We start from the raw sequence: 109675 nt of genomic DNA, 5'->3' as shown, positions 1-109675 counted from the left end.
GGCCTGGACCTCGCTTGGCGCAATGATGCTCAATCCGCTGGAGGAACGCTTTCCCAAGCCGCCGCTGCCGGACAAGGTCGACGGCATCGTCGTGCTCGGCGGCGGTTTCGAGGGCGCGATCAATCTGGCGCGCGGCGGCTATGAGCTGAACAGCGGCGGCGATCGCATGGTCGAGACGGCGATCCTCGCTAGGCGTTTTCCGCAAGCGAAAGTGGTCGTCTCCGGCGGCAATGGCGAGCTTTTCCTGGACGGCGAGGGCGATGCCGACACCGCGCCGCGCCTGCTTGGCGCGCTGGGGGTCGCGCCCGATCGCCTGATTCTTGAGAACAAGTCCCGCAACACGTACGAAAATGCAGTCTTCACCCGCAGGCTGGTCGAGCCGAAACCGGGCGAGACATGGCTGCTGGTGACGTCTGCCTTCCATATGCCGCGCGCCAAGGCGCTGTTCGACAAGGCCGGTTTTCCAACCGTCCCTTGGCCGGTCGATTACCGGACCTCAGGCAAGGAAGGCATCGGTCTGTTCCGCGACAATCCGGCCGATTCGCTGCAGGCGACCACCATGGCGATCCGCGAATGGTTCGGGCTCTCCGCCTATTGGCTGTCGGGCCGCATCGATCAACCTTTCCCGGCGCCGGGCGGCTGACCAAGCACTGCCTGGCGCGCGGCCGAGAAGAACTGACGGCGCACAAGCACGGCAAGCAGCACCAGCGTCGACAACACGAACACCGTCGGGCCGACGAACGAGCCGAGATAGCCGATCGAGAAGAAGACGGCGCGCAGGCCGGAATTGAAATGCTTGCCGGCTAGCACGTTCATGCGGGTGGCCCGCCACACCGCCGTCCCGCTGACCGGATTGCGCGAGGCCTCGCCATGCGGGACCGGCACGGCACCGATCAGGATCGAGCAGTAGTTGAACAGCCGGTAGGCCCAGCCGAATTTGAAGAAGGCGAAGGCGAGGATCAGCACCAGGCCGAACATCTTGGTCTGGAAGGCCTCGCGGGAGGATGCGGAGGCCAACGGCAGGTCAGTCATTATGGTTAGAACCCGGTCGGAAGCCCCGAGAAGGGCAAAGCAGCCGCCGAGCGCGATCAGCGAGCTTGAGGCAAAGAAGGCGGTGCCTTGCTGCAGCCCGGACATGATGGCGGTGTCGACTATGCGCACCTCGCGCTCGGCCATGTTGCGCATCCAGGCTTCGCGCTGAGCGTTCATGGCCGTGGTCAGCGACACGCGGCTAACGAGCTTGCCATCGGAGGCCAGCGTATGCAGCACCCAGACGACCAGAAAAAAGGCTAGTGCGGCCAGGTCTGTCGCCGAAAGATGAAGGGAATCGCCCATACGTTCTTTTACCACAGGCCCCGGGGGCGCTTCGACGGCGGAAGCAAGCGGATACATGTCGCTGCCGGAGCAAACAAGGTCGGCTGACGCCGCGCCGCGACATGCAAAACAGCGGAAACATCGCGAGAATTCCTATATGTAAGTTTTGAGCGGCCTCCAGGAGACAGCGGCGCGTGTTCCTTTCGGTTTTCGACCTGTTCAAGATCGGCATCGGTCCATCGAGCTCGCATACGATGGGACCGATGACGGCTGCGCGGCGTTTCCTTGACGAAATCCTCGCCGACGACTGGCCGCGCCCGGCCGGCGTCAAGGTCGATCGGATCGGCGCCAGCCTGCACGGCTCGCTCGCTTATACCGGCATCGGCCATGGCTCGGACCGCGCCGTCATCCTCGGCTTGGCCGGCGAGACGCCGCAGACGGTCGATCCGGATGAGGCGGATAGCATCGTTGCCCGCATCGGAACGGAGAAACGGATTTCACCGCCTGGGCATCCGGCCTACCGCTTCGACCCGGCCAAGGATCTGGTGCTCGACCGCAAGACGCCGCTGACCGGCCACGCCAACGGCATGGCCTTCTATGCCTACGATGCGTCCGACCGGCTGCTGCTCAAGCGCATCTATTATTCAATCGGCGGCGGCTTCGTCGTCTCCGAGGAAGAGTTGCAGCGCATGAAGGCCAAGGGCTCGGTGACGACGGAAGGCAAGAAGGTGCCTTATCCGTTCAAGAACGCCGTCGAGATGCTGGCGATGGCGGCCAAGAGCGGGCTTTCGATCGCCGAGATGAAGCGGTCCAACGAGGAAACGCATATGTCGCGCGAGGAGCTGGACGCCGGCCTCGACGCGATCTGGAGCGCCATGAAAGGCTGCATCGACCGCGGGCTGTCGCAGGACGGCATCATGCCGGGCGGACTGAAGGTGCGGCGCCGCGCACGCCAATTGCATGACAAGCTGCAGGAACAGTGGCAGCAGAACCGGCCCAACCCCTTGCTAGCCAATGACTGGCTGTCGATCTATGCCATGGCGGTGAACGAGGAGAACGCCGCCGGCGGGCGCGTGGTGACTGCGCCGACCAACGGTGCCGCCGGCACGCTGCCGGCGGTGCTGCGCTACTGGCTGCATTTCCATCCCGAAGCCGACCAGCCGAGCATCCGCGACTTCCTGCTGACGGCCGCCGCCGTCGGCGGCATCATCAAGTCAAACGCTTCGATCTCGGGCGCCGAGGTCGGCTGCCAGGGCGAAGTGGGATCCGCTTCGGCAATGGCGGCGGCCGGGCTTTGCGCGGTCATGGGGGGCACTCCGGAGCAGGTCGAGAACGCCGCGGAAATCGCACTCGAGCACCACCTCGGCATGACCTGCGATCCGGTCGGCGGCCTGGTGCAGGTGCCCTGCATCGAGCGCAATGCGCTGGGCGCGGTCAAGGCGGTGACAGCCGCCTCGCTCGCGATCAAGGGCGACGGGACGCATTTCGTGCCGCTGGATGCTGCGATCGAGACCATGCGCCAGACCGGTCTCGACATGAACAAGAAATATAAGGAAACCAGCCTCGGCGGACTGGCAGTCAACGTGGTCGAGTGCTGACCCTGCCCTTTCCACCGGCGGGTTTGGGTTGCCGAAGCGATCGAAACGGCCACGCTGGCCTCATGAGCTGGCAGCAATCGGCCTGTGCATAATCTCGCTCGGCGTTGAACGCCTCCGGGGCAGTCGCTAGATTGCGGGCATGTCTCTCAGTCTCATCAAACTCTGCGTCGGCTGCGACAGCGTCGAGGACCTGGAAGAGTGGATCGCCTTTCGTCTCGACGAGCGGCGCCGCGCTGGCGAGCCGGCCGAGCACTGGCACACCACGCGCATGGTGCCGACGCGCGGTGGGGAGATCACCGATGGCGGCTCGCTCTACTGGGTGATCAAGGGCAACGTCCAATGCCGGCAGCTGATCACGGAGATCCGGCCTTTCGTCGACGGCGAAGGCATCGGCCGCTGCCATCTCGTGCTTGATCCCGAAGTGGTGCGCACCGACTGGCAGCCGCGCCGCGCCTTCCAGGGCTGGCGTTATCTTAAGCCCTCCGATGCGCCGGCCGATCTCGGCAAGGGCAGGGCCGCATTGGCCGAGATGCCGCCGAAACTGCGCCTGGAGCTTGCGGATCTCGGCCTGCTGTAAGACTGTAGGTCCTCATCTTCCGCTTGCTGGCCCTTCGAGCGGCCCGGTGTGGGGCTTGCAAGCACCGCCCCTGCGCCACATCTTGATTTCGATGCACAATCATTTGGATGGCGGTGCAAACTGATGGGCGTGATCATCGCATTGGCAGCCGTGCTCCTGGTGCTTTTCGGCGCCGCGACAATCTTTGTGCGTGCCGACGCAGCGAGGATGGCGGACAGTCTCAGAACGCTTGGGCCCGCGCTGTTGGGCCTGATCGGCGCGACGATGCTCGTGGTCGGCCGCAGCAGCTTTGGCGGCCTGCTGATGATTGCGGCTGCAGGCTGGTATGCCTGGATGCGGGCGAGGCGACCGCCACCGAAACTTGTCGCGGCCAAACGCTCAACCGTGCGCACCGCGGCTCTCGAAATGGAGCTCGACCACGACAGCGGCAAGCTCGAAGGCCTTGTTCTCGCCGGCCATTATGAGGGGAGAATGCTGAGCGCCATGGGGATCGCCGAGCTGCAGCAACTCCATGTCGAGCTGCGGCCGGACCCGGAGAGCCGCCAGCTGCTAGAGACGTATCTTGACGGCCGTTTTCCCGTCTGGCGCAAGGACGCGCAGCCGGACAGTGGCGAAGGGCTGGGTGTTGCGCCAGGTGCGGGCGCCATGACTAAGGAGGAGGCCTACAAGATCCTTGGTCTTGAAGCGGGGGCTGCCGCGGCGGATATCCGCAAGGCGCACCGCCGCCTGATGCAGCGCCTGAACGCCGATGTCGGCGGCACGTCTGTCCTGGCGGCGCGGATCAATGAAGCCAAGGACGTCTTGCTCTCCAATCACGACTAGTCTCCTTCGACGCGGAACTTCCCGGGAGGTTCAAAAGCCGCCTATTGCTGGACGGCGTAGCACTCGATCTTCTTTCGCTTCAGGGCGTCGCAAGCTTTCCAGGCTGCGTCCTTCGAGCCGAAACCGCCGAAGCGGGCGCGGTAGTAGGTGACGCCGCCCTTGTCGAACGCGACCGTGAAGCCCGATGCGTCGGCCAGCACCTTCGGCGCCTGCTTGGTCGTCTTGTCGAGAAGCGCCTGAGCCCCCGATTGCGTCGGCGAGGACGCGACCTGCACCACCCATCCCGACGGCAGCGAGGCCGTCTTGACCGGATCGATGGCCGGGGCGGCGGCTGCGGCCGGCTCGGCGTAAGCGGCAACCGTCTGGGACGTGGCTTCGGGCTGTGATGCGGTTTCGGTCTCTGAGGTGGTTTCTTGGGGCGCGGGTGCCGGAGCCATGGCGGCCACCGCAACCGTCTTCACCTTCCTGACCTGGATCACCGGCTTGGTTTCCTCAGCGACCGGCGCGCTGTCATCGGCTGACGCGACTTCGGTGTCGTCGACAGCCGGTTTTTCGTCCGGAGTCGGCGCGTCATGCTTGGGCAGGAGGACCTTGGCCAGAGCCTTGATCGGATTGCCGCCGCCCGCCTTGGCGATCAGGTTGCCGCCGCCGCGGGTCGAGGCGCGCGGCAGATAGGTGTTGATCAGTGAAGCCATCTGGTTGTCGCGGCTGCGGCCGGAAGCGCCGCCCATCACCACTGCGACGAGGCGGCGATCGCCATCGGCGACTGAGGAGACCAGGTTGTAGCCGGAAGCGCGCGTGTAGCCGGTTTTGATGCCGTCGACACCCTTGATGCGGCCGAGCAGGCGATTATGGCCGTTGATGCGCTGGCGGCCATAGAGGAACGAGCGCTGCGAGAAATAGCCGTAATATTGCGGGAAGTGCTCGCGGAGCGCGATGCCGAGCATCGCCATGTCGTGCGCCGTGGTGAACTGGCCCGGATCGGGCAGGCCATTGGCGTTGCGGAAGACAGTGCCGTTCATGCCAAGCTGGCGTGCCTTGGCCGTCATCATGCGGGCAAAATTGTCTTCGCTGCCGCCGAGCAACTCGCCCAGCGCGGTCGCCGAGTCGTTCGCCGACTTCGTCACCATCGACAGGATCGCGGTCTCGACCGGCACCGACCCGCCGGCGCGCACGCCGAGCTTGGTCGGCGGCTCGGACGCGGCATGGGCCGAGAACGGCACCGGCGTGTTCTTGCCGATCCTGCCCTTCGCCAATGCCTCGAAGGTGAGGTAGAGCGTCATCATCTTGGTGAGCGAAGCCGGATAGCGCCGGCCGTTGGCGTCGGCCGAATAAAGCACCCTGCCGGTCTTGGCGTCGACGACAATCGCGGCGGACTTTGCCGCCATCGCGGAGGCGACATCGGCGGCGACAATCGTCACCGCGAGCGTGGCAATCATGATCCACTTGAAGGAGAATGAAGATTTGGAGACGAAGCCCGACAACGCCTGACGCACCGTTACTTACCCTGAATTTTCGTTGCCCCGGAGGCGGCAGAGGGGTGCCTGCCTCACTTCCGGCCAAGCTATCGCGGTCAGCGTTACCAATCCGTTTATGGTAACCGCCGCGTTCATCATTTTCTGGCGATTTGAGCCTCTGTTTATTCGAACTTTAGCGGTCGCTGTCGCGCGGAGCCCTTGCGGCTCAAGGCAATCTTGACTTTTGTGCAGCGCACAATATATTTCGGTGCATTGCACAAGGGCGCCCGGGGCTAAATGGGCGTTTCAACCAAGGGAAGGCATGAAATGACCCAGACCTATGAGGACTTCGCGAAATACGGCAAGGAGTTTGCCGACACCGGGCTGAAGAGCTTTGCCTCGCTCACCAAGGGTGCGCAGGCGATCGCGACCGAAGCCGGCGAATACACCAAGAAGAGCTTCGAGGCCGGCAGCGCCGCCTTCGAGAAGCTGTTCTCGGCCAAGTCGATCGAGAAGGCCATCGAGATCCAGACCGACTACGCCAAGCAGAGCTACGAGAGCTTCGTGGCCGAGGCCAGCAAGATCGGCAATCTCTATGCCGAGCTCGCCAAGGAAGCCTACAAGCCGTTCGAATCGGTCGTCGCCAAGGCGAAGTAATTTCGTCCGATCACATCGGGCAGGCTAGCCGGCCCGCAAAAACAACCCGGTCGCGGAAGCGCGGCCGGGTTTTTTCATGCGCCGCCGCAACCACCCGCGCCTTGCCGCATTCACGATTGAGAAATTCGCTGAAGTTTGCGTACCTAGCCATATTGTCAGCTAAACAGAAGGGCTTAAAATCGGCCATCGAAGACCTACATGTTGAACTCGCATGAGGATTCGAAAAGGCAGGACTACGTGACGATCGGTTTGACTGCCACGGCAGGCGTGGTGCGAATGCAAGGTGACGGCGACCGCAACGATCCCGGTCGCGGCACGGCGGTCATCACGCGCACCAAAACCAAGACAAAAAAGCCCAGCCTCTACAGGGTCCTCATCCTTAACGACGACTACACTCCCATGGAGTTCGTGGTCCACGTCCTGGAGCGTTTTTTCCAGAAGGACCGCGAGGCCGCCACACGCATCATGCTGCATGTTCATAATCATGGAGTCGGCGAGTGTGGGGTCTACACATTCGAGGTGGCCGAGACCAAAGTGTCTCAGGTCATGGATTTCGCCCGACAGAATCAGCATCCGCTGCAATGCGTGATGGAGAAGAAGTGAGGTAACATGCCGGCTTTCTCCCAAGGCCTGGAAAAGGCGCTACATCAGGCGCTGACATTCGCCAACGAGCGGCATCATGAATATGCTACGCTCGAACACCTGCTGCTGGCGCTCATCGACGACACCGAGGCGGCCGCGGTGATGCGCGCCTGCAATGTCGATCTCGACGAGCTTAAGCACACCGTTCTGACCTATATCGACACCGAGCTCGACAACCTCGTCACCGGTTACGACGAGGATTCGAAACCGACCGCCGGGTTCCAGCGCGTCATCCAGCGCGCCGTCATCCATGTGCAGTCGTCCGGCCGCGAGGAGGTGTCCGGAGCCAATGTGCTCGTCGCAATCTTTGCCGAGCGCGAAAGTCACGCGGCCTATTTCCTGCAGGAACAGCAGATGACCCGCTACGACGCGGTCAACTACATCTCGCACGGCATCGCCAAGCGCCCCGGCGCTTCGGAGTCGCGCACGCCGCGCGGCGCCGACGATGAGCAGGGCGGCCAGAACGGCGCCGAGCCGCAGGAGGACGGCGGCAAGAAGAAGCCGCAGGACGCGCTGACGGCCTACTGCATCAACCTCAACAACAAGGCCAAGGCCGGCAAGATCGATCCGCTGATCGGTCGCGAAAGCGAGATCAATCGCACCATCCAGGTGCTGTGCCGGCGCTCCAAGAACAATCCGCTCTATGTCGGCGACCCCGGCGTCGGCAAGACGGCGATCGCCGAGGGCCTTGCCAAGCGCATCGTCGAAGGAGACGTGCCCGAGGTGCTGCAGGACGCCACCATCTTCGCGCTCGACATGGGCACGCTGTTGGCCGGCACCCGCTATCGCGGCGACTTCGAGGAGCGGCTGAAGCAGGTCGTCAAGGAGCTTGAGGATTACCCCGGCGCGGTGCTGTTCATCGATGAGATCCACACCGTGATCGGGGCAGGGGCCACGTCCGGCGGCGCCATGGATGCGTCCAACCTGTTGAAGCCGGCGCTGTCGTCCGGCGCGATCCGCTGCATCGGCTCGACGACGTACAAGGAGTTCCGCCAGTTCTTTGAGAAGGACCGCGCGCTGGTGCGGCGCTTCCAAAAGATCGACGTCAACGAGCCGACCATCGAGGACGCCATCGAGATCATGAAGGGCCTGAAGCCCTATTTCGAGGAGTTCCACAAGGTCCGCTACACGAGCGAAGCGATCAAGGCTTCGGTGGAGTTGTCGGCCCGCTACATCAGCGACCGCAAGCTGCCGGACAAGGCGATCGACGTGATCGACGAGACCGGTGCCTCGCAGATGCTGGTGCCTGAGGCCAAGCGCAAGAAGACGATCGGCATCAAGGAAATCGAGGCGACGATCGCCACCATGGCGCGCATCCCGCCGAAGACGGTTTCGGCGGACGACGAGAAGGTGCTGCAGGGTCTCGATGTCGAGCTGAAGCGCGTCGTCTACGGTCAGGATACCGCAATCACAGCGCTGACGTCGGCGATCAAGCTGGCGCGGGCGGGCCTGCGCGAGCCGGAGAAGCCGATCGGCTCCTACCTGTTCTCAGGGCCGACCGGCGTCGGCAAGACGGAAGTGGCCAAGCAGCTCGCGGCCTCGCTCGGTGTCGAGCTGATCCGCTTCGACATGTCGGAATATATGGAACGCCACACCGTCTCGCGGCTGATCGGCGCACCTCCCGGCTATGTCGGCTTCGACCAGGGTGGACTGTTGACCGACGGTGTCGACCAGCATCCCCATTGCGTGCTGTTGCTCGACGAGGTGGAGAAGGCGCATCCGGATCTGTTCAACATCCTGTTGCAGGTGATGGACCATGGCAAGCTGACCGACCACAACGGCAAGCAGATCGACTTCCGCAACGTCATCCTGATCATGACGACCAATGCGGGCGCATCGGACGCTCAGCGCGCGGCGATCGGCTTCGGCTCGACCAAGCGCGAGGGCGACGACGTCGAGGCTATCAACCGGCTGTTCACGCCCGAATTCCGCAACCGTCTCGACGCGATCATCCCGTTCGGCTCGCTGCCGATACCGGTGATCCATCAGGTGGTGCAGAAATTCGTCATGCAGCTCGAGGCCCAACTTTCCGAGCGGGGCGTCACCTTCGACCTGTCGCCGGACGCGATCGCCTGGCTGGCCGACAAGGGCTATGACGAGCGCATGGGCGCGCGTCCGCTCGGCCGCGTCATTCAGGAGCACATCAAGAAGCCGCTGGCCGACGAGGTGCTGTTCGGCAAGCTGAAGAAGGGTGGCACGGTGCGCGTCACCGTCGAGAAGAAGGAAACTGGCGAGACCGGCCTGAAGCTCGAATCGTTGGCCGATGAAGCTCCGGTGAAGCCGAAGAAGGAAGAGCCGGAGGACGCGCCGAAGCCGAGGAAGGCGGCGGCGAAGAAGCCTGCCACCAAGAAGGCGGTGGCGCAGAAGCCGGAGCCGAAGGGCAAGGACGGCGGCAAGCGAAGCCTGGTGCCGCAGCTGCCCCGCAAGGGCTGATCGACCTGAAGCGCGTCCCGCTGAAACGGATTCAGGCGGCGCGCGCTAGGTGCTTGTTACCAAAACGGCCGCCCGCCTTTGGGCGACATGCATTGAAGTCAAAAAGCCCCGGCAACGGGGCTTTTTGATTGGGAGGAACCGGCACGTGATGGCTGGCCAAATCATCCATACGGAATGGCGCGCGGCCCTCCGGAAGTCGAGCATTGCCGCCCCGGAAAATGTTTGCTGGCTGCAGAGTCAAGCAACGCCGTCCGGCGCGAAGCGTGTCAGGAAATATCCGCACGCCTTCCAGATCATGATCGACAAGAGCGCACCCGCGTAGCCGTCGATGGCATAATGCCAGCCAAGCGCGACTGAGCCGACCATTATCAAGGCAGCGAATGCCCACATCAGGATACCGGCCGGCCGGGAGCGCCGCGTTGCGTACAAAGAGAAAAGCACCGCCATCGCCACGTGCATGGACGGGAAAGCGGATATGCCGATGCTGCCGACGGTCGCGCCGGTATAGCCGCTCCATAGCATGTCCTGCGTGCTAAGCGCCCAGATCGGATAGATGCGGTCGGCGGCGGCGAGTGCCTGCATGAGGGGACGGAAGTCACCGCCGAGTCCCAGTCGCTCGTAAAAGCACGGCCCTGCCGACGACAGCCCCATCGCCAGGAAGAAGCCGCCAAGCGTCCATATCAGCATGAAGCTCATCAGGAACTGATGACGCAGCTTCGTATCTGTGCGCGTGATGCAGGCGGTGAAAACCGTGGCGATGAGCACGATGAACCAGAAATTGTAGGCGAGATTGAGCATCCTCAATGCAAATGGCGACTGGACGATAAACCACAGCCATTCGTCTGGGGCTCTACCGAAATGCAGGATCCGATCGGTGTGGGCCAGCGCCTTGTCCCATGCAAAAGGGGAGAGGATTGCGATGGCTCCTTTCAGAACACCGACGGCGGATACGAAGGCGATGCTGGCGGTCAGGCCGTTGAGGCTGTTGGCCGTGCGTTCGGCGTCGCCGAAAAAGCTGCCCAGCGATCTCAGGAAGGTGCCCAGCGGTTCGGGATCCCGTTTGACCAGCGCAAGGTGGAGAAAGATCCCAAGTGCAAAGACGCAACCGCAGATCCAGAAAGCGATCAAAAGGTACTCAATGTATTCTTTCAATATGCCGAAATCCGGCATGTTTCCGGTGCGCATGCCGATCGCTATTGCCAGAAGCAGAGCGCCGATGGCCAAGGCATGGAGCATCCTGTGCCGTCGAAAGGCGTGTGCCAGGGCGATCAGAAAAGCCCGTCCGCCAGCCATCCTCGCAAGGGGGGTCGACGCCGCAACCGAATTGTCCATGGTTCGAAACCCAATAGCTCGCCACGCCCCAGCGTTCTACAGCGAGATGGTTCGATATTTCCTAACCAAACGATTCGAGTGCAAACGGTCGCATCCGGGCGCCGCACGCGGCCGGCCGGGGAAAAACGCGCCGGGGTTGTCGCGGCAAACCGATATAGGATCGTCAGTGCGAGGCTGTCAGTCGGCCTTCAACGGCGACGGGACCGCGCGCTTTAGTTTCCCAGTGCCGCGCGGATCTTGCCGGCGTTCTCGGCCAGCACTTCCGGCTTTTCCATCTGCCCGGAATGGGGCTTCAGCGGCACGCCGTCGAAGCGCGGAATGACGTGGACATGGAGATGGTAGACGGTCTGCCCGGAGGCCGGCTCGTTGAATTGCATCAAGGTGACGCCGTCGGCATTGAAGGCCTTTTTCACGGCAACCGCCACCTTCTGCACCACGGCAAACAGCGGACCGAATGTTGCCGGATCGGCGTCGAGGATATTGCGCGACGGCGCCTTCGGCACCACCAGCGTGTGGCCGACCCCCTGCGGCATCACATCCATGAAGGCTACGACCGCATCGTCCTCATAGATGCGGTGCGAGGGGATTTCGCCGCGCAGGATTTTCGCAAAAATGTTGCCGGGATCGTAGGCTTCGGCCATGGCGGGCACTCCGGATTATGGTCGTCGTCCGGTGTAGCGAAGCCGCTTCCGAGCGGCAAGACGATTGAGCCGATCTGTCGGCAGCGCGGTCGAGCGCCGGCCGCCGCTCGAGCGGAAGGTCATCAGGTAGAGCCAGGCGGCGGTGCGCGGTTCGGCCATCGCTGATGGAGCGACCATGAAGTGGATCGTCGCCGGTCGGCCGTTGTTTATTGTGTCGGCGCTGTTCTTCATCGCCGCCGCGTGGCCCGCAGGCGATCTGCTGGCGCTTGGCGGCGGCATTTTCTTCCTGGTTGCCTGCTTTTCGTTCCTCGTTCCGATCGCGGCTCGAAAGCCGCAATGACTGTGGATGGCAAGGCCCGAGCTATTCCTTGAGATCCTTGCGGAACGGGGTGTGCTCTTCGAGATACTCCCCCATCCGCTCCACCTCGCGCCTCTCGCGGCGAAGGTAGTCGGCGACCGCGTTGCGCAGGCCAGGATGGGCGATGTAGTGCGCCGAATGCATGGTCACCGGCTGGTAGCCGCGCGCCAACTTGTGCTCGCCTTGCGCGCCGGCCTCCACCACCTTCAACTTGCGCTCGATCGCGAAGTCGATCGCCTGATGGTAGCAGACCTCGAAATGCAGGAAGGGGTGGTCCTCGATACAGCCCCAGTTGCGGCCGTAAAGCGCGTCGGACCCGATGAAGTTGATGGCGCCCGCAATGTAGCGGCCGTTGCGCTTGGCCATGACCAGGAGAACGTCCTCGGCCATGCGCTCGCCGATCAGCGAGAAGAACTGGCGGTTGAGATAAGGGCGGCCCCATTTCCTGCCGCCGGTATCCATGTAGAAAGCGAAGAAATCGTCCCAGGCGCGTTCGGTGATGTCCCTGCCGGTCAGCCAATCGATGCTGATGCCGTCGGCCAGCGCCTCGCGACGCTCCTTTTTCATCGCCTTACGCTTGCGTGAGGCCAGCGTGGCGAGGAAGTCATCATAGCTCGAAAAGCTTTCGTTGAAGAAATGGAACTGCTGGTCGGTTCGGTGCAGGAAACCCGCTGCTTCGAGCGTCGCAATGTCGGGCTCGGCGGCGAAGGTGACATGCGCGGAAGACACACCGAGCTTGTCGGTCACCAATTTCAGGCCGGCGGCGAGGCCGGCCCTCACCGCGCCTTCGTCCTCGCCCCTGCTTACGAGCAGGCGAGGGCCGGTGACGGGCGTGAACGGCACCGAGCATTGCAGCTTCGGATAATAGCGCCCACCTGCGCGCTCGAACGCGTCCGACCAGCCGTGGTCGAAGACATATTCGCCCTGACTGTGCGATTTGAGATAGCAAGGCACGGCGCCCAGCAGCTTGCCTTGCGCCGTCTCGAGCCTGAGGTGATGACCCTGCCAGCCGGTGCGCCGCACGGCACAGCCAGAATCCTCAAGCGCGCTCAGAAAACCGAATGAAACGAGCGGGTTGTAGCCGTTTGCTGTGTCGCCGCGCGTGGTTGCGGCGAAGCCGTTCCATTCATCGCAGGTGAATGCGCCGATGGTCGTCGCGATGCGGACCGAATAGTCCGCATTCGCTGTCGGTCCATCGTCGTCGTCACCCTGATCCATCCGGCTTATTTAAGCGTCCTCAGGGCTGCTACAAGTCACGTTTCAGGCACTGCCTCACAGCATGATGCCGAAAGTGCGAAGCGGTTTTCGGACGGCATCATGCTCTCTCTCAGATTGATTTCGGCGGATCTGATCCAGGTCGTTCGACCTGAAATCATCCAGCTCTAGGCGACCTTGACCAGGTCCGGCTCAAAGCCCTCGAAGGTCATCTGGTCGGCATATTTGAAGGTGAGGTCGACCGCCGGCTGGTCGTGCACGGTCCAGGTGATGACCGGCATCTTGAGCTTTTCGCGCACGAAGCTGACGAACGGGTTCGGCAGATCGCCGGCGGCGTAAGAGGTGAAGGCGAGGTTGTGCGCCAGCATGGCAAAATGCGCCTCGATCAGCTGGTCGTCCTTGCCGTAGGCGGTGAGCCCGCCGGGAATGCCCGGCGCCTCCTTGGCGAAGGCGCGGATCAGCCAATGGTCAAACGACATGATCGCCACCTTGCCAGTGTAGCGCTTGAGCAGCCTGCCGACGCTCGCGACCAATCCTTTGTCGTGGCCGGGAACACCTTTCAGCTCGACCACCAGCGGCACGCGTCCGTCGATCAGGTCGAGCGCGTCCTGCAACGTCGGCACATGATCTTTCGTGCCGCCGACCTTGAGCGCGGCAAGCTCGGCCGCGGTGCGTTGCCAGACGAAGCCATCCTCGCTTGTCAGGCGCTTCAGGTCGCAGTCGTGGATGATGACGGGAACGCCATCGGACGAGACATGCACGTCGCATTCGATCGCGTAACCCCGCTCGGCTGCCGCGGCGAAGGCCGACAGCGTATTCTCCCAGCGTGTCTTGTTCATGTCGTGGAAGCCGCGATGCGCGACGGGGCGGGCAATCAGCCAGGAAAGGTCGGTCATGTCAGGCTCGTTCACTCGACTTCGAAGATCGCTTCGATCTCGACCGCGGCATTGAGCGGGAGCGACGCGGTGCCGACGGCGGAGCGAGCGTGCTTGCCACGTTCGCCGAGGACCGCGACGAGGAAGTCGGAGGCGCCGTTGGCGACCAGATGCTGCTCGACGAAGTCCGGCGCCGAGGCGACGAAGACCGTGATCTTGACCAGCCGGCGAATTTTTTCGAGATCGCCAAGTGCCGCCTTGGCCTGCGCCAGAATGTTGATGGCGCAGAATTTTGCGCCCTCCTTGCCGGCGGCGGTATCGATGTCGCGGCCAAGCAGCCCGCTTGCCTGCAGCTTGCCGTCCTTCAGCGGCAGCTGCCCGGCGGTGAAGAGCGTGTTGCCGGTCCGGCAGTAGGGCACGTAGTTGGCGGCCGGCGCTGCGGCGGCCGGAATGGCGACGCCGAGATCGCTTAGCCGCTTTTCGATTGTTTCGCTCATTGGTTTTCCCTATTGCTGGAAGGCGCCGCGTTGGCGGGGCCGAAATTGCTATTTTTGCCTCGCTTCCGCCACGACTTTTTTTAAGCTGGACCATCTTTCCCTGCGGCCTGCCATCGGCCGCGACGATCGGAGCACTGCATGCGCTTGACGCGCCTTTTCCTTTCCGCCGCTCTCGTGTCGGCGGCCATGCCGATGGCTCCGGCCCTTGCCGTGCCAGCGCTGCAGGCGCACCGCGCCGTCTATGATCTCACGCTCAACAAGGCGTCCGACCGCTCCGGCATCACGGGCATCTCCGGCCGCATGGTCTATGAGTTCAACGGCTCTCCCTGCGAGGGCTATACGGTGAAGTTCCGTTTCGTCACGCAGATCGTCACCAGCGAGAACACCAGGCTGACCGACCAGCAGACGACGACGTTCGAGGACGCAGAAGGCAAGACCTTCTCGTTCGTGACGAAGTCCTTCGTCGACCAGAACCTCGACAAGGAAGTCAAGGGTATGGCGACCAGGGAGCCGAAAGGCCTCAAAGTCAACATCGACAAGCCCGAGAAGAACACGCTCGAGCTCGCCGCCACGCAGTTCCCCACCCAACACCTCGTGGAGCTGATCGGCAAGGCCGAGAAGGGAGAGAACTTCTATCAGACCAATCTGTTCGACGGCTCCGAGGATGCCAATAAGGTGATGACGACCACCGTCGTCGTCGGCAAAAGAGCCGACGCCGACAAGGCGGACCCGGAAGCGCCGGCGCTCGCCAAGCTTGCCACCGACAAATACTGGCCGGTCGACATCGCCTATTTCGACGACACCGACAAAAGCGGCGAAGAGGTGCCGGAGTACCGGATCAGCTTCAAACTGCATGAGAACGGCATTACGCGCGACCTCGTCATGGATTATGGCGACTTCTCGATGACCGGCAAATTGGTGAACCTGTCGCTGTTCGATCAGGCCAAGCCCTGTCCGGCCTCGAAATAGCGGCGGGTTAACCACTACGGCGATCCGTCGCCGAGCCTGACTTGAAGACGCCGCAATCCCGTTCCAGCATCCCGTAGGCATTTCGGGGGAAAAGCTTGGGCAGGATCGACGTGTTCGTGGCGCCGCGACCCAATCCGGCGCTGATCAAGGTGATGACGATCGTCAACCGCATCGTCATGCTGCGAGGGGTTCCCGGCTTCCGCGACCTGTTGCCCTTCAATCGGCTCGCCGGCCTGCGCGGCGTCGCCAATATCCGTCACATCGACTTTCCCGTCGCCGACCAGCAGAAGCTGCAGACCTGCTGCGGCGAAGGCCAAGCGACGTTCATCACGCCCAACCATCCGGAATTCTTCACCGACTGGATGATCGACAAGGAGATCGTCTCGCGCGTCAGCCCGCTTGCCGCCTCATGGGCAACACATGGGGTGGTGAACGGGCTCGGTCGGCTGATGCAGAAATTTTGGCTGGCCAACAATCTGATCGCGCAGATTCCCGGCAACAGCGAAGCCGCCAAAGCGCATTCGGTCGATTGGGCGCTGAAAGGCCATGGCGTGCTGCTTCATCCGGAAGGCAGCGTCGGCTGGCACGGCAACTATGTCGCGCCGCTGCTTCCCGGCGCGGTGGAGATGGGACTGGCGGCGCTGAAGCGCGGGCGCGAAACCAACAAGGATTTCAAGGTCTGGGTGGCTCCTGTTGTCTGGAAGCTCGCCTTCATCGGCAATGTCGAGCGGCCGCTCGCCAGGGAATGCGCCTATGTCGAGAAAAAGCTGAAAATGGAAAGTGTTGCAGCCGGCTCCCTGCCGGAGCGCGTCTACAGCATCTATTCAGGCCTGCTCTCCCTCGACGAGCAGGCCTGTGGCCTGACCGCAGAGGTGGGCGCTTCCTTTGCCAGCCGCCAGCAAAGGGTGCTGGCCGAGCTTGGCCTGCGGCTCGCCGATGCCGTTGCGGCCGAACCCGACCTCGATTTGGCCGAGTTGCTGCGGCGTTCACGCCGCTGGCTGCGCGAGGGCAAGGCTGATGCGGATGAGCAGAAACGCGTGCGAAAACTGGCGGAAACGATCCAGCGCGTCCAGCGCGTCGGCTCCTGGGCCTTCGCCAATCAGACGATAACCCAGGAGGAGATCGCCGAGCATCTGAAGCGCATCCGCAACGACTATTGCAAAGGCAACTTGCGCGATTCGATCAACCGCTTCATTCCGCAGCCCGCCGGGCCGCGCTGCGCTCACATCCGCGTGCCCGAGCCGTTGGCGCTTCATGCATATGATGGTTCGGTCGAAGAGGCGCTCGCCGTGCTGCGCTCAAGGATGCAGGAAGCGGTGTCGAGAATCGTGACCGAACTTGAAGCCGCCGGCGGCTTCATTTCCTATCCGAATCCCTTCTATCATCGCTGACTTCGCGTCGGCCCGGGACGATTGTGAGCGGGCCGCCGATGTCGGTTGGAGTGCGGCAAGCTCGATGGCTGTCTATGTCGATGCGGCGATCTGGAAATGGGCCGGCCATCGCTGGTGCCATCTGCTCGCCGACGACACCGACGAGCTCCACCGCTTTGCCGCCGATCTCGGCCTCAAGCGCTCGTCCTATCAGGGGCCGCCGAAGACTTCGGCGCCGCATTACGATATCACCGGCTTCGAGCGCGACCGCGCCGTGCGGCTCGGCGCGGTCGAATGCAGTCGCGAGGAGATTGTCGCCGTCTTCCGCCGCGTCAGAGTGCCGAACGGCAAGACCCGACGCTGACGGAGTTTTGATGCATGTCGTTGTCCCAGAACCGCCGATCACTTCTGGGCGACATGCATAAGTGCGCGGATCGCCGCAGGTGAGGGCGTTTTCCGGTAGCTCGCTTGCGTTTACGAGACTTCCCCTCTATATGCGCGCTCATTCCACACACGGACTTTGGTGTCTGCCCGGGAGAAATCCGGCTGAAACCTCCGGTGGCATCAGGACACAAGTCCGAAATGCCTGTGTCCGTGGAGGCCAACCGGAAAGGAACTAAAGAATGGCTCTGCCTGATTTCAGCATGCGCCAGCTTCTGGAAGCTGGTGTTCACTTCGGACACCAGACCCACCGCTGGAACCCCAAGATGGCGCCCTACATCTATGGCGCCCGCAACAACATCCACATCATCGACCTGTCGCAGACGGTGCCGCTGCTGCACCAGGCCCTGAAGCAGGTTTCCGACACCGTCGCCAAGGGCGGCCGTGTGCTGTTCGTCGGCACCAAGCGCCAGGCTTCGGACATCGTCGCCGACGCCGCGCAGCGTTCGGCCCAGTATTACGTCAACTCGCGTTGGCTGGGCGGCATGCTGACCAACTGGAAGACGATCTCGAATTCGATCCAGCGCCTGCGCAAGCTCGACGAGACGCTGGCCGGCGAGGCCCAGGGCCTCACCAAGAAGGAGCGGCTCAACCTCGACCGCGAGCGCGAGAAGCTCAACAAGGCGCTGGGCGGCATCAAGGACATGGGCTCGACGCCGGACCTGATGTTCGTCATCGACACCAACAAGGAAGCGATCGCCATCCTCGAGGCCAAGCGCCTCGGCATCCCGGTCGTCGCCATCATCGATTCCAACTGCGACCCGGACAAGATCGACTTCCCGATCCCCGGCAATGACGACGCGGCCCGCGCGATCCAGCTTTATTGCGACCTGATCGCCAAGGCTGCGATCGACGGCATCGCCCGGCAGCAGGGCGCGCTCGGCATGGACATCGGCGGGTCGGCCGAGGCTCCGGTCGAACCGGCGCTCGACACTCCGGCCACTGAAGCTCCGGAAGCTTGAAAAACGGAGGCCGGCTTCGGCCTTCATCTTTCCAATAAGTTGGCGCGTTAAAGCGCTTTTGCCGGGCGCATCATCGGGATTCGATGGTGCGTCGGCGCTTTTGAAACAAAGAGGCGACAATGAGCATTTCGGCTGCACAGGTCAAAGAACTCCGCGACTTGACCGGCGCGGGCATGATGGACTGCAAGGCGGCGTTGAACGAAACCAACGGCGACATGGAAGCGGCCGTCGACTGGCTGCGCAAGAAGGGCATCTCCAAGGCCGACAAGAAGGCCGGCCGCACCGCGGCGGAAGGCCTGATCGGCGTCGATTCCGGTGTTCGCGAAGCCGCGGTCGTCGAGGTGAACTCCGAGACCGACTTCGTCGCGCGCAACGCCGCCTTCCAGGAAATCGTCGCCAACGTCGCCAAGGTGGCGCTCGCCTATGGCACGACCGAAGCAGTTGCCGCGGCCAAGTATCCGGGCTCGGACAAGTCAGTCACCGACACCATCAAGGACGCGGTCGGCACCATCGGCGAGAACATGGGCTTCCGCCGCTCGGCCAAGCTCACTGTCCCGCATGGCGCGGTGGCGACCTATGTCCACAATGCCGTCGCGGATGGCCTCGGCAAGCTCGGCGTGCTGGTCGCGATCGAGACCACCGGCAATGAGCATGCGGCGAACGCCTTCGGCCGCCAGGTCGCCATGCATGTCGCCGCCACCAACCCGGTTGCGCTGACTGCCGAGGAAGTCGACCCGGCCCTGATCGAGCGCGAGAAGGCGATCTTCTCCGACCAGGCGCGCCAGTCCGGCAAGCCGGAAGCCATCATCGAGAAGATGGTCGAGGGCCGGCTGCGTAAGTTCTATGAAGAGGTGGTGCTCCTGAAGCAGGCCTTCGTGCTCAATCCCGACATCACCGTCGAGAAGGCGCTGAAGGATGCCGAGAAGGAGATCGGCGCGCCGGCCAAGATCACCGCTTACCTGCGCTTCGCTCTGGGCGAAGGCATCGAGAAGGAAACGACCGATTTCGCGGCGGAAGTCGCGGCCGCGGTCAAGAAATAGCCCGAAGCAAAAGTAAGGCTACAGAGCTCAGGCAACTCGGCCGGGTGTCCGCATGGATGCCCGGCCGATCTCTTGAGCGGTATCGATAAAGGCTCTGAGCTTCGGCGCCATCGATGCCCGGCGCGGGAAATAGAGGAACAGGCCCGGCTCCTCGATCGCCGTCTTCGGCAGGATCTGAACCAGACGACCCGCGGCGAGATCGGCGCGCACCAGCGGCTCGAATACGTAGGCGAGCCCGACACCAGCAAGCGCAAGATCGATCGCCGCAAGGGAATCGGTGACGATGGCCGTGCCGCGCGTCTCGACCACGACATCCTTGCCGTTCTCGTTCAGATCCCAACGATAGAGCCCGCCGGCGCGGACAAGCCGGTAGCCGATGCAATTGTGCTTGGCGAGATCGGCCACCGCGCGGGGACGGCCGTGCTTTTCGACATAGGCGGGCGAGGCGACAACCACCGCCTTGAAGGGAGGCGTAAGCCGCACGGTGATCATGTCCCGTGCGATCATCTCGCCCAGCCTGATGCCGGCATCGAAACCCTCGCCGACGATATCGACCAGGGCCTGGTCGGCGAAGACCTCGACCGTTACCTCCGGATAGCGTTCGGCCATGGCCGCGATCACCGGCGTGACCGCCAGGGGGATCGCGATATTGGACGCATTGATCCTGAGCAGGCCGGAGGGCCTGCCGTTGACGCCGCGGATGCGGTCGATGCGCTCGGAGATGTCCTGCAGGGCAGGGGCCGCGGTCTCCACCAGCGCCTTGCCGGCTTCGGTCAGCGAAACGCTGCGCGTTGTGCGCGCAAACAGCGGCTGGCCGATGCGCTCTTCCACCAGCCGCACCGCATGGCTGACGGCCGACGGACTCATGCCGAGCTCGGCCGCGGCAAGCGCGAAGCCGCCGCGCCGAGCCACGGCGACGATCACCGGCAGATGCGTCAGCAGATCTCGATCCATTCATGAATAACATCGCATAGTCCTTGCGAACAATGCAATCTTATCGATGCCGTCAAGGTGGTCCACATTGTCGCCAAACACATCGGCGGTGGGGCGCGATGCGCAAGGAGAAGAAAAACATGAATGCTTTGAGACACATGACCTTCGCGGCAGGACTGGCACTGGCGCCCGTCGATGCCGGCGGAGCCGAACCAATGGGCTGGCAAACGCTCGCCGACGAGCGCGCCGTCATCCGCATCGCGGATGCCATTGACCGCGCCGTCGATGCGCAGGATTGGAAGCTCGCCCGCAGCTACTTCGCTGACCGGGTCACCGCCGACTTCAGCAGCCTTTCCGGACAGCCCGCGGCCACGGTCGCCTCCGACGATCTGATCGGCGCCTGGGCTGCCAATCTCAAAGGCAGCAAGACGAGCCTGCACCTGCGGACCAACCATCAGGTCGAAATAGAGGCCGATATGGCGACCGTCCGTTCCAACGGCTATGCCTGGAACAGGATGGAAGGCAATGGCGAGCCGCTCTGGGAGGTCTGGGGCACCTATGAGCATCGCCTGACCCGATCGGGTCAAGGCTGGAAGGTCGACGGCTTCACGTTCCGCATGACGCATGAGCGGGGCAATCCCTGGGTGAAAGCGACGCCTGGCCAATAAGCCCATACCAAACACGATCGGAACACGTCATGAGCATGAACTATTACACGCTTGGCAACAGCGGCCTGCGCGTTAGCCGGCTGGCGCTGGGCACCATGACCTTCGGCACCGAATGGGGCTGGGGTGCTGACAGGGAAACCGCCCGCGCCATGTTCGACGCCTATGTCGAGGCCGGCGGCAATTTCTTCGACACGGCCGACCTCTACACCGGCGGGACGGCAGAGACCTGGCTCGGCGAATTCGTCGCCGAGCGCGGCTTGCGCGACAAGGCGGTGATCGCCACCAAATTCACGATGAACACGGAACCCGGCAATCCGAATGCCGGCGGCAATGGCCGAAAGAACATCATGCGCGCGGTGGACGCTTCGCTGAAGCGGCTCGGAACCGACCATATCGATCTTTACCTCATGCATGTCTGGGACAGGCTGACGCCGGCCGAGGAGGTGTTGCGCACGCTGGACGATTTGGTGCGTGCCGGCAAAGTACGCCATATCGGTCTTTCCGACGTGCCGGCCTGGTATGCCGGGCGGGCGCAGGCGATCGCCGAACTGCGCGGCTATGAGCCGGTCTCGGCCCTGCAGCTCGAATATTCGCTCGCCGAGCGCTCGATCGAACATGAATTCGCGCCTTTCGCCTCGCGTCACGGCGCCGGCATGATGGTGTGGAGCCCGCTGGCCAGCGGCCTGCTCAGCGGCAAATACCGCCCGGCGCAGGCCGGCAATGCCGGCCGGCTCGACGGGTTCCGCAACACCACGCATCCGGGTTTCCAGAAATTCAGCGAACGCAATTGGGCGATCGTTACGGAACTCGAGAAGGTGGCTTCCGAACTCGATCGAAGCATGGCGCAGGTGGCGCTGAACTGGGTTGCGGCGCAGCCGGGTGTGGCCACCGTCATCCTCGGCGCGACGAAACTTGCCCAGTTGCAGGACAATCTGCGGGCGCTCGACTTTTCAATCCCTGCCGAACTTCGCAAGCGGCTCGATTCGGTGAGCCTTGCGCCCGCGCCGTTCCCGCATTCCTTTTTTGGACCCGAGATTCAGGTCAGGGTGGCCGGCGGTGTCGTGACCGGCGACAAGCCGTCCGGCTATTCGCTGCCGGTCCTGATCGAAGGCGAGGCGGTCAGCATCAGCAGCAACTGATCGGAAAAGCCTGGAATTTTGAGCGAGGGCGCGGCGTGACATCGCCGCGCCCTTCGTGTATCGGGTCGAACCATCGTGCCAGCGCCGCCAGGCGAAGCGGGGCGCCTTCGCCTCCAGATTTGCCCGCGCCGAGATTTTTCGAGGAACCAGATGACGGTGAAGCCCCTCTATCGACGTGTCTTGCTGAAAGCTTCGGGCGAAGCCTTGATGGGGGAACAGCATTTCGGCATCGACGTCTCGGTCGTCGACCGTATCGCAGCCGACATTGCCGAGGCGCGGGCGCTTGGCGTCGAAGTCGGAGTCGTAATCGGCGGCGGCAACATTTTCCGCGGCGTGGCCGTCGCCTCCAAGGGCGGCGACCGCGTCACCGGCGATCACATGGGCATGCTAGCCACCGTCATCAACTCGCTGGCGCTGCGCACCTCGCTGAACAAAATCGGCGTCGACGCCGTGGTGCTTTCGGCCATTGCCATGCCGGAACTCTGCGAAAGTTTTTCACAGCGCCAGGCGACCGCCTATATGAATCAAGGCAAGGTGGTGATCTTTGCCGGCGGCACCGGCAATCCGTTCTTCACCACCGATTCGGCCGCAGCGCTGCGCGCCGCCGAGATCGGCGCCGACGCGCTATTCAAGGGCACGCAGGTCGACGGCGTCTATTCGGCCGACCCGAAGAAGGATCCGGATGCGGTGCGCTTCGACCGCATAAGTCATGCCGAAGTCATCAAACGCGGGCTTACGATCATGGATACGGCCGCGATTGCACTTGCGCGTGAAAACAACATTCCGATAATCGTCTATTCGATCCACGAAAAAGGTGGTTTCGGCGAAATTCTAAGAGGCGGCGGCCGTTGCACCATCGTCGCGGACAATTGACTGGGGCCGAAGACGGCTGAATGATCGCCGGTCCCGGACGAGACTAGAAGACAAGCAGTGAACCCGGCGAACGGGTCGAGGAGATGATCATGAGTGGCGAGTACGACGATCTCAAGCGGCGCATGGACGGGGCGATCGCGGCCTTCAAGCACGATCTCGCTTCGCTGCGCACCGGCCGCGCTTCCAGCAACCTGCTCGACGCCGTCCAGGTCCATGCCTACGGTACGACGATGCCCATTAACCAGGTGGCCAATGTATCGGTGCCCGAGCCGCGAATGATTTCGGTCTCGGTCTGGGACAAATCGATGGTGAGCGCCGTCGACCGCGCTATCCGCGAGGCCAATCTTGGCTTCAATCCGATCGTCGACGGCACCAATCTGAGGATTCCTTTGCCCGAACTCAACGAGCAGCGCCGCAAGGAACTGGTCAAGATCTCGCACGGCTATGCGGAGAACGCCCGCGTCGCGGTTCGCCATGTCCGTCGCGACGGCATGGATTTCCTCAAAAAGGCGGAAAAGGACGGCACGATCAGCGAAGACGATCATCGCAAGCGCTCCGACCAGGTTCAGAAGCTGACCGATGAGATGATCAGCACCATCGATCACCTGCTTTCCGATAAGGAAGCTGAAATCATGCAGGTTTAGGGTCGGTTTCTCACCGGCTCGAAAGCGAGACCATGACAACCCCCGCGCATGTCGCGATCATCATGGACGGAAACGGACGCTGGGCCAAGGCGCGCGGCATGCCGAGGCTCGCCGGCCACCGCGCCGGCGTCGAAGCCTTGCGCAAGACGGTGCGCGCCGCGCCAGAGCTCGGCATCTCCTATCTGACGGTCTACGCCTTCTCCTCTGAAAACTGGTCGCGGCCGAAGTCCGAGGTCAGCGACCTGATGGGCCTCCTGAAGCTCTTCATCCGCCGGGATCTCGCCGAGTTGCATCAAAACGGCGTGCGGGTGAGGGTGATCGGCGACAGGGAGGGGCTGCAGCCGGACATCAGAGGCCTGCTGCAGGAGGCCGAATCGCTGACCGCGGGCAATGAGGCGCTCACGCTGGTCATCGCCTTCAACTATGGCGGGCGCGACGAGATCGTGCGCACCGCGCGCAAGCTCGCCGATGCCGTGGCTCGCGGCGAAATAACAAGCGACGCCATCACGATGGAGAGCTTTGCCGGCGCGCTCGACACCGAGGGCATTCCCGATCCGGACCTCGTGATCCGCACCAGCGGCGAGCTCAGGCTGTCGAACTTCCTCTTGTGGCAGGCCGCCTACAGCGAGCTCGTCTTCCTGCCTTGCTACTGGCCGGACTTCAGCCGGGAGCACTTGGCCGACGCCCTGCGCGACTTTGCCGGCCGCGAACGCCGTTTCGGCGGGCTCGCCGCCCGCGACGTCGCCTTGTAGCGCGGCATCGATGAGCAATCTCCAGCAGCGTGTCATCTCGGCCATCGTGATGGCAGCCGCCACACTTGCGCTCACCTGGCTCGGCGGGCTGCCGTTCCGCCTGTTCTGTGCGGCGATCGCGGCGTTGATCTTCTACGAATGGACGCGCATGTCGCGCGCTGAGAACGGTGCGACGCTCGGCTTTCTGCCGGAAGTGCTGATTCTGGTCTTCATCGGCGCGCTGGTCGCCGGCCTGCCGGCACTGTGGCTGCTGCTTCTGGTCGCAGCCATCACTGGTATCGTCGCTGTTGCCGCGCGACTGCGGGGAGCAGTGCAGTGGGAGGCCTCGGGGCTGGCATACGCGTCGTTGTCCGGCTTGTCGCTTGCCTATCTGCGCGGGGACAGCCACTCAGGATTGATCGCCATCCTCTTCCTGTTCGCGGTCGTCTGGGCGACCGACATAGCGGCCTATTTCGTCGGCCGCAGGGTCGGCGGCCCGAAGCTTGCGCCATCAATCTCGCCCGGCAAGACGCAGAGCGGCGCGCTTGGCGGCGCTGTCGGCGGCATCGCTGCCGGATTGGTGCTGGCAATCGCGGCCGGGGCCGGCAATCTCACTATGCTTGGTCTCGTCGCCTTGGCACTCTCGATCGTCTCGCAGATCGGCGATCTGTTCGAATCCTGGGTCAAACGCCGGCACGGCTGCAAGGATTCGAGCAATCTCATTCCCGGCCATGGCGGCGTCATGGACAGGGTGGACGGGCTTGTCGCGGCTGCGTTCGCCCTGTACGTCATCGGTTGGATTGCGGCGGGCGCCGACCATCCGGCAATGGGGCTGTTTCCGAACTGACTGGCGTCGCCAATGGGCGAAAACGACGCGTGCCACGGATTCGCCCGGATTGATGCCACAGTCGCGGCGGACTGTCGCGCTGGGCGAATTTTGAGGGCATGACTTGAACGAGATTCTTCACGCGCTCTTCAGCACGCAGGGCTTTGTCCTCGGCACCCTTGTGCCGTTCCTGTTTGTGCTCACCGTCGTGGTATTCGTGCATGAGATGGGCCACTACCTCATCGGCCGCTGGTGCGGCATCGGCGTCAAGGCTTTTGCCATCGGCTTCGGCCCGGAGCTCTTTGGTTTCAACGACCGCCACGGCACACGCTGGAAGCTTTGCGCCATTCCGCTTGGCGGCTACGTGAAATTCGTCGGCGACATGAACGCGACATCGAGCCAGCCGAGCACCGAGGACCTCGAATCGCTGAGCGAGGCCGAGCGCGAGGTCGCCTTCCACACCCAGCCGATCTGGAAACGCGCGGCGACCGTCGTCGCCGGGCCGCTGTTCAATTTCCTGCTGACGATCGCCGTGTTCGCGGTGCTGTTTTCGCTCTACGGCCGCCCGGTGATGGAGCCGATGGTGGCCGAAGTCAGCGCCGGCAGCCCGGCGGCGCGGGCGGGCATTCAGCCCGGCGACCGATTCGTCAGAGTCGACGGCAACAAGGTGGAGACCTTCGCCGACGTTCAACGCCTGGTTTCGGGCCGCGCCGGCGATGCCATCACCTTCACCATGTTGCGCGACGGCAAGGAAATCACCGTCACCGCGACACCGGAACCGATGGAGCAGCAGGATGCGCTGGGCAACAAGGTCAAGGTCGCGATCATCGGCGTGGCCAACAACGCCGAACTCGGGCAGCCGCGACTGGTTTCCTACACGCCCGCGGGCGCGCTGGCGGCGGCTGTCGAGGAAACCGGGCATGTGATCGAGCGCACCGGGCAATTTCTGCAACGTTTCGTCGTCGGGCGCGAGGACAAATGCCAACTCGGCGGCCCAATCAAGATCGCGAAAATGTCGGGTCAGGCGGCCAAACTCGGCTTCGAGTGGCTGGTGCAGCTTGTTGCATTCCTGTCAGTCGGGATAGGGATTCTCAATCTGCTACCGATTCCCCCTCTCGACGGCGGCCACCTCTTGTTCTACGGCGTGGAGGCCGTCATAAGGCGGCCCGTGTCGGAGCGGATGATGGAGATGGCCTACCGGACCGGTCTCCTTCTGGTGCTCGGATTTATGGGCTTCGTTTTTTGGAATGATCTGTTTGGGTGCTGAAATCATGAAGGAATTTGGCTTCGGCCCCATCCAAATTGAGACGCCGTTTACCATGCGTGGGGATATGCGTGACACGAAAGCCACGCAACAGGGTTAAGTAAATACAAATTAACCGGGAGCCTTGCGTGTAGGGGAAATCCGGTTAATACGGTAAGGGAAAATACCGCACGTCCGGTTTTCTCGCCGTGGGGACTACGAGAAAAAGGTACAAAAGCCCGATGAAGGCAGCATCCAAGTTTCTGAGCGCCGCGTCCGCGGCGGCTTTGTCCGCCGCCCTGGTTTTGCCAGGCGCGCTCGCAGTGCAGTTCGTTGCCACATCGGTAGCCGAAGCAGCAGTGGTCAGCAGGGTCGAGGTCAGCGGCAACCAGCGTGTCGATGCCGAAACCATCCGCAATTACATTTCGATCAAGCCTGGCAAGGCGTTTTCAAGCGCCGATGTCGATAGCGCCGTGAAAGCCCTGTTCGGCACCGGGCTGTTCTCGGACGTCCAGATCAATCAGGTCGGCTCGACCCTGGTCGTCAAGGTTTCCGAATACAAGGTGGTCAACCAAGTCCTGTTCCAGGGCAACAAGAAGCTCAAGGACAACGCGCTCCAGGCCGCTGTGCAGCTGAAGCCGCGCGCGACCTTCTCGCAGCAGGCGCTCGACGCCGACGTCGAGGCGGTCAAGGCTGCCTATCGGCGTATCGGCCGCGACGACGCCGCCGTGACCTCCCAGATCATGGACCTCGGCGACAACCGCGTGAACGTGGTCTTCAACATCAACGAAGGCGCGCGCACGCAGATCGCGGCGATCAATTTCGTCGGCAACAGCGCTTTTTCCAGCCGTCGCCTGTCGGACGTCATCAACACCAAGCGTTCGTCCTGGCTTTCGTTCGTGCTGCGCGACGACGTCTATGACGAGGACAAACTGCGCGCCGATCAGGAGTTGCTGCGCCGCTTTTACTACAATCACGGTTACGCCGATTTCCAGGTCGTTTCGGCCGTCGGTGAGTTGGACGAAGCCACCAACAAATACACGGTCACCATCACCGTGCAGGAAGGCGAGCGCTACAACTTCGGCGACATCAGTGTCGAGAGCACGATTCCCGAGGTCGACTCAAAGTCGCTGGAATCGGTGGTCGAGACGCACAAGGGCGATGTGTATAACGCCAAGGACGTCGAGGACACGATCGTTGCGCTCACCGAAAAGGTCGCCGGCTCAGGCTATGCGTTTGCCCAGGTGACGCCGCGCGGCGACCGCAATTTCGAGAATCACACGATCTCGGTCGTCTACACAATCGACCAGGGCACCAAGGCCTATATCGAGCGCATCGAAATCCGCGGCAACGACCGCACGCGTGACTATGTCATCCGGCGCGAATTCGACGTCAGTGAAGGCGACGCCTTCAACCAGGTTCTTATCCAGCGCGCGAAGAAGCGGCTGGAAGCCCTGGATTATTTTGAAAAAGTCGACATCTCGACGGTCCCTGGGTCCGCTCCGGACCAGGTCGTCCTGGTGGTTGACGTGGTCGAGAAGTCGACCGGTGAGTTCTCGGTCGGCGCCGGCTATTCGACCGGCGGCGACACGCCGGGCCCGTCCGTCGAAGGCTCGATCACCGAGCGCAACTTCCTCGGCCGCGGCCAGTACATCAAGCTGTCGGCCGGCGGCGGCAAGAACTCGCGCGACTACGCGATCTCCTTCACCGAGCCGTATTTTCTCGGCCGGCGCATCGCGGCGGGCTTCGACATCTACAAGTCGACCCGTGAGTACAACCACTACGATACGGACGTCACGGGCGCGACCATTCGCTTCGGCCTGCCGATCACCGACAGCATCTCGACGCAGCTGGCGTATAATATCTCGCAGGAGAAGTATTCGATCGCCGATGGCTGCTTGACCAGCGGCGTCTACGATCCGTCCAAGTGCACGATCTCCCAGGCCATCCGCGACGGCGTCGCCGAGAGCCCATGGACCAAGTCGTCGGTTAGCCTCGGTCTGGTTTACAATACCATCGACGACATGAAGAACCCGCACGAGGGTCTTTACGTCACAGGCACAACCGAAGTCGCCGGTCTCGGCGGTGACGCCAAATGGGTGAAGTTGACCGGGCGAGCAAGCGTCTATCAGACCTTGTCCGAGCAGCTGGACCTGGTCGGCCTGGTGTCGGGCGGCGCTGGCTATATCGCGGGCTACGGCAATGGCGATCTGCGCATCTTCGACCACTTCCAGAGCAACGATCGCATGATCCGCGGTTTCGCGTATGGCGGTATTGGCCCGATTGCGAGCGATACCAGCGGCGACCATCTCGGCGGCACGACCTATTTCAATGCCTCGGCGGAAGCCCAGTTCCCGATGCCGGTCATTCCGGAAAGCTTCGGTCTGCGTGGCGCTGTGTTTGCCGATGCGGCAACGCTTTACGGCAGCAAGCTCGATCCTGCTTTGATCAAGCCGGGATCGGCTGACATGCATCTGCGCGCTTCGGTCGGTGTCGGCCTGATGTGGGCTTCGCCGTTCGGCCCGATCCGCATCGATTATGCGATTCCGGTCGAGAAGCAGCCGGGTGACGACGTGCAGGAATTCAACTTCGGCATAGCGACCCGTTTCTAATCGCGGGTTACGATGTTTCCGGGTCGTATGATGGCCCGGAATCGACTGATCCGACCTAGCTGGATAATGTTTGTGGAATGACCGATCCGGTGTTCTTCGCGCCTTCACGCCGGTATACGGCTGGCGAGGTCGCGAATCTGACCGGCGCCAATCTTATTGATTCCTCGCAGGCCGACATCGCCATCGACGCGCTGGCGCCCGCCAATGAGGGTGGCGACGGTGCGCTCGTCTTTGTCGACGGCAAGCGCAATTTCGCCTTGATGCATTCGCTCAGGGCGGCTGCCGTTCTCTGTCCTGCCGACTTCGCCAACAGGGCGCCGCAGGGGATTGCGGTGCTGGCGCATCCGCGCCCGCAGCAGGCCTTCGCCATGGTGGGGCGGCTGCTCTTTCCGCAGGCCGCCACGCCCGGGCCGATGACCGGCGAAACCGGCATTTCGCCGCAAGCGCACATCGATGCGTCCGCGCATGTCGAAGCGGGTGCGATCGTGGAGGCGGGCGCCGTGATCGGTCCCGACGTTTCTATCGGGAGCGGCACGGTCATTGCGCCCCATGCGGTCATTGGCCGCTCCTGCAAGATAGGTCGTGATGGCTATGTGGGTCCGGGCGCCAGCATCCAATATGCGCTGATCGGCAACCGCGTCATCATTCATGGCGGTTCAAGGATCGGTCAGGACGGGTTCGGCTTCGTGGCCGGCGCGAAGGGACCTGAGCGCGTGCCGCAGATCGGCCGCGTCATCATTCAGGATGACGTCGAGATCGGCTCCAACTCGACCGTCGATCGCGGTGCGATGTCCGACACCATCATCGGACAAGGCACCAAGATCGACAATCTGGTGCAGATCGCCCACAATGTTCGCATCGGCCGCAATTGCATTATAGCCGGGCTTTCGGGTATTTCCGGTTCCGTCGTCGTCGGCGACAACGTCACCATGGGTGGCGGCGTCGGCCTCGCCGATCATTTGACCATCGGTCCCGGGGCCAAGCTTGCTGCGAGAAGTGGATTCATGAGCAACGTGCCGGCGGGCGAGGTCTGGGGAGGCTATCCGGCACAGCCAATGGCGGAAGCCATGCGTGAGATCGCGATGCTGCGCAGGCTGGCCAGGACGCGCAAGCAGGGCGACGGAAATGGCTGACACGGTTGCGACGACACTTGAGGCGGTCGACATAATGGGGCTGATGAAGCTCCTGCCGCACCGTTATCCGTTTCTGCTGATCGACCGTATCGTCGAAATCGACGGCGACGACTCCGCGGTCGGCATCAAGAACGTGACCATCAACGAACCGCACTTCCAGGGCCATTTCCCGCAGCAGCCGGTGATGCCGGGCGTGCTCATCATCGAGGCCATGGCCCAGACCGCCGGCGCGATCTGCATTCGCAGCCTCAATGCGGAAAAGCCGTCGCTGGTTTATTTCATGACCATCGACAACGCGAAGTTCCGCAAGCCGGTCGTCCCCGGCGATCAGCTCAGGATCCACGTCAAGAAGATCAAGAAGCGCGGCAACCTGCTGAAATTTGCCTGCGAGGCGATGGTGGATGGCGCAAAGGCCGCCGAAGCCGAAGTTTCGGCTATGATGGTCACCGGCTGACGGTTTCTAATGCTCATGAAAGTTCAGACATCAATCCACCCTTCCTCGGTCGTCGAAGAAGGCGCCCAGCTCGGCGAAGGTGTGCGTATCGGACCCTTCTGCCATGTCGGCGCCGATGCCGTCATCGGCGATCGCGTCGAGCTGGTCAGCCATGTCTCGGTGATGGGCGCGACCACCGTCGGCGGCTCGACCAAGGTCTATCCAATGTCGACGCTCGGGGCGCCGCCGCAGAACACCAAGCACAAGGGCGGGCGCACGACGCTGGTCATCGGCGGAAATTGCACCATCCGCGAAGGCGTCACCATGCATGTCGGCACCGATTCCAGCCGCGGCGAGACGGCGATCGGCGACAATGGCAATTTCCTGGCCTATGCCCACATTGCCCATGACTGCGTCGTCGGCAAGAATGCCACCTTCGCCAATGGGGCGACGCTCGGCGGGCATTGCGAGATCGGCGACAATGTCTATATCGGCGGCCTGACCGCCGTGCATCAGTTTGTCCGCGTCGGCGACAACGCCTTTATCGGCGGCTGCTCGGCGGTCGTCGGCGACGTCATTCCCTATGCGATCGCGGTCGGCAATCGCGCCAAGCTGCGCGGGCTCAACGTCGTCGGCCTGAAGCGCTCCGGCCTGCCGCGCGCCGAAATCTACATGCTGCGAAGGGCTTACAGGGCGATTTTCGACCACTCCCGCACGGTCGGGGAGAATGTCGAGATCGCCAAGGCGGAGTTCGCCTCGTCACCGACGGCCATGAAGATGATCGACTTCATCACCAGTCGCGGCAAGCGGCATTATGCCGTCCCGCCGCTCAAGGGCGGTGGCGGCGATGACGATGGCGATGACGAGGGCTGAGCCCGCCGGGTCAGGGCTTGCACTCGCGCCGGGCTCCAGGGTCGGCATCATCGCCGGTGGCGGCAGCCTGCCGGTCGAAGTGGCGGAAGGTCTGGTCAGACAGGGACATTCGCCTTTCATCATCCTGGCCGAGGGCGAGGTGGATCGCGAAGTGGACTTTGCCGCCTACGAGCAGGCGACGCTTGCGCTCGAAGACATCGGCTTCCTGCTTCCCTTGCTGAAGCGCGAAGGCATTAACCACCTGGTTCTTGCCGGCGAGATCAAGCGCAGGCCGCGGCTTGCGAAGATACGTCCAACGCTCAGTCTGCTGACGATAATCCCCTCCGTGGCAATGGCGCTGGCCCGCGGCGACGACGGGCTTTTGAAGGTTCTGACGCGCGGGCTGGAAATGCGCGGTATCACCGTGGTCGGAGCGCATGAGATCGTTCCAGATCTCGCTGCCGGCGAGGGCACGCTGACCAAGGCAGGACCAAAGCAATCGGACTGGCGCGATATCGAGGCGGGCCGCGCGGCGGCCAAGGCGATCGGCGAGCTCGACATCGGCCAGGCGGCGATTGCTATTGGAGGGCGGGTTATCGCGTTGGAAGGCATCGAAGGCACTAAGGGCCTGCTCGAGCGGACGCGCGAATTGCGCGGACACGGCAGGCTCGCCGGCAAGACGCGCGGCGTTCTCGTCAAATGCGCCAAGCCAGGGCAGGAGCTGCGCGCCGACCTGCCCTCGATAGGCCCGCAGACGGTCGAGGCCGCACATGCGGCCGGCCTTGCCGGCATCGCCGTCGAAGCCGGCCGCTCGCTCATTCTCGAAAGCCCGGTGACTCTCGCGCGGGCCGATGCGCTTGGCTTGTTCATCGTCGGATTTACCGCGACGGAGCCGACCGATGGCCAGTGAGAGGCCGCTCAAGATCGCCATCGTCGCGGGCGAGGAATCGGGCGATCTGCTCGGCGCCGACATCGTGCGTGCGCTCGAGAAGACCACCGGTCGTAAGATCCGGCTCGTCGGCATCGGCGGCCGGCATCTGCAGGAACTGGGGCTGACACCGCTCTTCGACGGCAGCGAGATCGCGCTGATGGGCTTCAGCGCCGTCTTGCGCGACCTACCGCGGCTGATGCGCCGGATCAGCCAAACAGCCGGCACCGTCGCGGCGGAGCGGCCGGATTGCCTGATCACCATCGACAGCCCTGATTTTTCGCTGCGGGTCGCCAAAAGGGTCCGCGCCGCCGCGCCCGCCATCCCGATCGTCCATTATGTCTGCCCGAGCGTGTGGGCATGGCGGCCGGGCAGGGCGGCGGCGATGAAGCCCTATGTCGATCACATCCTCTGCATCCTGCCCTTCGAAGTGAAGGCGCTCACCCGACTTGGTGGGCCGCCCGGCACCTATGTCGGCCACCGGCTGACCCAGGATCCCGGCGTGCTTGGCGCCGCCAAGGCGCAGAGCTTGCCGCGGGATCTGTCGGAGGATCGCGTGAAGACGCTGCTCGTGCTGCCCGGCTCGCGCCGCGGCGAGGTGCGCCGGCTGATCGAGCCGTTCGGCAAGGCGATATCGGTCTTGCATCAGCGCGGTCACCGCTTGCGGCTGATGCTGCCGACGGTGCCGCATGTCGCCGACCTGGTGAAAACATCCGTCACGCGTTGGGACGAGAAGCCAGAGATCATCACCGATCCGGAGCGCAAATGGTTGGCTTTCGGCAAGGCCGACGCGGCTCTGATCGCCTCCGGAACAGTTTCGCTCGAGCTTGCGCTTTGCGGTGTTCCAATGGTCTCCAGCTACAAGCTCGATCCGATCGCGAGGCAGCTGCTGCAGCATCTGGTGACGACCTGGTCGGCGCTGCTGCCCAACCTGATCGCCGATCGCGCGCTGGTGCCGGAGTTCTATGATCAGTATGTCAGGCCGGAGAACCTGGCGCGTCAGTTGGAAGCCCTGTTTGCCGACACCGGCATGCGCGCCTGGCAGCGGGCAGGTTTTGCCGAAATCGCCAGGCGCATGGCGACCGACAGGCCGTCGGGCGAGATTGCTGCAGAGGTGGTGCTGGGGTGCATCAGAAAAGCGAATAGGGAGTAGCGAATAACGAGTAGGCTGGGCGCCGCTCAGCGCCGCCGAGTTCTGTCCCTATTCGCTATTCGCTATTTCGCTATTCGCTCACTCACCGCTTCGCAATCGGCACGTAATCGCGCTCCGTGGCGCCGGTGTAGAGCTGGCGCGGGCGGCCGATCTTCTGGTGCGGATCTTCGATCATTTCCTTCCACTGCGCGATCCAGCCGACGGTGCGGGCGACCGCGAACAGCACGGTGAACATGGTGGTGGGGAAGCCCAGCGCCTTCAGCGTGATACCCGAATAGAAGTCGACGTTCGGATAGAGCTTCTTCTCGATGAAATACTCGTCGGTCAGCGCGATCTTCTCCAGCTCCATCGCGATGTCGAGCAGCGGATCATCCTTGATGCCGAGCTCGCCCAGCACCTCATGCGCCGTCTTCTGCATGATCTTGGCGCGCGGATCGTAGTTCTTGTAGACGCGATGGCCGAAGCCCATCAGGCGGAACGGGTCGTTCTTGTCCTTGGCGCGGGCGATGAATTCCGGGATGTGATCGACATGGCCGATCTCGCCCAGCATGTTGAGGGCCGCCTCGTTGGCGCCGCCATGCGCGGGGCCCCAGAGGCAAGCAATGCCGGCCGCGATGCAGGCGAACGGATTGGCGCCCGAAGAGCCGGCGAGACGAACCGTCGAAGTCGACGCGTTCTGCTCGTGATCGGCGTGCAGGATGAAGATGCGCTCCATGGCGCGCGCCAGCACCGGATTGATCTTGTACTCCTCACACGGCACGGCAAAGCACATGTGCAGGAAGTTGGCGGCGAAATTCAGCTCGTTCTTCGGGTAAATGAAGGGCTGGCCGATGTGGTATTTGTAGGCCATCGCCGCGATCGTCGGCATCTTGGCGATCAGTCGCATGGAGGCGACCATGCGCTGATATGGGTCCGAGATGTCGGTAGAGTCGTGGTAGAAGGCCGACAGCGCGCCGACCACGCCGCACATGACGGCCATCGGATGGGCGTCGCGGCGGAAGCCGGTGAAGAAGCGCGACATCTGCTCATGCACCATGGTGTGGCGCGTCACGCGATAGTCGAAGTCGTCCTTCTGCGCCTTGGTCGGCAATTCGCCGTAGAGCAGGAGATAACAGACCTCGAGGAAGTCGCCGTGCTCGGCGAGCTGGTCGATCGGGTAGCCGCGATGCAGCAGGATGCCGGCGTCGCCGTCGATGAAGGTGATCGCCGACTCGCAGCTTGCCGTCGAGGTGAAACCGGGATCGTAGGTGAAGGCCCCGGTGGTGCTGTACAGCGCGCCGATGTCGATGACGTCGGGCCCGGTCGAGCCGCTTCGCACCTTGAATTCATGCGTCTTGCCGGCGAGCTCGAGCCTTGCGGTCGACTCGCGCGCCTTGCCGCCCGATTCCAGTTTTGTCGCAGCTTCGCTCATTGCAAACTCCTTTATGTTTTCTCATGCCGGCAAGGCAATTCCTGCAAACGACACGTCGAAATCACCGGAATGCGCGAACTTGCCACCGCATTTTAGGAGGTGCGTGCCAGATTGGGCCAAGGCCTAATGTTGCACTGCGAAACACACCTTTCAATGCCAATCTTCTTGGGCCAGTTCGCTCCTAATCGATTTGATCCGCAACCCGCGCCAGGCTCTCCTCACGGCCGAGCACAGCGAGCACATCGAACACGCCGGGCGAGGTGCTGCGGCCGGTGAGCGCAGCTCTCAGCGGTTGAGCCACGGCGCCGAGCTTATGGCCGCCTGCCTGCGCAAAATCGCGAATAGCGGCTTCCGCGGTCGCGGCGCTCCATTGGCTGGAGATCGCGGCGAGCGCGGCATGGGCGCCGCGCAAAATGGCGCGGGCGTCGCTGCCAAGCAACCCCGCAGCCTTTTCGTCGAGCCGCAAGGGCCGCTCGGCGAACAGGAAGCCGGCTCCATCGACAAGCTCGACCAACGTCTTTGCCCGCTCCTTGAGGCCCGGCATGGCGGCAAGCAGCTGTGCCTTGCGCCTGTCGTCGAGTTTGGCCGCGAGCGCCGGGCCACCCTCGAGATAGGGCAGGGTGGCTACGAGAATATCAAACAGCGCCTTGTCGTCCATCTTGCGCATATGGACGCCGTTCAGCGCCTCGAGCTTGGCGAAGTCGAACCGGGCGGCGCCCTTGTTGACGTCGCCGATGTCGAACCAGGAGATCATATCCTTGATCGACATCACCTCGTCGTCGCCGTGGCTCCAGCCGAGCCTGGCCAGATAGTTGAGCAGGGCCTCCGGCAGATAGCCCATGGCGCGATAAGCCTCGACGCCGAGCGCGCCGTGGCGCTTCGACAGCTTGGCGCCGTCGGCACCATGGATCAGCGGGATGTGCGACATCGACGGCACGGTCCAGCCCATGGCGTTGTAGATTACGGTCTGGCGCGCGGCGTTGGTCAGGTGATCGTCGCCGCGGATGATGTGGGTGACGCCCATATCGTGATCGTCGACGACGACGGCATGCATGTAGGTCGGGTTGCCGTCCGAGCGCAGGATGATGAAGTCGTCGAGGTCCTTGTTCGGGAATCGCACCTCGCCCTGCACGCGGTCGTGCACGACGGTCTCTCCTTCGGTCGGCGCCTTGATGCGGATGGCGCCCTTCACGCCGGGAGGCGCCTCGGAGGGGTCGCGGTCGCGCCACTGGCCATTGTAGCGCGGCGGCAGACCCTTGGCCCGCGCCGCCTCGCGCATCGCCTCCAGCTCGGCAGGCGTCTCATAGCTGAAATAGGCCTTGCCCAGCCGTACGAGCTCCTCTGCCACCTCACGGTGGCGCGGCGCGCGCTCGAACTGCGACACGGCCTCGCCGTCCCATGAGAGGCCGAGCCAGGTCAGTCCGTCAAGAATAGCGGCCGTCGCCGCTTCGGTGGAGCGCTCGCGGTCGGTGTCCTCGATGCGCAGCAGCATCGTGCCGCCCGTGTGCCTGGCGTAGAGCCAGTTGAACAGCGCCGTGCGCGCGCCGCCGATGTGCAAATAGCCGGTGGGCGAGGGGGCAAAGCGGGTGACGACCTTGTCGGACATGGAACTCTCGGAAGAAGCACTGAAGCGGGCATGTTTGCGCGGACTTTCGCGCGGTGGGCGTTCATGTAGCATAGGAGGTCTGGGGCGCAAGGGGCAGACCCGATGGCTGGACGTGGCCGGGGTGCGGAGGAGGGCGAGGAGACGACGGCTGGCGTGAGCGAGCGCCTGCTGTTTGCCGCCACCGTGCCTGCCGAGGCTGTACCGGTTTTGGTTCCAGTGCCGCGTCCGGCCGCCGAAATTTTGCCGCCGGACGGCGATGCTTCGCTACAAGCTCGTCCGCCGGCAGCCATCGACTTAATCCGCAGGCGGTTCCGCCGTGCCTCGTTTTCCGCGTTTCGCCGGGGTGTGGCCGAGGCAGCCTCCACCGAGCTCGACCGCGGCATCGGCTTCCTGCTGGTGCCGGTGTTCCTGGCCGCCGGCGTGATACTCTATTATTCCTTGAGCGCCGAGCCGGATCTTTACCGACCGCTGGCGGCGGTGGCGCTGATGGCTCTATGCGCGGCCGTTTCGCGTCCCTGGCTGAAGACACACCTGGTCTTTATGGCGGCTCTGTTTTGCGCGCTGGGCTTCGTCGCCGCGAAGGTCGAGACCTGGCGCGCCGCAACACCGATGCTCGGCTCCGAAATCCAGACGCGGCTGACAGGCCGCGTCGCCGTCGCCGAGGAAATGGCCAATGGCCGCGTCAGGCTGACCATCGATCTCATCTCGACCGCGCATCCAAAGCTGCGCTACGCACCGGATCGCGTCAGGCTCTCGGCACGCAGGATCCCGGCCGGCATGAAGGCTGGATCGCTGGTGACGGGTTACGCACGGCTCCTGCCGCCGACCGGGCCGGTCCGTCCCGAAAGCTATGATTTTTCCTTCGACAGCTATTTTTCCGGCATCGGCGGCAGTGGATTTCTCCTCGGCGACCCGAAACTCATTCCGCCAACCGACCCGATCGCTCAGACGAGCATCGCCTCAGCCATCGAGAACGCGCGCGAAAACATTGCCGATCACATCAGAAGCACCATTGGCGGACCCGAAGGCGAGATTGCCGCTGCACTGATCGTCGGCGTGCGCGCCGGCATTCCCGAGGACATCAACGAGGCGATGCGGCGGACCGGCATCTATCACATCATCTCGATTTCGGGCCTGCACATGGCGCTGGTCGCCGGCACGGTCATGCTTCTGCTGCGCGGCGCCTTTGCGCTGTTCCCGGATTTTTCGTCACGCCGGCCGGTGAAGAAGTATGCCGCGGCAATCGCGCTTATGTCGATCGCCGCCTATCTCGTCATCTCCGGGTTGGTGGTCGCCGCCGAGCGAAGCTTCATCATGCTGGCCGTCATGCTGATCGCCGTGCTTTTCGACCGCGCCGCGCTGACGATGCGCAATTTGGCGATCTCGGCCATCGCCGTCATCCTGGTGTCGCCGCATGAAGTGGTTGGCCCGAGCTTTCAGATGTCGTTCGCGGCAACCGCCGCCCTTGTCGGCGCCTATGCCGGCTGGTCCGACTACCGCGCCGGCAAGGTGAGAGCGCCGCCGGAAAAGCGTTCGTTCCTGCGGTTCATGTCGCACAAACTGGCAGTCGGAGCAGGTGGCGCCGCAATGACGTCGATCATTGCCGGAAGTGCCACGGCGCTGTTTGCCATCTGGCATTTCCAGCGCGTCTCGCCGCTCAGCCTGCTGGCCAATCTCGCGATCATGCCGATCGTCACGATCGTGATGTTTCTGGCCGTCGCCAGCGCGGTCATGATGCCGTTCGGCTTCGACGGGCCCTTCCTCTATTTGATGGGCAAGGGCCTGGCGGCGATGATCGCGATCTCGGCGTGGATTTCGGAGTGGTCGCCGGTCGATGCCGTGGGCCTGATCTCGATCCATTCGGTGCTGCTGGCGACGATCGCGCTCGTCATCGCCACGATGGCGACTACGTGGCTCAGGCTGACCGCAATTCCTTTCGCTGCCGCGGCCGTCATGATCATCCCGCAGGTGCGCACGCCGGACCTGCTGATCTCGGAGGACGCGCATCTGGTGGCGATGCCGATCGGCGGCGGCGAACTCGCCATCAATCGCGCCCGCTCCAACGAGTTCACCACCGATAACTGGAAACGTGCGCTCAAGGCCGAAACGATCGTGCCGCCGGAGACATTCGCCAAGGGCACGCTGGACTTGGCCGATCCGGTCGACCTGCCGCCTGGATCGCCCTTTTACTGCACGGGCGATCTCTGCATTGGCCGGCATCCATCAGGCGCGATCGTCGCGCTCGCCGAGAACCGCGAAGCTGCCCGGCCTGCCTGCGACTTCGCAGACCTCATCGTCATCAACGACGCCACGGCCTACAATCCCTGCCGCGATCCACGTATCCTCGTCGTCACCAAGCGGCAGCTCGCGCGCGACGGCAGTGCCGCCGTCTTCTTCGATCCGCAATCGGCGACGGCGCGAGCAACCATTCAATACGCCGTCGAAAAACCGTACCGCCCTTGGCACGAACAGCGGCGCTACTCGCGTGAGGCGAGGGGGTTGGCGCCTTACAAGAAGCCCGAGAAGGAAGCCAAGCCGCAGCCCCTCAGTAGCGGCGGATGAGCCCGACGAGCTTGCCCTGAACCTTGACGCGATCGGGACCGAAGATGCGCGTCTCATAGGCCGGATTGGCAGCCTCGAGCGCGATGGAGGCGCCCTTGCGGCGGAAGCGCTTCAGCGTCGCCTCCTCGTCGTCGACCAGCGCCACGACGATCTCCCCGGGGCTCGCAGTGCTGGCGTTGCGGATGATGACCGTGTCGCCGTCGAAGATGCCGGCCTCGATCATCGAGTCGCCTTTGACCTCGAGCGCGTAGTGCTCGCCGCCCGCGATCATGTCCGGCGGCACTGTGATCGAATGCGTCTGGTGCTGGATGGCGTCGATCGGCACGCCGGCGGCAATGCGACCCATCACCGGGATGGAGACGGCTGAACCGGCGTCGTCGTCATTGCTGGGCGTCGGCGTGCGGGCGGGCGCCGCGGGTTTGATCTGGCGGCCGAGATTGCCTTGGCCGCCCTGGATGACGCTCGGCGAGAATTTCTTCGCCGCATTGAGGCCGGGCGCGATCGAGTCAGGTAGGCGCAGCACTTCAAGGGCACGCGCCCGGTTCGGCAGCCGGCGAATGAAACCGCGCTCCTCCAGCGCCGTGATCAGGCGGTGGATGCCCGATTTCGAGGCAAGGTCGAGCGCTTCCTTCATCTCATCGAAAGACGGCGGAATGCCGCTTTCCTTGAGCCGTTCATGGATGAACATCAGCAGTTCATGTTGTTTGCGCGTCAGCATGGCGGCCCCCATGGGTTCTGAAACCAGAATCAGAAAAACAAACCCAGAACAAACACTATCTGTTCCAGTTGTGTTCCGCAACCGTTTAAAGTTTAGTGAATGTGTTGACGTTTTGTTCAGCGTAACATCAGAACGCTGCATTCCTCGCCGGCTTCAGCCGCCGGTGCGAAGGGTTGGCGCACGATCAGGCCATTGGCATCGGCGAGAATCCTCAACATCGAGGAATCCTGGATGCCGAACGGTGTTGCGATCAACGCCCCCGCATCTTCGCGGACCACGGCGCGCACATAGTCCTGCCTGAGATCGTTGGCGTGCATTGCGACGCCTAGCCGGGCCATGCGGATTTCCTGCCGGCAGGACCGGCCGCCCAGCCGCGCCAGAAGCGGCTTCAGGAACAGCTGCGAGCAGACCAGGCTTGCGACCGGATTGCCGGGCAGGCCGATGCAGCGAATGTCGCCGAGCCGGCCAAACATCAACGGCTTGCCGGGACGCATGGCGATCTTCCAGAAGTCGAGCTGCATGCCTTCGCCGGTCAGCACGTCGTGGATCAGGTCGTGGTCGCCGACGGAGGCGCCGCCAAGCGTGACGATGACGTCGGTGCCGGCCTTGACCGCCTTCTTGACCAGGGCCGCGATCGCGTCCTTGCGGTCGGCGGCGATGCCGAGGTCGAGCGCGCGCGCGCCGACCGACTGGGCCGTAGCTGTGACGCCATAGGCATTCGACGAGATGATCTGGTCGGGGCCGAGCGCGCTGCCCGGCGGCAGCAATTCGTCGCCGGTGGCGATGATGGCGAGCAGCGGCTGCCGCACCACGTTGAGACTCGGATGGTTGGCCGATGCCGCCAGCGAAAGCGCCGCCGGATCGAGCTGGCGGCCTTTTTCGAGGAGCAGGTCGCCCTCGCAGAAGTCGAGGCCGCGGCGACGGACGTTTCGTCCCTCCGCGGTCGGCTCGGTCACTTCGATGCCGCCGCCGCCGAGATCGCGGACATTCTCCTGGATAACGACGGTATCGGCGCCTTCGGGGAGCGGCGCGCCGGTGAAGATGCGCACGGTCTCGCCCTTGCCGACAGAGCCGGTGAAGCCACGCCCGGCGGGCGCCATGCCGATCACGGAGAGCCGCGCCGGCGCCGAGGCCACGTCGGCGGCCCTTACGGCATAGCCGTCCATCGCCGACGCATTGAAGGGCGGCTGGGTGCGCAGAGCCACCACCGGGTCGGCCAGAACCCGGCCGGCGGCGTCGGCCAGCGGCACGCTTTCGCCTGGCAGCGCGGTCGCGCCGTCCAACAGCCGCTGGAGCGCGTCGGCGACCGGAAGCAAAGCCATGCTACAGACCTGCCTTGTAGTCGCCCGACTTGCCGCCGGTCTTCTCGACCAGCCTGATGCCGGAAATCGCCATGCCGCGGTCCGCTGCCTTGGCCATGTCATAGATGGTGAGGCAGGCAACCGACGCCGCGGTCAGCGCCTCCATTTCCACCCCGGTCTTGCCGGTAACCCTGGCAAGCGCGCTGACCCTCAGGCCGGGAAGCGCGTGATCGGGCTCGATCTCGACGGACACCTTGGTGAGAAGGAGGGGATGGCAAAGCGGGATGAGCTCATGCGTCTTCTTGGCCGCCATGATGCCGGCGATGCGCGCCGTGCCAAGCACGTCGCCTTTCTTGGCGTCGCCGGCCAGGATCATCTCCAGCGTTTCCGGCTGCATGGTGACATACCCTTCGGCGATGGCCGTGCGCGTCGTCTCGGCCTTGCCGCCGACATCGACCATGTTGGCTTCGCCCTTGGCGCCGAGATGCGTAAGCGCGGGCATTCTCAGACGGCCTCGGCCGGCGCCTTGCCCGTCAGCAGAAGGGCGGTCGCGGCGGCCACGTCGGCCTGCCGCATCAGGCTTTCGCCAACGAGGAAGGTGCCGATCTTGCTCTTTTCCAGCCGCCGGCAGTCCTGATGGGTGAAAATGCCGCTCTCGCTGACCAGCAGCCGGTCGTCCGGGACCATGGCGGCAAGCCGCTCGGAAACGTCGAGGCTGGTTTCGAAGGTTCTCAAATCGCGGTTGTTGATGCCGATCAGCCGCGACGAGAGACGAAGCGCGCGTTCCATCTCCTGTTCGTCATGCACCTCGACCAGCGCGTCCATGCCGAGATCGAAGGCCGTGGCTTCCAATTCACTGGCCAAGGCGTCGTCGACGCTCGCCATGATGATGAGGATCGCGTCCGCGCCCCAGGCGCGGGCTTCATGAACCTGATACGGGTCGAAGAGGAAATCCTTGCGCAGGGCGGGCAGGCTAACGGCGGCGCGCGCCGCGGTCAGAAAGCCGGGCGCGCCCTGGAAGGACGGTGCGTCGGTCAGCACCGAAAGACAGGCAGCACCGCCTTGCTGGTAGGCCCTGGCGAGCGCCGGCGGGTCGAAGTCGGCGCGGATCAAGCCCCTGGAAGGGCTGGCCTTCTTGATCTCCGCAATCAGCGCGAAGCCGCCGGCCTTCCGCTTGGCCTCAAGCGCCGCAAGGAAGCTGCGCGGGGGTTCCGCATCCTTGGCCTTCGCCTTGACCTCGGCAAGCGGCTCGCTGAGCTTCGCGGCGGCGATCTCATCGCGCTTGTAGGCTTCGATCTTGCGCAGGATATCGGACAAAATTCTAACCGTTCGAAATCTCGATGAGCTTGTCGAGCACCGCCAGCGCCCGGCCGCTGTCGATGGCCTGCGCTGCTGCCTCGATGCCATCGCCGAGCGTCGTTGCCTTGCCGGCCACCACCAGCCCGGCGCCGGCATTCATCAGCACGGTATCGCGATAAGCGCCGGCAGCGCCGCCCAGCATATCGCGCAATGCCTTGGCATTGTAGGCCGCTTCGCCGCCGCGCAGATCTTCCTTGTTATGCCGCTTCAGTCCGACCGCTTCCGGAGTGAGGGTAAAGGTGCGGATCTCGCCGCCGGCGAGCTCTGCGACCTGCGTCTCGCCCGTGGTGGTGATCTCGTCATAACCGTCGCCGTGCACGACCCAGGCATGATCGGTGCCCAGCGCCTTCAGCGTCTCAGCCACCGGCATGATCCATTCGGGCAGGAAGACGCCAACCATCTGCCGGCCGACGCCGGCTGGATTCGACAGAGGCCCGAGCAGGTTGAAGATGGTGCGCGTGCCGAGCTCGCCCCGGACAGGACCGACATGCTTCATCGCCGGATGATGCGCTGGCGCGAACATGAAGCCGACGCCGGCCTCCTGGATGCAGCGGCCGATCGTCTCCGGTGCGATGTCGACCTTGACGCCGAGCGCCATCAGCACGTCCGCCGCGCCGGTCAGCGAGGACAGGCCGCGATTGCCGTGCTTGGCCACCGGGACACCCGCGGCGGCGATGACGAATGCCGATCCGGTCGAAATGTTGACCGAATGCGAATTGTCGCCGCCGGTGCCGACGATGTCGATGGCGCCGCGCGGGGCTTCGACGCGGAGCATCTTGGCGCGCATCGTGGCGACCGCGCCGGAGATCTCGCTCACGGCCTCGCCACGCACGCGCAACGCCATCAGGAAGCCACCGATTTGCCCCGGCGTCGCGTCGCCCGACATGATGATGTCGAAGGCCTCGCGCGCTTCCTCGAAGGAGAGCGCGGTGCCGGTCGCGACCTTGGCAATATATGTCTTAAGCGCGCTCATCGTGTCTGTGCTTGGGAAACGGCGGCCGGATCGATACGAACGTCATATTGCGACTGCAGCTGCGCCACCAACTGATCGAGCAGGTCGTCGGATATGCCGGCGCTGAAAGATTTCTGCGCGTCTTCCGGGACAGAGCTGCCATCGGCACCGGCAGGTTCGAAGACTTCGGCAACCTTGAACAGGATCTGACCGTCGCCGGTGGGCGAGGGGATCAGGCCCGTGCCGCCTTCGCCGACGCCGAACATGGCCACCGCGCCCTCCTTGCCGAAATCGGCATCGTCGGCTTCGCGCTTCAGGCCGCGCTTGGTCTGCTTCTCGAGCTTCAGCTCGCCCGCGATCACGTCGAGCGTCGCACCGGCCTTGAGGCGCTTTTCCAACTCCCCGGCCTTGGCGGTGAGCCGCTTGTCGGTCTCGGCCGCGGTCCAGTCGGCCACCACCTTCTGGCGAACCTCGTCCAGCGTGCGGTCGTGCGCCGGGGTGATCGACTGGACTTCATAAAAAACGAAGCCGTTGGCGGCAGTGGTCAGGCCTTCATTCTCGGTGTTCGGCTCGGCCTCGAAGACGGCCTTGATGAGGTCCGCCGATTGCGGCAGGTCGTTGACGATCGTGCCGTCCGGCCGCTGGCCGGTGCGGTCGATGGCGTCGATGGTGACGACCTTGAGCTTTAGCTTGTCGGCCGCCTGGGCAAGCGAGGCACCGGAAGCGCGGGTGTCCTCGTAGCTGTCGTGGACGTCGAGCAGGACGCGGCTTGCCTCGCCGAGCGCAAGATCCTTGCGGATCTGGTCGGACACTTCCGAAAGCGGCTTCACCACCTGCGCCTTGATTTCGGTGACGCGCAAGAGCACCGGGCCGAAGGCGCCCTGAACCACCGGGCTGACCTCGTTGACGTTGAGCGAGAAGGCTGCGTCGGCCACCGCCTTGTCGGCGATCTTGTCCTTTGCCAGCGTGCCGAGCACGGTGTCGGCCTGCGTCTTGCCCTCTGCGGTGACGATCTTGTCGAAGGTGGCGCCGGCCTTCAGGGAGTCAAATGCCGCCTTGGCCGCGTCCGGCGTCTTGAACACCAGCTGTTCGATGGTGCGCATTTCGGGCGTCGTATAGCGCGCCTTGTTCTTGTTGTAGTCGTCAGCGATCTGCTGATCGGTCACCGCCGTCGGGTCCATGATGTCCTGCGGCTCAAGCCGGATATAGGAGAATTTGCGGTATTCCGGCGCGGCGTAGTTCTTCTTGTTGGCTTCGAAATAGGTTTTCAGCGCGCTGTCGGACGGCGCCTCGATCGGCTGGACGAGTGTCTTCGGCAGGACGAGATAGTCGATCGTGCGGTCCTCGCCGCGATAGAGCGCGACCGCCTTCAGGAAGGTCTGCGGCGCCTTGAGGCCGTCGGAAATCGCCTCGACGATCTGTTGGCGGACCGCCACCTGCGAGCGGTTCTTCAGATAGTCCTCGGGTCGCATGCCGATCTGGCTCAGCAGATATTCGAAGGTCCTGCGGTCGAACTGGCCGCCTGGACCCTTGAAGGCCGGATCCTCGCGCGTCAGCTCGGACAGCCGGTCCTTGGAAAGGCCAAGCCCGAGCTTGCGAGCCTGCTCGTCGAGAACGGCGCCGGAGACGAGCTGCGCCAGAACCTGGTTGTCGAGGCCGAGCAGCTTAGCCTGTTCATGCGTGATGCGCTGGCCATATTGCTGCGACAGCAGGTTGATCTGGCGATCGTAGGCGAGGCGGTATTCGTTGATCGAGACCGTGGTGCCGCCGGCGGTAATCACCGAATGATGGCCAGCCAAGCTTCCCGACAGGCGCCCGGAAATACCCCAGACGGCAAAGCTCACCACCAGCAAGGACAGCAAAGCTTTCGCGACCCAGGTGCCCGCCGCGCTTCTCAAAATACCAAGCATGCCCACTTCCGATCTTTGCGCATTTTCGCATGCGCCGACTCTGAAACAAGCGCAATAGCGTCCTTCCGGCCCACTGTCGATTGCTTTGTGGCCCGATTTTGGTAGTGAGGGCGCTGCCTTATGTTGCCTGGAGAACTCGACGCCATGACCCCTGGAATCCGTCCGCTCGTTGCCGGCAACTGGAAAATGAACGGCACCAGCGCCTCGCTCAACGAGTTGAGGATGATCGGCAACGGCTTCATGAGCGGCCTCGATGCGGAGACGGAAGCCCTGGTCTGCGTTCCGGCCACCTTGCTTCACCAGGCCGCAGAGATCCTTTCGCGGACACCGGTTCGCGCCGGCGGCGAGGATTGCCACCCCAAGGAGAGCGGCGCCTATACGGGTGAGATTTCGGCCGAGATGCTGAAGGATGCCGGCGCAAGCCATGTCATCGTCGGCCACTCCGAGCGGCGCGAGCAATGCGGCGACGACGATGCGATCGTCAATGCCAAGGCTTCGGCCGCCTGGCGGGCAGGGCTGGTGGCCATCATCTGCATCGGCGAGACGCGCGCCGAGCGTGAAGCCGGCGCGACGCTCGATGTCCTGTCGCGGCAGCTCGACGGTTCCGTGCCGGCGAGCGCCACCGCCGCCAACACCATCATCGCTTACGAGCCCGTCTGGGCCATCGGCACCGGCTTGACGCCGACCGCGGCCGACGTCGCCGAGGCGCATGCCCATATCCGTGGCAAGCTGACGGCGCTGCTCGGCGATGCCGCGGCCAGAATGCGCATTCTCTATGGCGGTTCGGTCAAGCCGTCCAATGCTGTGGAGCTGCTCGGCGTCGAGAATGTCGATGGCGCGCTGGTCGGCGGCGCAAGCCTGAAGGCGGCCGACTTCCTCGCCATTGCCGAAGCCTATATGCACATGTCATAGCCGCAGACGGCGGCAGGGGCGCGGCCCAAATCGTTGCAATGGCCGGATTGCTCCCCATATTCCCGGCCACGGGCTTGGAAATGCCGCCAAAGCATTGTAAGGAGCCGCCTCCAAATCACCGGTCGTATGCGCGGTCGCGCAAGGCCTCGCCAGGATAAATTATGGAAACGGTACTGATCGTCGTTCATCTTATGGTCGTGCTCGCCCTTGTCGGCGTGGTGCTGCTGCAGCGCTCCGAAGGCGGCGGTCTCGGCATTGGTGGCGGTTCCGGTTTCATGACGGCGCGGGGCGCAGCCAACGCGCTTACCCGCGCGACTGCAATCCTGGCCGCGGCCTTCTTCGTGACCTCGCTCGCGCTCTCCATCCTTGCCCGCTACGGCGAGAAGCCGATCGACATCCTCGACAGGGCACCGGTTTCGACCTCGGGCAATGCCGGCAAGGGCGTGCTCAACCAATTGCCGGGCGCCACCGGTCCGGTGGGCAGCTCGCAGCCGGCGGCTCCGGCTGGCGGCACCGCGCCGGCCGCCCCGTCGGGCGGCACGACAACCACGACGCCGCTGACGAACGGCGGCGCCTCCACGGCTCCGGCCACTGCTCCCGCAGCACCGGCGCCCGCGAATCCGACCACGCCGCCGGCCGCGAACGGCGTTACCTTGCCGGTCACCCCGCAGGTTCCGAACCAGTAGCCGGACAAGCATTGCCGCCGCGATCTGTTGTTCTTTGAACACAGTCGCGGCAAATGCCGCTCGATCACGAAGATTCAACCAAATGTAACACGTCGCTCAGCTTGAGGGTGCGCTGGCTAATCGATTATAGATTGCGCGCGGCACTTTTCGGCGTCCTTGGGGGGCGCCGGGCGACGCCGTTGGGCAACTAGCATAGAAAATCGGATCTTCGCCATGCAGCTTCGCAGCTTCATCCTTTTGGGATTCTGTGCCGTATTCGGCATGGGATCCGCGGCCTTTGCCTCACCGGCAAATCTGGCCGCTTCGCCGTCGGTAGAGAAGACCGACGCAATCCCCGTCGCCGCCAAGAGCGACGCATCGCAACTGAGGCTTCTCAAGAAGAAGAAAAACCCGACTCCGGACGACCTCGCGCAGATCGAAAAGCTCGAGGCCAAGATCGCTGCCGACAAGGAAGCGGCCAAGCAGAAGGCGCTCGAAGCCCGCAAGCTGGCGATGCGCGAGGCGGCCAAGGCCAAGGCGGATGCGGCGCGTCAGGAATGGCTCTCCAAGAAGGGTTCGGCCGCGCCGGCCGAAGTGGCCGATGCGAAGCCCGGGAAGAAGACCGTCAAGATCATCGAACCGATCATGCCCGTGGCGCCGATCGCCTCGCTCCAGGCCGAGGAGCCCATCCCGGCCGACGCGATGAACATCACGGCCACCGGCAACAACGGTGAGTTGCGCAGCGAACAGCCCGGCCAGAAGCGGGCGAGCAGCGGCGGGCTGTTCGCCGGCCTGTTCGGGGGGTCCTCGGTGACCTCGATCAACTATCTGCCGGAGACCCGCGCGCTTGATTCGGCGCTCGCCAAGAAGGATGCCAAGAGGCCGTTCAAGGTGAAGCCGGAGTTCGTGCCGCAGGACGTCGCCTTCACCGGCTATGAGCCCGGGACGATCGTCATCGACACGACTGCTCGCCGTCTCTACCTCGTCGAATCGTTTTCCACCGCGCGCCGCTACGCCATCGCAGTCGGCCGTGAAGGCCTTCAGTTCAAGGGGACGGTGGCCGTCGGCGACAAGCAGGAATGGCCGCGCTGGATCCCGACGCTCGACATGCAGAAGCGCGAGCCGAAGCACTATGGCCAGTACAAGGACGGCATGCCCGGTGGCGGCGAAAACCCGCTCGGCGCGCGCGCCATCTACCTCTACGACGGCAAGAAGGACACGCATCTGCGCATCCACGGCACCATTGCACCGCAGTCGATCGGAACCAGCGCCTCCAACGGCTGCTTCCGCATGATCAACGAGCACGTCATGGATCTCTACAGCCGCGTCAAGGTCGGCACCAAGGTCGTTATTATCTAACGCGTTGAAGCAAACTGCCGAAAGGGCCGGCACCACCGGCCCTTTTTCTTTGATCAAAGTGCGTCGCGTTGAAAGACGCTGGTGCGGCGCTTTCGAGTTTCTGTTCCGATGCCTGCCGTTCTCCCAAAACCACTGCACAGTTTTGGGCGGCATGCTTCAGAGAAATGCCCGTCCGGACACCAGCGCCATTTGGGAAAAAGCCTTCGCGGCGGTTTTTTCTCTGGCGGAATCAATCAGGCCGCGTTAAGCGATGACTCCCATGGCGCGATATGTATTCATCACAGGCGGCGTGGTTTCCTCACTCGGAAAAGGCATCGCTGCAGCAGCTCTTGGGGCTCTTCTGCAGGCGCGTGGATATCGCGCGCGGATCAAGAAGCTCGATCCATACCTCAATGTCGACCCCGGAACGATGTCGCCGTATCAGCACGGCGAAGTGTTCGTGACCGACGACGGCGCCGAGACCGATCTCGATCTCGGCCATTATGAGCGTTTTACCGGCCGCTCGGCCAACCAGCAGGACAACATCACCACCGGCCGCATCTACAAGAACATCATCGAGCGCGAGCGGCGCGGCGACTATCTCGGCGCGACCGTGCAGGTGATCCCGCACGTCACCGACGAGATCAAGCATTTCGTCCTTGAAGGCAATGACGATTACGACTTTGTGCTGTGCGAGATCGGCGGCACTGTCGGCGACATCGAGGCGATGCCGTTCCTGGAGGCGATTCGCCAGCTCGGCAACGACCTGCCGCGCAACAACGCGGTCTATGTGCATCTCACCCTGATGCCGTACATCCCTACCGCCGGCGAATTGAAGACCAAGCCGACGCAGCATTCTGTCAAGGAATTGCGCGGCATCGGCATCGCGCCCGACATCCTTCTGGTGCGCGCCGACCGGCCGATCCCCAAGGAAGAGCGCCGCAAGCTCTCGCTGTTCTGCAATGTGCGCGAGAGCGCCGTCATCCAGGCGCTCGACGTGCCGCACATCTACGACGTGCCGATGGCGTATCACAAGGAAGGGCTGGATTCCGAAGTGCTCGCCGCCTTCGGCATCGATCCGGCGCCGAAGCCGCGGATGGAGCCCTGGCAGGCGCTCTCCAGCCGCATCCACAATCCGGAAGGCGAGGTGACGATTGCCGTCGTCGGCAAATACACCGGCCTCAAGGACGCCTACAAATCGCTGATCGAGGCGCTGTCGCATGGCGGGCTTGCCAACCGCGTCAAGGTCAAGCTCGACTGGATCGAGAGCGAGATCTTCGAGAAGGAAGACCCGACGCCGTGGCTGGAGAAGGTGCACGGCATTCTCGTTCCCGGCGGTTTCGGCGAGCGCGGCTCCGAGGGCAAGATCCTGGCCGCGAAGTTCGCGCGCGAGCGCAAGGTGCCTTACTTCGGCATCTGCTTCGGCATGCAGATGGCCTGCATCGAGGCTGCGCGGTCGCTCGCCGGCGTCGAGCATGCCTCTTCCACCGAATTCGGCCCGACCGAGGAGCCGGTGGTCGGCCTGATGACGGAATGGCTGAAGGGCAACATGCTGGAGAAGCGCAGGGCTACCGGCGATCTCGGCGGCACCATGCGCCTCGGCGCTTATCAAGCCGACCTCGCCAAGGGATCGAAGATCGCCGAGATCTACGGCGACACGCAGATCTCCGAGCGCCACCGGCACCGCTACGAGGTGAACATCGACTACAAGCAGCGGCTTGAGGATTGTGGCCTGGTCTTTGCCGGCATGTCGCCAGACGGGGTGCTGCCGGAGACGGTGGAATATCCCGACCATCCCTGGTTCATCGGCGTGCAGTACCACCCTGAACTGAAGAGCCGCCCGCTCGAGCCGCACCCGCTGTTTGCAAGCTTCATCGAAGCGGCGGTGGAGCAGTCGCGGCTGGTCTGAACGATCGGCCGGCGACCATGCGAACTTACGTCGCGCTGCTCTAAAGCATCATCCTGGGCGAGGGGCGGCGCGTTGTCATGTCCGAGCTCAAGGCGATGGCCGAAGCCATCGGGCTGAAAAACGTCCGCACGCTGGTCGCCACGGGTAATCTGGTCTTCGAGGCGCGGACGGCCAGCGTTTCCGGTCTCGAACGGCGGCTGGAAAAGGCCTTCGAAGAGACTTTCGGCCGCCATGTCGATATCATCGTGCGCGACGCAGAAGACTGGCTGAAGCTTGCTGCCGCCAATCCGTTCCCGGACGAATCGGCAAAAGCCGGCGATCAGGTTGCGGTGCGGGTGATGCGCCGGCCGGCGCCTGAAGAAGCCGCAGCGGCTCTTACAGCCTATGCCGCCGCGGACGAGAAGGTGCTGTCGGTCGACGGCGATATTTGGGTCGTCTTTTCGCGCGAGCGGCCAAGCTCGCGGCTGCTCGCCGCAGCAAACCACAAGCGCATGGGGATCGGCACATCGCGCAACTGGAATACGGTGCGCAGACTGTCCGAGATGGTCGCCAAATAGGTTGAAATAAGGGTGGCTTTCGCCGCCCCGACTACTCAAGTCTCAACCCTCCGCGCCGGAGCAGGGCGAATCCGATTCCTCGATCGTTCACCGAAATCTGAGGCAGGCGACCGTTCCGATGAAAGGCCGCTGAGAAACACCTTCACGCAATCTGGAGATGATTCTCCTTTCGAGAAGCTGGCGCAAAACGGGAGATTTGATAAGGTTTGCTCAAGTCTACATGTCAGGGGGCATCGTGAGTTTGTGAGCAAATCTCACCCAGGCTTACAAGTGCCTAGCCGCAAAGCATTGCTTGAGCTGCTTGCGCTCGTGAAGCCGACGATCGTTATTCTTGCGATTCTTGCTGCCTGTGCCCTGACCGTTGGGCCAACGCAGGCTCAGACGATCTCCGATCAAATTGGTTCGGTGGTGTCGGATCAGAACGAAATCATCCGGCGCTACTCGGCCCCGCGAAAGCCCGGCACGATCGATCTTTCGGTTTCCGATGCCCGCAAGGAAACCCCACCCGCTGCGGCTCGAAAAATAAAGTTCATCTTGCGATCGGTAACGGTTCGAGGCGCCGTCACGGTCGCAAATGAAACACTTCGAGCTGCCTGGGCCGGGGATCTGAACAAAAGGATCAGCCTCGCAGAAGTCTACGCGATCGCGGAGAGGATCGACGCCATCTACCAGCGGGAAGGATATTTCTCGTGGGCGGTCGTGCCCAAGCAGGACGTCTCTTCCGGTAACGTGGTCATCATTCTGTATGAATCCTACGTGCGAAAGGTCACCATCAAGAGTGCTGTGCCCAACGTCGAGGAACGTCTGCGGCCCTATATCGATCGCATCGTCGCCATGCGTCCAATCCGCATCAAGGAAGCCGAGCGCGTACTGCTGTTGATGAGCGACCTTGCCGGCCTGACGATTGAAGGCATCTTCACGCGTCCCGAAACGCCCTCGGCGGGCGGGGATCTGAAGTTGGACATCAGCTTCAACCGTGCCAGCGCAACAGGGATATTCGATAATTTTGGCAGCGACGCGGTCGGTCCGTACCAGCTGACCGGCACCGGTACCTTAAACGATGCGCTGAGGCTGTTTGAGGCGACGAAAATCGTTGGGGTCACCATTCCCGCCAGCCCGGACGAGCTCAAATTCGTCCTCGGCTCGCAGGATGTTCCGGTAGGGTATGACGGATTGCACGTGGGCTACAGCCTCGGCCATGTATCTTCCGAACCCGGCGGCGATCTCGGGCCTCTCGAACTCGATATTCAGTCGACCTTCGGGACAGTCTATGCCAACTACCCCTTCCTGCGGACAATCGATCATAGTCTTTTTGGCCGGATTGAGCTGAACTTCAAAGACAACTCGCTGGACGCTAGCGGGCAAAGGGCGACGGACGAAGACCTGCGATGGCTGGCAGCGTCCCTGAACTATATCGGCGAGCTGGACAAGGGCGCCATTTCGTTGACCGGCACTTTCGGCCAAGGTCTCGACGCCCTTGGCGCGAGCGACAGCAGCAACCCCCATGCGCCGCGTGAAGGCGTTCCCGACGACTATCGGTTTTTCCGCGCCGATCTCGACCTGCGCAAGGAGATCGTCCCGCTGACCACCATTCGCTTTCGCGTCGCTGCCCAGTATGCGCCCACGGCCCTTCCATCGGCGGTGCAACTCGTGCTCGGCGGCGATCCCTATGGGCTGGCCTTCGACGGCTCGGCGGCTTCCGGCGACAGTGGGATAGCCTCCGCGCTGGAACTGGGGCGAAACATCCAACTCCCGGAATCTTCGCCCTTCTCGAATTTGAACGTGTTTGCCTTCGTCGACTATGGCGCGATCTGGAACCACGACACGGGCGTGGATTACACCGAGGCAGAACTGGGCTCGGCCGGGGTGGGGGTGGCAGCTTCTTTCGGACAACACCTCAATGCAAGGGCGATAGTCGCAATACCGTTCCAAGACAGCCAAGAGCTGGCCGATACCGGCACGCGATTCCTGTTCCAACTCATCGGTTCATATTAGAGCGATGCTGGAAACCCCGAAACAGACTTCCGCCGTGCTTCAAACGGGGAGACGGAGCGGCTCACAACGGGTGAGCCGCTGCAAAATTGTCGAGCCGTCTCGGCTCTCATCGGGCATTCAGTGGGGGTTGGGCGGCGTATACGGCTGGCCAAGAGCCTCTGAAACCGCAACAAATACACGCGTTGCAGGCGAAGAGCAGACCGTGTCGCGTGGATCGTCGGTCAGCGTCGGCTCCGCCTTGCAATCGCCGGAAGCAATGTCGCTGTTGCTCTGGACCACGGCGGCTATGTCCGCACCTGCCTTGTAAAACAAGGTCGTGTTGTAGCCTGGCAGTTCGCCCGTGTGGCCCACCCAGCCGCCGATGCAACCGACGCCGATCCCGTAGCCGGCCGCGCCCGGGAAGGTCAGCCGCTCCTTCTGCGCAGCTGCCCCCAGCAAGCCGTTCCCGGTGCCCAGTGCCCGAGCATAAACCAGCAAATCGTCGATATTGGAAATCAGTTCCCCTGCAGTCCATCCCCAGGATGGGTTCCAGTTCGTCGCGTTGCTTGGTGCATCCGGCTTGGCAAAATCCCCCTGCAGGGTAAAGCCCTGAGCATAGGGCACCGGCAAATCCACCGAGTCGCCCGGCCAGGACGTATTCTTGAGCTTCAGCGGATCAAAGATCTGCTCCTTGAAAACCTCGCCGACGGTCTTTCCAGTAACCTGCTCCATGACCATGCCGAGCAGGATCGTGTTGGTGTTCGAATAGTTGAACGAGGCTCCGGGCTCGAAGAGAGGCGATTCTGCCACGCCGATGGCTACCAGCTCCTTGGGCGTGAAGATCGTTTGAGGCTTGGAGAACAAGACATCTTGGAATTTTGCACTTTGGGTATAGCTCGCAATGCCGCTGGTCATATCGGCGAGCTGGCGGAGCGTGATCCGATCGCCATTGGGGATGCCGGGCACGTATTTCTGGATCTTGTCGTCAAGCGACAGCTTCCCAGCTTCGGCCAACTGCATGATCGCTGTGCCGGTGAATGTCTTGGTAACTGAACCTATGCGCGTGTGCATCCCCACAGCCATGGGTGTGCCGGCGGAAGGGTCGGCCTTGCCATACGCCGCCTTCCATGTTCCGGAAGGTGTCACCACGCCGACGATGACACCTGGTGCCGCCGTCTTGGGCAGCGCGGATCGAACCGCAGCGTCAAGCTTCGCGCTGAGCTCCGAGGGCAGCGGCGTTGCCTTCGCCGGAACCGACCCATCGGCAATCACTTTTTCGATGTTCGCAACGCATCGCGCGCTATCGGTTGCGAATGCGTTTTGGGAGGAAAAAGCAAACAGGGCGACGGAACCGATGCAGCGGACGATCAGACGAAACCCATTCTCTTCCATTGCCATTCTCCACATTTAGAAAAAGGTCGGACGAACATCATGGTGAGCAGTTAAGGATCGAAAAGTCGGGCGCAGGGCGTTTTGGAGCTCTTGGCGGGGAAGCGCACAGCGCCGGCGTTGGTTGGCGAGCGCAAGTTCGTCTAAACAAACATTCTCAACCCGGACGGGAACTCGCCTCTCCAACTTGCGCCCTCCGCATAAGCTACGTTCCGAGGCAAAGATACGATAAGATGAGGTCCGGAGCCAAGGTGTATCGCTGGGCGTGGAGCGCTTTGGCAGAACTCGCCTAGCTAAGCACGGCGTTAGTGCCAGCAAATGGTGCTCGGCGGCTTGGAGAATGGCGATGTTCGACTTCGAAAATCTTGGTCAGAAACGACAAGCGGGAATTCTTGCGAAAGTATCGGAGACTTCCACCTTTCCGGTGACACGAAGGCACGTGCTCGCAAGCTCAACCCTGCCGTTTCTCGTCGCCTTTGCCGGTGTTCGGCGGGCAGCCGGCGGATCGCAGGATCCGGTGTTTCAATTGACCAAAAGCCAGGTTCCTGATCGCAGGGTCGCGCTCCTTCAATGCGTGCTCGAGGACAAAGGGTTTTACTCTTCCGATGTTGATGGATTGTTTGGCCCGCAAACAGAGAGCGCCACAAAGGCCTTCCAGGCGGCGCATGGGATAACCGCTGACGGTGTCGTGAGCATTCGGACCGGCAAAGCGCTGGGGTTGCCGTTTTGGGACACGAACATCATGCGCCGTCTGGATCCGCCTTTTCGTGACGATGCGAAATATGCGCAAGGCACTCAATTCGACTTCAGAAGCCTGGCCGGCCTTGGCAACTTCTTCAGCGGCCAACCGGACGTCGACTACGACTCGTCAAATACGCTTACTCGAAGAGCTCTCCGAACCAACAATCCGGGTGCCATCAACATTTCCAATTGGCAGAGAGACAGCATGAACGGATATATGGGATGCACGTTGCCGGATCGTCATGGAAATCAAACTGCCATATATGAGGCCCCGGAGTACGGAGTAGGCGCTTGGGGATTCCTGCTACGAAAAATATACTTTAATGGCAGCAAGGATAAGGTCACCGTCGGCGCCATTGTCGACAAGTATCGAGGTAAGAATTCTCGCGATCCTTATATCGATGGCTATAAGAGATACTCGGCCGGAAAATTTTCTGAGGACTACGAGGTCGACCTATATAACAACGCGATTTTGGCAAGGTTGGCTATCGCTTCTTACTCTCACGAATTCGGTTCCTGGTATCCTCTCACGGACGACCAGCTTATGGCGGGCTTTGCTGTTACGGACGGCTATATAGACGCAACAGGCAAGGACGTGGTCGTCGTGTCTCCTGAAGAAATGGATCCTACCATCTACATCATTGAGCCCGAGCTCGAACTGCCCTGACGCAACTTTTTCGAGCGCAAGGACCCCGCATTGGCTGGCCCGAGATGGTGGGCAAGTGAGACGAAGCAAATGGGGCGGCTTTCGCCGCCCCGACTGTGTTAAGCCTTGGCCATGCGTGCGCCGGCGCCGAGCGCCATTGTGCGCAGCACATAGTAGACGGCGCCCGCGATCGCGACCCCGAAGAACCAGCCATAGACGCCCCACCAGGACGGCAGCCAGTTGGTGAAGTTGGGCAGGATCGAGGAGAAGATCGCGCCGATGCCGGCGGCGATGAAGGCGTTGACGTGCCAGCCGCCCTGGAAGCGGAACTCGCCATCTTCGCGGTAGAGCGCGTTGACGTCGACCTCGCCCTTACGGATCAGATAATAGTCGACCATCATCACGCCGAAGATCGGCCCCATCGTCGCGCCGATGATGTTGACGAAGGAGGCAGCGCTGCCTTCCCACGGCGCAAACGGATAGAGCACCAGCGCGATCAGCGCCGCGATATAGCCGCCCTTCTTGAAGTCGATCTGACGCGGGAAGACGTTGGAGAAGTCGAAGGCCGGCGAGACGAAGTTCGCCACGACGTTGATGCCCAGGGTCGCCACCGCGAAGGTCAGCGCGGCAAGGGCCGCCAGGAACCAGCTGTCGAATTTGGCCGAGATCTGGTCGGGGTGGAGCAGCACCTCGTGATAGACGTCGTAGGCGGCGATCGTGGTGATGCCGGCGACCAGCGAGAACAGGATCAGGTTGACCGGCAGGCCCCAGATGTTGCCCTTGCGCAGCGCCGCGTTGTTGGGCGCGTAGCGGGCGAAGTCGCAGAAGTTGAGGTAGAGCGCCGAAAAGTAGGTTACCCAGATTGCCGCCACCGCGAACAGCGCGGTCCACGAACCCGGCTCGCCTGGCACGCCGGCATCCTTGGTCCTGTCGAGCAGCACGTCCATCGGAATATCGCTGGTGAAGGCGAAGGTGCCCGACTTGACGCAGAGATAGATCGCCAGGATCAGCATCATCACCCAAACGGCGGGTCCGGCCCAGTCCTGGAACCGGCGCACCGTTTCCATACCCTTCTGGATGATCAAAAGCTGCAGCGCCCAGATGACGACGAAGCAGATCACCTCCAGCGTGGAATGGCCGAGCAGATGCGAGGTCTTGTTGAACTCGTCGAACCACTGCAGCCGCGTCAGCAGCGCCACGATTGCGCCCGACGCAGCGGCCGTCTGCGCGCCATACCAGAAGCAGGCGACGACGGCGCGCACCAGCGCCGGAATGTTGGCACCCCAGATGCCGAAGGAGGCGCGCGCAAGCACGGGGTAGGGAACGCCGGTCTTCACGCCGGCATAGCCGACAAGGTTCATCAGGAAGTAGATGATCAGCGAGCCGATGCCGATGGCGATGATGAAGTTGACGAAGCCGCCGCAGAACAGAAAAAGGCTCGCGGCGAGATAATAGCCCCAGAGGCTGTGGACGTCGGAAGTCCAGACGTTGAAGATTGAAAACGGCCCCCAGTTCCTGACTGTTGCCGGAGCCAGATCCTCGTTGTAGAGGTCCGGCGAAGCGCCTTGTATGGTCATTGCAACTGTCCCCTTTTGCAAAACGCGGCGTCCCCGCGTTAACTGGTGAGGGTAAGCCTGCCGCTGGGGAACCTACAAGCAATCCATTTGCCGGCTTTGGCCTTAAAGTCATTCAATGAGAATCGCGCTTCTCGTCGCGCCAAAACAGGAATCGCCTTTACTTGAGTCGGCTTGCTGATCGCGCCCTGTCCGGTTCCGAACTTTTTCGAGCAGCAACCAAAATTGTGTGGAACCAAACCCCTGAACATGCGTTTATGCGGGTTCGGCCGCTTTGCGGTCGACCGGGAGGATAGTGATGGATCGCTTGCATTTCTTTACCCCAGTGCGGATCGCGCGTGGGCAGGGATATCCCTTGGAGGAAGTCGACAGCGTCTCTGAAGCGATGGTGTTCCTGCGGAAGTGGCCAACGGGGAGGCGCGGCCCCGTTTATCAATGCGCCGTGAATTGCTGCTCGGCAGCTATGGCTGGCAAGATGTCGGCTGAGGAGGCGAGAAAAGCTTTTGTCGGCTTTGCCCGCATCACTCGGATTCTCGACGACGAGATGGCGCTGCCTTTGGGCGGCGTGTCGATGGACAATGTCTACGCTCTAAGGCGCTAGCACGTTCGAATCCTTCGGCAGCATCAGACGTCGGCCTGAGGTCGACGTCCCGGTGGTGTTGTGTCCTTACTGGCACGAGTTGCGTCGTTTCAATTCTCCCTGAAAGAGCGCGTGAGGGAGGCTCCGACCGGGGCCAGCGGCTGGTCGTGTCACACGCCGGGCTGTTCCATCGCCTGCCGGCGGCGCTCTACCGGCAGATTGTCCACCGGATGCCATGCCGGCTGGAATATCGTGCAGCGGAACTAAAAATCCCACCGCCCCTTTAGGTATGCAGCGTTGGACCGAGAGGCGTGTTGGCGAGGGATGCCGGCACGACGCGGATGCCATCCGGGCGGTTGGAGGCGGATTTGGCAGTTGATGTGGCGCGTGCGAAGAGCGGCATTCGCCTCACGGTGATCGCGGTGGCGGCAGTGCCGCTGCTGTTTTTGTTGAGCGGTCTTGTCATCCGCTACGCCGCATTCGCATCGGTGTCGCCGGATCCGAGCCTAGCGGCCTATGCCCGCGCCTTCTGCAAATGGGATTGCTCCTGGTATGTCGGCATTTCCGAACAGGGCTATGAGCGCTTTCCCATTCCTGGCCGCAGCAATGTCGGGCGCTGGGGGTTCTTTCCGCTTTATCCGATGCTGGTGGCGGCGGTCCGCACGATTCTGCCCTTCTCCACGATCGCGATTGCGACGGCGGCATCGCTGGCGTGCGGCTACCTCTCGTGCCTGGTGGCATGGCCGCTCGTGGACAGGAATATGCGGGCCTATGTGCTTTATTGCGCCTTCCTGCTGAGTGGCCCGTTCTCGTTCTATTTTGCCACCTTCCTCACCGAGCCGCTCTTCGTGCTTTTGACGTCCTGCCTCTTCCTGGCGCTCAAACGCTCGAACCATCTCGCCGCTGGGTTGTCCTGCGCGCTGCTCTCGGCAACGAGGGTCGTCGGCGTGCTGGCCGTGTTCGCGATCGTCATTCGCATGTTCGAGGAGCATCGCGCGAAGGGCGGATCGGTCATTGGCTTTCCGCGCTGGCTGCTCGGCCGGCCGGATCTCATCATCGCCATACTCATCTCGCCCGCCGGCCTGTTCGCCTACATGCTCTACCTTTACGTCACGGTCGGGGACGGCTTTGCCTTCGTGCATGTCCAGCGCGCGTTCGGGCGCGTGGCCGGCAACCCGCTGCTGTTCCTCTGGGCGGGGCTGTCCTATCACCCCGGGGCCGGTTGGTGGCCCAGTGCGCCGCAATGGAGCGCGTCGACGGCAATCGTGGGACTGGCGCTGGCGGCGGTGCTCGCGGCGCGCAGGCAAATTGGCGCGGCCCTGTTCTGCGCCATGGCCATCATCCTGCCTTTGACCTCGAATCTGGCTTCGATGGTCCGCTATGTCGTCGGCCTCGCGCCGCTGACGATGCTGACGGCGGTGCTGTTGTCGGGCTCGAAGGCGACATTGGTCGCTGCGCTGATTGTCTTCCTCTTCACCTGCTACTTCATGACCGTGGCCTGGCTTGGAGGCTATCTTGCGCTGGTCTGAGCTGACGGAATCGACCAGGCCGGTAATCCTGGGTGCCGGCTACGCGCTGGCGGGCGCGCTTGCGGCAGCCGAGATCACCATCCTGGCGCTTGCCCTCAGCCCGAATGTCAACGACGATTACCGCGCCTATTACATCGACAAGACCACCACATGCCTCAACCGGGACGCCGTGGGGCGCTACACGCCAGGCCGGACCGTATCGTTCCGCTCCGACGGCGCCCGGGAAGCAACCACCATGATGGTCTGCGGCTGGTCGGGGCCAGTGGCGGACGGCACCCATTCGCTGGGCGAGAGCTCTCGCCTGCGCCTTACCCTGCCGCCGCTCCGCGACGGGCTTCGGGCAACGCTGGAAATGGCCGCCGTTATTCGCCCGCCGCAGACCTGGCAGAGGATCGTCGTGTCGGCCAATGGGACCGAGGTGTATCGGGGGACGCTGTCGGGCGATGTGGCGACAACTGTGTCCTTCGTCATTCCGCACGCCGTGCTGGCTGGCAAGGCGACACTGGACATGGCCATCGACTATCCCGACGACATTCCGCAAAGCGCCGATGCGAGCAACATCTACAACCGCGCCATCAAGCTGAGATCTTTCCGGTTGGACACGCTTTGATCCTCAGGACGGCCCGTCATCGCGCAGGCGCCGCTCTGCAAAGACCCAGCGATCGAGCACAAGAAGGTTAAGCGCTGGGATGGCCAAGGAAGTGAGGAGAACGGGAACGGCAAGCGGCAGGCCGAATGTCACCGTCAGCAGGTACGGTGCCGCGTAAGCCATAGCGAGGCCGGCAATCGTCAGCAACACGAAACGCGGCGCCTGCGACCCGTGCGAGCCGGCCGACATGAAGGTGAAGGATTTGTGCGCCAGATAGGAAAACAGGGCGGCGGCCGCGTAAGCGGCGAGCGAGGCTTCGACGGGCGCGAGCCCGAGCCAGTTCGATTGGGCAAAGATTGTAGTCAGGACGGCATAGAGGATTGTGGCGACAAGGCCGACTGAAGCGAAGCGCCCCAGGAGCTTCGTGCCGGCGACGCGACGATTCTCAGGCGCGGGCGACACAGGCATACTGCGCTCCGAGCGGCAGCCAAGCGAGCGCGCCTTCCAGTTTCCGGGCAAGCGGCTTGGCCGACGGCAGGAGCAGAAAATGCTCGCAGTGCACGTCGCGGAAGCCCGCCTGCTCAAGCAGCGATGCCGCCTTGCCAGCGCGAAGCAGGACAGCGTCCTTGTCGAACGGACATCTCAACACCGCCATACGGGTCAGCGGGTTGTAGGGATTGTGCTCGATGATGCAGCCAAGTCCGCCTCGCCGAACGACGCGCCGCATCTCGCGGACGAAATCCAGCCACGACTGAGGCGGCACGTGGTGGACGACGCAACTGGCGAACGCCAGGTCGAACATGCCATCCGCGTAAGGCAGGCGTGAGGTGGTGCACACGCTGTATGCGACGTGCGGGTTCTCAGCGCTGGCACGCGCGAGTGACTCCTTCGACACGTCGCAGCCGTCAAGTCGATCGAAGACATCGGCGAGATGCGGATGAAGCGAGCCCACGCCGCAACCGACATCGAGCGCGCGCACGCCTGCGCCGGCCCGCCGGAGGTCCTGCTCGAGGACCAGTCGTCGCAGAAGCTCGGCCTTGGCACGCAGGAAGAAATCATGGCGCAGCCCGGAGAACCGGATCGAGCCCTCGACTGCCTCACTGTAGCTGGACCTATAGCTGTCGAAGAGTTCGGACATCCGCCGTGACCCCGTTCCTGGACTTGCGAAACGAAGCGCGCTTGTCGCGGGAGGCGACGCGCATCGGCCGGTCGAAGCCACTCAGCCTTTCGACGACATAGAGCGGGCGCCGTTTGACCTCGGCATGGATGCTGCCGACGTAGAGGCCCATCACGCCGGTCATGAAAAGATTGATGCCGATTAGCAGCGACACGATCACCACCGTGGATGTCCAGCCGGCAATCACGCCGGTTTCCAGGATCCAGGCCAGGATTGCGTATGCGCCGAACGCCAGGGCGAGAGCGGAAATGGCCAACCCGGTCAACAGCACCAGTTGCAGAGGCCGCTCCGAAAAGCCGATGATGCCATGGATGGCAAGCCGCATCATCTTCCAGAACGGGTATTTGGTTTCACCAAGCGTCCGCGCCGGGCGCTCGAACGGCACCGCCGCCTGCTTGAAACCCATCCAGCCGAACATGCCCCTGACGAAGCGGTCGTGCTCCGGCATGCGCTTGAACGTGTCCAGCGCCTTCCGGCCGACGAGGCGGAAGTCGCCGACATCTCGCGGGATCTCGACCGGTGTCATCCTCTCCAGCAGCCGATAGAACAGGCTGGCGGTAAAGCGCTTGAACCAGGTTTCGCCCTTGCGGCTGACGCGCCTTGCGTAGACGATCTCGAAGCCGTCCTTCCACTTCGCCACCAGGTCGAGAACGACCTCGGGCGGATCCTGCAGGTCAGCGTCCATGACGATGACGGCCTCGCCGGAGGCCGCTTCCATGCCGGCGCTGATGGCGATCTGGTGGCCGAAGTTGCGGGAGAGCTCGATCAGGCGGAAGCTCGGTTCGGCGGCGACCATGCCGCGCAAATAGCTCACGCTTCGATCGCTGCTTCCGTCGTCGACGAAGATGACTTCGGTGTCTCCGTCCAGTTTTGCGGTCAGTGCGCTGATCCGCTCGACCAGCCGGGGCAACACCTCCTCCTCATTGTATATCGGCAGCACCAATGAGTAGCGTAGGGACGGTGCCCGCGTCCGGATCCGCTGGACAGATTCTTGCATGCGATTGCAATGGAACACCGGCCAGAAAGTTCCATAAGCAGGCGCTAATTGCGGAAGAAATGGCGCTGCTCCTCGCCAAAAAAGGCGCGCAACGTTCGGTTGAAATCTAACCGGGTACCGACAGAAGTCCTTGGATCGAGGATTTTGATGCCCATCTTTTTTTAGGCCGGGCGGATGGAGCGCCACCAGATCGCGAAAGATCGGCGCTGCATCGTGCGCCGATCTCGGCGTTCCTGCGGCGCAAAACCTTTCTTGAGATGACGAACCTGGGCTCTCCAAGAGCCGGATTTTAGTTTAGGGAAGGTGTCCAATTCCTCTGCGCCCCGTGTGCACGGACGCATCGGAAACCCGAAAAACGGCCCGTCCCGTGGGAGAAAAGAGCGCACACGACGTGGCCCAACATCCTTGAAACAACAAGAAATGTCGAAGTATCAAGATTTCAAAATAGCCATAGCACCAATGATGGGCTGGACGGACAACCTTGCAAACATTGGTGTTGCGGGGTGATGTTGTAAGAAAAGTTGTAGGGCAGGGGGCAAGAAAAGGCTCGGCAAGCCGAAGCCGCCGAGCCAAGAGAGCCCCAAAGAAAGCTCAGGTGTGACGTATTTCAACTGTATCCTGGGATCCGGTTGTGCGCCACTAACGTGGAGTTGCCTGTCAGCGCCTCACCACGGTGACAAACCCCACCTCGTGATTGAGCATTACCCAGAATTCCGCCCCGTGGACGGCTCCCATCTTCTCGGCAAGGATGCGGGCCAGCACTTCGATTTCCTCACCCTTCGCCTTTGCCTCGGCGGCGGTCTTCTTGAAGTCAGTCGCCATAAGCCGCTACCTCCGCCATATCGCCAGCGTCTTCCTCGCGGTCGCTGCGAGAGCCGGTAGCCCAATCAACCTGACAGACGCGGTTGAGAGCCCCAAGGCTGGGCTCTGCCGTGCCGTCGTCCTCGTGGTCGCTGGTGTCGGCCTCCCTGTCGTCGTTGTAGCCGGACCAGCCGCCGAGATAGGGCTCGTCGTCCGCACCGTCCTCTAGATCGCAATCGGCTTCCATGAGGTCGAGCGCGGTGACCAGCGACATGGCACGGTCGAGCAGATCATTAAGCTGTGCCTCGATCGCTTGGCGCCATGTGCGAGGATCTACGCCGGCCGGGCACCCGAATGGCTTCAGTCTGACAATGGCGTTCATAGCCCCGCCTCCCGATCGAGGAAGGCCAGCGATGCCTTGATGACGTTTTCGGCCACACTGTCAATAAACCCGTCCTCTCGGATGGCGTAACGCAAAGCTTCCGCCACCCCGCGCAGCGTTGTCGGCAGCGGCGTATCTTTCCAGAGCCTATCCCTAGCTGGCCCGTAGGTCGCATCAACGAGAGAATCCTCATTCTCCCGAGTTATCAGCTCGCCGGGGATGGCCGCGAATTCATCCGCCTTGGCGTAATATTCGGCAATCAAGTCGGCGAGCGGATCGGAAATAGTTGCTGGAGCTGCCAGAGCCACCGGAAGCGCTGTTGCGCCTGCCATGGCCGGCAGCGATGCTAGAGCGCCGAGAGCGGCGCGACGTGTCATTGCCTGAGATTTCATTTCCCCAAGTCCCACTGGTAAGGGCTTTCCAAGGCCCTGTGCGCGGCGGTCGGCGCCGCAGCCGGGGGTTGGAAACTTGCCAGTGAGACAAGCCAGACGTTTTTAAGCTCTCGCTCTGGACATGGCGTCTGCCCCCGGCCATATTCATGGCCGAGTTAGGACGCCCGCCAAGGCGTACCTCACGCGCCCCCGGAGCCCGCCAAGGCTCTGAGCGCTACGGTCAAGGCAAGCGCGCCAACGCTGCCGTGCCGTCACTGGTCCGGGTTTCCAAGCCCAAGGACAAATTCCGCTGATTTGCCGAAATCGTCAATACCCCGTTCGGGGGATTGCACGATGTTGCACCGATCGCTGCTAGACCGGAAGTTGCGCCAAATCGTAAGAAAACGGGGGGACCGAATGGACAAGTTGTCCACACGGTCGGGGACCGCTCGGACAGCGAAACGCGAGTTTCCGCGAAATCCTGAGTTTTTTTGCCAACGCCGCGAAACTCTCGAAAATGGGCCAAGCCACATTGCCGGCCGAGACAATCAATCTGGTTTTTTGCGAACTTTTGGTCCGCAAGCGGTCTGGGAGAAAATCGTCAACGTGACGAATTTGCCCGCCCCGCTAGAGCAAGAGCCTTGCCACGACCTGTTTGTTCTTGCGGCCGGCGATGACCAGTTCATCCACCTGAATGTCGAAATGAACGCCCTTTTCCTCCGCTGCCTGCAAGGCGTGGGAAAGTTCCATTGCCGCTCTGACAACACGCTTGCCGGCCTCATCCCGCTCTTTCTGGTCATCGGTCATTTTCGGATCTTCCTCGAAGGGAATTCACAGAATCCAACTTACGATCTATAGTTGCGGCATGGAAACGGTTTTTGACGACATTTCCAGCGCCCTCAGGAAGCCCCACAGCGATGCTTGGGACAACATCCGCGCCATTGCCATGGACATCGCCGGCAAGTTCTTCACAGGCGTCGCTATAGGCACAGGCTTCGCTATCGTCCACGCCTTCGCCGGCTGATCCCTCACTGGAACGAGATGCCCACTGCCCGGATCGTTGACCCTGACGCGTTGATGGTGAAGTCTCGCGTCGTGTCGTTTTCGGTTGTGGGGATCGACCAGGCATTCGTTGGGCCGGGCCGGTCATTGGTAAGATCAGCCTCGTTGCGTACCGGAGTGTCCACACCGCTCCATGAAGCAGAGTCCAATCCACCCGTTGTAAAATTGGAAAGGATGAGCGCGAGACCGGTCGGTTTGACCTCAAGATCAGCTATGGTCGCAGAAGATGCGGAATCTGTTGACGCTACGGCATCCACAGGCGTGCTGCTGATGGGGAATAGCCTGTACGCGACGATAGTGCAGTTGGTCACGCCGCTGCTGGTCGTCACCACGAATGTTGCTGTGGTTCCCGTCGTGATGGTCAGATAGAACCACGCCGCAGAACCATGACCTGTGCTGCCCCCGGTGAGCGAAACTCCGCTCGTCATGGCGCTGCCGTTGGCCGTAACGCCGGTTATGCTCCTCGGAGTTCCGACGTTGCTGACGTTGACGGTAACGCCGATGGCGATCACGCGACCCGATCCGGCAGCACCGATGTTCTTGCCAGTGAACGTGTAGGAGGAGGCGTTCGTGTTATCGACGGTCGCACCCTCATAACTATAGGTCATCACGGACGGAAGCGATGACGAAGGCTCGGCGCGGTTGAGAAAGCTCGTATAGAGCAGCATTCAGGCCACCGTTGCGGCAATGACGAAATTGAGGCCGGCGATCGTTGTATCCGGCGGCGAGTTGATGGGAGCGGTGAAACGTATCTCTGATCCAGCAGCCACGCTCTTCGACGTGCCGCTGACGGTGGTGAAGGTCACCACACCGCCTGTGGAGATCGATATGGTGCCGATGCTGACACCGTCATCTTTTACATCGACATCATAGGTCGCTACCGGGTTCGTGGAGACGCCGCCATAGGAACCTGACATGTTCGCTGCGATCGTAATGTTGCGAGCAATTCGAACGCGCCCGAAAACGCCACCCGAGGTGGAAGGCGCCGCTTCAAAATAGCCGCCGAAATCGTAATAGGTGCCGGTGAGCGAACTCCCCGTTGACGAAGCGAACCCAAAGAGGCCGGGAGAACTGCCGTTTGTATAGCCGAAGAACAGTTGCCCAGGCAGGACAACGACCGTCATGGCGGTTTCGGGTGATGCGCCGTCCGTGCTTTTCAGCGTGACGGTATAGGTCGCATCGCTGTTGTGAAAGGTGAATGGCCGCTTCACCGCCGGCAGGGTCAATGTCCTGGCCGCTGCCAGCGCCGCGCTGGGCTTGAACGTATAGCCTGATCGATACTGAGTGGAATTAAGCGTGACGTTGCCTGCCGAGAAGTCCACCGAATAGGTATCGGTCGTGGCATTCCCGATGGCGGCATCGGCATCATTGCTCGTTTGCCATTGCCCATCGGCCTGACCATCAGCGATGGTCGGAAAAGCGAGATCATGCGACATCTGCGGCGGCCCCCATTTCCTTCTCTGCCAAGGCTATCTCGTAGGCCTGAGCCAGTGCCCGCTGGATGTCCGGAATGAGACTTGCGCGGATGCCGAAGCCTTTCGTCAAAGGTCCGCCGCCTGTCTTGCCGATCGAAAAATTGAGCATCAGCGCGCCGTTGTGTTCGTGTCGTCCAAGCCCAATACGCAATTCGGTGTGAGCGTTCTTGGGGATCACAGCTATCGGAGTGATGTCGTCGTCACGCAGCGTGGTCGTCATTTTTTTGTCATCCGAAACTTTTTTGAGGGCGATTAGCGCAAAAAAAGGGCCCGAGCGGTCTGGCTTCGAATCGCTCGTTGGTTTTTCCCGGCCGCCCGGAGTGAGCAGACATCTGCTGCACAGTCCGGAGCGGGGTGGGCGACGACGGTTCCATATGGTTGCCCTGTCGCGGGCCAGCCGCCGTCGCCCTTTCCTTGCGCAGGAACCTTCATGTCTGCATCACTCTGGTGATGTACGGGACGCGAATGCGTGGCTTCGTCTCACCATCCTTCAGCCAGCCTTTGGCGTGGCAGTAGAGGCGCCAATCGTCACCGGTCGCGAAGAACATCTTGCTGGGATCGCTCTTGAGCTCCTTGCGTGACGTGGTGTCGAAGGGGTCGGGCAGACCGTCACGACGAGACAGCGCTTCGAGCGAATAGTTCTGCATCTGGAGGTAGGGGCTTTCGCCGCCGGCAACCGGCTTGAGATCCAGCTTCCTGCGAGCCTCATTCGGTGCCATCACGCCAGCGCCGACAGCATCCTTGAGGCTTACCACCATTGTCGCGCTATCGAGGCGCAAGAGGCTGTCTATGTCGAACTCGGTGCCGTAGGGCTTCGGAAGCGCTAGGCCCTCGTCCAGGCAAAGCTCGATGTCTTCGAGGTGCCTCTGCAAGCTTTGGCTGTAATAGCTCCTCTCGATCATTTCCCCGTTGCCCACAGTTGGAACCGGGCCAAGACCGATTTTCCAGCTAGGCACGCCGAAGGCTGAACAGACAGCTTCGCCACTGAGTTTCAACTGCTCGACAAGCTGCGCTGCCTCAGCGGTAACCGCCATGGTCTCGTAGGTGAGCCCGTCGCCCAGGACGGCCACCTTTCCGGCATTGGCGCCGCCGAATCCGCTGTCCCAGGTTTCCTTGAGGCGCTGCGCTGTCTCGTCGCTGATCGAGCCGGGAGCGGTCAGGATGCCGCCAGGCTGGCTTTTGTTTTTGAAGAAAATCGCGCTGTTGGTGCCGATGTTGAGGCTGGTCGTTGCCGGTAGTGTCGCGGCATAGAGCGGGGAGACCCCAACGAGCGGGTGAAACAGGCAGTTCCAGCGGTCATGAATGATTTCGGATGCCGGGACTGTCACGTCCTCGGTCAGGCCCGCAACATTGTCGGTGCGGAGCTGATAGAAGACGCTGCCATCGTCGGCGACGAGCGGGGTGACGCGGCAGGGATCGAGCACATAGAGCGCGCGGACGTTGGTGTTGCCGTCGCGTTCTTTCAGGATGTAGGCGTTGCCCTTGGCAAGCTTGGAGATCATCCAGCCTTCGAAGAACTGGATGCGATTCTGCAAATGGTTCGGCTTGCGCAGGACCGGAGAAAAGGCCGGGTGCTCTGTCTCACTCCACAGGCCGTTGCTGTCCTGGCGCACCAGCTTCATGCGCAGCTTTGCAACGTCGCTCGACAGGAGCGAAATGCAGCGGAAGATAGCCACGTCGGACAGGACCGTGCCCTGGTCGAGCGTGATCCCCTGTTGCCAGGCGCCCGCAAAGCTTTCCCGGACGAGCGGATACCAGCCATTGCGCGTAGGGCTAAGAGGAACCGGCACCGCCTTTTCCTCGATCGGTTTCTTGCGTCCCGTGATGAATTCGAGGAGCTTCATTGCGCATTCACCTCACGGGCTGTTAGCTGAACCCCAATCGACTGCCGTCAGTTTGTAGACCGCATTCGATCGCACGACCTTTGCGCCGCCCCAGGTCGAGGCCTGAATGGCGGTGAGGCCGCGCTGGAACAGATTGATGAGCGTCGTGCTCGCCGAAGGCGGGCTGTCTGGGGCATCGTCCATCTGCACGGTGGCATGACGGAAGTTTTCCACAATGATGCCTTCCGTGTTGCCGGCGATGCCGGAGGCGTCGAGCACGTAGAAGCTGCCATAGGCGCACGCATCACAGGGAATGAGCGGTGTTTTCAGGAGCGTGCCGCCGGTGACTGGGTTCACGTCCCCAAAGGCGTAGCCGCCGTCGATGGTCATCGTCGCAAGCATCTTCACGGTGTCAGGATGAGTGACGAAGAAAAGCTTGGACGACGCGCCCAGGTCCAACGCCGCGAGAGCGACTTTCAGATCTTCCTGTGCGGCTGCCACGGTGTTGCCGACACTGGCGGACGTGCTGGCGTCAGCATCGAGGATGGCGAGGAACTTCTCGTCGGCCGAATACGTCACCGCGCCGCGAAGCTCCTGGGAGATCAGCGGATCGGCAAGGGCGCCCATCTTGAGCAATTCGTTACTGACGATGACGAAGCCGGTTGCCCGGAAGGCATCGACGTATTCGCCTTCGAGCGACATGCGGGACAGCTTTTTCGCCGAACCTTCGCCGAGCACATAGGCGTTGGCGCTGGCCGTGACAGCTGTGAGCCTGGACCGGAGCGGCACCTTCATCATGCTATCGGCGATGCGGAAAAACACGCCGACATTCCGCACCGATTCCATGAAGGCATTGGAGACGTTCGAATACGGCGCCAGCTCGGCACCCCATCCATTGCCGTCGATCCTGCCGGCGACGACTGCGCTCTTGAGCGCCTTCACGGCCTCGATGACGCGGGGAGGCGCGTCGGCGGTGTCGATCTCCCAACCTTCGTTGCAGACGGCCAGGACGCGGGCGACGCGCGCCATGTCCATGCCCTTGTCGGTATCGATTGGCGCGAGTGAAATAGCGGCTCGCATTTCTGATGATCTCCGAATAGCGGTTAATTTCATTCTACCTGTGAAAACAATAATACAGCCAGAACACTCAAACAATGAAAAACACCGTTACGCCGTAACACTTGCGTTACGCCGTAACGTTACTTGTCGATGCTGCCCAATATCAGGGAATCGAGGTGCTGTTGAACTGCGTCATACAGCTCCTGCCGTGTGGGAAACCGGTTTGGCAGCCGTCCGGTTTCATAAAGCACGGAGACGGTTTCGGGCCGGATGCCAAGCTGGCCTATGACGATCCGGCCTTCGGCCTCCCTGCTGCGCTTCAGCTTCATCCGCTGGCGCGGTGTCCTGGGGTCATTTTTTGAATTGCAGGGAGATGTCGAAATCTGCGGGGCCGGTACGGGGGGAGATGAGGTTTTCGCCTTCATGCTGCGCCCCTCTGTCCACCACGTGCCAGCAGGAGCTCGGCACGCTTGCCGGTAGATCCTGGGAGGGTTGCTGCTGATCGAAGATAGCTGTGATAGGGGGCGATATCCTTGCGCCGTTCCATCATGCGCTCGATCATCGAGAGCATGGCGAGGACACTGGAATTATCCCCTCCCGAGCCCGCTTCGCGGGATGTATTAATCTTGTTTTTATCTTCTAATATATTCTCATCAGCAAGCCTTTGATCCTGAACGATATTCTCAAAATCCCGGTTACCGATCTGGCGGTTTTCGGTTACCGATTCCGGATTTTCATTAACCGATGCGTTAGCGATGTCTGGAGGCGATCGGTAACCGCCTCGGTTAGCGTTCTGCTGCTTCGCGTATTCAGCATCGAACTCGGTATAGACGACTTTGTAGACGCGCTGCCGGCCGTCCATCGGATGCGGCTTCACGCTGATGATGCCGAGCGCACTCAGAGCTGTGATCGAGCGCGCTACGCTGTTCACATGACTTCCGGTGAGTTGCGCGAGGCGCTTGGGACTGGCGAAGCAGCCAGCCCCGTTAGCGCCCAAGCGGTCATGGTAGCCGATCGCCATCAACACGCGGAGATCCAACGCGGTCAGATTCTCCGCTCCCATCACTCTCGCCGGCACTGGGGAATAGATCGGTTTGCTGGAAGGCCTAGCCATCAGCGCCTCCCTGTTTCCTCTGCTGCGCATGCCAGCGGCGATGATGCTTGCGGCAAAGACAGCGGATCGTCAGCGGAGCATTGGTTGCATCGTCATGATGACAATCAACGCGCTCGTCTCCGCATTCCTCGCAGGGCCAGGGGATGATCTCCCCCTTTTTGATTGCTGCGGCGACGAGGCGATGAGCGCGGCGAGCGAGGGGGTTTGCCTCGTTCCAAGCGCGCTGCGATCGCCATTTCGGATTAGGTTGGCGTTGAGTGCGACGCTGGTTTTTGCTATGTTCGTTGCAGTCATTTCCTGCCAGGGATGATGCTGCTTCGAATGCCGGTCCCGTCGCGAGCGGGCCGGCTTTTTCGTTCTCAGGAGGCCGCAGCATCGGCGCCTCCCTTGTCGTCGGCCTTCGCCGGCCAGTCGTCACGAAGACGGGAGAGTCGAAGGATTGTGCAGGCGTCGAGTGCGCTGACACCGTACTTACGGCGGAGGAAGGGAACGATCGGCCGGCCGCACATGGCGCGGTTCTCTCGAACCCACTGAATCATCTCTTCGAGATGGCCGGCGTCGCTGTTGTGATCGATGGTCGGGATTGCCATTTTTTACGCGGCCTCCCCATGATCGAACTGCCAAACCCTGGTGCGGGTCTTCGAGGCAAGCCACGCGTCTACGTCTTCAATGCGGTATTTGACGTTGACACCGATCTTGAGGAAAACCGGACCTTCCCCGGTCTGTCGCGCGTGATTCAGCCAACTGACAGACATACCGATGCGTTCGGCAGCCTGCGCTGTGTTGAGCAGATGCATGTGGTTGTCTTCCCTGTGCTAACGCGCCGCCCGATTGCGTTGCGTTGCAGGGAAGAGGCCAGAAGTGCTTTGTGAGGTTACAGCGGCCTAGCCCACAAATTTGCCGATGCCGCTGACGGCCGAGAGGATTTCGTCCTTGCTGTAGTTGAGGTCGCGCAGCTCGGCCATAACGGCATCGACGCTTTCTTGCATCCCGGTGGGAACTCGCTGCTTTGGAGGCTTGGCGTTGGGGCGGCGGCGGCGGCTCGGACGTTTGTTGCCGGCGTCTCGGCTCAGATTGTCGCGCAGATTTTTGATTGTGCTCTTGTCGATGCCGGATGCCTTGGAAACGGCCTCAAGCGCATCTGGCAACTTCATGCGGTGCTTGTCCTTCAAGGTGGTGACAGCCGCAGCCGCATAGGCGAGGGCGAGTTTTTCCCCGCTCGCCTTCGGAGTGCCGGTCGCGCCTTCGGAACGCTTTCGCGCGAGCAGCACTGCATCGGCAGTCTGCAACACCATAGCTTCGATCGGATCGATAAGCCGCCGCTCCATGCCGATCGCCGACAGATAATGCCTGAACGTCGTGAGCGCGCGGTATTGCCAGTCGTCCACGCCGTCATCGAAGCACTTGCGGACTGTTTCCAGCGCCTCGCGAAGCTTCACCAGATCGTCGCTCATAGCGCCGGCCTCCACTTCCAGCCGGCGAACTTGTCGTCGCGCTGCCGGATCTGTGCATAGCGCTGGAGAGAAGCCCACGAACGATGCCCTGAGACGAGCGCCACATGGGGGATATTCCACCCGGCCTCAAAGAGCCTGGAAACGCCTTCGTGGCGCAGATCGTGAAAATGTAGGTCGTTGATGTCGAGCAGCTTGCAGGCCCGCGTAAAGGCCGCGCCGATGGCGTCAACGGTATAAGGAAATATCAACTCACCATTGCCGGTCTTTGGCCGCATTCCCTTCACCACCGCTTCTGCCTCCGGCGGCAGCTCGCACCACACGTCATTGCCGCGCTTCGCGCCGGGGTTCTTCATGTCGCGCACCAAGACGCGGGCCGGGTGGTCGCTGGATGCCTCGTAGTCAGGCCAGCGAAGGCGGGTGATCTCCTCCATGCGGCGCGTAGAAAACATGGCGAAAAGGGTGATGTCGATCATCGGCGCGGAATGCGGCGCACGTGCTGATCGGTCCTGAAAGAAATCCAAGATTGCATTGAGTTCTGCGAGGGTAGGGCGCCGCTCTCTCTTATTCGATTTGGCAATGGCATTCTGCTTCCGCAGCACGAACGTAGCATCTGACATTGCAGACTGATCGAGCGGATATCCCCAAGCCTTTTGAGCGATGGCAAACACGCTCGCTAGGTGCGAGAGGTAATTGTTGATGGTAGCCGGTCCGGGATTGGCAAGGCCGGTGACGGTGTGAATGGTTCGGGCGAATGCAACGACATCTTCGCTGCCTACTTCGCCGCAGGCCATGCCGGCGATCGAGTGCCGCTGAATAGCAGCGAGGCAAGCGGACTTGGTCTTGCCGATCTCGCCGCCATGTTCTTCGAGGTACCGGCCGATGGCGTCGCCGAGCGTCTTAACCTCCTGTGTCGCCGCCTTGAACGCCTTCGGATTGTCTAACTCGGCCTCACGCTGGCGCAGCCATGCCTTTGCGGTCTTGTGGTCGCGGAAGGTTCGGTTTTCGCGAACCGTCTTGCCGTCCATCTTCCTGGCGATCTGGCAGAGATAGGAAGGTTTCCCGTCGCGGCGGGTTCTGGTAACAATCGTCCCCATGGCTACAACATTGCCCTTGTTCGCTACAACAATGTTGTAAGCCCTACAACAAACCGCTGCAAAACACAACATCGCGCTGCAATGAGCTACAACATATGAGCGACCAGAGACAGGCCAATCTCTACGCAGACGCCCGGAAATCCGGCTTTCCTGTCGTAGCGGTTGCACCAATGATGGACTGGACGGACCGGCATTGCCGGTTCTTTCACCGTCAGCTGACGCGTCGCACGTTGCTCTACACGGAAATGGTGGTGGCGGACGCAGTCATCCATGGCGCACGCGAGCGCCTGCTCGGCTTCGACGGTGCCGAGCATCCGGTTGCGCTTCAGCTTGGCGGTTCGGATCCGCGAAAGCTTGCCGAAGCGGCGGTGATCGGCGAGGCGTTCGGTTACGACGAAATCAACCTCAATGTCGGCTGTCCGTCCGACCGCGTCCAGTCGGGCACTTTCGGCGCGTGCCTGATGAAGACGCCGGTGCTGGTCGTGGAATGCATCGCGGCGATGAAGGCGGCGGTGAGAATCCCCGTCACGGTCAAATGCCGCATCGGCGTCGATGACCAGGACCCCGAACCCGCTCTCGACACGCTCGCAGACGGCGTGCTGACGGCCGGCGCCGATGCGCTCTGGGTGCACGCCCGCAAGGCGTGGCTGGAGGGGCTTAGTCCCAAGGAAAACCGCGAGATCCCGCCGCTCGACTATCCGCGCGTCTATCGGCTCAAGGCCAGGATGGCCAACGAATTCATCGGCATCAACGGCGGCATTCAATCCCTTGACCAGGCAGAGGCGCACCTCGCTTATGTCGACGGCGCCATGCTCGGCCGCTCGGCCTATCATACGCCCGGCATCCTCACCGGGATCGATGCCACATTTTACGGCGAGGCGCCGGTCGCTTTCGACCACGCGGCGCTGATGGACGCCATGGCCGCTTACGCCGCGCGCCACATCGAGAAGGGCGGACGGCTCGGCCATGTCACGCGCCATATGGTCCGGCTGTTCCACGGTCTCCCGGGCGCGCGCCGCTACCGGCAGATTTTGTCCACCGACGCCAACAGACCCGGCGCCGGGCCAGAGGTGCTGAAGACGGCGTTCGCGGCAATAGATTTCGCGGTGGCGGAAACCGAAGCCGCTTGAGGCGGATCGGCGGTTTTCACCGTTCCACAGAAACGGCGAACCGCTCGATGCGTTTGTCTAGACGCAATTCCGGGCAGAAAACCGAGGATCTAGTCGCGCAGGATCATCCGGTCACCCCGCACCTCGAAGCCCGACAGCGAGCCGATGAAGTTCATGCCCAGCAGGCTTTGCTCGAGCATGCCGGGCGCCGCGACCATCACCGGCATATCCTTGCGCACGATGCCGCCGATCGCCATCTCGTCGGTCCTGACCGTTGCCGCACGCGCCATGCCGTTGGCGGTCGAGACGTCCACGGTGTAGCTGAGCGCCGCTGGGTTGAAGCCGGCCGCCTGGGCGTCCTCCGCCGTCAGCACCGTGCTGGTCGCGCCGGTGTCGACCACCGTGCGCACCGGCCTGCCGTTGACGAGGATTCGCGCCTCGAAATGGCCATTGCCGGCCTTGTCGAGCGTCACGGTGGCACGGCCACTATCGACGCCAAGCGCCAAGGGGCTTCCCGGAACAAGGCCGGCGGTGACGCGGCTGACAACATCCTGCAGCTCGTAGCGGTACTGGTAGCCGGCGATCAGCGCCAGCACGATTGCCGCCCAGACGCCGAAGTTGCGCGCCATGTCACCGAGCGGCCGGCCAGAGCGAATAAGGCTGGCGCCGATTACCGCCACCAGGGCTCCAACCCAGATCAGCCTGCTGAAATCGTTGTTCTCGATGCCGAAGGTGCGGCCGGCGGAATCATTCATCATCAGCAGGATCAAGCCGGCGCCGATCACCAGCATGACGACCCAGAACAGGCGATTCATGGCCAGCCCCTTCTCACAGCCAGCTCTTTCACAGCACGCCGCGCTCGCGCGCCATGCGGGCGCGCCGCGTCTCGCGGCGGGGCCGGCGTTCGACCGTCTCCAGCCGCGCCGGCAACTCGGCCATGACTGCACGCCGGACTTCCGGCGTCATCGCGATCCACCCGGCGATCTCATCGCGCGTGCGGCCGCAACCGAAACAGAAGCCGGTTTTCATGTCGATGGAACAGACGAGTATGCAGGGAGACTCGATGGCGGTCATGCTGTTCTCTTGCCTTCACTCCACATGGTGCAACCGCAACGCCAATGCAAGCCCTTCGCGATGCGCCGTCGACCGGCGCTTTCGCGGCATTGCCGGGCGGTTGTGCCAGGCGGTGAAGGCGGCTATGCCGCTGGCCTGTTCCTGCAAAGAGACCGCATTCGATATGACCGCAAAGCCTTTCGACGATTTCCGCACTCTGCTGGCAACGCTGCCGCCGGCGGACGCCGCCGCCGAAACCCGCGTTCGCACCCTGTTTGCCAAGGCCGACAAGCCGAAAGCTTCGCTTGGCCGGATCGAAGATGTCGCGGCATGGCTCGCCGCTTGGAGCGGGCGTGCGCCGCCGGCCGTCAATCGTCCGCTTGTGGCGATCTTTGCCGGCAACCACGGTGCCGTTCGGCATGGCATTTCGCCGCGGCCGGTTTCGGCGACCGCCAATGCCGTCGAACTCTGCGCCGCCGGAGGTGCGGCGATCAATCAGATCTGCATCGCCAACGATCTCGGCCTGAAGGTCTTCGACCTGGCGTTGGATATTCCGACCGGGGACATCACGGAAGAAGCAGCCCTCGACGAGCGCGGCTGCGCCGCCACCATGGCCTTCGGCATGGAAGCGGTCGCGGGCGGCGCCGATCTTCTTTGTCTTGGCGATCTGGGCGTCGGCAATTCAACCATCGCGGCCGCGCTCAGCGCTGCTCTCTTTGGCGGCAAGGGGTCCGACTGGGTTGGACCTGGATCGGGGGCGGACACGGCGATGATGGCGCGCAAGGCCGAAGCGGTCGACCGGGCGCTTGCTTTCCACGGCGCCGGTCTCGGCGATCCGCTCGAAGCCTTGCGCCGCGTCGGCGGGCGCGAGTTCGCGGCAATCTGCGGCGCCATTCTTGCAGCCCGCATGCAGAAGATTCCTGTGCTGCTCGACGGGTTCGTCGCGACGGCTGCCGCCGCGGTTCTGAACAAAGCCGATCCTTCCGCGATCGACCATTGCCTGCTCGCCAGCCTGTCGCCCGAGCCGGGCCAAGCCAAAGTCGCCGAACGGCTTGGGCTCGAGCCACTGCTCGATCTTGCTGTCAGTCACGGCGAAGGAGTTGGGGCTGGACTTGCCGCCGGTCTCGTCAAGGCCGCAGCGCTCACGAGCTCCGGTATGGCGGCGGCGGTTCGGGTCCAACCGGCGTCCCGGAGCTAACGCCGCCGGGCGGCGACAGCCTTGGTCGGCAGCGCGGGCAATTCCTCCATCACTCGGCTCAGCGGGAAGATGGCGATGGCCTCGGTGCCTTCGCGCAGCTTGGAGTGCAGCTCGAACTCGCCGCCATGCATGTCGAGCAGACCCTGCACGATCGGCAGTCCGAGGCCCGTTCCCTGTTCGGCGCTCTTGATGGCGATCGAGCCCTGGCCGAAGGCGGAAAGCACCACGGGGATTTCCTCTTCCGGAATGCCGGGACCGTTGTCCTTGACCGAGATGTACTGACCGCCGCCCGCCGTCCAGCCGACGCGCACACGCACTTCGCCGCCCGATGGCGTGAACTTGATGGCATTGGACAGCAGATTGAGCGCGATCTGCCGGATGGCACGCTCGTCGCCGAACAGGCGCGGTAGCGCGGTCTCGAACTCCTGGATGACGCGGATGTCCTTGTTGCGGGCTCTCAGTTCCATCATATGGCAGCAATCCTCAACGATCGTCACCAGCGCCACCGGCTCCTCGTTGAGCTGGTAGCGGCCGGCCTCGATGCGCGACAGGTCGAGGATCTCATTGATTAGGTCGAGCAGATGCTGGCCGGATTCGTGCACATCATGCGCGTAATCGCGATAGGTCGGGTTGTTCATCGGCCCGAGCACTTCATTGGCCATCACTTCGGAGAAACCGAGGATGGCGTTGAGCGGCGTCCGGAGCTCATGGCTCATCGAGGCGAGGAAGCGCGACTTCGCCAGATTGGCGTCCTCGGCGCGCCGCCTGGCCTCGTCGGACATGGATTTGGCAGTCTCCACCTCGGCGATCAGCGCGTCCTTCTCGGAGCGGAAGGAGAGCAGCATCCAGGATGACTGGTTGAGATGGCGCGCGACGTAGCCGAAGAAGGGCAGGGCAGCGACCAGAAGCGCCGCCATGATCCCTTCGATCGGCATCCACAGGCGCAAAACGGCATAGACATAAACCGCCACGGGAACGGCGAAGGTCGCCAGCAGCGCGCCGCCCAGCGACGATGCCATCACCGCAGTGGTCGCCATGGCGACCAGGAGCACCATGGCCTTGACGACATGGAACTGGTCGACCTGGCATGTGGCGCAGCCCAGCCAGGCGAACCAGGCCCAGCCGAGGCCGCAGAGCGAATGGCCGATCAGGAAATCGCGGCGCGTCTGCACCGGGTCGAGCTCGGCCGCTTCCGCGCGCTCGACGCGTCGCGCCATGAAGGTGACGATGGCGTAGCAAAGCAGCGTGAAGAGAGCCCAGACGGCGACTTGGTTGCCCAGGCCCGCGAATCGGCCGATGGCCGCTACCACAAGCACAAGCAGAGGAATCGCCGCCGCACTAACCACCATGGCGCGTGCATGCAGCTTGAGCAGCTCGCGGTCGAAATCGAGGCTGCCGGCCTGCTGCGAAAGACGGTCACGCGTCCTGCGCACCGCGCGCGCCACATCGCTGTTGCGATGCGGTTTCCTGCGGTCCACAATGAATTTGTCCGCTGTGTCCGAGCGTAGCAAAGGCATGCAAGTTCAATTTCTGCGCGCAGCGATTTTTCAGTTCGTTAAGCTACGTTCGAATGATTAAGAGACTGTTTGCCATATGAGCCGTTCCTGGTCGCGAAGGCCGCGCCGGCGCTATGTTCCGCGGCCTCCGCGAAGTCTTTTGCGCAGGCTTCTGGATTACGGGCTGGCCGTGGTCCTGCTTGGCCTGTCCATCCTGGTGGCGGCGCGGCTCGACCGGTTCGAGACGCGACAGGAGCAAGGCACGGCCATCGTCAGGGACGGCGATTCGATCACGCTTGGCGCCGAGCGCATCCGCATGCGCGGCATCGACGCGCCGGAATATACACAGACGTGCCGCAAGGACGGGGCCGATTATGCCTGCGGCAGGCTTGCGCGGCAGTCGCTGGTGCGGCTGATCGCCGACAGGCCGGTCTCCTGCAGCGGCTGGCAGCGCGACCGCTACGGCCGGTTGCTCGGCGACTGCAAGGCGGGCGACACGGACCTCAACCGCGCGCAGGTACAGTTCGGATGGGCCGTCGCCTTCGGCGACTTCGAAACCGAGGAGGCCGTCGCGCGGGCTGCCAAGGTGGGCATCTGGGCTGGCTCCTTCGATCAGCCGCAGGACTGGCGCGACAGCCATCACAATCAACCCGTCGAAAGGAAGCACGGCGCACTGGCTTCGCTCGGCGATGCGCTGCGTGAGCTTGTTCGTTTCTGGTGATGCCCGCTTCGGGTGATGCTCTGTTTGTCAACATGTGGTCTTGCCAAACCGCTGTGCAGTTTTGGGCGACATACATTGCAGCGCGCCCTAAGATCGGGATGAAGATCGGAGACTGGAATGAAGCTGTTCGATGGCGGCCGGGCGCCCAACCCCAGGCGGGTTCGGGTTTTCCTGGCTGAAAAAGGGCTAACCGTCCCTTTGGTGCCCGTGGACATGGGCGCGCTGGAGCATCGCGAGGAGCCGGTGGCGTCGCGCAATGCGCTGCGGCGGCTGCCCGTGCTCGAACTCGACGACGGCACCATCATCACCGAATCCATCGCCATCTGCCGGTATTTCGAGGAATTGCACCCCGAGCCCGCCCTGTTCGGAACAGGCGCGCTCGGCAAGGCCCTGGTGGAGATGTGGCAAAGGCGTCTGGAGCTAAACCTGATGAGCTGCGTGGCCGCCGCGTTCCGGCACATCCATCCGGCAATGAAGGAATGGGAGGTGCCGCAGATCCCAGAGTGGGGCGAGGCCAACAAGCCGAAGGCCATCGAGTTCCTGCATCTCCTCGACCGGGAGTTGGCGGACAGGGAATTTGCCGCCGGCGACGCCTATTCGGTCGCGGACATCACCGGGCTGATCGCCATCGATTTCATGAAGCCGGCGCGCATCAAGGTGCCTGAGGAATGCGGGAACGTGCTGCGCTGGCACGCAGCGCTCTCCAGCCGGCCAAGCGCTGCTGCTTGAGGCTTGTTTTTGGATAACCCGCCGGACATGAGCGAAGCGCTGGAGAGCCTTGCCGCCAAGGTGCGGGCTTGCCGCATTTGCGTCGAGCAGCCGCGCGGACGGCCCCTGCCGCATCAGCCGCGTCCGGTGCTGTTGCCATCGTCGAAGGCCCGCATCCTGCTTGCCGGCCAGGCGCCGGGCACGAAAGTCCACATCTCGGGCATGCCGTTCACCGACGCTTCCGGGGATCGCTTGAGGAACTGGCTCGGCGTCACCCCCGACGAGTTCTACGACACGGAGAAATTCGCCATCGTGCCGATGGGTTTCTGCTTTCCGGGCCAGGACGCCAAGGGCGCCGACCTGCCGCCGCGGCGGGAATGCGCCACCGCCTGGCGCGCCGATCTGATGGCGCTGATGCCGCAGATCGATCTGGTGCTGACGATCGGCTGTTATGCGCAGTCCTGGCACATGGGCACGGCGCGTGGGCCGTCGCTGACGGAAACGGTCAGAAACTGGCGCGCTGTCTGGGATGCTGCAGCCGGGCCGAAAGTGCTGCCGCTGCCGCATCCGTCATGGCGAAACACCGGCTGGCTGAAGAAGCATCCGTGGTTTGAAATGGATTTGCTGCCATTCCTGCGCTCGGAAATCCGCTATCGCCTCAATTAGGCATCTTGCAAGAAATCACTCGCTTTTGCCGGCATTGGCAGAATTTCTTTCTTGTGAAAGGGCCTGATAAAAAGGATTATAGCCAAACTATTCCGCTGGAGCCTTCCCATGGACCGCCTAGACAGAAAAATTCTTCGCCTCCTGCAGGAGGACGCGACGCTTGCGGTCGCCGATGTCGCCAAGAAAGTCGGCCTGTCGACCACGCCGTGCTGGCGGCGCATCCAGAAGCTCGAGGAAGAGGGCGTCATCAAGCGGCGCGTGGCCATTCTCGACCATGAGAAGGTCAATGTGCGCGTCACCGTCTTCGTTTCGATCCGCACCAATTCGCACAGCCATGAATGGCTGCGGCGCTTCTCCGAGGTCATCCAGGAATTTCCGGAGGTGGTCGAGTTCTACCGCATGAGCGGCGACGTCGACTATCTCTTGCGCGTCGTGGTGCCCGACATTGCCGCCTACGACGCCTTCTACAAGCGGCTGATCGCCAAGATCGAGATCCGCGACGTGTCGTCCTCCTTTGCCATGGAGCAGATCAAGTACACGACCGAGATCCCGCTCGACTACATGATCCTGGACAAGGAGTCGGGGGCCAACGCGGCCTGAGCATGGCGCTCGCGCTTCCCGCTATGCGCGAAGTTGCGAGACCTAGTTCTTCTTTTTGTTGAGGAAATTCCACGGCGAGTTGACCGGGAGCGTGACGGCGTCCGGCACGCTGTCGACATCAGCCACCTCGGCCTTGCGCACGGTATAGCCGGACTGCACGATCAAGACGCCGTCCAGGATGAAAAGTTGGCTCTTCTCCATACCGGGCTTCAGCACGCCGGTGACGGAGACCGGCTGGTATGCCTCCGCCATCCTGTAAGGATGCGCCGGCGTTACCAGCACGATCTGGTTCGGCGGCGGCGTCGGCATGTGGCTGCAGGCGCCGGTCCAAGGCACCAGCAGGAACTGGTAGACGAGGTCGTCCTCGCGATCGACCGGCAAGGCGTAGCCGGACAGTTGAACGGTCTTGTCCTGCAGATTGAGCGACAGAGTCTCACCGTGATCGGGCAGTTTTGCCGCGATCATCGGCAGGTTGGCGTCCTCGGCGACCGCCTGCGTCGCCGGGCGCAAGTCTTTCCAGAAGATATGCGCGACGTCGGCCGCGGCGTCGGCTCTCGCGGTGGCGAGCATAAGCACGATCGCCAGCGTCGCGCTTGATCTGAAACGCCTGCTCATGGTGGTCATCCTCCGCCAGTCCCATTTCGGAAGCGAGTAAAAGCGTCGTGAGCTTACTTCGCTGAGATCACAGTCGTGTGGTCGCGAGCCGTTCGAGCTGTTTGACATCGGAAAGCTCCTTCACCGCGTCCTTGCCGATCCAGCGTGCCGTCTTGTCGGACGACGCCGCCAGTTTCTCGGCCAGCGCAAGGGCAGGGGCGTGCAGCGTCATCGACCGCTTGCCGATCTGCCGCAGCGCCCAGTTCACCGCCTTGCGGACGAAGTTGCGCGGATCGCCCGCATGCGTCTCGATCAGCGGCAGAGCAGCGAGGAAGCTCGCGTCCGGCTCCTTCTTCAGATGCACCGCCGCCCAGGCCAGCATGGCAAAGGCGGTGCGGCGGACAAATTCGCGCTCGTCCTTGGCGAATTCCTCGACCAGCTCACGCCAGAACGGTGTTTCGGCGAACAGGTCGGCAACGGTATCGACAATCTCCCAACTGTCGAAATCGGCGGCCCAGCGCCGGCATTGACCGATGTCGAGGTTCTTCGGCTCGCCGGTGAAAGCGGCCATCAATCGCGCTTCGCGAATGCCGGTGTCCCACAAGAGCAGCGACCGTTCCTGGTTCTTCTTCAACTTGCGCGCCAGCGGCCGCAGATCGGAATTGCCGACGCCGAGCGCGGTTCTCGTGTTGATGCCGAATCGCGCCATGCCGGCGCGGTTTTTCTCGCTGCCGATCGAACGCAGATGGGCGACGATCTCGTCGGCGCTCCAGCTCGGATCGGGCAGGACCATCGCCGTCTATTTTCCCAGGCGGGCGAGCAGCGAGGATGTGTCCCAGCGCCTGCCGCCCATGTCCTGCACGTCCTTGTAGAACTGGTCGACCAGCGCGGTCACCGGCAGCTTAGCGCCGTTGCGGTTGGCCTCGGCGAGGCAGATGCCGAGATCCTTGCGCATCCAGTCGACGGCGAAGCCGAAATCATATTTTCCGGCGTTCATCGTCTTGTGGCGATTCTCCATCTGCCAGGAGCCGGCAGCGCCCTTGGAGATCACCTCGATGACCTTCTCAATGTCGAGCCCGGCCTTCTTGCCGAAATGGATGCCTTCGGCCAGCCCTTGGACGAGGCCGGCAATGGCAATCTGGTTGATCATCTTGGTGAGCTGCCCGGCGCCCGCGGGTCCCATCAGCCCGACCATGCGGGCATAGGCATCGATGACCGGCCTGGCCTTGTCGAAGGCGGCCTGCTCGCCGCCGACCATGACCGTCAGCACGCCATTCTCGGCGCCCGCCTGGCCGCCCGATACCGGCGCATCAAGGAAGGAAAAGCCGGCCTTGTCGGCGGCTTCGGCCAGTTCGCGCGCGACTTCGGCCGAGGCTGTTGTGTTGTCGATGAAGACGGAGCCCGTCTTCATGGCGGCAAAGGCGCCGCTGGCGCCTGTCGTCACCGAGCGCAGGTCGTCGTCATTGCCGACGCAGGAGAAGACGAAATCCTTGCCTTCGGCCGCCTCGGCCGGTGTCAGCGCCAGGCTGCCGCCATGCTGGGCGACCCATTGCTCTGCCTTGGCGGTCGTGCGGTTATAGACAGTGATGTCGTGATGGCCCTTGTTCCTGAGGTGCCCGGCCATCGGATAGCCCATGACGCCAAGACCGAGAAATGCAACCGATGCCATAACCTGCCTTCCAACAAGAGATTTCAGTGGCGGAAGGTCTAGGCTATGCGAAAAATTCGTCAAGGCGCGCAAAGCCGCATCGACTGGTGCAGGCCCGTCCGCTGACGACGCTCTATCGTTTGAGGTGAATGGTGATCCGGCGTTCGATCCATTCGACGCCGTGACGCAGGATCTCGACCAGCACCAGGTAGACGATCGCCACCCAGATATAGGCCTGGATGTCGAAAGATTTTGCGTAGGCGAGCTTCGCGTTGCCCATCAGGTCGTAGACGGTGATGATGGCGACAATCGCGGAAGCCTTGATCATCAGGATGAGCTCGTTGCCGTAAGGCCGCAGCGCCACGATGATCGCCTGCGGCATGATCACCTTGCGCAGCGTCTGCAGCTTGTGCAGACCGAGCGAGGCCGCGCCCTCCCACTGGCCCCGCGGAACGCTTTCGATGGCGCCGCGCAGGATCTCGGCCTGGTAGGCGGCGGTGTTAAGCGAAAAGGCAAAGACGCCGCAGTAGAACGCCTCGCGGAAGAACCACCATAGTCCGACGGTTTGCAGCTCGGGGCGGAACGAGCCGATGCCGTAATAGACCAGATAGGTCTGCACGAGCAGCGGGGTGCCACGGAAGAAGTAGACGTAGCAATAAGCCAATCCGGAAAGGATCCGGTTCTTGGACATCCGCCCGTAGGCGACCGGCAACGAGAGGATAGCGCCCGCCACCATCGAGATGCCGACCAGCGACAGGGTGGTTCCGAGCCCCTGCAGATAGGCCGGCGCGTATCTGGCGAAGAAATCGGCGTTCCAGGCGTGGACCAGATAGGCCACGATGCCGATGCCGAAAAGGCTCCAGAGGCCGACCAGCGCGTAGCCTATGATGCGCACGCGCGGCCAGCCGCGAGCCCGGGGCGGTGGCCTGTCAACCGCAATAGCCTGGCTGACGCTCATCGTGCCTCCCTCCGCCCGAGCGAGCGCTGGATATAGCCGGTGGCGACCGAGGACAGGATGGCCAGCACAAGGAAGACCAGCGCCGCGACACTGTAGAAGAGGAAGGAATGCTTGGTGACGCGCGCCGCGACACCGGCATTGCGCAGGGTTTCCGCTAAATTGACGACCGACACCAGCGAGGTGTCCTTGAGCAGGCTGAGCCAGCAATTCTCCAGACCGGGGAAGGCGATGCGCAGCAGTTGCGGCAGGATCACCAGGCGCATCGTCTGCCATTTCGAAAGGCCAATGGCGTAGCCGCCCTCATACTGGCCCTTGGGAATGGCGCGAAAGGCGGAGAGAAAGACTTCGCTAGCGTAGGAGGAGAAGATCAGCGCCAGCACGATCATGCCGGCAATGAAGCTGTTCACGTCGATTGTCGCCTCGGGCTCGAACAGGCGGACGACATATTGCAGCAGCAGCGGCATGCCGAAGAAGAACAGGAACAGCGTCACCAGTTCGGGCAGGCCGCGAAAAACAGTGGTGTAGATGTTGGCCGCGAGCCGGAGCGCGGGCTCTTCGTGCTGCTTGGCGAAGGCGACGAAGAACCCGATCGCCAGGCCTATCGGCAATGTCGCAAGCGCCAGCGCAACCGTGACCAGCACACCAGACGCAATGTCGTCACTCCAGCCATCCGGTCCCCAACTGAGAAGTGTCCAAATGCTTTGGGCTGGCATTGGCGGGGCGTGTCTCCGTGGCGATCCCGGAATGGAGGCAGGGCGGCGAGGTGATCCTCACCGCCCTGAGCGCAAATGATCAGGACTCGGCGCCGTAGACGTCGAACTTGAAGTACTTGTCGTTGATTTCCTTGTACTTTCCATTCTTGCGGATAGCGTCGATCGCGGAATTCAGCTTGTTGACCAGGTCGGTCTCGCCCTTACGCACGGCAATGCCGGCGCCCGGTCCGAAAATCTCGACCGGCTGCGGCGAGGGCTGGCCGAGGATCTTGCAGCAGGCGCCGTCGGGCGAATCCAGCCACTGCTGCAGCACGACGATGTCGTCCTCGATGGCGTCGAGACGGCCATTGGCGAGGTCGGCCTGTTCCTCGGGGCTGCTCGGATAGCCCTTGATAGTGCTGTCGGTGTAGGTCTTCGAGGCATAGTTGAAGTGGGTCGTCGTGGTGGCGACGCCGATCGTCTTGCCGGCGAGGTCTTCCTTGGTCACGCCCTTGAGCGGCGAGTCCTTCGGCACGGCGATCGCCGACGGCGTGTTGTAATATTTGTGGGTGAAGTCGACCTTTTCCTGGCGCTCTGGCGTGATCGACATGGAAGCGACGATGGCGTCGAACTTGCCGGCCTGGAGCGCCGGGATGATGCCGTCCCAATCCTGCGCGACGAAGGTGCACTTCACCTTCATTTCGTCGCAGAGGGCCTTGGCGATGTCGATGTCGAAGCCGACCAGCTGGCCGTCCGAGGTCAGGTTGTTGAAGGGCGGGTACGCGCCTTCGGTGCCGATCCTCAGGGTCTTTTCCTGAGCCTGGGCGACGCCAAGTGTCAGCAGCGCGGCCGAAGCGGCAAGCGCGATACGCAGTGCAATACGCATGATAATCCTCTCATATTGTCATGGCCGCTGTCCCGTGCGGCTCTTGTGGGCGGAGCCTTTTTGACCGCCCGCTGCGCGGGATACTCCCACTCTTTGCAAGAAAAAAGCAACTGCAAAAACAACAGCAAACGGCAACCGCCGTGTGCCGCTGCGTTACTTGCCTGGACTGACGAGACCGGTCGCGCGCTCGATAAAATCGGCTATCGATTTCGTATCGTCGAGGTTGAAGACCGGCAGCTTTTCGCCTTCGACCGGAAAGTCGGCGGCGACAGCCACGATGTTCGGGTCGTTGATCGAAAGCGGCGTCCGGTCCTTGGCCTCCAGCCGTCTCGCTTCGATCTTTTGGTGTGATTCGCGCTTGTAGCCTTCGACCAGCACGATGTCCGAGGGCGCCAGCCGCGCCAGGATGTCGTCCAGCGCCGGCTCGTCCTCGTTGCGCAGTTCGTGCATCAATGCCCAGCGCCGTCCGGAGACGACCGCGACCTCCATCGCGCCGGCCTGGCGGTGGCGGAAACTGTCTGTGCCGGGCTTGTCGATGTCGAAGTCATGATGGGCATGCTTGACCGTCGAGACCGTCCAGCCGCGGCGCACCAGCTCGGCGACCAGCTTTTCGGTCAGGGTCGTCTTGCCGGAGTTCTTCCAGCCGGTGATGCCGAACACGCGTCTCATGGCTCAAGGCTTTGCAACAGACGCTCGGCCTCCGCAAGATCGTCGGGCGTGTTGATGTTGAAGAACGGGTCTAGCCGCTCGCCTCCGGCTTCGAGCATCGGAAACTCCACCTCGACAAAACCATGCCGCTCCATGAAGGCCGAGACCCGTCGATTTTCCTCCTCAACCAGGAAATGGCGCAGGGCATCGCGCAGGCCGAGCGGCCAGAGTGCGAAGGTCGGGTGCCACCTGCCGTCGGAACTAGCGACCGCGATCGCGCCCGGCCGTGCCCGAGCGGCAACGGCCAATCGCTCGACGAGATCGCCAGGGAAGAACGGCGTGTCGCCGGCCGCACTGACCAGCGACCGGTAGCCCGTGTCCGCTGCCGCCCATTCAAGGCCGGTGAGGATGCCGGCGAGCGGGCCGGCATGGCCCTCTATCGTATCGGCAAGCACCGGAAGGTTGGTGCCAGCAAACCGTGCCGGATCGCCGTTGGCGTTGAGCGCCAGCGTGGCGACCTGCAGTGTGAGACGCGCGGCGACATGCTCGATCAGCCTGACCTTGCCCAGCGAAAGCAGCGTCTTGTCGCCGCCGCCCATCCGGCGCGACTGGCCTCCCGCCAGGATGATGCCTGCAACGCTTCGGTCCATCGGGACTATATGCCGTCCGGCGCCATGTCGGGTCCAGCGCTTTCGGCGGCAGGCTGGCGCCTGCCGACGACACGCTCGCGGTAGAGCGCGTAGAGGCCGGAGCCGATGATGATCGCGGCGCCGACGATCATCGGCAGGTCGGGGATATCGCCGAAGATGACGAGGCCGAGCACTATCGACCACAGCAGCGCCGTATAGCGGAAGGGCGCGATGAAGGAGATGTCGCCCGAGCGCATCGCCATGATGATGAACTGATAGCCGATGAGCACGAGCACGGCGGCCAGCGCCAGCAGCGCCGTCGCCTTGGCGGTCATGGGCGTCCAGCCGCCCATCGGCGGGAGCAGCAGCGCACCCAGGATCGTCATGGCCAGCGCAGTCGCGGTCGATACCAGCATGGTCGGGATCGCTTGCGGGATGCGCTTGGTGGCGAGATCGCGCACCGCGCAGCAGCCGACGCTCGCCAGCGCCAGCAACGAATAGGCGCTGAAACCCTCGAAGCCCGGCCGCACGATGATCAGCACGCCGGCAAAGCCGACGGCAATGGCGAGCCAGCGGCGCCAGCCGACGCCCTCGCCGAAGAACAGTGCGGCGCCCATCGTCACGGCCAGCGGCAGCGCCTGCAGAACGGCGGAGACGTTGGCGATCGGCAAATGGGCAAGGGCGATCAGGAACGACACGGTCGCGCCGGCTTCGCCGGCGACACGCAGCGCGACCATCGGCTGCAGCATGGCGCGTGGATCAGCAAGCGCGCCGCGCCGCCAGGCGAGCAGACCGACGAAGAGCGAGGCGAAGGCGCCACGCACCAGCATTACCTGCGCCATGTTCATCGATTCGGATGAGAATTTGGTGATCGCGTCGTTCAAGGTGAAGCCGATCATGGCCACGACCATGAACAGTGCGCCGCGAAGATTTGGCGAAAGAGGCAAGGGCGCTTCCGGGTTATGTTCTCTCGCAAGCGTCTAACAGCCAGCGGCAAGACAGCAACGTCAAAGAAATGGGCCACAGGAGGTTCCTGCGGCCCTCAATATCGGCTGCAATCCCTGAGCGATTATTTCGGTGTGCCGTTGCCGTTCTGGCCGGCGATGGTCCACAGCCCGTGCAACGAGCCGTCCTTCTCCACCTTGTAGACGACGAGGCCGATTTCCTTGCCCATCACGTAGCCGGCGGAAAAGGCATCATCGTTGCGCATGCAAATGCCGTCGGAGGACGAGCCGCCGGTTTCCCAATGGATCGTGCAGGTTGTGTCGCTGGTCAGCGTGATGGTTGCCTCGCCACCATATTTCGATCCGTCGAAATTGGTGCCGGCGACAGTGTAGGTGCCACCGATCGACTGAGCGGCCGCAGGCGCTAAGGCAAGCCCGAGCATTGCAAGCGAAGCCAAGAATTTGCGCATGAGAATACCCCCTGAATGCGAAAATCGCTTGATGAGGCTAGGCCGGAACACGTCGGTGGTAAATCGGGTGGAACTCGGCGCGGATGGTCTATTTCCAGTGCGCCGAGCGCAGCTCAAGGGCCGCGCAGGCTGGCGGCGATCGCCCCGGTCAGCGGATCGTATTTCGCCTTAAGCGAGGAAGGATACTCGATCCAGACGGTGCGGATGACGCCATCCATTCCGAACAGGCGCCGTTCGTAGAAGACCTTGTCGCCCTTGATGCCGGAAACCACCGCCCAATTCTTGCCGGTCTTGCTGTAAGTGATCTTGTAGCCCGGCCCGGTGTTTGCCTTTTCGTCGGCGACGAAGCCCTTCGGAGTGTCGTTGTCGATGTTATAAATGCCCGAGCAGGTCAGGCTGGCGCCGTCGGGCGCGCTCCATTGCTGCCCATCGCCGTTTTCTGGCTCGGGCAAGCGGTCGCTGAAAATCTCGTCGGGAAAGGTGCAGGACGTGCCGAAGCGCGCATTGACGTAGGTGAACGGCTTTGCGACTGCCGCTGTCGTCGCAATCGTCAGCAACGAGAAGGCGATCACCAAAGGCGCGCCCTGGACGAGATGAACACACTTCATGATGCCCCCAAGGTCCGTGACCGAGGGTGATCCTGCACCAAATCGGAGAAAAAATCAGCCGCCGGTGACGCTCATATGGCGCGATACCGAAGGTCGGCTGGTGCGGCGGTCGATGACGAAATCATGGCCCTTCGGCTTGCGCCCGATCGCCTCGTCTATGGCCTCACCGACCAGCTCATTGCCTTCGGAGGCGCGCAGCGGCGCTCTCAGGTCGGCGGCGTCCTCCTGGCCGAGGCACATATAGAGCGTGCCGGTGCAAGTCAGCCGGACGCGGTTGCAGCTTTCGCAGAAATTATGCGTCATCGGGGTGATGAAACCGAGCCGACCACCGGTCTCGGCGACCTGGACATAGCGGGCAGGACCGCCGGTCTTATAAGGAATGTCGGTCAGCGTGAACTGGCGCTCAAGCGAGGCGCGCAGCAGCGACAGCGGCAGATACTGGTCCGTGCGGTCGGCGTCGATCTCGCCCATCGGCATGGTCTCGATGACCGTCAGATCCATGCCGCGACCATGCGCCCAGCGCAGCATCTCCGGTATCTCAGCGTCGTTGAAGTCGCGCAGCGCCACGGCATTGAGCTTGACCTTCAGGCCCGCCGCTTGCGCGGCGTCGATGCCTTCCATGACCTTGCCGAGATTGCCCCAGCGGGTGATCTGGCGGAATTTGTCGGCATCGAGCGTGTCGAGCGAGACATTGATGCGCTTCACGCCGCAGTCGGCGAGCTCGGCGGCAAAGCGCGACAGCTGCGAGCCGTTGGTGGTGAGCGTCAGCTCTTCCAGCGCGCCGCTCTCAAGATGCCGCGACAGCTGGCGAACTAGGTGCATGATGTTCTTGCGCACCAGCGGCTCGCCGCCGGTCAGCCTCAGCTTCCTGACGCCCTTTTCGATGAAGACGCTGCAGAGCCGGTCGAGCTCCTCGAGCGAGAGCAGATCCTTCTTGGGCAGGAAGGTCATGTCCTCGGCCATGCAATAGGTGCAACGGAAATCGCAGCGGTCGGTAACCGACACGCGCAGATAGCTGATCGTGCGACCGAAAGGGTCGATCATGTCCATTGCAAGCGCTTCCGTGGCCTGAGCAGCGTCGTTATATACGGCTATGTGATACGATCCAACCGCGCATTCAAGATAGAAGCTCTCGATCTTTGGTAACATTCCCCGACCGACATTCTCTGTCGGCTGCCTTCTATCACCTTTTCGCACTGCGCGAACCGGCGTAGGGAAGGGCGCAACGCATATAGGAAGAAACATGACGGCGCCGAAGGAACTCAGGGTCTCGAAGGACCGCAAGCTGCTCACCGTGACCTTTGCCGGGCATCAGCCGTTCGAACTGCCGGCGGAGTTCTTGCGCGTTGCCTCGCCTTCTGCCGAGGTGCAGGGCCATTCGCCGGATCAGCGCGTGACTGTGCCCGGCAAGCGCAATGTCGCGATTCTTAAGATCGAGCCGGTCGGCAATTACGCGGTGCGCATCACCTTCGACGATTTCCACGACACCGGCATCTTCACCTGGGACTATCTTCACACGCTCGGGCATGAAAAAGACGAGCGCTGGAACGCCTACCTCGCCGAGCTGGCCGAGAAGGGGCTCAGCCGCGACCGCTAGCCTGGCCCAAGACTTTCGACTGGGTGTCGTCAAAGCGTCATGGACATAAAGTAGCGCCGGCAAAAGGTCAGGAGGCGAAAGGATGTCGCTCATCACATCGGTCGAACAGCTCGAAGCCCTCTACGGCCTGCCTGGCGAGGCCTCGGTCGCCAAGGAGCTCGACCATGTGATCCCGCAGTATGCAGCCTTCATCGAAGCCTCGCCTTTCGTGGCGCTGGCGACCTGCGGGCGGAGGGGCTGGACTGCTCGCCGCGCGGCGATCTCGCCGGCTTCGTGCGCCTCCTGGACGAAAAAACGCTGATGATGCCCGACAGGCGCGGCAATAACCGCGCCGATTCGCTGAAGAACATTATTCGCGATCCGCGCGTCGGGCTGCTCTTCCTTGTGCCGGGCTCCGGCACGACGCTGCGCGTCAACGGCCGCGCCCATATCACAGCCGATGCCGAGCTTTGCGCGTCCTTCATGGTCGATGGCAAGCCGGCACGGTCGGTCACCGTCGTCGCCGTCGACGCGGTCTATTTCCAGTGCGCACGCGCCATCGTGCGCTCGGAGCTCTGGAACCCGGCAAAGCATGTCGACCCGAAGTCGCTGCCGACGCCCGGCCAGATCCTCGAGATCACCAGCCGCAGGAATATCAATGGCGCCGCATATGACAAGGAATGGCCGGAGCGGGCCAGAAAGACGATGTGGTGAGGGGTACCAGGTGAGGCCTGCTTGACCTGAACATAGACGCATCAGAGATCAGGGTAGTGGGTCAGTTTGAATTTTCGGCCAGGACGGATGACCGAAGACAGTCAGAATAAGCGCTACCACACCGAAGGCGCAGAAAAACACGATAGCGCCATAGGCAATTATCTGGCGCGCCGTCTGGAAGCGGGGGGACCAAAATTCAGCATGAAGCCTGGAGTCCCGCTTTCCCAGTCGCTCGCTCCAAGGAAGGTTCTGTTCATCAATTGAACCATAGAAGTCGGTGCGTAGAATTATGCTTGCGAGTGAGATGAACATAGCTGCGAAGCTCAGTGCCAACACAACCACGCAGACTGTTACTGGAATAAATAGATGAGGGTTGTCCGCCCATTCATATTTCAAATTTCCCTCCGCTTCTTGTAGGGACCGCGAACCACCGGGCTCTCCGCCTCTTTAGCCTCGATCAGCGCGACATCGCCGATTTCCCAGAGCTTGTCAGTAACCCCAGCTTCTATCGCCGGCGGGACGCGCAGCGTCTTATGGGTGCGCATGAACTTGTAATACCTCAAGCGCAAGGCGACCGCGTTGGCGTGGGCTTCCACCCTCTTTGAGAACCCGTCGGAAAGGGACGTTCTGGCATTTTTCAAACTGACCCACTACCGTGATCAGGCCTCCTTCAGGACATCGGCGATCTTGCGCATCTGCTCGCCGATCATGTCGCACTGCTCCGCCGTCGACTGGCTCATCGCCTTCTCGATGAGCGCCATATGTACTTTCAGCGCCCGCATCAGCAGGGCCTCGCCGGCTTCGGTGAGGTTCAACCGCAGCACCCGCTTGTCCTTTTCGTCGCCCTCACGACGCAGCAGGCCGCGGGCTTCCAGTTGCGGCAACAGCATCGTGATGTTCGAGCGGCCGACCAAGAGCTTGCGGGCAAGGTCGTGCTGCGACATCCCGGGATGACGGTAGAGGTTCATCAGCACGTCGAGCTGCGCCGGTTTGAGGTCGAGCGGCGCCAGCTTCACCGCCAGCGTGCGCTCCAGCACATGGCAGGCGCGCGCCACCGCAACCCAGTTGCGAAAGCGCGGATTGTCCCAGGGCAGCTCTTGCTTAATGTTCATGTTTGAACTATTATGTTCATGCTTGAACGAATGGTTGGACCGACACTATGGCATCATTTGGATTGAAGGTCATCCGAGGCGTCTTCGGCGCGGCCGAGCATGTCGCGCCGCGTCTCAGTGGCCGCGCCGCGTTCGAATTGTTCTGTCGCACGCCAAACGTCAAGGCCTTGAGCGATGGCGAGCGCCGCGCGGTCGAGCGCGCTGCAGGCTTCATGGCCGAGGCGCGCCATCACCGGCTGAAGACGAAGGCGGATTGCGTTGCGGTGCATGAGTTCCGGCCGGGGCCGGGCAGGGGCTCCCGCGGCACCGTGCTCGTCATCCATGGCTGGCGCTCGCGCACCGAATACATGCGAACTCTGATCGATGGGTATCGCGACGCCGGCTACAAGGTGGTCTCGCTTGACCTGCCGGGCCACGGCCATTCGCTCGGGCGACATCTCAATATGGTGACCGCGGTCGACGCCGTGCGAGTCGCAGGCGAATGGTTCGGCCCGTTTGCCGCCGCCGTCGGCCATTCCTTTGGCGGCGCCGTCGCCGCCAATGCGGTTGCCGCTTCGGTGAAAGGCATGCCGCCGCTTGCGGCCGACAAACTGGTTCTGATCGCGGCGCCGAGCTCGCTGCCGGCGATCTTCGACGATTTCAGCCACCGGCTCAATGTCGGGCCGCGCTCTCGGGTCGCCATGGCGGATCGGGTGAAGCATTTGTCGGGACGGCCGCTCAGCGATTTCACGGGCGACCGCCAGCTCGCCGAGGCTCCGGTGCCGACGCTGATCATCCATGCGCCGGACGACCGCGAAGTCCATGCCGATCACGCAAAACGGTATGCGGGAGCCGGCGATCATGTGAGCCTGCATTGGGCCGAAGGGCTTGGTCACCGCCGCATCCTTGCCGACAAGGATGTGGTCGCGCGCGCCGTGGGCTTCGTCGCCGAGGAACGGCAACCGGCGCTGCATTGAAAATTAACGCGGGAGGGGCCTGCTGCCGTCTTCCGTCCGTAGTTGCGAATGGCTCAGTCGGCCTTCTTCTTCTGCCCTGGCTCGACCGGCAGGCCGGCAGCCTTCCAGGCTGTGTAGCCGCCAAGGATGTGTTTGACCGGCGCGAGACCCATGTCCTGCGCCGTCTTGGTCGCCAGCGCCGAACGCCAGCCGCCGGCGCAGAAGAAGACGAAGGTCTTGCCGGAGGCGAAGAACGGCTTGTGATAAGGGCTTTCGGGGTCGATCCAGAATTCGAGCATACCGCGCGTTACATGCTTGGCGCCGGGAATTTTGCCGTCGCGCTCGACCTCGCGGGGGTCGCGCAAATCGACGAAGATGGTGCCGTCATCCTCCAGCAGCCCGGCCGCTTCCTCAGGCGAAACCACCTCGATCTCGGCATTCGCCTCGTCAAGAAGTTCGCGATATCCCTTCTTCACTGCGCATCCTCCAGGCCATGGCTCGCGCCCGCCGGAATTTCGATCACAAAGACCGCTGTTTGTCACGGGCCGATGTTTGTCAGGCAGGAAGGCCGGTCATGGTGGCCCAGGCCGCATGGCGCCAACGCCTGATTGTTACCGAGGCCTCTGAAACCGGGAGCCGCCCTGCCGCATTGTGTCTCACACGGATGTGAAACTGTTCTGCAACACGGTCGCGAAAATTTATGGAAGCTTAACGGAATCAGTATGAATCGGTACAGTCGCGCATTACATCCGCCATGCGGAGGGCGGGACCGTCTAGCGGCGCGGAACGGGAAACCGGTTGCAACCGGTGCGGGTGAAGCATGAAAATCCTCGGGAACAAAAAGGCCGTCATGCCGATCGCGATCGCGGCGGCACTTGCCTTCGGCCAGCAGCCGGCGAGCGCGCAGGGGCTGTTCGACATGCTGTTCGGCGGCGGCATCCGGCACAATTCCCAAGGAGAATTTCCGCCGCCGCCAAAGCCGCGCAAGGTGCAGCCTGGCACAGGCGGTAGCGTCAGGATCAGCAGCCCGACCTACAATACCTACAGGGCCGACAAGCTTGTGCGCGTCGACTTCAAGTCGCTGCTGCCCGCCCCGCCGCCCGCGACTGCGCAAGATGCTGCCTTTGTGCCCTCCGTGAGCGGAAGCGCGTTCCGCGATGCGCTGGCAGGCCTGAGCGATTATGAACTCTTTGCCGAGCCCGATATCGCCAAGGCGCTCATCGCCTACTATTCGGCCAATCCGGATTTCATCTGGGTGACAGGGGATGCACCCAACAGCAGGGCGCAGGATGCCGTGCGGGTGCTTGGCGAAGCGGCGAGCTACGGCCTGACGCCTGCCGATTACTCCGTCGATGTTCCGGCGGCGGCCACGAATGTCGACTTGCCCGAAGCGCGGACCAAGGAACTGGTTCGCTTCGAGATGGCGCTATCGGCGCGCGTGCTGCGCTACGCCCATGACGCCCAGAGCGGCCGAGTCGATCCGAACCGCATGACCGGCTATTACGATTTTCCGGCCAAGCCGCTCGACCTCGAAGGCGTGCTGAAGACGCTGGCGCACACGCAAGAGGTGCGCACCTATCTCGAATCGCGGCACCCGCAGAACCCTGAATATCAGGCGCTGCGCGTCGAGTTGGAGTCTCTTCAGGCAAGCGAGGAGAACGACATCGTCGTCGATCCGAAGCTGCTTCTTAAGCCCGGTGAAAGCAGCCCGGAACTGCCCAAGCTTTTGACGTTGATCGCGCGCAACCTCGATGACGAGATGGGCGGTGACCTTGGCGAGACCCTCGCCCGGCTCGGCAAGAGCGAGCTTTACGATCCTGACCTGGTGCCGGTGATCAAGGCGGTGCAGAAGCGGGCCGGCATGAAGGGCGACGGCGTCATCGGCCCGCGCACCGTCGCCTCGCTCGCCGGAACGTCCAAGGCCGACAAGGTCGAGAAGGTCATGGCGGCGCTTGAAGAGCTGCGCTGGCTCCCCTCCGATCTTGGCAGCCCGCGCGTCTTCATTAACCAGCCGGCCTTCACCGCAAGCTACATCGACAATGGCGAGGAGAAGCTGAAGACCCGCGTGGTCATCGGCAAGATCACCAACCAGACCGCATTTTTCTACAACCAGATCAAGCAGGTCGACTTCCACCCCTATTGGGGCGTGCCGCAGTCGATCATCGTCAACGAGATGCTGCCGAGGCTGCGCAGCGATCCGGGCTATCTGGACCGCGCCGGCTATGAGGTGACGGATTCCAGCGGCAGGCGAGTTCCCTCTGCGGCGGTGGACTGGGGCGCCTACGGTGCCAAAATCCCGTTCAGCGTGCGCCAGCAGCCGAGCGAGGCCAATGCGCTTGGCGAGTTGAAGATCCTCTTCCCCAACAAGCACGCCATCTACATGCACGACACGCCGCAGAAGTCGTTCTTCGGGCGCGACATGCGCGCGCTGAGCCATGGCTGCATCCGCCTGCAGGATCCGCGCGGCATGGCGGCCGCTGTGCTCGGCACGTCGGTCGACGACATCGCCGAGAAGCTGAAGCACGGTCATTCGACCGAGAATGTCACGCGCGTCATCCCGGTCTATGTCGCCTATTTCACCGCTTGGCCGGACATGTCCGGCAAGGTCGAATATTTCGACGACGTCTACGATCGCGATTCGAAGCTGATGCAGGCGCTGGATGCGACCGAAGCGGTGCGCGCACCGTCAACCTAAGCGCTCGATGAGCGGGCGCCTGACACCGGCGTCACGTCCGGCAATGAGCCAATAAACGAAACCGGCCACCAGCCCGGCCGCGACGATGATGCCAAGGTCGGCCCAGCGTTCCGGATCGTGCGGCGCGTCCCGAGAGAGCAGCATGAAACCGGCGGTCGCAACCACGCCGCCGGACAGCATATGCAGCCAGAAGCTCCGCAACGAGAAGACCTCGGCAATAAGCGCAAAGATCAGAGTCGGCATGCCGGTCGCCACAATCGTCAGGAAATAGACGAACATGCCAAGCGGCGGCACGACCAGCACGGCGACGGGCGTGAACTGCATCAGCTCGAAATAGCTTGGGGCGTTGGGCAGCGAGCTCAACGCTGCATAGATCGCGACCAACGCGACCAGTCCGACGAGCACCGCGACCAGATAGCCGGCGAGCACCATCAGGATGCGCTTTAGAACGTAGCCAACCATTGCCATGCACCCCCGTGCCCGCAATCATGGCGCGCAGTCAGCCATCAAACGTGCATCGACGCAAGTCTCGGATAGGGAGGCGCGGCCCAGCTGCGGGCGGCCGTATCAGGCGTTACTTCGGTTCGCCGGTGACCGGATCGTAGGTGATTTCGACCTTGGCCTTGTCGGTCGTGTAATAGGTGACGGTATAGCCGTCGCTGCTCCAGCCGACCTCCTTGATATACTGGAAGTCGCTCCGCTTCTCGACCTTGGTCAGGATTTCCGAGAGCTTCTTGGCATTTTGCGGCGGCAGCGCTTGCGCTTCGGCCGCGAAAGCCGACCCGCCGACAAGGAAAAACGCGATACCGCTTGCCAAAAGAACACCGCGCATGACTGCCCTCAATCTCTCGTGGTGGCATGAACGCGCTGACAACTCGAATCCTGGCCCGTTGGTTCCGCCAACGGCGGGCAACGCCTTGCTCCACAGTTGGTCCGTCACGCCCGGCGCGACCTCTATGCGCGAAAGCTTAAATAAGTAAAACGGCGCGAATCCGCCAAGTAAGGAGGCTTCTGCAACATCGGACTTCAGGTAACGAACGACTAACCATGGCTTGCGCCGAAACCGCCTTCCATTAGCTGTTCGTGGTAGAGCTTTTGGCCAGACCCTGTTAGAGTCCCGGACCAACAGGGTGGCAACGGCGCGCCGAGCCTGCCGGGGATCTTCCATCGGCAAACGGCGAAGTGTTTTTGGGAGCGGAAGTCGCCTGTTCTGGACCGAAAACAGGGACCGGGGGCTCAACCATGGCTGAACGGAACTATACCCGTCAGCTTGCGACAATCATTTCTATCGACGCCGTTGGTTTTTCGCGGCTGATGGGCATCGACGACGAGCGCGCCGTCGCGGCCTTCGAGGAAAGGCGCGATATCATCACCGACAGCTGCGGCGCCTTTGGCGGCCGCACGTTTGGTGTTGCCGGCGACAGCATCATGGCCGAATTCGGCAATCCAATCGAAGCCTTGCGCGCGGCGTTCGATTTCCAGGGCCGGATCATGGCACTCAATGCCTCGGCCGCGGATGAGATGCGCATGCCGTTCCGGGCCGGGATCAACACCGGAGGCGTCATCGTCCGCGAGGGCCGCCTCTATGGCGACGACGTCAACATTGCCGCGCGCCTCCAGGAATTCGCTCCGCATGACGGTCTAGCTATCTCAGAGACGACCTGGCACCACGTAAAGGACAAGACGGCGGCGGTTTTCACCGATCTTGGCGAGTTCATGCTCAAGAACATCGCCCTGCCTGTACGTGTGCTGATCGCCGGACGCGGCGGCAACGGCGCGGCCATGGCTGCGCCGCTGGCCGCCATCCCTACCGCTCCCGTCCATGACAGACTCGCATCGAAGGGCCCGCCGGCAATCGCGGTGCTGCCGTTTCACGGCAGCAACGGAGGCGAGCCTGACGTCGGCTACATGGCCGACGGCATTGCGGAAGACATCATCTACGGCCTGTCCAACACCCGCTGGCTCTCGGTGATCGCGAAGGGCTCCAGCTTCCAGTTTCGCGACGACCAGCTCGGAACCAGGCTCATCGGCAATGCGCTTGGCGCGCGCTACATCGTCGGCGGCACGCTGGCGCGCCACAGCGGCCAGATACGCCTCAACGCCTCGCTGACCGACACGTCAAACGGGCGCCTGGTCTGGTCGCAGCGCTTCGACCGCGACCTCATCGACATCTTCAGCCTGCGCGACCAGATCGGCAGCGAGATCGTTTCGATCCTCGACAAGGAGGTCGACCGAGCCGAGCAGGTGCGCACCTTCCAGGTGCCGTGGGAAAGCCTCGAGACCTGGCAGCTGGTGCGGCGGGGCCGCTGGCACATGAACAGGCGCACGCGCAAAGACACCGAGATCGCGCTCGAATTCTTCGAGAAGGCTTACCAGGAAGATCCGAATTCCAGCGCCGTGCTGAACGAGCTGGCATGGTGGTATTTCTGGCGGGCATGGCTGCGCTTCGGCGACAGCGACGACCTGGCCAAGGTCGAAGAATTTGCGCGCAAGTCGCTCTTGATGGACAGCCTCGACGCGCGGCCGCACGCCTATCTCGGGGCGGCCGACATCATGCGCGGCCAGCCGGCATCGGCGGCGGAGCATCTGGCCGAGGCGATCCACATCAATCCGAGCTTTGCCTTCGCCCGCTCGGCAATGGGCAGCGCGCGGCTGCTGCTTGGCGATGCCGCCGGCGCGATCCCGTTCTTCCTGGATACCGAGCGGCTGAGCCCGTTCGACCTCTACCGCTTTCACAATCTGGGCGAGCTGGCTGCCGCATACTGTTTGGTCGAGGACTGGCCGGCGGCAATTGCGGTTGCCGATCGCTCGCTCAACCTTTCGCCGGGCTATTTCTACGCCAGGTTCCTCAAAATCGGCGCCTTGATGCGAAGCGGCCGTCTTGAGGAGGCCGAACGCGAACGCGCCATTCTGGCAACCAGGCATCCCGATTTTTCCGAGCAGCGGATTCGCTGGATACCGTTCGTCGATCCTGCGAAGAACAACTTCCTGATCGCGAATTTCGGCCAGGCCAAGTCCATCGCATGATCGCTGGAACCGAACACCGATGATTGTGAAAAAAATCACATACGCCGGACCGAACCAAACCTAGGCCAGACAATAGCCGGCATCGCAGTGACGTGGACAGCCGGGGGGCTCGAACGCGCATGATCAAGTTGAAGTATTTCGCTGCTGTCCGCGCTGCCCAGAAGAGCCAGCGCCCTGTCGCCGAAATGCCGCCCTTCGATATCGACCGGCTCCGCGCCAAGGGGCTTGCGTCCCGTATCGCCGGCTTCCTTTTCAACGACCCGCGCTGGCTGCTGGCGCTGCTGCGCCGCTTCTGGCCGAACCTGGCCTTCGGCAATTTCCTGCTTGTCACCAAAGGCGTCGATGTGCGCGACATTTTGGAGCGCGGCGACGAGTTCGAGACACCGTACGGGCCGGAAATGGCAGAACTGGCCAGGGGGTCGAACTTCATCCTCGGCATGCAGGACGGGGCCGCCTACCGGCAAATGAAATCGGCCGTGCTGAGCGCCTTTCCGCCGGCGGAAGTCGAAGCCGCCGTCAGGCCGATCGCCGAGCGTCATTCGCGCGACATCATGACCCGGGCCAGCCCCGGCTTCGACGCCGTCGGCGGGCTGGTGAAGATCGTTCCGGTACGCATCTGTCGCGACTATTTCGGCCTCGAGATCGACGATGAAACCGAATTCGCCGACTGGTCGATCGCGCTCAGCGCGCTGTTCTTTTCCGATCCGACAGCGAGCCCAACGACACGTCAGCTCGCGATCGTCGGCGGCGATCGTCTGATCAAGGTCATCGACCGCTCGATTGCCGCGGTCAGGGACAGAGGAGGGAAGGACGAACGGCCGCTGGCGCGCCTTGTCGCGCTCATGGATCAAGGGCGCCTATCGCAGCCCGACATCCATTCGATCATGCTCGGTATGATTGCCGGCTTCGTTCCGACCAATGTGCTTGCCGGCGGCAATTGCCTGGACGTCATCCTGTCGCGGTCAGACGCAAGGCAGGCTGTCGACGCAGCCATTGCAGCGGGCGATACCGGCAAACTCGATAGGGCGATCCTGGAAGCCATGCGCTTCAAGCCGATCTGGGTCGGCCCGTGGCGCTACACCGCCCGTGACGCGGTCATCGGCCAGGGCACCCGGCGAGAGCGCCTTGTGAAGGCTGGAACGGTCGTCATGCCGGCGACCCTTTCCGCCATGTTCGATCCCGAAATCGTGCAAAGGCCAAACGAATTCGACACCTCGCGGCCTCATCGCGATTACATGGTGTTCGGCCACGGCATTCATCTGTGCATCGGGGCCGAGATCGCCCGCATTCAGATCGGCGAATGCGTTCGCGCCCTGTTCAGCAAGCCCAAGCTCCGCCGCGCGCGCGGCAGAGCCGGCAAGATGGTCAATGTCGGCGCCTATCCGGCCAGCCTCAAGGTCGATTTCGAGCGCTCGCCGCTTTGCCGCACGGTCGACCAGTCGATGGTCACCGTGGTTTGCCCGATCAGGCGTGCGGTGCCGCTGGGTGCCGTGCGCGACAAGGTCGGCGCACTTGGCAACCCGGCGATCGACGAGGTGGGCAATGCGCTCGACAATGTCGGCACGGTCCACTTCGCCAGCCTGGCTGTCGCCGCCACCGGCAGGGACGAGAAATCGGACCTCGAGACGGGCGCGCTCGTACTCGAAATCTCTGGCGACGGCAGCACCGACGATGTCATCGGTGCCATCACGCAGGCCATAGGCCACCGCCTGCGGCCGATCTTAAGGGCCGTGTGCGGTCTGCCCGACGACTCTTCGCTGCAGGACTTCCTGAAGAAGCATCACATCGAGATCTCGCCGTCCTTCGGCAGCACGGCAGGGCTGGTTTTTTCCGGAACGCCTGGCCATTCGGTGCGTCGCATCCTTGCCGAGGCAGAGCTTGCCGACAGCGTGCGCGAGATCGTCGAAAAGCCGCGCGCGGGTACAGGCAACGCCCTTGCTGTGCTCACCGAGGCGCGCCGGCATGCCCAGTCGCTAGGGCAATTCGGCTGGGCCTTCGAGCCGGCTGAGAGCCTGCTGGAGCGGCCCCCGGGCCGCTGGTGGCGGGCCTTGACGACGACGCTGCTTGCGCCGGCTGTGCTCGCCACCGTCGCGATCGTCATCCTTGCCTGCTGGCGCATGACCTATGTGCTCGTGTTCGGCAATCCGCACGGCGTCACCTTCACCAACGTCGCAATTGCCGGCACCGCGCTTCTGCTGGCGGTGCTGGGGCTGCTCGCGATAGCCCTGCTGTTCATCGGCTTGTGCTTCCTCAGCCTGCGGCGCCTCGAGGACAAGGACCGGCCGCAGAACACGCCGATCGATCTCGGCGCGCTGGACAGGATCCTCGCCAATGAGGACCACTGCGCGCAAAACCATCTCACCGCGATATCGACGATGAAGGCCGGCACCTTGCGGCGGCTGGCGCTGAGGCTTTCCTTCTACCTGATCTCGATATCGGCGCAGAAGGTGTTCAAGCCGGGGTTCCTCGCCACCATAAACACCATTCACTTCGCCCGCTGGGTGCTGCTGCCGGGCACCGACAAGCTGATGTTCTTCTCCAACTATGGCGGCAGCTGGGAAAGCTATCTCGAGGACTTCATCGCCAAGGCCTCAGAGGGCCTGACCGGCGTATGGAGCAACACGGAAGGCTACCCGCGCACGCGTTGGCTCTTCCTCGACGGCGCGCGCGACGGGGACCGCTTCAAGCGCTGGGCGCGGCGTCAGCAGGTGCCGACGCTGTTCTGGTACTCTGCCTATCCGCATCTCAACACCGCGCGCATCCGTATCAACTCGAAGATCCGGCGCGGCATTGCTTCCGCCACCGGCAGCGAGGCCCGGAACTGGGTGAGCCTGTTCGGCTCGCTGGAGCGGCCGCAGGCAAGGCCGGCTGCAACCGTCGGCCGTGAACCGGCGCCTTCGCCCGCGGAAGAACTGGAAGCCGGCGAGATCCAATCCATTTTCTTCGGCCCGTTCGGCGCGCTTGGCCACGCGCATATGCTGGCGATCCGGGTGCCGGAAGAACTGCCGGCGATGCAACGGAGAGCGTGGCTGGACTTCGTCATCGACAAGACCAGTTTCGGCGACGGCGTGCCGGCCGGACGCGCCATGACGGTGGCGTTCGGTCCCGACGGTTTGCGCCGTCTCGGGCTGAAGGGCGGCGTCGACGACGATCCGCTCGACACATTCCCAGCTGCCTTTCGCCACGGCATGGGCAATCCAGAGCGCAGCCGCATCCTCGACGACACCGGCCCCGATGCGCCTGACAAATGGCAGTGGGGTTCGGCCACGGCGCCGGTCGACGCAGTCGTCATCTGCTACGCCGCGGAGCCGGCGGTACTGAAGGGGGAGGTTGCGGCCGCGAAGCGAAGGACGACAGGCGCAGGGATGAAGATCGTTGCCGAATTGCCGCTTGTCGTGAACCGCGAGCCAAAGAAGGACGGTGGGACAACGCAACATGCCGGCAACGACGGCAAGCCGGAGCGCGCCCGCGCCTACGAGCATTTCGGCTTTGCCGACGGCGTCTCGCAGCCGATCGTCAGGGGTACGTCGCGCGCCAGCAAGGGTGCCGCGCCGATGCACCTGGTCGCGCCGGGCGAGTTCCTGTTCGGCTATCGCGACGAGCATGGGTTCTATCCAGCCTCGCCCTCCGTCCGGGCAGCACAGGATCGGACCGGCATCCTGTCTCAGGTGCGGCGCAACCGGCAGATCCCCGGTCAGCCCCCGCCGCCGCGCGATTTCGGCCGCAACGGCTCGTTCCTGGTCGTGCGCCAGTTCGAGCAGCATGTCGAGTTGTTCGATGACTACTGCAAGCATGCCGCCGCGCGGGCTGCGCGCGAGACCGGCGACAACGCCATCACGCCGCGCTGGGTCGCGGCCAAGATGCTCGGCCGCTGGCAGGACGGCAGTTCGCTGGTGCGCAACCCCGATGGCCGCCCGGGTCGTGGCGTCGACAACGACTTCGGGCTCGGCGCCGAGGACCCGCAGGGGCATCGCTGTCCGCTCGGCTCCCATATACGCCGTTCCAATCCGCGCGACTCGCTTGGCGAGGATCGCGAGACGCAGATCAGGATCGGCAAGCGCCACCGCATCCTGCGCGTCGGCCGCACCTATGAGAAGAAGGACCGCAGCGGGAAGATCGAGAAGGGGCTTCTCTTCATGTGCCTCAACGCCGACATCGAACGCCAATACGAGTTCATTCAGCAGACCTGGGTCTCGTCGAGCTCGTTCCAAGGCCTTGTCGGCGAAAAGGATCCGACGATCGGCGCGCGCGACGGCGGCGGCCGGTTCTCGATTCCGTCCTGGGAAAAGGTGACGGTGCTCAGGGACATGCCGCAATTCGTCACCACGAAAGGCGGCGGCTACTTCTTCATGCCGAGCCGGTCCGCGCTGCGCTACCTGATTTCGCGGCTCTGATTCGGGTCACAATCGTTCAGTCGTCGTCCTGCGAATCGGCGATGTGGTTCAGCGCGGCGGCATTGGTGATGCGCAGCCCGCCGCGTTTGATGTCGATCATGTGCCGGTTGCGCCAGTCGTTGAGCGTCTTGTTGACCGACTCGCGCGTCGCGCCGAGGAATTCGCCGAGTTCCGATTGCGAAATCGGGATCCAGCCGGCGGGGTCGGCCATGACGCCGCTGAGGAACACCAGCCGTTTCGCCAGCCGGGCCTCGATGCCGAAGAAGGCCTGGTCGCCGAGTTCCCCGCTGACCCAGCGCAGCCGCGTGCACAACAGCTCGATCATGGCGCGCGCCAGCGGTGGATTTTTTTCAATGCGATCAAAGAGTTGCGCGCGACTGAGGGAAACCAGCTCACATGCGGTGAGGCAGATGGCGGTTGCCGTGCGCGGGCGTCCGTCGAGCGCGCCGATCTCGCCGATCAGGCTGCGCGACAGCTCGATATTGGCCACCAGCTTCTGCCCGCCCGGTGAATAGAGCGAAATCTCGACCGTGCCGCTCATCACGCCGTAGATGCGGTCGGATGCGTCCTCCTGGACGAACAGGTGCTGACCGGCGGCATAACGTTCGACCTTGCAGCCGCCGAACAGCAAATCGAACTGGCGCGGATCGATCCGCGCCAGACGCGGCAGGGTGCTCCTGTCGTCTGCGCTGGCTGTGGACATGATGCGGTTCCGCCTCTCGTTGAGCGGAAATTGTATGACAAGTGCATGCTCGATCAAAGCCTGTCTCCTTCGATTGCGGCGACACACGACGGCCTTTGGAGATCGGGCGCCAGACGTGCGCTGCCGGCATCAAACTGGCCGGCAACTGTCCCTTGCATCGGGAACCGGAGCGCGCTGGCGGACGCGAACCGAACTACGAAACGCCGTTCGCGCGCGTGGCGGGAGGCGACCGACGCGCGCGAACAGCAAATCTGAAAATGGCTAGGTGATCGAAACTCCCTGCCGAGCTTTCAGGTCCGGAGGCCGTTGGAGCCCATGCATTGAAGCAGAAGCCAATGCCCCCGGTGCGATATCTGTGCGCGACGCCTCCGCGGCGTATGTGAAGGCGATCACAGAAGCGTCGCCATTGTCCAGCAGCGGCTTGCCGCCGCCCCGCATGGACCAGGCCGACGACCCCGACCGACGAACTCAGCGCCTTCGAACGCAATGTCGGCGACAAGGGCAGCGGCCCGGTTGTCGGCACCCGCCGCAGCAGGCACCACATTGCGGCAGTGCTTCAAAGGCAATTGCGGAAAATCGAAAACCGATCTATGGAGCACGCGGCTGATTGAGGGCAGCTATCCATCCTATTTGCATAGGTTCGCTGCCCCATGCCCGATAACTTCTCGCGTGTAATCGCATTTCTTGCCGTGGTTATGGCCCTGCTGTTTGCCGGGCTGCATTTCCATCAGGGCAACATCATAGCCACGCTCTACTTCATGACCGGCGCCATTCTGGTGACCGGAGTAACGCATTTGAATGTGCGCCGAGGCCTGATCTAAGCGGCCTCCCGGACGCGAGCTGCCCCGCTGCACGAAATTGAAGAGGTTCATCGCGGCCGGATCATCCAACTTTCGGGAAGTTGGATGGTGGGCGATGCAGGGATTGAACCTGCGACCCCACCCGTGTGAAGGGTGTGCTCTCCCGCTGAGCTAATCGCCCGCTCGTTGCCCGAAGGCCGAAGCGAGCCGCGATATAAGGGAGGCGCGTGCGCGAAGTCAAGGCAATGTGCCGACGTTATCCTGCGGACCGATTTCGGGTTCCTGCCGGCTCGATCTGGGCAGGCGCTCAGCGCGCCGCCGCGATCAGACGCTGGGCCAATTCCGGCGTCAGCGTGTCGAAATGCGAGATCACCAGCGTCGGTTCGAACTCGCGCACATGACGATCCGTATAGCCGAAATCGACCGCCACCACCGGAATACCGGCCGCCTTGGCGGTGTCGATGTCGGTCTGCGAATCGCCGACCATCAGGGCGTTGTGCGGATCGCCGCCAGCCAGTTTGATGGTTTCGGTCAGATGGCGCGGGTCGGGTTTGCGGAAGGCAAAAGTGTCCTGGCCGCAGATCGCGGCAAAGTATTTGTCGAGACCGAGCGCGCCGATCAGCGTCGCCGAATTCGCTTCATACTTGTTGGTGCAAACCGCCATCAGATAACCGGCGGCCTGGAAGTGGTCGAGAGCCGCGACCACGCCGGGATAGGGGCGGGACTTGCCTGGAATGTTGATCGTGTAGTGGTCGAGGAAAAGCTTCAGCAACCGGTCGTGCTCTTCCGCCATCAGCGCCTTGTTTTGCGCCGCATGCGCGCGTTCGATCATCACGCGGCCGCCATGGCCGACGTAGCGCTTGAAGCCGGCTTGGTCGACCGCGGCAAGCTCCGCGGCCGCCAGGCTGTGGTTGAGGCTGTCGAGCAGATCCGGCGCAGTGTCGATGAGCGTCCCGTCGAGGTCGAACACGATGATCGGTCGGGTCATGGCCAGTCCTGAATAATTGAGGTTCCGCAGCCGATACAAGCTGGGCGGTGGTCAAGCAAGCCGCCTCCATCGGTCCACAGGCAGAGCCTTTGACGGGACAGGCAAAAATGCTAGGAGGCGCGCCAAACCATGGAAATCGGGGACAGGAGCGGCATGGACGCAAGGCAGTTGAAGGTCGAGGCCGCGCGTGCGGCGCTCGCCCATGTCAGCAGCGGCATGCGGCTCGGCATCGGCACGGGCACGACCGCCGACGAGTTCGTCCGGCTGCTCGCCGAAAAGGTCGCGACCGGCCTCAGCGTCATCGGCGTGCCCACATCCGAGCGCACCGCGGGACTCTGCCGCGAGCTTGGCGTGCCGCTGTCGACGCTCGAGGAAACGCCGGAGCTCGACCTCACCATCGACGGCGCCGACGAGATCGATCCCGCGCTGACGTTGATCAAGGGTGGGGGCGGGGCGCTGCTGCGCGAGAAGATCGTCGCGGCGGCGTCGCAGCGCATGATCGTGATTGCCGACCAGTCCAAGATGGTCGAGACGCTCGGCCGTTTCCCGCTGCCGATCGAGGTCAACAAGTTCGGCCTGCGCGCCACCGAGATCGCGGTCGGCGCGGCGGCGGCAAGCCTCGGCCTTGCCGGCCCGGTGACATTGAGGATGACGGGGGAGCAGCCATTTGTTACAGACGGCGGCCACTTTATCCTCGATGCATCTTTTGGCCGCATTCCGGATACAAGAGCGCTTTCGAATGCTCTCTTCGCCATTCCAGGCGTTGTCGAGCACGGTCTATTCATCGGGCTGGCGTCAACCGCCGTCATCGCCGGCGGCGACGGCATCCAAACCGTCCATGCCGCCCGAAAACCAGGGAGTTCTATCGACCATGATGTTGCATAAACGGGTTCGCCGCCTTTCGACCATTCTGGCGGCCTCAGCGGTGCTTGCGCTGTCCTCGCCGGCGTTTTCGCAGGATATCAGCGAATCGCATCTGAAGGCCGCACGGGCCGCAGTTGCGGCTATCCACGCCACCGACCCGTTCGACAATATCCTGCCGCAGGCGGCGGCCGCGCTTGAGAACCAACTGATCCAGAAGAATCCCGACATGCAGGAACTGATCGGCAAGACGGTCACCGAAAAGGCCATGGGCTTGGCGGCGCGCCGCGCCGACCTGGAGAAGGAGGCGGCGCTCGCCTACGCCAAGGTGTTTTCCGAAAAGGACCTCAACGATATCGCCACTTTCTACAGCTCGGAAGCCGGCAAGAAGCTGCTCGACAGCGGCCCGGCGGTCACGCGCGACCTGGTGAAGGCGGCCGACATTTGGCAGAACGGTGTCGCCCGCGACCTCGCCCAGCAGGTCGGCGAAACGCTCGCCGCCGCCGCAAAGGCCGCGGCTCCGGCCAAGCCTGCGAAGGATGCGGCCGCTCCTGCCGACGGCTCCGCTCCTGCCGATAGTTCGGCGCCTGCAGACGACCAGGCTCCCGCCGACAACTCGGCCCCTGCCGACAATTCGCAGAACTGATCCGTTTCAAGCGGCCGACGGCCGACTGGACAGAAGAGCCCGGGTTTCCGGGCTTTTCTTTTGCCTGCTGTCCGCCTACCTGTGACACACTTCCATTGCGCAGGAGTCCTTTCGATGGCCGGTTACGACTATGATCTCTTCGTCATCGGCGGCGGCTCCGGCGGGGTGAGGGCGGCCCGTGTGGCTGCCTCGCTCGGCAAGCGCGTCGCCATTGCCGAGGAGTATCGCTATGGCGGTACTTGCGTCATCCGCGGCTGCGTGCCGAAGAAACTCTATGTCTATGCCTCGCAATTCCCCGAACATTTCGCCGATGCCGCCGGCTATGGCTGGATGGTCCCCGAGGCAAGCTTCGACTGGCCGACGCTGGTCGCCAACAAGGACAAGGAGATCGCCAGGCTGGAGGCGATCTACAAGAGGAATGTCGAAGGTGCGGGCGGCGAGGCCTTCCATTCGCGCGCCGTGCTGGTCGATCCGCATTCCGTCTATCTCACTGCCGAAGACCGCACCGTCAGCGCCGACCAGATCCTGATCGCCACGGGCGGCCGTCCGGCTCCGCACCCGGCGCTTTCCGGCCATGAATATTGCATCTTCTCCAACGAAGCCTTCGATCTCAAGGAATTGCCGAAGGCGATCATGATCGAGGGCGGCGGCTATATCGCCGTCGAATTTGCCAACATCTTTCATGGACTGGGCGTCGACACCACGCTGGTCTACCGTGGCCAAGAAATTCTTTCGCGCTTCGATATGGACCTTCGCCGCTCGCTGCACGAGACAATGGAGAAGAAGGGGATCAGGATCCTCTGCCGTTCGATCTCGGAATGGGTGCGCAAGACCGCTGAGGGCAGACTGGACGTGCTGCTCTCCAGTGGCCAGACGCTGACCGTCGACCAGGTCATGCTGGCGATCGGCCGCATCCCGAACACGGAAAATATGGGCCTCGAAGGCGTCGGCGTGGAGCTCGGCAAGACCGGCGCGATCATCGTCGATGAATTTTCCCGCACCAGCATCGACAATATCTGGGCGATCGGCGACGTCACCCACCGCGTGCAACTGACGCCCGTGGCCATCCACGAAGCGATGTGTTTCATCGAGACAGCCTTCAAAGGCAATCCGACAGCGCCAGACCATGATACCATTCCGACGGCCGTGTTCTCGCAGCCCGAGATCGGCACCGTCGGCCTGTCCGAGGACGAGGCCGTCAAGCGCTTCCCGGACATCGAGATCTATCGCGCGTCTTTCCGTCCCATGCGGCACACGCTGTCGGGCCGCGATGAAAAGATGCTGATGAAGCTCGTGGTCGACGGCGCGTCGCGGAAAGTGCTCGGCGCCCATATCCTGGGACCTGACGCCGGCGAGATGGCGCAGCTGCTCGGCATTCCGCTGAAGGCGGAGCTGACCAAGGACGATTTCGACCGCACCATGGCCGTTCACCCGACAGCGGCGGAGGAGCTGGTCACCATGTACAAGCCGACCTATCGCGTGAAGAACGGCGAGCGGGTTTGAAGCCAAGCCGGGAGGCGCCGCCGGCCATGCGGGCGGCGCGAAGCTTCTTGGCTAGAGGAGCGTGCCGCGCAGGATCACCAGAGCCACCGAGAAATAGATCACCAGCCCGGTGACATCGACCAGCGTGGCGACGAACGGCGCCGAGGCGCTTGCCGGATCGAAGCCGATGCGCTTCAGCGCGAAAGGCAGCATCGATCCCGACAGCGAGCCGAAGGTGACGATGCCGACCAGCGCCGCGCCCACCGTTGCCGCGATCAGCATCCAATGCGAGCCATAGTCGTAGAAGCCGAAATACTGCCAGAGCGCGATGCGGCAGATGCCGACTATGCCGAGGATCGAGCCGAGCACCAAACCGGTCGGCAGCTCGCGCAAGGCGACACGCCACCAGTCGCGAAGGCCGATCTCGCGCAGCGCCAGCGCGCGGATGACGAGCGAGGTCGCCTGCGAGCCGGAGTTGCCGCCCGAGCTCATGATCAGCGGGATGAAGAGGGTGAGCACGATCGCCTTCTCCAACTCGCCCTCGTAGCTCTGCATGGCGTTCGCCGTGAGCATCTCGCTGAGGAACAGCGCGCAGAGCCAGCCGGCCCGCTTCTGGATCATGGCGAGGAAGCCCATCTTCATATAGGGCTCGTCCAGCGCCTCCATGCCGCCGAAACGATGAACGTCTTCGGTCGTTTCCTCGACCATGGTGTCGATGATGTCGTCGATGGTGACGATGCCGAGGATCTTGCCGTGATCCACAACCGGCAGGGCGAGCAGATCGTATTTGGAGATCGTCTGCGCCAGCGTTTCGCGATCGGTCAGCGGCGTGACCGTGACCGGCATGCGATCCGCCACCGACAGGATCGAGTCCTGAGGCTCGCCGGTGATCAGCCGGCGCAAGCCCGTCGCCCGCAGCAGGAGCTGCGTGTCCTTGTCGGTGATGTAGATCGCATAGACGGTCTCGCGCGTGCGCTCGACTTTGCGGATGTAGTCGAGCGTGCGGCCGACGGTCCAGTCCGAAGGCACGCTGACGAACTCGGTCGTCATGATCGAGGCGGCGCTGCCCTCGGGATAACCGAGAATCGAAAGCAGTGTCGCGCGCAGCGGTGGGGCAAGCGCGCCAAGCAGTTCCGAGCGCGCAGGCTCATCGAGCTCGCGCAGGATGTCGGCTGCGCGGTCGACCGACATGGCGGTGAGCAGCTTGCCTGCTTTCGCGCGCGGCAGGGCTGCGGCGAGTTCCGGCGCGCTTTCGAGCTCCGGCTGGTCGAAGATTTCGACCAACCGCTCGAACGGCACCGCGCAGAGCAGCTCGATGGCCGTCTCGCGAGGTTCGCGGTTGAGGGCTTCGACGACGTCCGCGACGTGGTCGTTGGCAAGAACACGGGCGACAGCGACCGCTTCATCGTCCAATACGGATGCGAATTCATTCATGGCTCACTCCTTGCCGTCCGGCAGGACGTGAGCCGTCAGGTCACGTCAAGGCGGACGGCGGTTGCGTTCGACTGTGACTGTCGCCAGGCATGGCGGGTTTGACCTTTCTGCTCGCGGGGTAGCGCATGACCCCCGAAAATCGGCTTCGATTTTCGGAAAGGCGCATGCGCAATTCTAAGATTCTACAGCGACCGCGTCCGAAGGACGCGTGCCGCAGGTTGGAAACCTGCGAGCGGGCGCAACATAGGAGCGCGTTTTGCCGAGTCAATCGCGACGAGCGC

113 protein-coding genes, 1 tRNA gene and 3 pseudogenes (1 of these 117 cut by a window edge) are annotated in these 109675 nt (G+C 62.9%); 54 read left to right on the top strand and 63 right to left on the bottom strand.

Annotation, left to right across the window (positions count from 1 at the left end; translation table 11 throughout):
* Positions 1-643, top strand: partial view of a YdcF family protein gene (locus CK218_RS11545; protein ID WP_095827784.1) — the 3' portion only. The gene continues 155 nt to the left of window position 1, outside the view; 643 of the gene's 798 nt are visible here — the last part of the coding sequence; its start codon lies beyond the left edge, outside the window; it ends in the stop codon at positions 641-643.
* Here the strand turns inward: CK218_RS11545 and CK218_RS11540 are convergent.
* Positions 616-1335: a DUF599 domain-containing protein gene (locus tag CK218_RS11540; RefSeq protein ID WP_095825359.1), complete on the bottom strand. Its 720-nt coding sequence runs from the start codon at positions 1333-1335 to the stop codon at positions 616-618. The two genes, CK218_RS11545 and CK218_RS11540, sit on opposite strands and share 28 nt — an antisense overlap.
* A 173-nt stretch (positions 1336-1508) precedes the next feature.
* Here CK218_RS11540 and CK218_RS11535 point away from each other — a divergent pair, with 173 nt between their 5' ends.
* The 3 genes from CK218_RS11535 to CK218_RS11525 all read left to right on the top strand — a co-directional run bounded on the left by CK218_RS11535 (position 1509) and on the right by CK218_RS11525 (position 4311).
* Positions 1509-2912: an L-serine ammonia-lyase gene (locus CK218_RS11535; protein ID WP_095827783.1), complete on the top strand. Its 1404-nt coding sequence runs from the start codon at positions 1509-1511 to the stop codon at positions 2910-2912.
* A 139-nt stretch (positions 2913-3051) separates the two neighbouring features.
* Positions 3052-3489 (top strand): DUF1489 family protein, encoded by a 438-nt coding sequence (locus CK218_RS11530; protein WP_066992596.1) that lies wholly within the window; start codon positions 3052-3054, stop codon positions 3487-3489.
* A 123-nt stretch (positions 3490-3612) separates the two neighbouring features.
* Complete coding sequence (locus CK218_RS11525; protein WP_066992599.1) at positions 3613-4311, top strand: molecular chaperone DnaJ; 699 nt, start codon at positions 3613-3615, stop codon at positions 4309-4311.
* 41 nt (positions 4312-4352) lie between these two features.
* Here the strand turns inward: CK218_RS11525 and CK218_RS11520 are convergent, their stop codons facing one another.
* Positions 4353-5807 (bottom strand): D-alanyl-D-alanine carboxypeptidase, encoded by a 1455-nt coding sequence (locus CK218_RS11520; protein ID WP_095827782.1) that lies wholly within the window; start codon positions 5805-5807, stop codon positions 4353-4355.
* A gap of 288 nt (positions 5808-6095) precedes the next feature.
* Here CK218_RS11520 and CK218_RS11515 point away from each other — a divergent pair, with 288 nt between their 5' ends.
* Complete coding sequence (locus CK218_RS11515) at positions 6096-6425, top strand: phasin family protein (protein ID WP_066992785.1); 330 nt, start codon at positions 6096-6098, stop codon at positions 6423-6425.
* 10 nt (positions 6426-6435) lie between these two features.
* On the opposite strand, the gene CK218_RS30585 is transcribed toward CK218_RS11515, so the two are convergent.
* Positions 6436-6612, bottom strand: a complete 177-nt coding sequence (locus CK218_RS30585; protein WP_156751000.1) for a hypothetical protein — start codon at positions 6610-6612, stop codon at positions 6436-6438.
* 89 nt (positions 6613-6701) lie between these two features.
* Between CK218_RS30585 and clpS the strand changes: the two genes are divergently transcribed.
* Entirely contained in the window at positions 6702-7028 is a 327-nt protein-coding gene (clpS, locus tag CK218_RS11510) for an ATP-dependent Clp protease adapter ClpS (RefSeq protein WP_041000825.1), read from the top strand.
* Positions 7029-7034: 6 nt separating this feature from the next.
* The gene (gene clpA, locus CK218_RS11505) at positions 7035-9500 is read left to right on the top strand and encodes an ATP-dependent Clp protease ATP-binding subunit ClpA (protein ID WP_095827781.1); all 2466 of its coding nucleotides are present in this window, start codon (positions 7035-7037) and stop codon (positions 9498-9500) included.
* Between the two features lie 237 nt (positions 9501-9737).
* On the opposite strand, the gene CK218_RS11500 is transcribed toward clpA, so the two are convergent.
* Both CK218_RS11500 and CK218_RS11495 read right to left on the bottom strand, forming a co-directional pair.
* Positions 9738-10724, bottom strand: a complete 987-nt coding sequence (locus tag CK218_RS11500; RefSeq protein ID WP_245434986.1) for a phosphatase PAP2 family protein — start codon at positions 10722-10724, stop codon at positions 9738-9740.
* A 320-nt stretch (positions 10725-11044) separates the two neighbouring features.
* Positions 11045-11473, bottom strand: a complete 429-nt coding sequence (locus tag CK218_RS11495; protein ID WP_066992609.1) for an HIT family protein — start codon at positions 11471-11473, stop codon at positions 11045-11047.
* A 142-nt stretch (positions 11474-11615) separates the two neighbouring features.
* Here CK218_RS11495 and CK218_RS30060 point away from each other — a divergent pair, with 142 nt between their 5' ends.
* Positions 11616-11813, top strand: a complete 198-nt coding sequence (locus tag CK218_RS30060) for a hypothetical protein (protein WP_143749626.1) — start codon at positions 11616-11618, stop codon at positions 11811-11813.
* A gap of 21 nt (positions 11814-11834) precedes the next feature.
* On the opposite strand, the gene CK218_RS11490 is transcribed toward CK218_RS30060, so the two are convergent.
* The 3 genes from CK218_RS11490 to CK218_RS11480 form a co-directional block, all read right to left on the bottom strand.
* The gene (locus tag CK218_RS11490; protein WP_095827780.1) at positions 11835-13049 is read right to left on the bottom strand and encodes a GNAT family N-acetyltransferase; all 1215 of its coding nucleotides are present in this window, start codon (positions 13047-13049) and stop codon (positions 11835-11837) included.
* Between the two features lie 164 nt (positions 13050-13213).
* Positions 13214-13942, bottom strand: coding sequence for a glycerophosphodiester phosphodiesterase (locus CK218_RS11485; protein WP_095827779.1), 729 nt, complete (start codon positions 13940-13942; stop codon positions 13214-13216).
* Between the two features lie 11 nt (positions 13943-13953).
* On the bottom strand, positions 13954-14418 hold the full coding sequence (locus CK218_RS11480; protein WP_066992618.1) for a RidA family protein: 465 nt from the start codon (positions 14416-14418) through the stop codon (positions 13954-13956).
* Positions 14419-14556: 138 nt separating this feature from the next.
* Here CK218_RS11480 and CK218_RS11475 point away from each other — a divergent pair, with 138 nt between their 5' ends.
* The 5 genes from CK218_RS11475 (at position 14557) to tsf (ending at position 19200) form a co-directional block, all read left to right on the top strand.
* A complete protein-coding gene (locus CK218_RS11475) occupies positions 14557-15387 on the top strand; it encodes a cell envelope integrity EipB family protein (RefSeq protein ID WP_095827778.1) in 831 nt (276 codons plus the stop codon).
* 95 nt (positions 15388-15482) lie between these two features.
* Entirely contained in the window at positions 15483-16778 is a 1296-nt protein-coding gene (locus tag CK218_RS11470) for a hypothetical protein (RefSeq protein ID WP_095827777.1), read from the top strand.
* Between the two features lie 64 nt (positions 16779-16842).
* Positions 16843-17121 carry a DUF4031 domain-containing protein gene (locus CK218_RS11465; RefSeq protein WP_066992627.1) on the top strand — a complete coding sequence of 93 codons (279 nt, stop codon included), beginning with the start codon at positions 16843-16845 and terminating at the stop codon, positions 17119-17121.
* Between the two features lie 259 nt (positions 17122-17380).
* The gene (gene rpsB / locus CK218_RS11460) at positions 17381-18160 is read left to right on the top strand and encodes a 30S ribosomal protein S2 (RefSeq protein WP_095827776.1); all 780 of its coding nucleotides are present in this window, start codon (positions 17381-17383) and stop codon (positions 18158-18160) included.
* Positions 18161-18279: 119 nt separating this feature from the next.
* Positions 18280-19200, top strand: a complete 921-nt coding sequence (gene tsf / locus CK218_RS11455) for a translation elongation factor Ts (protein WP_095827775.1) — start codon at positions 18280-18282, stop codon at positions 19198-19200.
* Positions 19201-19227: 27 nt separating this feature from the next.
* Here the strand turns inward: tsf and CK218_RS11450 are convergent, their stop codons facing one another.
* Positions 19228-20154 carry a LysR family transcriptional regulator gene (locus CK218_RS11450; protein ID WP_095827774.1) on the bottom strand — a complete coding sequence of 309 codons (927 nt, stop codon included), beginning with the start codon at positions 20152-20154 and terminating at the stop codon, positions 19228-19230.
* 119 nt (positions 20155-20273) lie between these two features.
* On the opposite strand from CK218_RS11450, the gene CK218_RS11445 reads away from it, so the two are divergent.
* The 13 genes and pseudogenes from CK218_RS11445 (at position 20274) to lpxB (ending at position 33368) form a co-directional block, all read left to right on the top strand.
* On the top strand, positions 20274-20801 hold the full coding sequence (locus CK218_RS11445) for a nuclear transport factor 2 family protein (RefSeq protein ID WP_095827979.1): 528 nt from the start codon (positions 20274-20276) through the stop codon (positions 20799-20801).
* A gap of 29 nt (positions 20802-20830) precedes the next feature.
* Positions 20831-21940: an aldo/keto reductase gene (locus CK218_RS11440; RefSeq protein ID WP_095827773.1), complete on the top strand. Its 1110-nt coding sequence runs from the start codon at positions 20831-20833 to the stop codon at positions 21938-21940.
* Between the two features lie 150 nt (positions 21941-22090).
* A complete protein-coding gene (gene pyrH, locus CK218_RS11435; protein WP_067319888.1) occupies positions 22091-22813 on the top strand; it encodes a UMP kinase in 723 nt (240 codons plus the stop codon).
* A gap of 89 nt (positions 22814-22902) precedes the next feature.
* Positions 22903-23457, top strand: a complete 555-nt coding sequence (gene frr / locus CK218_RS11430; RefSeq protein WP_082980388.1) for a ribosome recycling factor — start codon at positions 22903-22905, stop codon at positions 23455-23457.
* A 20-nt stretch (positions 23458-23477) separates the two neighbouring features.
* Positions 23478-24209, top strand: a pseudogene (locus CK218_RS11425) (isoprenyl transferase); the annotation flags it as partial.
* A 10-nt stretch (positions 24210-24219) separates the two neighbouring features.
* On the top strand, positions 24220-25035 hold the full coding sequence (locus CK218_RS11420; RefSeq protein ID WP_095827771.1) for a phosphatidate cytidylyltransferase: 816 nt from the start codon (positions 24220-24222) through the stop codon (positions 25033-25035).
* A 103-nt stretch (positions 25036-25138) separates the two neighbouring features.
* A complete protein-coding gene (rseP, locus tag CK218_RS11415) occupies positions 25139-26281 on the top strand; it encodes an RIP metalloprotease RseP (protein ID WP_066992647.1) in 1143 nt (380 codons plus the stop codon).
* Positions 26282-26499: 218 nt separating this feature from the next.
* A complete protein-coding gene (bamA, locus tag CK218_RS11410; protein ID WP_095827770.1) occupies positions 26500-28869 on the top strand; it encodes an outer membrane protein assembly factor BamA in 2370 nt (789 codons plus the stop codon).
* Positions 28870-28946: 77 nt separating this feature from the next.
* Complete coding sequence (lpxD, locus tag CK218_RS11405) at positions 28947-30002, top strand: UDP-3-O-(3-hydroxymyristoyl)glucosamine N-acyltransferase (protein WP_095827769.1); 1056 nt, start codon at positions 28947-28949, stop codon at positions 30000-30002.
* The gene (gene fabZ / locus CK218_RS11400; RefSeq protein WP_066992658.1) at positions 29995-30456 is read left to right on the top strand and encodes a 3-hydroxyacyl-ACP dehydratase FabZ; all 462 of its coding nucleotides are present in this window, start codon (positions 29995-29997) and stop codon (positions 30454-30456) included. The genes lpxD and fabZ overlap by 8 nt, the downstream gene beginning before the upstream one ends.
* Before the next feature lie 15 nt (positions 30457-30471).
* The gene (gene lpxA / locus CK218_RS11395; protein WP_095827978.1) at positions 30472-31308 is read left to right on the top strand and encodes an acyl-ACP--UDP-N-acetylglucosamine O-acyltransferase; all 837 of its coding nucleotides are present in this window, start codon (positions 30472-30474) and stop codon (positions 31306-31308) included.
* The gene (gene lpxI, locus CK218_RS11390) at positions 31295-32197 is read left to right on the top strand and encodes a UDP-2,3-diacylglucosamine diphosphatase LpxI (RefSeq protein WP_095777812.1); all 903 of its coding nucleotides are present in this window, start codon (positions 31295-31297) and stop codon (positions 32195-32197) included. Before lpxA ends, lpxI begins: the two co-directional genes overlap by 14 nt.
* Entirely contained in the window at positions 32187-33368 is a 1182-nt protein-coding gene (gene lpxB / locus CK218_RS11385) for a lipid-A-disaccharide synthase (protein WP_095827768.1), read from the top strand. Before lpxI ends, lpxB begins: the two co-directional genes overlap by 11 nt.
* Positions 33369-33450: 82 nt before the next feature.
* On the opposite strand, the gene gltA is transcribed toward lpxB, so the two are convergent.
* Both gltA and gltX read right to left on the bottom strand, forming a co-directional pair.
* On the bottom strand, positions 33451-34779 hold the full coding sequence (gene gltA / locus CK218_RS11380; RefSeq protein ID WP_095777720.1) for a citrate synthase: 1329 nt from the start codon (positions 34777-34779) through the stop codon (positions 33451-33453).
* 181 nt (positions 34780-34960) lie between these two features.
* Positions 34961-36385: a glutamate--tRNA ligase gene (gene gltX, locus CK218_RS11375; protein ID WP_095827767.1), complete on the bottom strand. Its 1425-nt coding sequence runs from the start codon at positions 36383-36385 to the stop codon at positions 34961-34963.
* Between the two features lie 102 nt (positions 36386-36487).
* Here gltX and CK218_RS11370 point away from each other — a divergent pair, with 102 nt between their 5' ends.
* Positions 36488-38947 (top strand): ComEC/Rec2 family competence protein, encoded by a 2460-nt coding sequence (locus tag CK218_RS11370; RefSeq protein WP_095827766.1) that lies wholly within the window; start codon positions 36488-36490, stop codon positions 38945-38947.
* On the opposite strand, the gene lexA is transcribed toward CK218_RS11370, so the two are convergent.
* From lexA to CK218_RS11340, 6 genes are all read right to left on the bottom strand, one after another.
* A complete protein-coding gene (lexA, locus tag CK218_RS11365; RefSeq protein ID WP_067320161.1) occupies positions 38931-39665 on the bottom strand; it encodes a transcriptional repressor LexA in 735 nt (244 codons plus the stop codon). The genes CK218_RS11370 and lexA overlap by 17 nt on opposite strands.
* Before the next feature lie 116 nt (positions 39666-39781).
* The gene (glp, locus tag CK218_RS11360; protein ID WP_095827765.1) at positions 39782-40987 is read right to left on the bottom strand and encodes a gephyrin-like molybdotransferase Glp; all 1206 of its coding nucleotides are present in this window, start codon (positions 40985-40987) and stop codon (positions 39782-39784) included.
* Between the two features lies 1 nt (position 40988).
* On the bottom strand, positions 40989-41468 hold the full coding sequence (gene moaC, locus CK218_RS11355; protein WP_095827764.1) for a cyclic pyranopterin monophosphate synthase MoaC: 480 nt from the start codon (positions 41466-41468) through the stop codon (positions 40989-40991).
* A gap of 2 nt (positions 41469-41470) precedes the next feature.
* On the bottom strand, positions 41471-42283 hold the full coding sequence (gene trpC, locus CK218_RS11350; RefSeq protein WP_095827763.1) for an indole-3-glycerol phosphate synthase TrpC: 813 nt from the start codon (positions 42281-42283) through the stop codon (positions 41471-41473).
* A gap of 4 nt (positions 42284-42287) precedes the next feature.
* Positions 42288-43298, bottom strand: a complete 1011-nt coding sequence (trpD, locus tag CK218_RS11345) for an anthranilate phosphoribosyltransferase (protein WP_095827762.1) — start codon at positions 43296-43298, stop codon at positions 42288-42290.
* Positions 43295-45187 (bottom strand): peptidyl-prolyl cis-trans isomerase, encoded by a 1893-nt coding sequence (locus CK218_RS11340; RefSeq protein WP_095827761.1) that lies wholly within the window; start codon positions 45185-45187, stop codon positions 43295-43297. The genes trpD and CK218_RS11340 overlap by 4 nt, the downstream gene beginning before the upstream one ends.
* Positions 45188-45331: 144 nt before the next feature.
* Between CK218_RS11340 and tpiA the strand changes: the two genes are divergently transcribed.
* The 6 genes from tpiA (at position 45332) to CK218_RS11310 (ending at position 52563) form a co-directional block, all read left to right on the top strand.
* Positions 45332-46099 carry a triose-phosphate isomerase gene (gene tpiA / locus CK218_RS11335; RefSeq protein WP_066992805.1) on the top strand — a complete coding sequence of 256 codons (768 nt, stop codon included), beginning with the start codon at positions 45332-45334 and terminating at the stop codon, positions 46097-46099.
* A 161-nt stretch (positions 46100-46260) separates the two neighbouring features.
* Complete coding sequence (gene secG, locus CK218_RS11330) at positions 46261-46785, top strand: preprotein translocase subunit SecG (RefSeq protein WP_095827760.1); 525 nt, start codon at positions 46261-46263, stop codon at positions 46783-46785.
* 213 nt (positions 46786-46998) lie between these two features.
* Entirely contained in the window at positions 46999-48123 is a 1125-nt protein-coding gene (locus tag CK218_RS11325; RefSeq protein ID WP_066992691.1) for a L,D-transpeptidase, read from the top strand.
* Positions 48124-48373: 250 nt separating this feature from the next.
* Entirely contained in the window at positions 48374-50011 is a 1638-nt protein-coding gene (locus CK218_RS11320; RefSeq protein ID WP_082953678.1) for a CTP synthase, read from the top strand.
* A 47-nt stretch (positions 50012-50058) separates the two neighbouring features.
* On the top strand, positions 50059-50568 hold the full coding sequence (locus CK218_RS11315) for a DUF1697 domain-containing protein (RefSeq protein ID WP_280950823.1): 510 nt from the start codon (positions 50059-50061) through the stop codon (positions 50566-50568).
* A gap of 288 nt (positions 50569-50856) precedes the next feature.
* A complete protein-coding gene (locus CK218_RS11310; RefSeq protein ID WP_095827759.1) occupies positions 50857-52563 on the top strand; it encodes a ShlB/FhaC/HecB family hemolysin secretion/activation protein in 1707 nt (568 codons plus the stop codon).
* 117 nt (positions 52564-52680) lie between these two features.
* Here the strand turns inward: CK218_RS11310 and CK218_RS11305 are convergent, their stop codons facing one another.
* Entirely contained in the window at positions 52681-53934 is a 1254-nt protein-coding gene (locus tag CK218_RS11305; RefSeq protein ID WP_095827758.1) for a serine hydrolase domain-containing protein, read from the bottom strand.
* A gap of 343 nt (positions 53935-54277) precedes the next feature.
* Between CK218_RS11305 and CK218_RS11300 the strand changes: the two genes are divergently transcribed.
* Positions 54278-55339, top strand: coding sequence for a peptidoglycan-binding protein (locus CK218_RS11300; protein ID WP_245434983.1), 1062 nt, complete (start codon positions 54278-54280; stop codon positions 55337-55339).
* A gap of 98 nt (positions 55340-55437) precedes the next feature.
* Here the strand turns inward: CK218_RS11300 and CK218_RS11295 are convergent, their stop codons facing one another.
* Complete coding sequence (locus tag CK218_RS11295; protein WP_095780516.1) at positions 55438-56895, bottom strand: NCS1 family nucleobase:cation symporter-1; 1458 nt, start codon at positions 56893-56895, stop codon at positions 55438-55440.
* Positions 56896-57190: 295 nt separating this feature from the next.
* Between CK218_RS11295 and CK218_RS11290 the strand changes: the two genes are divergently transcribed.
* The 3 genes from CK218_RS11290 (at position 57191) to CK218_RS11280 (ending at position 59611) form a co-directional block, all read left to right on the top strand.
* Positions 57191-57493 carry a DUF982 domain-containing protein gene (locus CK218_RS11290; RefSeq protein ID WP_067319945.1) on the top strand — a complete coding sequence of 101 codons (303 nt, stop codon included), beginning with the start codon at positions 57191-57193 and terminating at the stop codon, positions 57491-57493.
* Positions 57494-57840: 347 nt separating this feature from the next.
* Positions 57841-59001 (top strand): hypothetical protein, encoded by a 1161-nt coding sequence (locus tag CK218_RS11285; RefSeq protein ID WP_245434981.1) that lies wholly within the window; start codon positions 57841-57843, stop codon positions 58999-59001.
* Complete coding sequence (locus CK218_RS11280) at positions 58988-59611, top strand: hypothetical protein (RefSeq protein WP_245434979.1); 624 nt, start codon at positions 58988-58990, stop codon at positions 59609-59611. The genes CK218_RS11285 and CK218_RS11280 overlap by 14 nt, the downstream gene beginning before the upstream one ends.
* Before the next feature lie 3 nt (positions 59612-59614).
* Here the strand turns inward: CK218_RS11280 and CK218_RS11275 are convergent, their stop codons facing one another.
* The 7 genes from CK218_RS11275 to CK218_RS11250 all read right to left on the bottom strand — a co-directional run bounded on the left by CK218_RS11275 (position 59615) and on the right by CK218_RS11250 (position 64125).
* A complete protein-coding gene (locus CK218_RS11275; protein WP_095827756.1) occupies positions 59615-60058 on the bottom strand; it encodes a GtrA family protein in 444 nt (147 codons plus the stop codon).
* Complete coding sequence (locus CK218_RS11270; protein WP_095827755.1) at positions 60036-60728, bottom strand: class I SAM-dependent methyltransferase; 693 nt, start codon at positions 60726-60728, stop codon at positions 60036-60038. The genes CK218_RS11275 and CK218_RS11270 overlap by 23 nt, the downstream gene beginning before the upstream one ends.
* Positions 60703-61764 (bottom strand): glycosyltransferase family 2 protein, encoded by a 1062-nt coding sequence (locus tag CK218_RS11265; RefSeq protein ID WP_095827754.1) that lies wholly within the window; start codon positions 61762-61764, stop codon positions 60703-60705. Before CK218_RS11265 ends, CK218_RS11270 begins: the two co-directional genes overlap by 26 nt.
* Before the next feature lie 657 nt (positions 61765-62421).
* Positions 62422-62586 (bottom strand): hypothetical protein, encoded by a 165-nt coding sequence (locus CK218_RS30580; RefSeq protein WP_179294478.1) that lies wholly within the window; start codon positions 62584-62586, stop codon positions 62422-62424.
* A complete protein-coding gene (locus tag CK218_RS11260) occupies positions 62576-62947 on the bottom strand; it encodes a hypothetical protein (RefSeq protein WP_095827753.1) in 372 nt (123 codons plus the stop codon). The genes CK218_RS30580 and CK218_RS11260 overlap by 11 nt, the downstream gene beginning before the upstream one ends.
* A complete protein-coding gene (locus CK218_RS11255; protein ID WP_095827752.1) occupies positions 62944-63339 on the bottom strand; it encodes a hypothetical protein in 396 nt (131 codons plus the stop codon). Before CK218_RS11255 ends, CK218_RS11260 begins: the two co-directional genes overlap by 4 nt.
* Before the next feature lie 606 nt (positions 63340-63945).
* The gene (locus CK218_RS11250) at positions 63946-64125 is read right to left on the bottom strand and encodes a hypothetical protein (RefSeq protein WP_095827751.1); all 180 of its coding nucleotides are present in this window, start codon (positions 64123-64125) and stop codon (positions 63946-63948) included.
* Between the two features lie 58 nt (positions 64126-64183).
* Here CK218_RS11250 and CK218_RS30575 point away from each other — a divergent pair, with 58 nt between their 5' ends.
* The gene (locus tag CK218_RS30575) at positions 64184-64342 is read left to right on the top strand and encodes a hypothetical protein (protein WP_179294477.1); all 159 of its coding nucleotides are present in this window, start codon (positions 64184-64186) and stop codon (positions 64340-64342) included.
* Between the two features lie 4 nt (positions 64343-64346).
* On the opposite strand, the gene CK218_RS11245 is transcribed toward CK218_RS30575, so the two are convergent.
* The 12 genes from CK218_RS11245 to CK218_RS11190 all read right to left on the bottom strand — a co-directional run bounded on the left by CK218_RS11245 (position 64347) and on the right by CK218_RS11190 (position 72399).
* On the bottom strand, positions 64347-65048 hold the full coding sequence (locus tag CK218_RS11245; RefSeq protein WP_095827750.1) for a hypothetical protein: 702 nt from the start codon (positions 65046-65048) through the stop codon (positions 64347-64349).
* A complete protein-coding gene (locus CK218_RS11240) occupies positions 65049-65816 on the bottom strand; it encodes a hypothetical protein (RefSeq protein WP_095827749.1) in 768 nt (255 codons plus the stop codon).
* Positions 65806-66075, bottom strand: coding sequence for a hypothetical protein (locus CK218_RS11235; RefSeq protein WP_095827748.1), 270 nt, complete (start codon positions 66073-66075; stop codon positions 65806-65808). The genes CK218_RS11240 and CK218_RS11235 overlap by 11 nt, the downstream gene beginning before the upstream one ends.
* A 208-nt stretch (positions 66076-66283) precedes the next feature.
* Positions 66284-67699 carry a phage portal protein gene (locus tag CK218_RS11230; RefSeq protein WP_095827747.1) on the bottom strand — a complete coding sequence of 472 codons (1416 nt, stop codon included), beginning with the start codon at positions 67697-67699 and terminating at the stop codon, positions 66284-66286.
* A 12-nt stretch (positions 67700-67711) separates the two neighbouring features.
* The gene (locus tag CK218_RS11225; protein ID WP_143749625.1) at positions 67712-68833 is read right to left on the bottom strand and encodes a phage major capsid protein; all 1122 of its coding nucleotides are present in this window, start codon (positions 68831-68833) and stop codon (positions 67712-67714) included.
* 44 nt (positions 68834-68877) lie between these two features.
* Positions 68878-69162 carry a hypothetical protein gene (locus tag CK218_RS11220; RefSeq protein ID WP_143749624.1) on the bottom strand — a complete coding sequence of 95 codons (285 nt, stop codon included), beginning with the start codon at positions 69160-69162 and terminating at the stop codon, positions 68878-68880.
* Positions 69159-69851, bottom strand: coding sequence for a helix-turn-helix domain-containing protein (locus CK218_RS11215; protein WP_179294475.1), 693 nt, complete (start codon positions 69849-69851; stop codon positions 69159-69161). Before CK218_RS11215 ends, CK218_RS11220 begins: the two co-directional genes overlap by 4 nt.
* Complete coding sequence (locus CK218_RS30570; protein WP_179294474.1) at positions 69844-70227, bottom strand: hypothetical protein; 384 nt, start codon at positions 70225-70227, stop codon at positions 69844-69846. The genes CK218_RS11215 and CK218_RS30570 overlap by 8 nt, the downstream gene beginning before the upstream one ends.
* On the bottom strand, positions 70211-70441 hold the full coding sequence (locus CK218_RS11205; RefSeq protein ID WP_095827742.1) for a hypothetical protein: 231 nt from the start codon (positions 70439-70441) through the stop codon (positions 70211-70213). Before CK218_RS11205 ends, CK218_RS30570 begins: the two co-directional genes overlap by 17 nt.
* A gap of 3 nt (positions 70442-70444) precedes the next feature.
* Positions 70445-70648 carry a helix-turn-helix domain-containing protein gene (locus tag CK218_RS11200; RefSeq protein WP_095827741.1) on the bottom strand — a complete coding sequence of 68 codons (204 nt, stop codon included), beginning with the start codon at positions 70646-70648 and terminating at the stop codon, positions 70445-70447.
* 87 nt (positions 70649-70735) lie between these two features.
* Positions 70736-71305: a hypothetical protein gene (locus CK218_RS11195; RefSeq protein WP_095827740.1), complete on the bottom strand. Its 570-nt coding sequence runs from the start codon at positions 71303-71305 to the stop codon at positions 70736-70738.
* Positions 71302-72399 (bottom strand): tyrosine-type recombinase/integrase, encoded by a 1098-nt coding sequence (locus tag CK218_RS11190; RefSeq protein WP_095827739.1) that lies wholly within the window; start codon positions 72397-72399, stop codon positions 71302-71304. Before CK218_RS11190 ends, CK218_RS11195 begins: the two co-directional genes overlap by 4 nt.
* Positions 72400-72494: 95 nt before the next feature.
* Between CK218_RS11190 and dusA the strand changes: the two genes are divergently transcribed.
* On the top strand, positions 72495-73529 hold the full coding sequence (dusA, locus tag CK218_RS11185; RefSeq protein ID WP_095827738.1) for a tRNA dihydrouridine(20/20a) synthase DusA: 1035 nt from the start codon (positions 72495-72497) through the stop codon (positions 73527-73529).
* An 89-nt stretch (positions 73530-73618) separates the two neighbouring features.
* Here the strand turns inward: dusA and CK218_RS11180 are convergent, their stop codons facing one another.
* Both CK218_RS11180 and CK218_RS11175 read right to left on the bottom strand, forming a co-directional pair.
* Complete coding sequence (locus CK218_RS11180) at positions 73619-74323, bottom strand: TIGR02281 family clan AA aspartic protease (RefSeq protein WP_095827737.1); 705 nt, start codon at positions 74321-74323, stop codon at positions 73619-73621.
* A 28-nt stretch (positions 74324-74351) separates the two neighbouring features.
* Positions 74352-74582, bottom strand: a complete 231-nt coding sequence (locus CK218_RS11175; RefSeq protein WP_066992723.1) for a DUF1289 domain-containing protein — start codon at positions 74580-74582, stop codon at positions 74352-74354.
* A gap of 163 nt (positions 74583-74745) precedes the next feature.
* Here CK218_RS11175 and CK218_RS11170 point away from each other — a divergent pair, with 163 nt between their 5' ends.
* A complete protein-coding gene (locus CK218_RS11170; protein WP_095827975.1) occupies positions 74746-75759 on the top strand; it encodes a nicotinate-nucleotide--dimethylbenzimidazole phosphoribosyltransferase in 1014 nt (337 codons plus the stop codon).
* Here CK218_RS11170 and CK218_RS11165 read toward each other — a convergent pair.
* Entirely contained in the window at positions 75756-77276 is a 1521-nt protein-coding gene (locus tag CK218_RS11165; protein WP_095827736.1) for a HAMP domain-containing sensor histidine kinase, read from the bottom strand. The genes CK218_RS11170 and CK218_RS11165 overlap by 4 nt on opposite strands.
* Positions 77277-77352: 76 nt before the next feature.
* On the opposite strand from CK218_RS11165, the gene CK218_RS11160 reads away from it, so the two are divergent.
* The 4 genes from CK218_RS11160 to CK218_RS11145 all read left to right on the top strand — a co-directional run bounded on the left by CK218_RS11160 (position 77353) and on the right by CK218_RS11145 (position 79950).
* Positions 77353-77976, top strand: a complete 624-nt coding sequence (locus CK218_RS11160; RefSeq protein ID WP_095827735.1) for a thermonuclease family protein — start codon at positions 77353-77355, stop codon at positions 77974-77976.
* A gap of 117 nt (positions 77977-78093) precedes the next feature.
* Complete coding sequence (locus tag CK218_RS11155; protein ID WP_066992731.1) at positions 78094-78705, top strand: glutathione S-transferase; 612 nt, start codon at positions 78094-78096, stop codon at positions 78703-78705.
* Between the two features lie 27 nt (positions 78706-78732).
* The gene (locus tag CK218_RS11150) at positions 78733-79350 is read left to right on the top strand and encodes a uracil-DNA glycosylase family protein (RefSeq protein WP_095827734.1); all 618 of its coding nucleotides are present in this window, start codon (positions 78733-78735) and stop codon (positions 79348-79350) included.
* Between the two features lie 108 nt (positions 79351-79458).
* On the top strand, positions 79459-79950 hold the full coding sequence (locus CK218_RS11145) for an Lrp/AsnC family transcriptional regulator (protein ID WP_066992738.1): 492 nt from the start codon (positions 79459-79461) through the stop codon (positions 79948-79950).
* A 42-nt stretch (positions 79951-79992) separates the two neighbouring features.
* On the opposite strand, the gene CK218_RS11140 is transcribed toward CK218_RS11145, so the two are convergent.
* From CK218_RS11140 to moaA, 12 genes are all read right to left on the bottom strand, one after another.
* Positions 79993-80565: a DUF3299 domain-containing protein gene (locus CK218_RS11140; RefSeq protein WP_095827974.1), complete on the bottom strand. Its 573-nt coding sequence runs from the start codon at positions 80563-80565 to the stop codon at positions 79993-79995.
* Positions 80566-80632: 67 nt separating this feature from the next.
* Complete coding sequence (locus tag CK218_RS11135) at positions 80633-81337, bottom strand: DNA alkylation repair protein (RefSeq protein ID WP_095827733.1); 705 nt, start codon at positions 81335-81337, stop codon at positions 80633-80635.
* Between the two features lie 6 nt (positions 81338-81343).
* Entirely contained in the window at positions 81344-82213 is an 870-nt protein-coding gene (locus tag CK218_RS11130) for an NAD(P)-dependent oxidoreductase (protein WP_095827732.1), read from the bottom strand.
* Positions 82214-82325: 112 nt separating this feature from the next.
* The gene (locus CK218_RS11125) at positions 82326-83150 is read right to left on the bottom strand and encodes an ABC transporter permease (RefSeq protein ID WP_095827731.1); all 825 of its coding nucleotides are present in this window, start codon (positions 83148-83150) and stop codon (positions 82326-82328) included.
* Positions 83147-83863, bottom strand: a complete 717-nt coding sequence (locus tag CK218_RS11120) for an ABC transporter permease (RefSeq protein ID WP_066992752.1) — start codon at positions 83861-83863, stop codon at positions 83147-83149. Before CK218_RS11120 ends, CK218_RS11125 begins: the two co-directional genes overlap by 4 nt.
* Positions 83864-83942: 79 nt before the next feature.
* Positions 83943-84728: an ABC transporter substrate-binding protein gene (locus CK218_RS11115; RefSeq protein ID WP_066992755.1), complete on the bottom strand. Its 786-nt coding sequence runs from the start codon at positions 84726-84728 to the stop codon at positions 83943-83945.
* A 153-nt stretch (positions 84729-84881) separates the two neighbouring features.
* A complete protein-coding gene (gene mobB / locus CK218_RS11110) occupies positions 84882-85397 on the bottom strand; it encodes a molybdopterin-guanine dinucleotide biosynthesis protein B (protein ID WP_095827730.1) in 516 nt (171 codons plus the stop codon).
* Positions 85394-86026, bottom strand: a complete 633-nt coding sequence (gene mobA, locus CK218_RS11105; RefSeq protein WP_095827729.1) for a molybdenum cofactor guanylyltransferase MobA — start codon at positions 86024-86026, stop codon at positions 85394-85396. Before mobA ends, mobB begins: the two co-directional genes overlap by 4 nt.
* A 5-nt stretch (positions 86027-86031) precedes the next feature.
* Complete coding sequence (locus tag CK218_RS11100) at positions 86032-86952, bottom strand: DMT family transporter (RefSeq protein ID WP_095780504.1); 921 nt, start codon at positions 86950-86952, stop codon at positions 86032-86034.
* A 122-nt stretch (positions 86953-87074) separates the two neighbouring features.
* Positions 87075-87419, bottom strand: coding sequence for a hypothetical protein (locus CK218_RS11095; RefSeq protein ID WP_095827728.1), 345 nt, complete (start codon positions 87417-87419; stop codon positions 87075-87077).
* Between the two features lie 113 nt (positions 87420-87532).
* Positions 87533-88027, bottom strand: a complete 495-nt coding sequence (locus CK218_RS11090) for a hypothetical protein (protein WP_095827727.1) — start codon at positions 88025-88027, stop codon at positions 87533-87535.
* 54 nt (positions 88028-88081) lie between these two features.
* Positions 88082-89077 (bottom strand): GTP 3',8-cyclase MoaA, encoded by a 996-nt coding sequence (moaA, locus tag CK218_RS11085; RefSeq protein WP_095825398.1) that lies wholly within the window; start codon positions 89075-89077, stop codon positions 88082-88084.
* Between the two features lie 193 nt (positions 89078-89270).
* Between moaA and CK218_RS11080 the strand changes: the two genes are divergently transcribed.
* Positions 89271-89624: a DUF971 domain-containing protein gene (locus CK218_RS11080; protein ID WP_095827726.1), complete on the top strand. Its 354-nt coding sequence runs from the start codon at positions 89271-89273 to the stop codon at positions 89622-89624.
* Between the two features lie 82 nt (positions 89625-89706).
* A pseudogene (locus CK218_RS11075) lies at positions 89707-90317 on the top strand (pyridoxamine 5'-phosphate oxidase family protein).
* A gap of 48 nt (positions 90318-90365) precedes the next feature.
* Here CK218_RS11075 and CK218_RS11070 read toward each other — a convergent pair.
* From CK218_RS11070 to CK218_RS11060, 3 genes and pseudogenes are all read right to left on the bottom strand, one after another.
* Positions 90366-90713 carry a hypothetical protein gene (locus tag CK218_RS11070; protein WP_143749623.1) on the bottom strand — a complete coding sequence of 116 codons (348 nt, stop codon included), beginning with the start codon at positions 90711-90713 and terminating at the stop codon, positions 90366-90368.
* Positions 90710-90943: pseudogene (locus CK218_RS30925) on the bottom strand (IS1 family transposase); the annotation flags it as partial. The gene CK218_RS11070 and the pseudogene CK218_RS30925, both read right to left, overlap by 4 nt.
* 33 nt (positions 90944-90976) lie before the next feature.
* A complete protein-coding gene (locus tag CK218_RS11060; RefSeq protein WP_095777691.1) occupies positions 90977-91429 on the bottom strand; it encodes a MarR family transcriptional regulator in 453 nt (150 codons plus the stop codon).
* A gap of 47 nt (positions 91430-91476) precedes the next feature.
* On the opposite strand from CK218_RS11060, the gene CK218_RS11055 reads away from it, so the two are divergent.
* Positions 91477-92385: an alpha/beta hydrolase gene (locus CK218_RS11055; RefSeq protein ID WP_095827723.1), complete on the top strand. Its 909-nt coding sequence runs from the start codon at positions 91477-91479 to the stop codon at positions 92383-92385.
* A 53-nt stretch (positions 92386-92438) separates the two neighbouring features.
* On the opposite strand, the gene CK218_RS11050 is transcribed toward CK218_RS11055, so the two are convergent.
* Positions 92439-92840 carry a rhodanese-like domain-containing protein gene (locus tag CK218_RS11050; protein ID WP_066989852.1) on the bottom strand — a complete coding sequence of 134 codons (402 nt, stop codon included), beginning with the start codon at positions 92838-92840 and terminating at the stop codon, positions 92439-92441.
* 344 nt (positions 92841-93184) lie between these two features.
* Between CK218_RS11050 and CK218_RS11045 the strand changes: the two genes are divergently transcribed.
* Positions 93185-95059, top strand: coding sequence for a murein L,D-transpeptidase (locus CK218_RS11045; protein WP_095827722.1), 1875 nt, complete (start codon positions 93185-93187; stop codon positions 95057-95059).
* On the opposite strand, the gene CK218_RS11040 is transcribed toward CK218_RS11045, so the two are convergent.
* Together CK218_RS11040 and CK218_RS11035 are read right to left on the bottom strand one after the other, a co-directional pair.
* Positions 95051-95527 carry a hypothetical protein gene (locus tag CK218_RS11040; RefSeq protein WP_095827721.1) on the bottom strand — a complete coding sequence of 159 codons (477 nt, stop codon included), beginning with the start codon at positions 95525-95527 and terminating at the stop codon, positions 95051-95053. The two genes, CK218_RS11045 and CK218_RS11040, sit on opposite strands and share 9 nt — an antisense overlap.
* 106 nt (positions 95528-95633) lie before the next feature.
* Positions 95634-95891, bottom strand: a complete 258-nt coding sequence (locus CK218_RS11035; protein ID WP_066989847.1) for a PepSY domain-containing protein — start codon at positions 95889-95891, stop codon at positions 95634-95636.
* A gap of 410 nt (positions 95892-96301) precedes the next feature.
* Here CK218_RS11035 and CK218_RS11030 point away from each other — a divergent pair, with 410 nt between their 5' ends.
* Entirely contained in the window at positions 96302-98086 is a 1785-nt protein-coding gene (locus CK218_RS11030; protein WP_095827720.1) for an adenylate/guanylate cyclase domain-containing protein, read from the top strand.
* 119 nt (positions 98087-98205) lie between these two features.
* A complete protein-coding gene (locus tag CK218_RS11025) occupies positions 98206-102480 on the top strand; it encodes a cytochrome P450 (protein WP_095827719.1) in 4275 nt (1424 codons plus the stop codon).
* A gap of 16 nt (positions 102481-102496) precedes the next feature.
* Here the strand turns inward: CK218_RS11025 and CK218_RS11020 are convergent, their stop codons facing one another.
* Entirely contained in the window at positions 102497-103183 is a 687-nt protein-coding gene (locus CK218_RS11020; RefSeq protein WP_066989939.1) for a Crp/Fnr family transcriptional regulator, read from the bottom strand.
* A gap of 650 nt (positions 103184-103833) precedes the next feature.
* Here CK218_RS11020 and CK218_RS30560 point away from each other — a divergent pair.
* Positions 103834-104004, top strand: a complete 171-nt coding sequence (locus CK218_RS30560; protein ID WP_164746760.1) for a hypothetical protein — start codon at positions 103834-103836, stop codon at positions 104002-104004.
* 85 nt (positions 104005-104089) lie between these two features.
* Here CK218_RS30560 and CK218_RS11015 read toward each other — a convergent pair.
* Positions 104090-104164 (bottom strand) — tRNA-Val (locus CK218_RS11015).
* 126 nt (positions 104165-104290) lie between these two features.
* Positions 104291-104971 (bottom strand): phosphoglycolate phosphatase, encoded by a 681-nt coding sequence (locus CK218_RS11010; RefSeq protein WP_066989841.1) that lies wholly within the window; start codon positions 104969-104971, stop codon positions 104291-104293.
* Positions 104972-105124: 153 nt separating this feature from the next.
* On the opposite strand from CK218_RS11010, the gene rpiA reads away from it, so the two are divergent.
* The 3 genes from rpiA (at position 105125) to gor (ending at position 107981) form a co-directional block, all read left to right on the top strand.
* A complete protein-coding gene (gene rpiA / locus CK218_RS11005; RefSeq protein ID WP_095827973.1) occupies positions 105125-105856 on the top strand; it encodes a ribose-5-phosphate isomerase RpiA in 732 nt (243 codons plus the stop codon).
* Positions 105843-106478: a DUF2059 domain-containing protein gene (locus tag CK218_RS11000; RefSeq protein ID WP_095827718.1), complete on the top strand. Its 636-nt coding sequence runs from the start codon at positions 105843-105845 to the stop codon at positions 106476-106478. The genes rpiA and CK218_RS11000 overlap by 14 nt, the downstream gene beginning before the upstream one ends.
* Positions 106479-106592: 114 nt before the next feature.
* A complete protein-coding gene (gor, locus tag CK218_RS10995; protein WP_095827717.1) occupies positions 106593-107981 on the top strand; it encodes a glutathione-disulfide reductase in 1389 nt (462 codons plus the stop codon).
* Between the two features lie 51 nt (positions 107982-108032).
* On the opposite strand, the gene mgtE is transcribed toward gor, so the two are convergent.
* Positions 108033-109394: a magnesium transporter gene (mgtE, locus tag CK218_RS10990; protein ID WP_095827716.1), complete on the bottom strand. Its 1362-nt coding sequence runs from the start codon at positions 109392-109394 to the stop codon at positions 108033-108035.
* Positions 109395-109675 lie beyond the last annotated feature (281 nt).

The organism is Mesorhizobium sp. WSM3879, assembly GCF_002294915.1.
In the GTDB taxonomy this organism is placed as follows: domain Bacteria; phylum Pseudomonadota; class Alphaproteobacteria; order Rhizobiales; family Rhizobiaceae; genus Mesorhizobium.
This window is presented reverse-complemented; position numbering and strand designations above follow the sequence as displayed.

What these genes read in the sequence shown, in the direction of transcription:
- CK218_RS11325 (WP_066992691.1), top strand. Translation starts at nt 46,999, where the DNA reads ATGCAGCTTCGCAGCTTCATCCTTTTGGGATTCTGTGCCGTATTCGGC.
- CK218_RS11180 (WP_095827737.1), bottom strand. Translation starts at nt 74,323, where the DNA reads ATGAATCGCCTGTTCTGGGTCGTCATGCTGGTGATCGGCGCCGGCTTG.
- gltX (WP_095827767.1), bottom strand. Translation starts at nt 36,385, where the DNA reads ATGTCCGACAAGGTCGTCACCCGCTTTGCCCCCTCGCCCACCGGCTAT.
- lexA (WP_067320161.1), bottom strand. Translation starts at nt 39,665, where the DNA reads ATGCTGACGCGCAAACAACATGAACTGCTGATGTTCATCCATGAACGG.
- CK218_RS11515 (WP_066992785.1), top strand. Translation starts at nt 6,096, where the DNA reads ATGACCCAGACCTATGAGGACTTCGCGAAATACGGCAAGGAGTTTGCC.
- lpxA (WP_095827978.1), top strand. Translation starts at nt 30,472, where the DNA reads ATGAAAGTTCAGACATCAATCCACCCTTCCTCGGTCGTCGAAGAAGGC.
- CK218_RS11480 (WP_066992618.1), bottom strand. Translation starts at nt 14,418, where the DNA reads ATGAGCGAAACAATCGAAAAGCGGCTAAGCGATCTCGGCGTCGCCATT.
- CK218_RS11530 (WP_066992596.1), top strand. Translation starts at nt 3,052, where the DNA reads ATGTCTCTCAGTCTCATCAAACTCTGCGTCGGCTGCGACAGCGTCGAG.
- CK218_RS11465 (WP_066992627.1), top strand. Translation starts at nt 16,843, where the DNA reads ATGGCTGTCTATGTCGATGCGGCGATCTGGAAATGGGCCGGCCATCGC.
- CK218_RS11305 (WP_095827758.1), bottom strand. Translation starts at nt 53,934, where the DNA reads ATGGAAGAGAATGGGTTTCGTCTGATCGTCCGCTGCATCGGTTCCGTC.
- CK218_RS11120 (WP_066992752.1), bottom strand. Translation starts at nt 83,863, where the DNA reads ATGCCAGCCCAAAGCATTTGGACACTTCTCAGTTGGGGACCGGATGGC.
- CK218_RS30585 (WP_156751000.1), bottom strand. Translation starts at nt 6,612, where the DNA reads ATGGCCGATTTTAAGCCCTTCTGTTTAGCTGACAATATGGCTAGGTAC.
- lpxD (WP_095827769.1), top strand. Translation starts at nt 28,947, where the DNA reads ATGACCGATCCGGTGTTCTTCGCGCCTTCACGCCGGTATACGGCTGGC.
- CK218_RS11145 (WP_066992738.1), top strand. Translation starts at nt 79,459, where the DNA reads ATGGACCGCCTAGACAGAAAAATTCTTCGCCTCCTGCAGGAGGACGCG.
- gor (WP_095827717.1), top strand. Translation starts at nt 106,593, where the DNA reads ATGGCCGGTTACGACTATGATCTCTTCGTCATCGGCGGCGGCTCCGGC.
- CK218_RS11160 (WP_095827735.1), top strand. Translation starts at nt 77,353, where the DNA reads ATGAGCCGTTCCTGGTCGCGAAGGCCGCGCCGGCGCTATGTTCCGCGG.
- CK218_RS11095 (WP_095827728.1), bottom strand. Translation starts at nt 87,419, where the DNA reads ATGCGCAAATTCTTGGCTTCGCTTGCAATGCTCGGGCTTGCCTTAGCG.
- CK218_RS11060 (WP_095777691.1), bottom strand. Translation starts at nt 91,429, where the DNA reads ATGAACATTAAGCAAGAGCTGCCCTGGGACAATCCGCGCTTTCGCAAC.
- CK218_RS11115 (WP_066992755.1), bottom strand. Translation starts at nt 84,728, where the DNA reads ATGCGTATTGCACTGCGTATCGCGCTTGCCGCTTCGGCCGCGCTGCTG.
- mobA (WP_095827729.1), bottom strand. Translation starts at nt 86,026, where the DNA reads ATGGACCGAAGCGTTGCAGGCATCATCCTGGCGGGAGGCCAGTCGCGC.
- CK218_RS11035 (WP_066989847.1), bottom strand. Translation starts at nt 95,891, where the DNA reads ATGCGCGGTGTTCTTTTGGCAAGCGGTATCGCGTTTTTCCTTGTCGGC.
- CK218_RS11245 (WP_095827750.1), bottom strand. Translation starts at nt 65,048, where the DNA reads ATGCTGCTCTATACGAGCTTTCTCAACCGCGCCGAGCCTTCGTCATCG.
- CK218_RS11275 (WP_095827756.1), bottom strand. Translation starts at nt 60,058, where the DNA reads ATGCCTGTGTCGCCCGCGCCTGAGAATCGTCGCGTCGCCGGCACGAAG.
- CK218_RS11260 (WP_095827753.1), bottom strand. Translation starts at nt 62,947, where the DNA reads ATGAACGCCATTGTCAGACTGAAGCCATTCGGGTGCCCGGCCGGCGTA.
- CK218_RS11080 (WP_095827726.1), top strand. Translation starts at nt 89,271, where the DNA reads ATGACGGCGCCGAAGGAACTCAGGGTCTCGAAGGACCGCAAGCTGCTC.
- rpiA (WP_095827973.1), top strand. Translation starts at nt 105,125, where the DNA reads ATGGACGCAAGGCAGTTGAAGGTCGAGGCCGCGCGTGCGGCGCTCGCC.
- bamA (WP_095827770.1), top strand. Translation starts at nt 26,500, where the DNA reads ATGAAGGCAGCATCCAAGTTTCTGAGCGCCGCGTCCGCGGCGGCTTTG.
- lpxI (WP_095777812.1), top strand. Translation starts at nt 31,295, where the DNA reads ATGACGAGGGCTGAGCCCGCCGGGTCAGGGCTTGCACTCGCGCCGGGC.
- CK218_RS11255 (WP_095827752.1), bottom strand. Translation starts at nt 63,339, where the DNA reads ATGAAATCTCAGGCAATGACACGTCGCGCCGCTCTCGGCGCTCTAGCA.
- clpS (WP_041000825.1), top strand. Translation starts at nt 6,702, where the DNA reads ATGCAAGGTGACGGCGACCGCAACGATCCCGGTCGCGGCACGGCGGTC.
- dusA (WP_095827738.1), top strand. Translation starts at nt 72,495, where the DNA reads ATGAGCGACCAGAGACAGGCCAATCTCTACGCAGACGCCCGGAAATCC.
- CK218_RS30580 (WP_179294478.1), bottom strand. Translation starts at nt 62,586, where the DNA reads ATGGCGACTGACTTCAAGAAGACCGCCGCCGAGGCAAAGGCGAAGGGT.
- CK218_RS11270 (WP_095827755.1), bottom strand. Translation starts at nt 60,728, where the DNA reads ATGTCCGAACTCTTCGACAGCTATAGGTCCAGCTACAGTGAGGCAGTC.
- CK218_RS11300 (WP_245434983.1), top strand. Translation starts at nt 54,278, where the DNA reads ATGTTCGACTTCGAAAATCTTGGTCAGAAACGACAAGCGGGAATTCTT.
- CK218_RS11370 (WP_095827766.1), top strand. Translation starts at nt 36,488, where the DNA reads ATGGCTGGACGTGGCCGGGGTGCGGAGGAGGGCGAGGAGACGACGGCT.
- rpsB (WP_095827776.1), top strand. Translation starts at nt 17,381, where the DNA reads ATGGCTCTGCCTGATTTCAGCATGCGCCAGCTTCTGGAAGCTGGTGTT.
- CK218_RS11155 (WP_066992731.1), top strand. Translation starts at nt 78,094, where the DNA reads ATGAAGCTGTTCGATGGCGGCCGGGCGCCCAACCCCAGGCGGGTTCGG.
- CK218_RS11495 (WP_066992609.1), bottom strand. Translation starts at nt 11,473, where the DNA reads ATGGCCGAAGCCTACGATCCCGGCAACATTTTTGCGAAAATCCTGCGC.
- CK218_RS11000 (WP_095827718.1), top strand. Translation starts at nt 105,843, where the DNA reads ATGATGTTGCATAAACGGGTTCGCCGCCTTTCGACCATTCTGGCGGCC.
- lpxB (WP_095827768.1), top strand. Translation starts at nt 32,187, where the DNA reads ATGGCCAGTGAGAGGCCGCTCAAGATCGCCATCGTCGCGGGCGAGGAA.
- CK218_RS11450 (WP_095827774.1), bottom strand. Translation starts at nt 20,154, where the DNA reads ATGGATCGAGATCTGCTGACGCATCTGCCGGTGATCGTCGCCGTGGCT.
- tsf (WP_095827775.1), top strand. Translation starts at nt 18,280, where the DNA reads ATGAGCATTTCGGCTGCACAGGTCAAAGAACTCCGCGACTTGACCGGC.
- CK218_RS11040 (WP_095827721.1), bottom strand. Translation starts at nt 95,527, where the DNA reads ATGGCAATGGTTGGCTACGTTCTAAAGCGCATCCTGATGGTGCTCGCC.
- CK218_RS11170 (WP_095827975.1), top strand. Translation starts at nt 74,746, where the DNA reads ATGACCGCAAAGCCTTTCGACGATTTCCGCACTCTGCTGGCAACGCTG.
- fabZ (WP_066992658.1), top strand. Translation starts at nt 29,995, where the DNA reads ATGGCTGACACGGTTGCGACGACACTTGAGGCGGTCGACATAATGGGG.
- CK218_RS11195 (WP_095827740.1), bottom strand. Translation starts at nt 71,305, where the DNA reads ATGAGCGACGATCTGGTGAAGCTTCGCGAGGCGCTGGAAACAGTCCGC.
- CK218_RS11220 (WP_143749624.1), bottom strand. Translation starts at nt 69,162, where the DNA reads ATGAAGGCGAAAACCTCATCTCCCCCCGTACCGGCCCCGCAGATTTCG.
- CK218_RS11265 (WP_095827754.1), bottom strand. Translation starts at nt 61,764, where the DNA reads ATGCAAGAATCTGTCCAGCGGATCCGGACGCGGGCACCGTCCCTACGC.
- CK218_RS30570 (WP_179294474.1), bottom strand. Translation starts at nt 70,227, where the DNA reads ATGCTGCGGCCTCCTGAGAACGAAAAAGCCGGCCCGCTCGCGACGGGA.
- CK218_RS11150 (WP_095827734.1), top strand. Translation starts at nt 78,733, where the DNA reads ATGAGCGAAGCGCTGGAGAGCCTTGCCGCCAAGGTGCGGGCTTGCCGC.
- CK218_RS11130 (WP_095827732.1), bottom strand. Translation starts at nt 82,213, where the DNA reads ATGGCATCGGTTGCATTTCTCGGTCTTGGCGTCATGGGCTATCCGATG.
- CK218_RS11215 (WP_179294475.1), bottom strand. Translation starts at nt 69,851, where the DNA reads ATGGCTAGGCCTTCCAGCAAACCGATCTATTCCCCAGTGCCGGCGAGA.
- CK218_RS11340 (WP_095827761.1), bottom strand. Translation starts at nt 45,187, where the DNA reads ATGCTTGGTATTTTGAGAAGCGCGGCGGGCACCTGGGTCGCGAAAGCT.
- trpD (WP_095827762.1), bottom strand. Translation starts at nt 43,298, where the DNA reads ATGAGCGCGCTTAAGACATATATTGCCAAGGTCGCGACCGGCACCGCG.
- CK218_RS11010 (WP_066989841.1), bottom strand. Translation starts at nt 104,971, where the DNA reads ATGACCCGACCGATCATCGTGTTCGACCTCGACGGGACGCTCATCGAC.
- tpiA (WP_066992805.1), top strand. Translation starts at nt 45,332, where the DNA reads ATGACCCCTGGAATCCGTCCGCTCGTTGCCGGCAACTGGAAAATGAAC.
- CK218_RS11290 (WP_067319945.1), top strand. Translation starts at nt 57,191, where the DNA reads ATGGATCGCTTGCATTTCTTTACCCCAGTGCGGATCGCGCGTGGGCAG.
- CK218_RS11525 (WP_066992599.1), top strand. Translation starts at nt 3,613, where the DNA reads ATGGGCGTGATCATCGCATTGGCAGCCGTGCTCCTGGTGCTTTTCGGC.
- CK218_RS11025 (WP_095827719.1), top strand. Translation starts at nt 98,206, where the DNA reads ATGATCAAGTTGAAGTATTTCGCTGCTGTCCGCGCTGCCCAGAAGAGC.
- CK218_RS11200 (WP_095827741.1), bottom strand. Translation starts at nt 70,648, where the DNA reads ATGCATCTGCTCAACACAGCGCAGGCTGCCGAACGCATCGGTATGTCT.
- frr (WP_082980388.1), top strand. Translation starts at nt 22,903, where the DNA reads ATGAGTGGCGAGTACGACGATCTCAAGCGGCGCATGGACGGGGCGATC.
- CK218_RS11135 (WP_095827733.1), bottom strand. Translation starts at nt 81,337, where the DNA reads ATGGTCCTGCCCGATCCGAGCTGGAGCGCCGACGAGATCGTCGCCCAT.
- CK218_RS11485 (WP_095827779.1), bottom strand. Translation starts at nt 13,942, where the DNA reads ATGACCGACCTTTCCTGGCTGATTGCCCGCCCCGTCGCGCATCGCGGC.
- CK218_RS11045 (WP_095827722.1), top strand. Translation starts at nt 93,185, where the DNA reads ATGAAAATCCTCGGGAACAAAAAGGCCGTCATGCCGATCGCGATCGCG.
- glp (WP_095827765.1), bottom strand. Translation starts at nt 40,987, where the DNA reads ATGGCTTTGCTTCCGGTCGCCGACGCGCTCCAGCGGCTGTTGGACGGC.
- CK218_RS11020 (WP_066989939.1), bottom strand. Translation starts at nt 103,183, where the DNA reads ATGTCCACAGCCAGCGCAGACGACAGGAGCACCCTGCCGCGTCTGGCG.
- CK218_RS11165 (WP_095827736.1), bottom strand. Translation starts at nt 77,276, where the DNA reads ATGCCTTTGCTACGCTCGGACACAGCGGACAAATTCATTGTGGACCGC.
- CK218_RS30560 (WP_164746760.1), top strand. Translation starts at nt 103,834, where the DNA reads ATGCCCGATAACTTCTCGCGTGTAATCGCATTTCTTGCCGTGGTTATG.
- mobB (WP_095827730.1), bottom strand. Translation starts at nt 85,397, where the DNA reads ATGAGACGCGTGTTCGGCATCACCGGCTGGAAGAACTCCGGCAAGACG.
- CK218_RS11125 (WP_095827731.1), bottom strand. Translation starts at nt 83,150, where the DNA reads ATGAGCGTCAGCCAGGCTATTGCGGTTGACAGGCCACCGCCCCGGGCT.
- CK218_RS11190 (WP_095827739.1), bottom strand. Translation starts at nt 72,399, where the DNA reads ATGGGGACGATTGTTACCAGAACCCGCCGCGACGGGAAACCTTCCTAT.
- CK218_RS11440 (WP_095827773.1), top strand. Translation starts at nt 20,831, where the DNA reads ATGAGCATGAACTATTACACGCTTGGCAACAGCGGCCTGCGCGTTAGC.
- CK218_RS11250 (WP_095827751.1), bottom strand. Translation starts at nt 64,125, where the DNA reads ATGACCGATGACCAGAAAGAGCGGGATGAGGCCGGCAAGCGTGTTGTC.
- CK218_RS11175 (WP_066992723.1), bottom strand. Translation starts at nt 74,582, where the DNA reads ATGACCGCCATCGAGTCTCCCTGCATACTCGTCTGTTCCATCGACATG.
- CK218_RS11420 (WP_095827771.1), top strand. Translation starts at nt 24,220, where the DNA reads ATGAGCAATCTCCAGCAGCGTGTCATCTCGGCCATCGTGATGGCAGCC.
- CK218_RS30575 (WP_179294477.1), top strand. Translation starts at nt 64,184, where the DNA reads ATGGAAACGGTTTTTGACGACATTTCCAGCGCCCTCAGGAAGCCCCAC.
- CK218_RS11475 (WP_095827778.1), top strand. Translation starts at nt 14,557, where the DNA reads ATGCGCTTGACGCGCCTTTTCCTTTCCGCCGCTCTCGTGTCGGCGGCC.
- CK218_RS11445 (WP_095827979.1), top strand. Translation starts at nt 20,274, where the DNA reads ATGAATGCTTTGAGACACATGACCTTCGCGGCAGGACTGGCACTGGCG.
- CK218_RS11320 (WP_082953678.1), top strand. Translation starts at nt 48,374, where the DNA reads ATGACTCCCATGGCGCGATATGTATTCATCACAGGCGGCGTGGTTTCC.
- mgtE (WP_095827716.1), bottom strand. Translation starts at nt 109,394, where the DNA reads ATGAATGAATTCGCATCCGTATTGGACGATGAAGCGGTCGCTGTCGCC.
- moaA (WP_095825398.1), bottom strand. Translation starts at nt 89,077, where the DNA reads ATGGACATGATCGACCCTTTCGGTCGCACGATCAGCTATCTGCGCGTG.
- moaC (WP_095827764.1), bottom strand. Translation starts at nt 41,468, where the DNA reads ATGCCCGCGCTTACGCATCTCGGCGCCAAGGGCGAAGCCAACATGGTC.
- CK218_RS11295 (WP_095780516.1), bottom strand. Translation starts at nt 56,895, where the DNA reads ATGACCATACAAGGCGCTTCGCCGGACCTCTACAACGAGGATCTGGCT.
- CK218_RS11240 (WP_095827749.1), bottom strand. Translation starts at nt 65,816, where the DNA reads ATGTCGCATGATCTCGCTTTTCCGACCATCGCTGATGGTCAGGCCGAT.
- clpA (WP_095827781.1), top strand. Translation starts at nt 7,035, where the DNA reads ATGCCGGCTTTCTCCCAAGGCCTGGAAAAGGCGCTACATCAGGCGCTG.
- pyrH (WP_067319888.1), top strand. Translation starts at nt 22,091, where the DNA reads ATGACGGTGAAGCCCCTCTATCGACGTGTCTTGCTGAAAGCTTCGGGC.
- CK218_RS11235 (WP_095827748.1), bottom strand. Translation starts at nt 66,075, where the DNA reads ATGACGACCACGCTGCGTGACGACGACATCACTCCGATAGCTGTGATC.
- secG (WP_095827760.1), top strand. Translation starts at nt 46,261, where the DNA reads ATGGAAACGGTACTGATCGTCGTTCATCTTATGGTCGTGCTCGCCCTT.
- gltA (WP_095777720.1), bottom strand. Translation starts at nt 34,779, where the DNA reads ATGAGCGAAGCTGCGACAAAACTGGAATCGGGCGGCAAGGCGCGCGAG.
- CK218_RS11205 (WP_095827742.1), bottom strand. Translation starts at nt 70,441, where the DNA reads ATGGCAATCCCGACCATCGATCACAACAGCGACGCCGGCCATCTCGAA.
- CK218_RS11055 (WP_095827723.1), top strand. Translation starts at nt 91,477, where the DNA reads ATGGCATCATTTGGATTGAAGGTCATCCGAGGCGTCTTCGGCGCGGCC.
- CK218_RS11490 (WP_095827780.1), bottom strand. Translation starts at nt 13,049, where the DNA reads ATGGATCAGGGTGACGACGACGATGGACCGACAGCGAATGCGGACTAT.
- CK218_RS11540 (WP_095825359.1), bottom strand. Translation starts at nt 1,335, where the DNA reads ATGGGCGATTCCCTTCATCTTTCGGCGACAGACCTGGCCGCACTAGCC.
- CK218_RS11030 (WP_095827720.1), top strand. Translation starts at nt 96,302, where the DNA reads ATGGCTGAACGGAACTATACCCGTCAGCTTGCGACAATCATTTCTATC.
- CK218_RS11090 (WP_095827727.1), bottom strand. Translation starts at nt 88,027, where the DNA reads ATGAAGTGTGTTCATCTCGTCCAGGGCGCGCCTTTGGTGATCGCCTTC.
- CK218_RS11140 (WP_095827974.1), bottom strand. Translation starts at nt 80,565, where the DNA reads ATGAGCAGGCGTTTCAGATCAAGCGCGACGCTGGCGATCGTGCTTATG.
- CK218_RS11230 (WP_095827747.1), bottom strand. Translation starts at nt 67,699, where the DNA reads ATGAAGCTCCTCGAATTCATCACGGGACGCAAGAAACCGATCGAGGAA.